The following is a 113,309-nucleotide window of genomic DNA, read 5'->3' as shown; positions in this document are numbered from 1 at the left end:
GCGACGCTCTACCCCACCGCTAGAGCTGGGATTGCGGACCGTTCTGGCCAACATCGGCGTGCGGGCGAAGTGGCAGAAAAACTTCGTATACGTATGTCCGGGCTTGACCAGGCTATCCGCAATCTCTCCGGCGGAAACCAGCAAAAGGCAGTCTTCGGCCGGTGGGTCCTCGCCAACTCAAAAGTTCTCTTACTCGATGAGCCAACCCGCGGCGTCGACGTAGGCGCCAAGGTCGAAATCTACAACATCATTAACGAGGTTACGGCTGCCGGCGGCGCGGTCCTCATGGCTTCCTCTGATCTACCAGAGGTACTTGGAATGTCTGACCGGATCCTCGTCATGTCGGGGGGCCAACTTGCCGGGCAACTGCCAAAAGACTCCACTCAAGACGAGGTCATGACCCTCGCCGTAGCCAACGTAACTTCAGCAACTTCCGCTGCCGCTACTAACTCCGCTAGCCACGACCCCAAGGATTAATTATGACCAAGAATCGTGTAACCAACTGGGCTCTGAACAATGGCGCTCTCGTCGGCCTCATCGCGCTGTGCATAGCGCTTTTCATCGCCACCCCGTATTTTTTAACCGTAACGAATCTACTTAACGTAGGCATCCAGGCAGCTACCGTGGCCATCCTGGCTTTCGGCATGACCTTCGTCATTGTTACCGCGGGAATCGACCTTTCTGTCGGTTCTGTAGCCGCTCTTGGCGCTATGGTGTCGGCCTATATGTTCTCCACTGCTGGGCTTCCGGGCTGGCTGACTCTCCTCATTGGTCTCGGTGTGGGTGCCTTGGCGGGCGCTATCTGTGGAATGGCCACTGCGTGGGGAAAGATTCCCTCCTTCATTGCAACACTGGCAATGATGTCTATTGCGCGTGGCCTAACCCTCGTCATCTCGCAAGGCTCTCCCATTGAGACCGCGCCTTCGGTCAACTTCTTTGGCAGCGACGTAGCCGGCCTCCCAGTGCCCATCATCATGATGGTGATTGCTGGGCTCCTCTGTTGGTTCATCCTCGAGCGCACTGTGCTCGGCCGTTCCATGTACGCGATCGGAGGAAATCTCGAAGCAGCTCGCCTCTCCGGTCTCCCAGTCAAGCGCATCCAGATCGCAGTTTTCGCGCTTTCTGGGTTCTTCGCAGCGTGGGCAGGCATGGTTATGGCGGGCCGACTCGAATCTGCACAACCGCAAGCAGGCACCGGTTATGAGCTGGATGCCATCGCCGCAGTCGTCATCGGTGGTGCCTCGCTGTCTGGTGGACAAGGCAAAGCAACGGGAACTCTGGTTGGCGCTATTTTGCTGGCTGTCATCCGAAACGGCCTCAACCTCCTCAATGTTTCCTCCTTCTGGCAGCAGATTGTCATCGGTTTAGTCATCGCGTTGGCCGTGGGCTTCGACGTCTTCCGCAATAAGACGGCTAACTAAAAGGAGTGCCTCATGAAAAAGATCATTTCTGCAGTTCTCGTTGCCGTTCTTGCTTTGGGTTTGGTCTCATGCAACCGCTCTGAGGAAGACCGTCAGCGCATAACTCTTGCGCTATCAACCCAGACAAACCCCTTCTTCGTTGAGCTACGCCATGGCGCACAGGACAAGGCCAAAGAACTCGGAGTCCCCCTCGATATCCAAGACGCCTCGGATGATCCTGCTCAGCAAGTCAATCAACTCGGCAACGCTACGTCGATGGGCGCGAAAGTGGTGGTTGTTAACCCCACAGACTCCGATGCTGTAGCTCCAGCAGTACGCGGAATCAAGAACAATGGTGTCCCTGTGGTCGGTGTAGACCGCGACGTTAACGGCGTAGATTTAGATTCCATGGTTGCCTCCGACAATGTCGCCGGCGGTGCCCAAGCAGCAGATCAGCTGGCCAAATCCATCGGGGAAGAAGGTGACATCCTCATCCTGCAGGGCACCGCAGGTACGTCGGCCTCGCGCGAACGTGGCAAGGGCTTCGAGTCACAGATTGCCAAGTACCCGGGCATCAAGGTCGTTGCTAAACAGTCGGCAAGTTTTGATCGTACAGAGGGGCTCAATGTAGCCACCAACCTTTTGCAAGCCAACCCGAACATCAAGGCCATCTTTGCGGAGAACGATGAAATGGCCCTTGGCGCCGTCGAAGCCCTGGGATCGCGCGCTGGTTCCGAGGTCAAGATCGTGGCCTTTGACGGTACTTTCGACGGACTTAAGGCTGTCAAGGACGGCAAGCTGGAAGCTACTATCGCTCAGCAACCAGCCGAGCTCGGTGCCCGCGCCATCGAGCAAGCCGCACAACTCCTGCATGGTGAAAAGGCACAGAAATCTGTCCCCGTAGAAGTCATCACCGTTACCCGCGACAACGTAGAGGATTTCCAATGAGCAAGTTAACTGTCGTCGGTTCTATCAATGCCGATCTCATCGTCCACGCCGAGCGCCACCCTCAGCCCGGAGAGACCCTGCTGGGTTCTGGCGGTGAAATCCTAGCCGGGGGCAAGGGCGCAAACCAGGCAGTGGCCGCGGCCCAACTTGGTGCGCATGTCGCTTTCGTTGGCGCCGTAGGGTCTGATCCCTATGCGGAACCCGCTATGCATTACATGCGGACCTCGGGTATCGATCTCAGTGCAGTAGAGCAGGTAGACACCAATACTGGCCTCGCTGTCATCACTGTTTCCGCCGACGGCGAGAACACCATCGTCATTTCCCCCGGCGCTAATGCTCAAGTCGACTCAGATTTTGTCGCCGCTCGCGCCTCCACCATCGCCGATGCCGACATTGTTCTCCTACAAGGTGAAATCCCTGCTTCCGGTTTTCAAGCCGCAGTAGAACACAGCAATGGACGCGTCGTGGTTAACCTCGCCCCTGTTGTCCAAGTCGACTGTGAAAGCCTGCTGCAAGCCAATCCGCTTCTTGCCAATGAGCACGAGGCTGGTCTCATTTTGGAGCAGCTCGGTCTTCCCTCCGATGGCACCCCTCACGAGCTTGCTCACCGACTTATTGAGGCTGGCTTCCGCTCCGTAGTCTTAACCCTTGGCGCGCATGGAGCGTATGTAGCCACCCCGGAAGGCGGCACGGATATACCTACCCCACGCGTGACCACCATAGATACCACCGGTGCTGGCGACGCCTTCGCCGGCGCGTTGTGCTCCCGACTCTTGCAGGGCGACTCACTCATCGACGCGGCCTCATTCGCTGCCCGCGTCGGAGCTTTCGCTACAACCGGCAATGGAGCACAACCTTCTTACCCAACTACTTCTTCACGCTTACCGGAGGTGGACAATGCGTAAATCTGGAATCCTCAACCCTGCACTCGCCAGCGCCGTTGCGCGCCTTGGGCACACCGATACTTTTGTTATCGCGGATTGCGGGCTTCCCATACCGCAGGATGTGACAGTTATTGATTTGACGTTAACCTTTGGCATCCCTTCCTTCGGCGATACGCTTTCCGCGTTACTCGCCGAAGTAGTAGTAGAGGCAGCCACGATTGCGGATTCCACTCCGCCAGAGGTTCGGACGCTGCTTCCCAGCATCCCACTTACGGAAGTCGCGCACGAGGAGCTCAAACGTCAAGTCGCCGACGCCTCTTTCGTGGTGCGCACTGGGTCAACAACGCCGTTTTCCAATGTGATCTTTCGCTCCGGCGTGCCCTTTTAAAACACCTTTCGATCCTTCCAAAAAGCACGCACTCCCAACTCGCTACTGACCAGCTGGGCGCAGGTGGATGACATCACCCGCGGAGTAGTACTCACCGCCGACGTTGATACGGCCGTCGTCCGCCACGCCCTCAACAGTGCCGGTCACATCGCCCGTCGGGGCTTCGAGGCGGACTTCCTGACCAATCGAAGAACAAACCTTGCGGTAATCAGCCATGAGCTGCGGATCCTGCTTCTCCCATTGGGTGATGCGGTGGCGCAGGTTCTTCAGCACGGTGATGGCCAGCTCGGTGCGGTCGGTATCAAGCCCCTCGAGCGCGAGAGAGGTTGCGGCCTCGATGGGCAGTTCCTCCCTCGTCAACGTCACGTTGATGCCCATGCCCACGACCACGCGGGCTGAGGGCGGATTAGCGGCCTCTGTCTTCGGGGCGATTTCGGCCTTATTCACTTCAGCTTTGTTGATTTCAGCTTTGTTGATTTCAGCCTTATTGATCTCTGCCTTGTTGACTTCTGCCTTGGAGACCTCCGTCTTCGGAGCAGACTTGAAGGCCTCACCCACCGGACCGGCCTCCGCGAGGATGCCGCAGAGCTTCTTGCCGTCGATCTGCACGTCATTCGGCCACTTGAGTACCGCTCCCTCGACGGTATCCGTCACGGCCAAACCTGCGGCTAGAGGCAGGGTGCCCAAGTGATCGAGCGAATCCGGAAGGATGAGCACGGAGAAAATGAGCTGGGATCCAGCCGGGCTCACCCACTGACGGCCCAATCGGCCTTTGCCGGACACCTGCTCGTTGGCGAGCAGCACGGTGCCATCGGCAACCTTCTCCGCCTCCATGAGATCGGTATTGGTCGAGCCGGTGGACTCGGTGTAGTCGATGACGGAATAATCACCGTCGAGAGCTTCGCGGATGCGGTCAAGATTTAGAGCTGTCATACTGCCAACCCTACCCGCCGTTAGTACTCGACCACGCGCACTGTGTCCGCAGCGGGTGCTAGTGTATGTGCATGGCAAAGGTCACTTTTGAGAACGTCGGCATCACCTATCCCCGTGCCGAGAAGCCCACGGTCAAAGACCTCAATCTCGAGATTGCGGACGGCGAGTTTCTAGTCCTCGTCGGCCCGTCCGGCTGCGGTAAGTCCACCACCCTGCGCGCCCTCGCGGGGCTGGAGCCGGTCTCCAGCGGCCGCATCCTTATTGACGGCAAAGACGTCACGGGCCTTGAGCCAGGCGATCGCGATATCGCCATGGTCTTCCAGAACTACGCGCTCTACCCGCACCTCACCGTTGCCCAGAACATGGGCTTCGCCCTCAAGCTGGCCAAGATGCCCAAGGCTGAAATCAAGGCCAAGGTAGAGGAAGCCGCGAAGACTCTAGGGTTAACGGAGTACCTGGAGCGTAAGCCGAAGGATCTGTCCGGTGGTCAGCGCCAGCGCGTCGCCATGGGCCGCGCCATCGTGCGCGAGCCAAAGGCATTCCTCATGGATGAGCCGCTGTCTAACCTGGATGCCAAGCTGCGCGTGCAAACCCGTGCGGAGCTGGCCAGCCTCCAACAGCGCCTCGGTACCACCACCGTCTACGTCACCCACGACCAGGTGGAGGCCATGACCATGGGAGACCGCGTCGCCGTACTCAAAGACGGCGAACTGCAACAGGTCGCCCCACCGCGCGAGCTATACGACGCCCCCGCTAACGAATTCGTCGCCGGCTTCATTGGCTCCCCCGCGATGAATATCTTCGACTACAACGGCGGCCGCGTTGGCGTTCGCCCAGAAAAAATGTTCATCAACAAGGGTCCGGTGGGCTTCCAGGGCACGGTGGAGTTCGTGGAGGAGCTGGGCTCCGAATCCTTTGTCTACGTCATGGTGGGCGAGCAGCGCTTCGTTGCCCGCGCGAGCGATAACGTTCCACAGCGCGGGGACAACGTCGTCCTCACCTTCAACCCCCGGGAGGCGCACCGCTTTGATCCGGAAACCGGACAGCGCATCGAGGTTTAAGAAGAATCAGGGGTAGTTTTACCCCCATTTTGAGTGAATTAAACGTCAAAACCACGTGCACTGTGGGGGTGATCCCCTATTTTGAAGTCACCAGAAGTTTTCCGAAAGGTGAATACTCCATGAAGAAGCCGTTCCTCCCTAGCTCGCTGCGCTCTGTCCGCCGCGGCGTAGTCGTTACCACCGCTGCCCTTGCTCTGACCTTGGCGGGTTGCTCGTCGAGCGACGAGGGATCGTCGTCAAGCGCTGGCTCCGATGCCTCCTCGACCGATGGTGACGGCCGCGGCCCCATCACCTTTGCCATGGGCAAGAACGATACCGACAAGATCACGCCCATCATCGAGGCATGGAACGCCGAGCACCCAGATGAGAAGGTCGAGCTCAAGGAGCTCGCCGGCGAGGCCGACGCTCAGCGCGAGACCCTCGTGCAGTCCCTGCAGGCGGGCAACTCTGACTACGATGTCATGGCGCTGGACGTGGTCTGGACCGCGGACTTCGCCGCTAACCAGTGGCTGGCACCGTTGACCGGTGACCTCGAGGTGGATACCTCCGGACTGCTGGAGCCCACCGTGGAATCCGCCACCTACAACGACACCCTCTACGCGCTGCCGCAGAACACCAACGGCCAGCTGCTCTTCCGCAACACCGAGTTGGCGGATAAGGCTCCGGAGAAGTTCGACGACATCGCTTCTGCCTGCGAGGCCATCAAGGATGATGCTTCCTGCCTGACCACTCAGCTCAAGCAGTACGAGGGCCTCACCGTCAACACCGCCGGCTTCATCGAGGGCTGGGGCGGCTCCATCCTGGACGACCAGGGCAACGTCGCCGTTGACTCGGACGAGGCGAAGGAGGGCCTGCAGGCGCTTGTCGACGCCTACGAGGACGGCACCATCTCCAAGGACTCCACCGCCACAACGGAGGAAGAGACCAACCTCGCTTTCACTGAGGGCAAGACCGCTTTTGCCATCAACTGGCCGTACATGTACACCAACGCCGAAGAGGCTGGCGTGAAGTTTGAGGTCCAGCCGCTGGTGGGCAAGGACGGCGTCGGTGTCTCCACCCTCGGCGGCTACAACAACGGCATCAACATCAACTCCGAGCACAAGGCTACGGCCCTGGACTTCATGAAGTTCATCATCAACGAGGAGAACCAGAAGTCCTTCGCCGAGGCTTCCTTCCCGCCGGTGCTGGCTTCCATCTACGACGATGACTCCTTGGTCGAGGAGTTCCCGTACCTGCCGGCTCTGAAGGAATCCCTGGAGAACGCCGCACCGCGTCCGGTCTCCCCGTTCTACACCGCCATCTCCAAGGCGGTGCAGGATAACGCCTACGCGGCGCTCACCGCAGGCAAGTCCGTCGATGACGCCACGAAGGATATGAAGGCAGCCATCGAAGCCGCTTCGCAGGGTTAATTTCCCAGCGTGCATGGGGGCGCGAGTAAGTCCACGTGACTTGCCCGCGCCTCCTTCTGCGATCCGGGCTCTTTTCGCCCAGAGGAAGTCCGGGCTACCCGCTATGATTTCCCCAACCCCCGTTAAACCCCTTCTCCCCCTATGAGTTAGAAAGGCAGGCACCGCATGGCTGGAGCACCGCCTACCGTGCAGCCCCGCAGACAGTACCTGCGTGTGGCCGCACTCATCGCACCGGCACTGATAGCGCTGGCTGTGGTCATCGGCTACCCCATTGTGCGCGCTGTGATGTTGTCCTTCCAGGGCAACAAACGGCTTAACCCCACCACGGGAGTGTTCGAGGAAGGCTCCTTCGCCGGTCTTGAAAACTACCTGTACTGGATTACCAATCGCTGCATGTCTGCCACTGGCCAGGCCACCGCGTGCCCTGATGGTGTCATCGCCACCGATTTCTGGCCGGCTGTGAAGATCACTCTCTTTTTCACCGTGGTCACGGTTGCCCTGGAGACCATCCTGGGCATGTTCATGGCGCTGGTGATGAACGGCGAGTACCGCGGTCGCGGCCTCGTGCGCGCGGCGGTGCTGGTCCCCTGGGCCATTCCCACCGCAGTCACCGCGAAGCTGTGGCAGTTCATGTTCGCGCCGGATGGCATCGTCAACGCGCTCGTCGGCACGCGCATCGCGTGGACCACAGACCCGTTTTATGCCCGCCTCGCGGTGATTATCGCCGATGTGTGGAAGACCGCCCCCTTCATGGCGTTGCTCATTTTGGCTGGTTTGCAGATGATTCCGCGCGATGTCTACGACGCCGCCCGCGTGGACGGCGCTTCGCGCATCCAAACCTTCTTCACCATCACCCTGCCGCTGGTACGCCCGGCACTCATGGTGGCGATCCTCTTCCGCACGCTGGATGCACTGCGCATGTACGACCTGCCGGTCATCATGATCTCGGCCTCCTCCAACTCCCCGACAGCGACCATTTCCCAGCTCGTCGTGGAGGACATGCGCCAGGGCCACTTCAACTCGGCCTCCGCGTTGTCCACGCTCATCTTCCTGCTTATCTTCACCGTCGCGTTCATCTTGGTGCGCTTCCTCGGCGCTGATGTCTCCGGTACTGCCCGCCAGAAGAAGGAGAAGAAGTCATGAAAAAGATCGGCCATTACCTAGGCATCCTCTTCATCATGTTCTGGGGGCTCGCACCCTTCTATTGGATGGTCGTCACCGCCCTGCGGCACAAGTCCCACACCTTCGACACCACCCCGTGGCCCACGCATGTGACCCTCGATAATTTCCGGGATGCATTAGCCACGGACAAGGGCAATGACTTCCTCAATGCCTTAGGGAACTCTTTGCTCATCTCCCTGGCCACGACCGCGGTGGCGGTCCTCATCGGCGTGTTTACCGCCTATGCCTTGGCGCGCTATGACTTCCCGGGTAAGGGCGTTGTCACCGGCATCATTCTGGCCGCCTCGATGTTCCCGGCCATCGCGCTGGTAACCCCGCTATTCCAGCTCTTCGGCAACCTCGAATGGATCGGTACCTACCGCGCGATGATCATCCCGAATATCTCCTTCGCGCTGCCCCTGACGGTCTACACGCTGCTGAGCTTCTTCCGCCAGCTGCCCTGGGAACTGGAGGAGGCCGCTCGCGTGGACGGTGCTTCCCGCGGTCAGGCCTTCCGCCTCGTACTTTTGCCCTTGGCTGCACCGGCACTGTTTACCACGGCCATCATCGCCTTCATCACGACGTGGAACGAGTTCATGCTGGCTAAGCAGCTCTCCACCACCGCTACCGAGCCGGTGACCGTGGCCATCGCGCGCTTCTCCGGCCCCTCAGCCTTCGAGTACCCCTACGCCGCCACCATGGCTGCGGGCGCGCTGGTGACTGTTCCGCTGATCATCATGGTGCTCATCTTCCAGCACCGCATCGTCGCCGGCCTCACCGCCGGAGGTGTTAAGGCCTAATGCGCCGCGCACTGCTGTGGGACACCGCGCTGGGATTCGTTGGCTTCTTCGCCTTCCTGGCGCTGGTGCAAGCAGTTCTGAATCTTTTTCACCCCTCCCCCGCCATCTGGCCGGGGCTCCTCGCGGGCGCACTATGCCTGGCGGAGTATCTGCTGTGGCGGGCAAAACGGAAGGATCTCCGATGAGCTGGCACGACAACGCCATTTTCTACCAGGCCCTCGTGGGCTCGTACAAGGACACCACCGGCGAAGGCGTGGGCACGCTGCGCGGGGTTATTGAGAAGCTTGACTACCTCAAGTGGCTCGGCGTTGACTGCCTGTGGCTTTCCCCGTTCTATGCTTCCCCGCTGCGCGATGACGGCTATGACATCGCCGATTACTACTCCATCCACCCTGACTACGGCACGATGGAGGACTTTGACGAGCTCGTCGCCGAGCTCCACGCGCGCGGCATGCGCCTCATGACGGATTTGGCTTTCAACCACACCTCCACCGATCATCCGTGGTTCCAGGCCTCCCGCACCGATCCGGAAGGGCCCTATGGGGACTATTACGTGTGGGGCGATGATCCGCTGCGCTACCCGGAGATCCGCATCATCTTCACCGATACGGAAACCTCGAATTGGGCGTGGGATCCAGAACGCAAGCAGTTTTACTTCCACCGCTTCTACTCCCACCAGCCGGACCTGAACTACGACAACCCGAAGGTCCACGAGGAAGTTTTCAAGATCCTCTCCTTCTGGTTGGACAAGGGGGTGGACGGCTTCCGCCTCGATGCCATCGCCTACCTGTACGAGCGTGATGGGGTAGGCGGCGAGTCCCTGCCGGAGACGGTCGAATTTGTGGAGAAGGTCCGCGCCTTCATCAACGAGAACTACCCCGAGGCCATCATGATCGCGGAGGCCAACCAGCCACCCGAAGAAACCATGGAGTTCTACGGCACGGGCAACCGCTTCCACATGGTCTTCAACTTCCCAGTGATGCCGCGGCTTTACCAGGCGCTGGCGCTGGGTGATGCCACACCGGTCTACGACATCATGGCGGAGCTTCCGGAACTGCCCGAAGGCTGCCAGTGGGGAACCTTCCTGCGCAACCACGACGAGCTGACCCTAGAGATGGTCAACGCGGACCAGCGCGCGATCATGTACGAGCACTACCTGCCCGATGATCAGATGCGCGCCCACGTGGGCATCGCGCGGCGCCTTGCCCCGCTGCTGGGCAATGATTACCGCAAGATTGAGCTTTTTTATTCACTACTCATGACCCTGCCGGGCGCCCCCTTCCTGTACTACGGCGATGAGATTGGCATGAACGATGCCCCCGAGCTGCCTGACCGCGATGCCGTGCGCACGCCCATGCAGTGGGAGCCGGGCGAGGGTGCAGGTTTCACTACGTCTGCTCACCCGCGCCGTCCCATCGTCGGCGGCGTAGGGGTTTCGGTAGAGGAGCAACTTGCCGACGATGACTCGCTCCTCCACCGCCTCCGCGGCCTGATCCAGCAGCGTAAAGCGCATCCGGAACTCGGCACCGCTCCTTTCGAAGCCGTGGAAACCGGCCAAACGGGAGTTCTGGGATTCCAGCGCGGTGAGTTGTTGTGCCTGCACAACTTCACGGATCAGACCGTCGACTTAGGCCCTGTGGAGCTGGGCCCCTATGGCTACGCTTGGCTGCCTGTAGAGGCCTAAGGACACTTCGTAACTCACCTCACATTTCCCGCTAGGTTAACTAAAAGTTAACTCGCCGTGAACGAAAGCTAGCTTTTGGAGGATTTTACCTATATAGTTGGTTCAACCCCATGATGCGGACAGCCGCATCATTACGACAAGAAATAGAGAGGTGAGCCAAATGAATACCCTGACCGGATTCCTTTCCGCCATCACTAACGAATTCAAGAGTGCCACCGGAATCAACCTTGACACGGTGCACCCGGCGCCGCTGGTGTCACACATCGCTGAAGATCTGCTCAAGCACGGTCTCATCCCAGCCACCCACACGGACATCGAAGAGTCCTACGCCACGCTTACGGGCACCTTCCCCAAGGAAGAGGATCTCGTAGATGCCGAACTCTTCCTCTACAGCCTCGGCTGGCTGGCAGACACCCCCGAATAAAACCACATAACCTAAGCCTCGCCCCTTTTACAGGGCGAGGCTTTTTCATTGAGTCACCCTTCGTCGCCCCTTACTACACACCCACTACACTGACCCACATGCACCCGACGCGCCGTACGCGAGGATTCCCTCACCTTTTACACCGCCATTCACCTGCACAAACGTAAACTGTGAGAGAAATCACCCGCATGCCGCTATACATTCCTATACAAAACTTCTCTACACTGTCGAAACATGACTATTTCCTCACATTTGTCGGAGCTTGACTCCCTGAGCGCCGACACCACCGCAGGCAAGATCGCTGAACTGAAGAGGCGTCGCGAAGCAGCGGCGCAGCCCATGGGCGAAAAGGCCCACGAAAAAGTCCGCGCCCAGGGCCGCCTCACCGCCCGGGATCGCTTGGACTACCTCCTCGATGAAGGTTCCTTCGTCGAGACTGACATGCTCGCCGTGCACCGCACCACGGACTTCGGCATGGGCAAGAAGCGCCCGGTCACTGACGGCATCGTCACCGGCTGGGGCACCATCGACGGCCGCGAGGTCTGCATCTTCTCCCAGGACGGAACCGTCTTCGGCGGAGCCCTCGGCGAGGTCTACGGCGAGAAGATGATCAAGATCATGGAGCTGTCCATCACCACCGGCCGTCCGCTCATCGGCCTGTACGAAGGCGCCGGCGCCCGAATCCAGGACGGTGCCGTCTCCCTGGACTGGATTGCCAAGACCTTCTACCAAAACGTCAAGGCCTCCGGCGTCGTCCCGCAGATCTCCGTCATCATGGGCGCCTGCGCCGGCGGCAACGCCTACTCCCCCGCACTGACCGACTTCGTCGTGATGGTGGATGAGAAGTCCAAGATGTTCGTCACCGGGCCCGACGTCATCAAGACCGTCACCGGCGAGGAGATCTCCCAAGAGGAACTCGGCGGCGCCGGAGTCCACATGCACAAGTCGGGCACCTCGCACTACACCGCTTCCAGCGACGAGGAGGCACTGGATTGGGTCCATGACCTGCTAACCTACCTGCCGTCCAATAACCGCCAGCTGACCCCGGCTGAGCCCTACGAGGAGCTGGGCGAAGAGACTGCCAATGACCTCCTGCTGGATGAAATCATCCCGGACTCCCCGAACCAGCCCTATGACGTCAAGGAAGTCATCGAAACCCTCACCGATGAGGGCGATTACCTGGAGATCCAGGCTGATCGCGCCGATAACGTGGTGACCGCCTTCGGCCGCATCGAGGGCCAGACCGTGGGCTTTGTGGCCAACCAACCGCAGGTTTTCGCCGGCTGCCTCGACATTGATTCCTCCGAAAAGGCCGCACGCTTCGTGCGCACCTGCGATGCCTTTAACATCCCGATCATCATGCTGGTCGACGTTCCCGGCTTCCTCCCCGGCGCCGATCAGGAACACGATGGCATCCTGCGCCGCGGCGCCAAGCTTCTCTACGCCTACGCTGAGGCCACGGTTCCGAAGATCACCGTCACCCTGCGCAAGGCCTACGGTGGTGCCTACTGCGTGATGGGTTCCAAGGGTCTCGGCGCGGACGTCAACCTGGCGTGGCCCACGGCCCAGATTGCTGTCATGGGCGCGGCCGGCGCCGTCGGCTTCATCTACCGCAAGGAGATCAAGGCAGCCCACGAAAAGGGCCTCGACGTGGCTGAGCTGACCAAGTCCTTCGAGCGCGAGTATGAAGACCACATGCTCAACCCATATAAGGCAGCAGAGCGCGGGCTTATCGACGCCGTCATTCTCCCCTCCGAAACCCGCAGTGCAATCGCCAAAAACTTGCGCTTCTTCGCCGACAAGAACGTCGCGCGCCCGGCGCGTAAGCACGGCAACATCCCGCTCTAACGCGCACTCGGATCGGCACAGATTAGTACAGAAGACGCACTGTATTACACTAGTGTCCCATGACTGACTTGAAGACGACCGCTGGCAAGATCGAGGACCTCAGCGCCAAGCTCACCGAGTCCCGTGCGCCGCAGGGAGAGGTCCCTGCGGCTCGCAGCGCCATCGAGGCGCTCTTCGACGCCGGATCCTTCGTAGAGACCGACGCGCTCGCTCGCCACCGCTCCACCGAATTCGGCCGCGAGCACGTCCGTCCCTACACTGACGGTGTCGTCACCGGTTTCGGCACCGTCGATGGCCGCAAGGTCTGCGCTTATGCACAGGACGCCTCGCTGTTCGACGGCACCATGGGCGAGGTCTACGGTGAAAAGGTCACCAAGCTCTACGACCTCGCCATTAAGACCGGTGTGCCCATCGTCGCGCTCGTCGCCAGCGACAAGCCCCGCGCCCAGGAAGGCATCGTCTCCTCCGCCATGCAGGCCCGCATCCTTGCCCGCGCCACCACCGCTTCTGGCCTCATCCCGCAGGTCACGGCGGTCTACGCGGACTCGAAGGAGGCCTCGCTCGTGGCTGCGTTGTCCGATGTCGTTATCGCTCCGGACGGTGACCTGCAGGCGGACGGGGAGCACGAGGTGAGCGTCGCCAAGCGCGTGCTCTCCTACCTGCCCTCGAATAACCGTGCCGCCGCTCCCCGCACCGAGGCCACCATCGTTGCGGGCTCTGTGGAGGAGAACATCACCGACGCCGACCATGTCCTCGATACCCTCGTGGGCGATGACGGCGCCGTCGATCTCGCCGACGTGGTCACCGCCACCTGTGAGGATGTCTTTGAGCTCGGCGCCCAGGTGCGCGGTGTCTTCACCGGTTTCGGTCGCGTCGAGGGACGCACGGTGGGCATCATCGCTAACCGCGGCACCCTCGATGCGGAAGCTGCCGCTAAGGCCGCGCGTTTCATCCGCCTGTGCGATGCCTTCAATACTGCCATCATCGAGTTCGTCGATACTCCGGCACTGGACGTGGAGAAGGCGGCGCTGGCCAAGCTGGTGCACGCCTACTCCGCGGCGAGCGTGGGCAAGATCAGCGTCATCGTCCGCCGCGCGCACGGTACCGGATACATCGCCTTCGGCTCCAAGGAGCTCGGCGCGGATCTGTCCTATGCGTGGCCGACGGCCGAGATCGCCGTGGCCGATGCCCCCGCACTGGCCTCCGAGCTAGAGCTGAGCGAGGAGGAGGCCGCCGCCTACCTGACCCCGTACCAGGCCGCTGAGCGCGGTCTCGTCGATTCCGTTATTACCCCGGCAGCCACGCGTGGCTCCCTCATTGAGGGCCTGCGCCTGCTGGATCGCAAGATTATTCCGACCCTGCCGAAGAAGCACGGCAATATCGTTTTGTAGAGGTGTCCAATGACCGCTTCCCTGTTTACCGTTCTGCGCGGCAACCCCACCGACGCTGAGGTGGCGGCCCTATCCACGGTGCTCAGCCAGCTCGACTCTGAGGCGCGCGCCAAGGCCGCCGATACCCGCTCTGAGCGCGACCTGTGGGGACAGCCGGGTGACGTATTCAACCCGTCCGCCTTCCTCAACGTCCGCTACTACTAAGCGCATGCGCCTGGTTCTGGCCTCCCAGTCCCCCTCCCGCCTGTCCATCCTGCGGGGTGCGGGCGTGGAACCCGTCATCGCCCCGGCTCACGTGGACGAGCGCGCCATCGAGGAGCGCCTGGCGGGTGCTGAGCCCGCCGAGATCGTCTGCGCCTTGGCTGCTGCGAAGGCGGAGGCCATTGCTGCCGACTATCCCGAGGACGTCGTGGTGGGCGGGGATTCCATGCTGCTTCTCGACGGCTCCCTCCAAGGCAAACCCCACACCCCCGAGGCCACCGTGGAGCGCTGGCACGCGCAGGCCGGCCGCGCTGCGGAGCTCATCACCGGTCACTGCGTGCTCTACGGCGAGGAGCGCTTCGTTGAAGCCTCGCGCACGACGGTGCACTTTGCCCAGGCCTCGGACGCCGATATCGAGGCCTACGCCCGCACCGGCGAGCCGCTGGAATGCGCCGGCGCCTTTACCTTGGAAGCCCTCGGCGGCTGGTTCATCGACCGCATTGAGGGCGATCCTTCCTCCGTCATCGGGCTTTCGCTGCCGGTGCTGCGCCGCGCGCTGTATTCCTTTGGGCTCAACGTTTCCGGCTTCTGGGTTTAATCAAACCTATTGACTGGATTTTTAATCACCGATATTATGTGATTCACATTTCACTGCATGCGAGAGAAGGCGGAATTAGATCCTGCAATCTACAGGTTTTAAATCGCTTCAGGAACTCGCACAGAGCTTAAGTAAGGAATTTGGAGTACACCATGTCCTCATTGCTGCATCAGTAATTTCTATTTGACACACCGCTGCTTTCGACGGGTCAATATTTCACCGCCGAGAGAATTGTCTACCTCGAAAATCCGACGCTGGGTTCATGCTGCGCGCATGAGTTTCCAGTCGCGGTTGTCAAAACATAGAGAGAACCGATGCAAGATCACAATACTACTGGTGGAAATTTTTGGACTATTGTACGCAAGAGTCATCCCGATTACTTACGGTGGTTCTTCGCCGACACAACAAGCGCTTTGGGTTCATCCCTCATTGCCATCCCTGTTTCACTTGCGAGCTTCCACCTCACTGGAAGTCTAAGCCAAGCAGGTCTCATCGGAGCAGCAAGCTCAGCTGGCTCCTTGATCATGACCATCCCAGCCGGAATGATCATTGATCGCTTCGATAAGAAGAATCTGCTTCTCCTTTACGGCCTGAGTCAGATTGCTATCTGGTCTTCCTTTTCCCTCCTCCTCTGCCTGGGTAAATTCACCTTCATCTCCTTATTCTTCTTCAGCTTATTTGCTGGGATGATTACAGGCACCTTCGGAGGGCTAACCAATGCCATTCTGAGATTCATCATCCCAGAGAATCTACTTGTCCAAGCACAAGGCCGTAACCAAACTCGAGAGAACATTATCTGGATGGTGGGATTACCCTTGGGAGGCCTCCTTTACGGACTGGCGCCGGTTATTCCTTTTATAACGCAAGCCCTGTCAGGGCTTGGTCCCGTATATGCTTCAAGGAGCATCAATGCAAACCTAGGTGAAACAATCAGTGACCAGAAGTATTCATTTACAGAGTTCTGGTCCGATAGCAAATATTCTTTGGCTTGGATTTGGAAATATCCGGTGCTCCGGGCAATTTTCAGCATCGATTTATGCTCGAATTTTGCCAATTTTTTCCTCATCGCGTCCATAGATCTATGGTTGGCCTATCTTAAAGTTGATGGCTGGATAATCGGCTTAACTTCAACCATGTTTACCCTAGGCATGATTGTTGGAGGATTTTTTCAGGACCACCTCATCAAGCGATTACCTGGAAGAAACATAATCCGAGCAACCATGCTCTGGGAATTAATGTGGTACATATTTCTTCTCGTGTTTTCCCATTATTGGCCGCTGATCGCAATCGCAGCATTTTTCATCGTCATTCCCTCGATCGCATGTAACTCGTACTCTGGTGGACTACTTGCGTTATCTGCACCCCCTGAAAAGATAGGTAAGTGCTCGGCGGGAGCACGCCTGATGATGGGATTACTACCAATTATCGCCTCCGCCAGCGCAGGCGTTCTTCTTTCTGCAATTGGTTTTCAGGCAAGCATGGCACTATGTGTTATGTGCTCGGTTATCTCTTGCTTGATAGTGGCGGGTTCAGTCTTACGCGCACTACCTAAAGCAGCCGAGTTCAATTCCCTCCCAGTTCTCGAGTAACCCTTATGACGTATACGAACGCTTCAAAGCCTTCGCGGCGCCAGTCGGACCTCAGCCTTAGCCTCGACTAGTCGTATCCAAGCTCGCCCCCTCTGGTGGCCTCACTGCCACATGGCTAGAGTGGGGCGGCATGGAAATGAAAGACATGCTCGCTCCCCCACCCATCAATCTGCCCGCCGATCCGGGTGCTGACAGCACCGCTGATCTCACCGCGGGAATTGTCGCCCACCCAGATTCCCCGCTGCTCTGGGCGCTGCTGGCGGAGCAAGAACTAGACAAGAACAAGGGCGCTGAGCCCACCGCATTCATCACCGCCTACGCCTATGCGCGCACCGGCTACCACCGCAGCCTCGACCGCCTGCGCGGCAATGGGTGGAAGGGCTGGGGCCCTGTCCCCTTCTCTCACGAACCAAACCAAGGCGTACTGCGCGCGATTGCCGCACTGGGCCATGCCGCGAAGGCCATCGGTGAGGACGCAGAATATGACCGCATCCGCCAGATGCTCTCCGATGCCGACCCCGAGTGCGTCGCTACGCTACTGGATTAAGCACATGGTTCTAGTCACCTGGTTCTACTCAAAAGGTTTAGTTGGGGGCAAGTAAACCATCTAGGAGGCCACAGATGGTTTGTTTGGGGGCACATGAACCATCTGACCTGAACCATATGACTGAAACCAACTGTGGTGGCTACCGGAATTCTCAGACAGGCAGCCCCTCCTCCATGTAAAAATCCCGCGGACCTCACATTTGAGGCCGCGGGATTAGCGTGTCTGCGAAAAGCGCAGCTCGTGAGACTACCTATTCCTTATCGCTATCGCTATCCGCCTGAGAGACAAGGTCTCCGGTGTTCTGCGCGGTGCGGATGTTCGCCACGAAGAACTCCAAGATCAAGCGGAACTGAATGACGTAGAAAAGGAACGCGATTCCGCCACCGATGACAGCGCCAAGGAACGTCAAGAATCCGATGAGAAAGCTGTCAGCGAAAGCAAAGAAGGAGAAGAGGATCATTCCCGCCCATGCTGCCCCTGCCACGATGACGAGCAGCAGGTAGATGAAGGAGGAGAACTTCAGGGTGACGAAGTCATTGAAGGAGAAGTCAAACAACGCCTTGAAGAAGCCAGCGCCCTTGGAGGGGCTGCCGCCCTGTGAATTCTGCTGTGGGTAGTCCTGCTGCGGGGAGGCGGCAAAGGGCGAGTTGTTCTGCTGACCAAAGCCCTGCTGATCCTGCGTGCCGAAAGCCTGCTGTTCTTGGGCGCCGAAACCTTGCTGGCCTTGTGCCCCAAATCCTTGGTTCTGTTGGGGGTAGCCACCAAAGCCGGAGGTTGAGTGGGAAGCCGTGGTTCCAAAGCCCTCTCCCGACTGCTGACCAAAGCCATGGTCTTGGTGCGACTCCGACGGGGTGCCGTAGCCATAGCCCTGGTTAGAAAATCCCTGGCTGCCATAACCCTGGTTGTCGTAGCCCTGATTACCGTAGTTCTGGCCGCCATAGCTTTGGTTCGAGTTCACGGAGTCCGCAGCGTGATCAGCGCCAGCATTGTGAGCGCCAGCATTGTGATCGGTGCCAGCGTTGTGCTCGGCGCTGGAGTTCTGCGCCGCACCCGCGTCGCTGTCGGCATTGTAGGAGCCGTAGGAAGCGCCAAAGGTACCGTGAGAGGCTTGGGAATCCTGCCCGCCGAAGGTTTCGGAAGCAGGGGCAGAGGAGCTGGAAGTGTGCTCGGTGCCCGACTCCGTGCTGTTCTTCGTTGAATCATAGGCCGAGTCCGCGGCGGAATCGGAGGACGCATTAAAGCCCGAACCGGACGCGTCAAAGCCGCGATTCTCAGCATCCGGCTGCGCACCCTGGGGAGCGGAATAACCGAATCCAGACGAGTCGGCGGAGCCCTCGGAGTAGTCGCCGTATCCTGCCTGGCCACCCCAGCCGAAACCGGAGTTCGATGCCTGGCTACCCCACGCGGACGCAGCGTCATCGTTGCCTGACTGGGAGTTATCGTAACCGCCGAAGCTGCCGTAACCGTTGTTCCCGGCGTTCTCACCGCTGGAACCGTTGACGTGGTTATCGCTGTTATCGCCGTTCTCACCAAACTGGTTGGGGTTCGTCATTTTTCGTTAGACCTTTCGGAGAATCATCGAAATTCGCAGCGCGCTACAGCACTACACTGGCGTAATTTTTACCCCTCCGAACGTACCTGAGATCTCGCTCACCGGCAGCGCGGCTTGGGGAACACGCCCCAGAAAACGACAGTTCCCCCGCCGCAGGCGGGGGAACAATCACAAGCTTGTGCTCAAAGACTAGTGCGCAGCAACGCGCTTAGGCGTGCTTGGCCTCCACGCGCTTGATGGCCTCAGCAGCCACCTTCTCCTGGATGCCCATGTCCAGCTCAGAGGTGAAGCCCACGCAGGAGCAGTTGATTTCACCAAGGACGTAGGTGTCCTCGCCGTTCTCGCCGTCAGCCAGCATGAAGTCCGCGGTCCAGATCAGCGGGATATTGTCGCCACCGAGCTTCTCAGCGATGACCGGGCGGACCTCAGCGAACATGTCGACGAGCTCCTGCCACTCCTCCGGCTTCTGGTAGGTGTACTTGGCACCGGAGAACAGGGTGGCGGAGAAGGCGTCGCCGCCCTCAGCCGGCTTCTTGTGCACCACGAAGACCGGGTCCGGGCCCACCAGAAGAATGCGGATCTCGCCCTCAACAATGCGCGGCATGAAGCGCATGTCCACGAGCATGCCGTTGTCACCCACGATGTACTGGTCGCAGAAGTCCATGAACTCGCCGAGCTCGCGCTCCTCAGTGTGGTTGTCCACAGCCTCGGTGCACTTGATCTTGGTGTCGAGCGGCAGTGCGGTGCCCGGCTCGACGGACTCGGCCAGTTTCTCGTCGGCAAGGCGCACGCGCCAGATGCCGGAGCCGGTGGAGCCACGGTTCTGCTTGAGCACGCGCTCGCCGTAGGACAGCGAGGTCGGGAAGGTCTTGTGGAAGGACTCGACGTCGTAGTAAGCGGCGGTGTCAGCCGGAACCAGGTCCGTGTCATTGAGCTTGACCAGGGCGTCCTTGGCACCATAGGCCATCATCTCGTACGGGGTGGACATGCCGACCAGTCCGGCCTCGGACAGCTTGGTGAGCAGATCGAAGTAGCCCTTCTCACCGCCCGGGATGTTGCCCGGATTCACACGGGAGATGTAGGCATCGAAGTTCTCCGATACATACTCGAAGAGCTTCTCGGACCACTCAGGGCGGTAGAACACGACCTCGGCGTGCCAACCTGCATCCTTGATGCAGTCGACGATCGGCATGGTGTCCTTACGGTGTCCGTTAATCTGCTTATCGGATCCGCCCTCAACCTCGAAGACGACGATTGCTTTGTGCACAGTGATTCCCTTCCACTAGGGGGTTAGTGAGTGTCACTTCTTAAAATAACCCAGGTTGGACCCTCGCGCTCACCTAGAAAAGCACCCCCGAAAAGGCATAAAAAGCAAGCGTACCGCACTTTTTGGCCGCTGACCTGCACACTTGTTATAACCAGTGAACGTGCAGCAGCGCTAACTGCAGAAGAAATGTATCCAACACCACAAATACGCCTCCCCCGTGACCACATGTCCGCCCAGCACGCTAGAGTTGAACCGAACGTTCCCCCCTCAACGAGAAAGGCAGGTGGACCGTGGCCGAATTCGACCCGAATCCCCCTTTCCAGGAATACGCGCACCCTGAGCGCCTCGTGTCCGCACCGTGGCTGTCCGCGCGACTGGGCATCAACGGCCTCCACGTCATCGAGGTTGATGAGGACTCACTCCTCTACGACATCGGCCACATCCCCACCGCGATCCGCATCAACGTCCAAACTGAGCTGCTCGACAGCACAGCGAGGGACATTATCAGCGCAGAGGACTTCACCGCACTCCTCCGCTCCAAGGGTATTGAGCGCGACGATACCGTCGTCCTCTACGGCGACAAGTCCAACTGGTGGGCCGCTTTCGCGCTGTGGGTCTTCGAGCTCTACGGTCACGAGGACGTGCGGCTTCTCGACGGTGGACGGGACGCCTGGATGTCCGAAGAACGCGACACCTCCTTCATGGTCCCCGAGCCTTCTGCTTCCTCCTATCCGGAGGTTTCCCGCGAGGAATCCTCGCGCATTTTCGTCGACGAGCTGCGTGACTCCTCCGCCACGGTGGTTGACACCCGCAGCCCAGAGGAGTTCTGTGGCGAGGCCGCCCACAAGACCGGGGCCGGTGAGTCCGCCTACGGCACCACAATGACCCACGGCCACATTCCCGGCGCCATCAACCTCGAGTGGGACCGCGCGATTTACCCGAACGGCTGCTTCCGCGCGCTGAGCGAGTTGAAGGTCAACTACGGTGAGCTCGAGCCAGCAACGGAGACCGTCCTTTACTCCCACGTCGGAGCCCAGGCTGCGCACACCTGGTTCGTCCTCAAGTACCTGCTCGGATTCGAGGCACCCCGTGTCTACGACGGCTCGTGGGCAGAATGGGGCAACATGGTTCGCATGCCCGTTGAGCGCTAGCAACACGCCGATATAAGCCCGCATCCGCGCTGGTGCGGGTTTATTTTTTGACACGAAACCAAGATATGAAGGTATCCTCATGTTTTGGTGTGCAAGAATAGTACGCAGTCCTATCACAAATCATGGAGGAGGGTTCCTGCCGTGGCAGTTGAAACCAAGAACATCACCAAGGTCCTCGTGGCCAACCGCGGTGAGATTGCGGTCCGTGTTATCCGCGCGGCTCGCGACGCCAACATTGCATCCGTAGCGGTCTACGCCGAGCCCGATGCCGATGCCCCATTCGTCACGCTTGCCGACGAAGCCTTTGCACTCGGCGGCCAGACTTCCGCCGAGTCATACCTCGACTTCAGCAAGATTCTCGACGCCGCCTCCAAATCCGGCGCCGACGCCATCCACCCCGGCTACGGCTTCCTCTCCGAGAACGCCGAATTTGCTCAGGCCGTCATCGACGCCGGCCTGATCTGGATCGGCCCGTCCCCGGAATCCATCGCGGAGCTGGGTGACAAGGTCACCGCCCGCCACATCGCAGAGCGCGCTGATGCTCCTATGGCACCGGGCACCAAGGATCCCGTCGCCAGTGCAGAAGAAGTCGAAGCCTTCGCCGATGAGCACGGCCTCCCCGTTGCCATCAAGGCCGCCTTCGGCGGCGGTGGCCGCGGCATGAAGGTCGCGCACACCCGCGAGGAGATCAAGGACCTCTTCGAATCCGCCACCCGCGAGGCCGTTACCGCTTTCGGCCGCGGAGAGTGCTTCGTCGAGCGCTACCTGGATAAGGCCCGCCACGTCGAGGCCCAGGTCCTCGCCGACCAGCACGGCAACGTCGTCGTCATGGGCACCCGTGACTGCTCCCTGCAGCGCCGCTTCCAGAAGCTCGTCGAGGAGGCCCCTGCCCCCTTCCTTACCGATGAGCAGCGCGCCTCCATCCACGAGTCGGCCAAGCGCATCTGCCGCGAGGCCGGCTACTACGGTGCCGGCACCGTAGAATACCTCGTCGGTTCGGACGGACTCATCTCCTTCCTCGAGGTCAACACCCGCCTCCAGGTGGAGCACCCCGTTACCGAGGAGACCACCGGCTTCGACCTAGTGCGCGAGCAGTTCCGCATTGCTGAGGGCCGTGAGCTCTCTATCTCCGAGGATCCCGCCCCGCGCGGCCACGCCATCGAGTTCCGCATCAACGGCGAGGACGCCGCTGCAGGATTCATGCCGGCGCCCGGCACGGTTGTCACCTACTCCGAGCCTTCCGGCCCGGGCGTGCGCATGGACTCCGGTGTACGTGAAGGCTCCGTCATCGGCGGCCAGTTCGACTCCATGCTGGCCAAGCTCATCGTCTGGGGTCCGGATCGTGCCACCGCCATCGCGCGCGCACGCCGCGCCCTGGCCGAGTACCGCATCGAGGGTCTTCCCACCGTTATCCCCTTCCACCAGGCCATCCTCACCGATCCCGCCTTCACCGCCGAGGACGGCAACTTCACGGTCTACACCAAGTGGATCGAGGAAGAGTGGGTTAACGAGCTCCCCGCATACGTCGACCCCGCCGAAGCGCCCGAGGACGAAGAGCAGGAGGCTGCCCAGAAGTTTGTCGTCGAGGTGGGCGGCCGCCGTATCGAGGTGGCCCTGCCGGGCAACCTGCTCTTGGGCGGTGGTAGCAAGCGCAAGAAGTCGAAGAAGCGTCGTGGCAAGGGGGCGTCGGCAAGCGTGTCCGGTGACACCGTGACCGCACCGATGCAGGGCAGCGTCATCAAGGTCGCCGTCGAGGAAGGCCAGGAAGTGGAAGAGGGCGAGGTCGTCGTCGTCCTCGAGGCCATGAAGATGGAGAACCCCGTCAAGGCCCACAAGTCCGGCACCGTGACCGACCTCAAGGTATCCACCGGCACGCAGATCAACAAGGGCGAGCCGATTCTGGAGATCAAGTAGTTCGCTAACGCTTCCCTGCCGACAGAGAGCAGTACAAAACTGCTAGAAACCTTGCCTCGATTAGCACAGTTAATTACTCTATGACGTGATACCCCGGTGGAGCTCTGCTCTGGGTCACTGACCTGCTGAGTACTACTTACCGGGGTGCTGACTTGTCGCTCCGGGGGGATGCAGCAGTGGCGCATCAGGATAGCCAGTGGATTACGCAATGGCTCTCAACACCGCGCTGGGAGCCATTTCTTCATGCTGCTCATCAAGACGGCGAAGCCGCATTAGCACTATATGAATGGAACATCAGCGTCGCGATGGCATTTCTCCACGACGCCTCACACGCCGAAGTTCTGCTCAGAAACTCTTATAACACTGTTTTGGAACGGTGGTGGCTGGGGGACCAGCATTGGCTTATAGATCCCAAGTCACCAGTGAATGCACCTCTCCACCGAATGCGCGACGGAGTACAAATAGATTCGAACGATAAGAACCGGCAATCAATAGCGGAAGCTCTGCGACGCAATCATACGAAGCATGTCAGTCCAGGAGCTTTAGTCGCCGAGCTCCCCTTTGGATTCTGGCGCCACTTAACAGACGCAGCTCATGAGCAATTGTCATGAGCAATTGTTGTGGATTCCTGCGCTGCACAAGGCATTTGAGCCGCACACACGCCGCAAGGAAGTCGAACAACATCTAGCGCGAATCAATCGCGTCAGAAACCGCGCGGCCCACAATGAGCCATTCATAAGCTCACGACGTCGCAGGGAGGCTATTCACGCCTTCCGCTCGATCTTGAAAGTCGAGGAGTTACTGAACCCGCGAGTTACACGCCACACCACCGCCACGAGTACTCTTCTCTGGACCATAGAGAATCCACCAACGCCCCTCGAGCCACTCTGTGAGTAGCTAAATTCAGAGATCAAGTAGCCTCGAAAGGCATGAGCGTTAACGATTCCGAGTTCGGCGTACGGTTGGCCAAGGAGCACGACCGTACCTACCTCTCCCGCCTTCTTTTCCTCGCCGATGTCCTCGGTGACGAGGACGCCCATATCGGGGATTTCCACACGCCTGACGTGGGACTGTACATCGACGAATGGTCCCCGCACGTCGACGGCGGCGTCATCGCAGTCTCCAGCCACCGCGTTCCCGTCGGTGGTGCGTGGCTGCGCTACTACACCACTGAAGCGAAGGGTGCCGCCTACACCGGCAACCCCGAGGCAGATCCTTTTGATGAGTCCCAGTGGGCCACCGACCTCGACCCGGAGGAAATTCCCGAGCTCTTCATTGCTGTGGAGTCCCGCTACAGGGGCCTCGGCGCTGGACGACGCCTCCTGCGCAACACCTGCGACCTGGCCGAAGCCCAAGAGGCTCCTGCGGTATCGCTGTGGATTGAGCCGGAGAACAGCGGTGCCCGCAAGCTATATGAATCCGAAGGCTTCGTCGACATCGACGTCCCGGGCCGCCCGGATGCCCACGTGATGCTCAAGCGCTTCTAGTACCGCAAGCCGACAAAGGGTGTCGACTATACTCGACACCTTCGTCGGCGCGCCGACGGCAGCGCCAAGAGCGACGTTGCTCACCCGCCTATAACCTAGGTCGGGTCACAACGACCGTTTCCGTAGAACGCTGCACGTATCTTCGCGAAACGGATTACCTGCTTCGCACCCCTCGCAACGCACAACGTCTGCATGCCTCCATCGACGTGCTGGAGACATCTGCCAAAAGGCGTCTGGTAAAAGGCATCTGCCAAAAGGCGTTTTCACGGCTAAAAACGCCTTTTACTCATTGCAGATGGCGTTTTTGGACCCAAAGATGCCTTCTGCCAGATGCCTTTTAAGAGGGACGCCCTCCTGACTTAGGCCAATGCAGTGCGGAAAAATCCCACCCCCCCGCAGAAACCACCGGTGAGCAGCGCCAAGAATGACGCTGCTCACCCATCCACGACCTAAGTCGACTTTTAGTTGATAACGGCGATGAGGTCGCCGCCCTCCACCTTGGTGGCGGCGCCAATGGCGACTCGCTCGATGGTGCCATCCTTGGTGGCGGAGATGGAGGCTTCCATCTTCATGGCCTCGATGACGGCGATCTGGTCGCCGGCCTTGACCTCGTCGCCAGGCTTGGCGGTCGGGTTCACCACGCCGGCAAACGGTGCGGCCACGTGGCCTTCGTTAGACGGGTCAGCCTTCTCCACGGTGGCGACGGTAGACTCGACGTTGTTGTCGCGCACCTTGAGCGGGCGGATCTGGCCGTTGACGTTGAGCACGACGTTGCGGATGCCTTTCTCGTCCGGCTCGCCCATCGCGTCAAGACGCAAGGTAATGGGCTTGAGATCTGCACGGTCGTTGGAGCCCTCCGGGAAGTGGTGAACAATGTAGTCCTTACCTTCTTCCAGACCGTAGAAGAAGACGGTGTCCGTCAGCGCCTCGGTGTTGCCGTAGGTGCGGCGGAACTCGTTGAACTCTTCGAACTGCTTCGGGAAGAGCAGGCGGTTGAGGGAAGCACGGCGCTCGGTGGAATCATCCGAAGTCAGGTGTGCCTTCTCCTCTTCAGGGACGGGCTTGACGGTGACGTCGCCAGGCGCGCGGCCCTCCAGGACCTTGTCGCGCAGCGGCGGCCAGCCACCCGGAGGCGTACCGAGCTCACCGCGCAGGAAGGCGATGACGGAATCCGGGATGTCGTACTTGGTGGGGTTGGCCTCGAAGTCAGCTGGGTCCACGCCAGCACCCACGAGGTGCAGGGCGAGGTCACCAACCACCTTGGAGGACGGGGTCACCTTGGTCGGGCGGCCGAGCATCTCATTCACCGCAGCGTAGGTGTCCTCGATGATTTCGAAGCGGTCCTCCAAGCCCAGCGCGGTAGCCTGTGCGCGCAGGTTGGACAGCTGTCCACCCGGAATCTCGTGGCGGTACACGCGGCCGGTCGGGCCAGGAATTCCCTTCTCGAACGGATGGTAGAGCTGACGCACTGCCTCCCAGTAGGGCTCCAAGTCGGAGACTGCCTTGAGGGAGATACCGGTGTCACGCGAAGAGTTCGAGAACGCCGCGATGATGGCGGACAGCGAAGGCTGAGAGGTGGTTCCCGCCAGCGGTGCGGAGGCGCCGTCGACGATGTCGGCACCAGAAAGCGCTGCCGCGTAGTAGGTAGCCAACTGGCCACCGGCGGTGTCGTGCGTGTGCACGTGAACCGGCAGGTCGAATTCCTTGCGCAGAGCCATAACCAGCTTGGATGCGGACTCCGGACGCAGCAGGCCCGCCATGTCCTTGATAGCCAGGACGTGGGCACCGGTGTTGACGATCTCTTCGGCCAGCTTGAGGTAGTAATCCAGCGTGTAGAGCTTCTCATCCGGGGAGCACATGTCACCGGAGTAGGCCATGGCAACCTCGGCCACGGTGGTGTTGGTCTCCAGGACGGCGTCGATAGCCGGGCGCATCTGGGTGACGTCGTTCAGCGCATCAAAGATGCGGAAGACATCCACGCCGGACTTGGCAGCCTCCTGCACGAAGCCGGTGCACACATCGTTGGAGTACGGCGAATAACCCACGGTATTGCGGCCGCGCAGCAGCATCTGGATGTTCTGGTTTGGCATAGCCTCGCGCAGCAGGTCCAGGCGGACCCACGGGTCCTCCTTGAGGAAGCGCATGGCCACGTCGTAGGTGGCGCCACCCCATGCCTCCACGGAGTAGAGTTCCGGGGTCATGCGGGCCACGGCTTCCGCCGCGGTGACCAGAGCAGTGCCGCGTACGCGGGTGGCCAGCAGGGACTGGTGAGCATCGCGGAAGGTGGTATCGGTGACGGCCAAGGCGTCCTGCTTGCGGATCTTCTCCGCCCACTTCTTCGGGCCCAGCTCCAGCAAGTCGTCACGGGAACCGCGCGGCAGCTCGGAGTTAAAGTCCAGACCCGGCAGCTTATCGAAGGGACGCAGGGTGGTCGGGCGCTCGCCATTCGGCTTGTTGACAGTCACGTCCGCGATGTAGTCGATGATGCGGCCAGATTCGTCCACGGCCGGCGGGGCCTTCAGCAGGTCCGGGTGCTCCGGAATGAAGCTGGTGTCCACGCGGGTGTTGACGAAGTCCGGCTCACGCAGCAGAGCGCGCAGGAAGCCGATGTTGGTGGCCACGCCGGCCACGGTGAACTCGTTGAGCGCGCGCTGCGCACGTGCCACGGCTTGTTCAAAGTTGACACCACGGCAGGTCATCTTCACCAACAGGGAGTCGAAGTTCGGCGAGATCTCCGCACCGACGGCCGTTGCACCGTCGAGACGCACGCCCGCGCCGCCCGGCGAGCGGTACTGGGTCAGCGTGCCGGTATCCGGGCGGAAGCCGTTGGAGGGATCCTCAGTGGTGATACGGCACTGCAGCGCCGCGCCGGTGATGTGGATATCCTCCTGCTTGAGGCCCAGCTCCTCCAGGGAGAGGCCCGCGGCAATCTGCATCTGGGACTTCACGATGTCCACGCCCGTGACCTCCTCGGTCACAGTGTGCTCAACCTGCACGCGCGGGTTCATCTCGATGAAGACGTGGTTGCCCTTTTCATCGACGAGGAACTCGACGGTACCGGCGCCTTCGTAGTTGATGTGCTCGCAGAACTTCACGGCGTCCGCGCAGATGCGGTCACGCAGCTCCGGGTCCAGCGTCGGTGCCGGGGCAATCTCCACGACCTTCTGGTGACGGCGCTGCACGGAGCAGTCGCGCTCGTACAGGTGCATGACGTTGCCCTGGGAGTCAGCCAGAATCTGCACCTCAATGTGCTGCGGGCGAATCACCGCGGTCTCGAGGTAAACATTGCCATCGCCGAAGGCGGCCTCCGCCTCGCGGGAGGCCTCAGCGCACTTGGTCTTCAGCTCCGCCTCGTTCTCAATGAAACGCATGCCGCGGCCACCGCCGCCGGCCACGGCCTTCACGAAGACTGGGAACTCAAAGTCCTTGGCGTATTCCGCCAGTTCGTCGACGTCCGTCGAGGGCTTCGAGTCCTTCAGAGTCGGCAGCCCTGCTTCCTCGGCTGCGGCCACTGCAGCGGCCTTGTCACCGGTCAGGTCCAAGGTCTCGGCGGTGGGGCCGATGAATTTAATGCCGTTGTCGCGGCACGCGCGGGCCAAATCAGCACGCTCCGAAAGGAAGCCATAACCCGGGTAAATGGCGTCCGCACCGGACTTCTTGGCGGCGCGAATCACCTCATCGATATCGAGATAAGCCTTAACCGGCTGACCCTCAGTACCAATACGCACGGCCTCGTCCGCGAAGGCACGGTGGAAGGAGTTGCGGTCTTCCTTGGGATAAATTGCAACGGTCTTGGAACCGACCTCAAAGGCGGCGCGGAAGGCACGCACGGCAATCTCACCGCGGTTGGCCACCAAGATCTTAGAGAAGGACTTGTGGGCGGTATCAGGCACTAGGAGTGATCCTTTCAGATAGGAACAATACGAAGACAAGGATAGTGTCCGAGGCGACAACGCGGGCGAGAATCGACATATAGGTCAACAGAAATCCACACGCTGCACATAAGTCGGACAAAGAAGAAACCAGCGCACAGGAAGAAATTTTCGTGCGCTGGTTGTGCTCTGATTAGTTCCGCTTCTCTTAGATCTGCTTCGGCGGAACGGAGCGCTGCTCCTTGCCGTTGTAGGCAGACAGCGGGCGGATGAGGGAGTTGTTCTCGTTCTGCTCCACGATGTGTGCGGTCCAGCCGGTGATGCGGGCCATCACGAAGATCGGGGTGAAGAACTCGATGTCGAAGCCCAGGATGTGGTACGCGGGACCAGCCGGGAAGTCCAGGTTCGGCTGAATCTTAATGGAGGTGTTCTCGTACATGGTCTTCGCCATGTTTTCGTACATCTCCACCCACTGCTCCTGGCCGTGGTCCTTGGCCAGCTCGCGGAAGGCGGCCTCCATGGTCGGAACACGGGAGTCACCGTTCTTGTACACGCGGTGGCCGAAGCCCATGACGAGCTCCTTGTTCTTGAGCTTGTTCAGCGTCCACTCCTCTACCTTGGCGGGGTCACCGACCTCGAGGAAGTTCTTCATCACGGCCTCGTTCGCACCACCGTGCAGCGGGCCCTTCAGGGCGCCGATAGCTGCGGTAACCGCGGAGTAGGTATCGGACATCGTGGAGGTCACTACGCGGGCGGCGAAGGTGGAGGCATTGAAGGAGTGCTCGGCGTAGAGGATGAGGGACTTATCAAAGGCCTCGATATCGGAGCGCGACAGGGCCGGCGAGCCGTCCTCTTCGCCAAAGACCATCCACAGGAAGTTCTCCGCAAAGCCCTTCTTGCGGGAAGGCTCAATGTAGCCCTCACCGCGGCGACGGCGGATATCGAGCGCGACGATGGTCGGCAGCTTCGCCATGAGCTCCAGCGCGGTGCGGCGGATGTGCTCAGAATCCTTGGTGTACTCCTCCGGGTCCTGGGAACCGATGAAGGAGACCGCGGTACGCAGAACGTCCATCGGGTGGCAGGACTTCGGCATGGAGGTGATCAGATCGATGAGGTGGCGGTCCAGGTGGCGCAGCGCCTTCTCACGAGCGGAGAAGCGGACCAGCTCATCCTGGGTCGGCAGCTCGCCGTTCCACAGCAGGTAAGCAACTTCCTCGAAGGAGCAGTAGCGGGCCAGCTCCTGGACCGGGTAGCCACGGTAGGTCAGGGAGTTGGTCTCCGGAACGACCTTGGAAACAGCGGTCTCGTCGACGACAACGCCGTACAGGCCCTTGCGGATCTCTGGGGTTTCAGACATGGTGTTTCTCCTTAAGTGCGGGTTGGTGTGAGTTCTGGAAGGTGGGGTTTAGTCAAAGGTGGGCTTGTAGCTGTCCTTGGAGTACGTGAACACGCTCTGGTCGAAGGCGTTGTACTCGTCGTAGCGCACCAGCTCGTAGAGGCGGGAGCGGTGCTGCATGCGCTCGAGCCACTCCTCGGATTGCAGGCCGGTTTCCTGCATGTCGCGGAGGAACTCTTCGGTAGCACCCATGGCCACGCGCAGGGTGGATACCGGCCAGATGACGGCGTTATAGCCCAACTCCTCGATGCGCTTGGCGGACAGCAGCTCGGTCTTGCCGAACTCCGTCATGTTGGCCAGCAGCGGGGTGTCCACGGCGGCGCGGAACTTTTCGAAGTCCTCCGGCGAGTACAGGGCCTCGGTGAAGATGAGGTCAGCGCCGGCGTCGGCGTAGGCCTTGGCGCGCTCGATGGCCTCATCGATGCCGTGGATGCCGGCGGCGTCGGTACGGGCACAGATGATGAAGTTCTCATCGCGGCGCTCGTTGACCGCGGCGGTGATGCGGCGAACCATGAGATCCGTCGGCACCACTTCCTTGCCATCGAGGTGGCCGCAGCGCTTCGGGTTGACCTGGTCTTCTAGGTGGCAGCCGGCCAGGCCAGCGTCCTCCAGCGCGGCAACCGTGCGGGCGGCGGACATAGGTTCGCCGAAGCCCGTGTCGGCGTCGACAAGCACCGGCAAGTCCGTGGCGCGGGCGATGTGCCCGGCGCGCTGCGCTACCTCGGTCAACGTGGTCAGTCCAATGTCCGGGAGACCCAAGTCATTAGCCAGCACCGCGCCGGAGACGTAGACGCCGCCGAAGCCACCGAGATCCTGGATAAGGCGCGCGGTCAGCGGGTTGAAGGCGCCCGGCAGCGTGGTGATTTCCGGTGCATTTAGCGCCTCGCGGAAGCTCTTGCGCTTGTCTGCGTTGCTGATAGTGGAGCCAAATAGGCCAGCCATTTAGAACAGTCCCTTCGGAGTCTCGGGTGCGGTGGCGATAGCCTCGTCGGTGAGGCGAACGTTGAGTTCGTTCAGGTCGGTGAGGTTCTCCAGGTTCTGCGCGGCAGCGAGGAAACGCTCCTGCTCCTCCTCCGAGACCTTGCCGGCGGCGAGCTTCTTGAACTTGTTGATGTATTCCTCGCGGCCAAAGGGGCGGGCGCCGAGCGGGTGGGCGTCGGCCACCGCGCGCTCATCCTCAATCACGGTGCCGTCCTTGAAGGTGATGACGGCCTTGCCGCCGAAAGCCTTCTCATCCAGGTCGTTGGAGTGGTAGCGGCGAGTCCACTCCGGGTCCTCGACGGTGGAGATCTTGTGCCACAGGTCGATGGTGTCCTGGCGGTGCTTGCGCTCGTCGGCGTAGGAGGTCTCGTAGTCCCACTCGCCGTCTTGGAGGGCCACGGCGAAGATGTACATGATGGAGTGATCCAGGGTCTCGCGGGAGGCGTTCGGGTCCATCTTCTGTGGGTCGTTGGCGCCGGTACCGATGACGTAGTGGGTGTGGTGCGAGGTGTGCAGGACGATGGACTCGATGTCCTCGGTCTTCAGTCCCTTCTCCGCGAGCGTCTTCTTAAGTGCAAAGGCCATATCGATCGGGGCCTGCGCCTGGTACTCCGCGGAGTGCTCCTTGGTGTAGGTGTCCAGGATGGCGCGCTTGGGCTCCCCGTCCCCCGGAAGGGGGACGGTGTAGGTGCGCTCCGGGGAGTGGAGCATCCAGGCGATAAAGCCGTCCTCACCTTCCCAAATCGGGGCTGGGGCGCCCTCGCCACGCATGGAGCGATCCACTGCCTCGATGCCCATCTTGCCGGCAAAGGCCGGTGCATAAGCCTTCCAAGAGGAAATGAGACCCTTGCGGGACTGGCGGGTAGCGGTGGTGGTGTGTAGCGCCTGGCCGATGGCCTGGTAGATGGTCTCGACGTCGAGTTTCAGCATGGTGCCGAGGCCCGCGGCGACGGAGGGGCCGAGGTGCGCCACGTGGTCGATCTTCCACTCGTGGAGGCAGATGCCCTTAACCAGGTTGACCTGGATTTCATAGCCGGTAGCCAGGCCGCGGATGAGGTCCTTGCCGGTCAGGCCCTTGTGCTGTGCCACGGCCAGAATCGGCGGGATGTTATCGCCCGGGTGGGAGTAATCGGCGGCGAGGAAGGTGTCGTGGTAGTCCAGCTCGCGCACGGCAGTGCCGTTGGCTAGGGCTGCCCACTCGGCGGAGTATGCGCCGTCCACGCCGAAGATGGTGGCGCCGCCTTCCTGCACCGGGTGGGCCTGCGCAATAACGCGGGCGGAGGTAACCGGGCGGCGCGTTGCGGAAGCGACGGCCACGGAAGCGTTATCGATGATGCGGTTGATGATCATCTCGGTGGTCTCGGCCGGAACCTCGACGGGATCGGCGGCTACCTTGGCGATCTTGTAGGCGAGGTGCTCTTCGATGGGAAAGTTCTCGGCGGACTTGTGTGTACGTACTTCGTGGTTAATCAAAGGGGTTCTCCTCCTGAACAAGAACAACGATTGCGATAGGCATCACACTAACCCCAGCCCGTGCGCCCTGCCACATGTGTAAACTGTGACTATCTGTTGCAGGGATTTGCGTTACTTGCAAAACTTGTGGAATCCCCAGGCAGGAAGGCTTTTTAGGAGGAAACAGACGGTGACCAAGCACTACGCGGGGGCGAGAATCCACGCATTACGCAAGGAACGCCACCTCACGCAAGCCGCCATGGCGAAGCAGCTGGGGCTATCCACCAGCTATCTCAATCAGTTGGAAAATGACCAGCGCCCGCTCACCGTCACCGTCCTCATGCAGCTGACCCAACGCTTCGGCATTGATGCCACCTACTTCGCTGGGGACCGTGACCTGCGTGCGCTCGCCGAGCTGCGCCAACTCTTCCCTGAAGCCTCCGAAGCCACCCTTACTGACCTCAGCGGGCGCTTCCCCGAACTTCTGCCCCGGCTTGTCGACGCCGCCGCGCACACCCCCGCCGAACCCGGCCCTTTCGAAGCGGTCCGCGACTTCTTTTACGACGCGCACAACTACGTCCACAGTCTCGACATCGCTGCCGAGGAGCTTTCCGATTCGCTCGGGGACCGAGTTCTGCGCCGCGGGCGCTTGGCTTCCGTCCTGCAAGATGAGTTCGGCGTTACGACGCGATTTTCCTCCTCGTCCCCGCGCCGACGCACCTTCCACAACCGGGAGCTGCACCTGCGCGCGGGCCTTACGGAATCCCAGCTGGTTTTTGAGATGGCGCTCCAGTACTGCCTGCTGGCCTACCCGGAGCACTGCGCGGAACTCGTCGCCGAATTACCCGGCGAGGAAGCGCAGACCATTGGCACGCTGGGCCTCGCGCAGTACTTTGCCGCCGCCGTGACCATGCCTTATACCCAGTTCCTCGCCACCGCGGAGGAAACGCGCTATGACATCGACGTCATCGCGACGGCCTTTGGCACTGGTTTCGAAACCACCGCGCAGCGCTTGGCGACGCTACAGCGACCCGGCCACCAAGGTGTTCCCTTCTCCTTCATCCGCACCGACCGCGCAGGCAATATCTCCAAGCGCCAGTCCTCCACCGCTTTCCACTTCGCCCGCAGCGGCGGCTCCTGCCCGTTGTGGGTCGTACACCGCGCCTTCGAAACTCCCAATCGCATCACGCGCCAGGTGGCCTCGATGCCTGATGACCACACCTACCTGTGGATTGCGCGCTTCGTCCAAGGCCAGGCCCAGGCCTGGGGCACGCCACGCAAGGAATTCGTCGTGGGTTTAGGCTGCGATATCGCACAGGCGGATCGCGTGGTCTACGCGGACGCGCTCAACCTCTCCCCTTCCGAGGCGACCCCCATCGGCCCCGGCTGCGCCGCGTGCCCGCGCCCGGCGTGCCCACAGCGTGCTTTCCCACAGGCAAGCCGGCCCGTCAGCCTCGACCTCAATGCCACGCCGGTGACGGCATACGCCACCTCGTAGTTTTCATACCTTTCGCTTACGCATTCGAACCCGCCACGGCCATGTCCGCAGCGCCTGCCATGATGAACCTTGTTCGGCACCACGCCGAGTTCTCTTCACTCACCTACGCAGGAGGTTCTCTCTCATGTCCAACCCTTATGCAGCTCCCCAGTTCTCCCCGGAGCCAACCCCAGAGCAGGCAGCACCGAAGAAAAAGAAGAAAGGCGGCTGCCTCAAGTGGGGCGCGGGTGCAATCGCGGTATTGGTGCTCGGCAGCGCCGCACTCAATGCGGGTTCTGACGGCGATGACCCAGCCAACACCGCCGCACCGGAGCCAAGCACAAGCATCACGGCCGTCGATATCAACAACGCCGCAGCTGACGTGGAGTCCGCCGCAGGCGATACTGGCAGCGATGACAACGCCGTGCCCACGGAACACAAGAATGCTCTGCGCGCGGCGAAGCGCTATGTGGACTTTTCCGCCTTCTCCGAGGCTAAGCTCTATGACCAGCTCACGAGCGAATACGGCTCGCAATTCTCCCCGGAGGCGGCGCAATACGCCATGGATCAGCTCGATGTGGACTGGAACGCCGAGGCTCTCGAGTCCGCCGAACACTACGTGGACTTCGCCGCTTTTTCCAAGGCCAAGCTCTATGACCAGCTGACCTCCGAGTACGGAGAGAAGTTCACACCGGAACAGGCGCAGTACGCCGTCGACACGGTAAATGCTGATTGGATGGCCGAAGCCGTCGAGGCAGCGGAAAACTACCAGGAGATGATGCCGATGTCCGGCCCGGCGCTGCTCGATCAGCTCACCAGCGAGTACGGCGAGAAGTTCACCATGGAAGAAGCCCAGCATGCCGTGAGCACACTGGGCTTATAAATCCGAGCCGAAGCTAAATCAGACCCGGGTCTGATTTACTCGCGGTCGTTATTCAAGGTCGTCGTGGGCGACAAGGCGGCGGGCCGCCTCCGTGATCGTGCCGGACAGGGACGGGTAGACCGCGAAGGAATCCGCCAGCTGGTTCACCGTGAGCTGGTTGGTCACCGCCACGGCGATGGGAAGGATGAGCTCGGAGGCAGTCGGCGCGACGATAACGCCGCCGATGACACGGCCGGAGGTAGCGCGGCAGAAGAGCTTAACGAAGCCATGCTGCAGGGAGCGCATCTTGGCACGTGGGTTGGTGTTCAGCGGCATCATGATGGTGCGGGCGGCGACCTCACCGGCCTCAATCTCCGCCTGGGTAAAGCCCACGGCAGCGATCTCCGGGCGGGTAAACACGGCGGTTGCCACGGTCTTCAAGCGCAGCGGGGACACCCCCTCACCCAGGGAGTGGTACATGGCGATGCGGCCCTGCATTGCCGCAACGGAAGCCAGCGGGAACAGATCGGAGCAATCGCCGGCGGCATAGATGCCGGCCACGTTGGTGCGGGAGACGCGGTCAACCTCAATGTGACCGGACGGCGTGGTGGCCACACCAACGTGCTCCAAGCCGAGGTTCTTGGTATTCGGGATAGAACCGATGGACATGATGACGTGGGAGCCGTGGATCTCGCGGCCATCCTGGGTTTTGACCACGACGTTGCCGTCTTCTGTACGGGAGACCGTCTCCACGCGGCAGTTCTTCTCCAGCTCCACGCCGCGCTCAGCCAACACGGTCTCGAGGACGTCGGCAGCGTCGGCGTCATCGTGCGGCAGAATGCGGTCGCGGGACGCCACCATGGTCACGCGCACGCCCATCTCCGCGAAAGCAGAAACGAACTCCGCACCGGTCACACCGGAGCCCACCACGATGAGGTGCTCCGGCTCCTCCTTGAGGTCATAGACCTGCTGCCAGGTGAGGATGCGCTCGCCGTCCGGCTGCGCGCCCGGCAGGATGCGCGGGGTGGCACCGGTAGCAACGAGGACGAGGTCCGCGTCGAGGGTCTCAGTGGTGCCATCCTTGTGGGTGACGTCGATCTTGTGCGCTGCCCCCTTCACACCGTGCTGGTCCTCGGAGAAGGCAGCGCGCCCATCGATGACCTTGACGCCGATCTTCTCTAGGCCCGCGCGCACGTCGCGGGACTGGTTAGCAGCCAGCGCCTGCACACGGCCGTTGAGGGCCTCCAGGCTCAGCTGCAGCGAGCCGAGCTGGTGGTTCAGGCCCATATCATCCGCGCGGCGGAAGTCGGTGCGAATGTTGGCGCCAGCGATGAAAGACTTCGAGGGCACGCAGTCCAAGAGAACGGAGGAGCCACCCGGGCCCTGTTCCTCAACCAACGTAATGTGCGCGCCGTACTTGGCGCCGGCGGTCGCAGCCTCGTAGCCTGCGGGGCCACCGCCGATAATTACGATGCGGGGGGCTTCCTGTGACACTGTCGCTCCTTTTTAAAATTCTGCCTATAAGAACTCTGGGAAATCCTTGTCACAGTGTAGTGCTTAGGCGCTTAATCCTCCACGTTGGCGAACTGTTCTGCTACGGAACCAAAGAGTTTGACACCCACGCCGATGGCCCGTTCATCAGGCGCCAAATCACCCATGTGGAGATCGTGCTGCTCTCCTTCACCAGACCAGCAGCCCAAACGGGCCATGGAGCCGGGAACCTTCTCTAGGTACCACGAGAAGTCTTCGCCGCCCGAGGACTGCGGGGCCTGAACCACGGCTTGCGGGTCGATGGCCTGGGCAGCGCTGGCGAGGAGGGCGGTGGAGACGTCGTCGTTAAGCACGGGCGGAACCCCACGGTGATAGACCAACTCGTGCTCGACCCCCAAGGGCGCTAGCACCTGCTCGACGAGCTCGGAGAAGAGCTGCTGCATGTCGCGCCAAATGCCAATGTCCGCCGTGCGCATCGTGCCGGACACAGAGCCGGTCTCGGGAATCGCGTTCGGGGCATAACCCGAATTCACCTGGCCAAACACCAAAACGGTGCCGGTGCGCGGATCGACGCGGCGCGAGAGCAAGCCCGGCAGGTCCGTCAGCAGCTTGCCCAGCGCATAGACGACGTCCGCCGACAAATGCGGGCGCGAGGTGTGCCCGCCCGGGCCGGAGACGTTGATTTCCACGACATCGGTGGCCGAGGTGATCGCCCCGGCGCGGACGCCGATGCGCCCGACGCGCAGCTTCGGTTCCACGTGGACGGCGAAGATGGAGTTCACACCTTCGAGCGCGCCCCACTCGATAACGTCGGTGGCACCGCCCACCCACACCTCTTCAGCGGGCTGGAAGATAACACGAACACCGAAATCCAGCGGATGCTCGCGGTTGAGGTCCGCCAAGGCGCAGGCCGTAGCAAGGGCGATGGTGGTGTGCATGTCGTGCCCACACGCATGCATGACGCCGGGCACCTCGGAGGTGTATTCGAGGCCGGTGACCTCAGTGACGGGAAGCGCGTCGATGTCGGCGCGGAAGGCCAAGCGCCCGAGTTCCGTATCGGGACCAATGTCCACCATGAGGCCGGTTTCGGGGAAAAGCTGTGGCTCCAAGCCGTACTCGCGCAGGGTGCGGGACAGGAAGCGGGTGGTTTCCACTTCGTTATTGGAGGTCTCCGGGTGGCGGTGGATATGGCGGCGCCACGCGATGACCTCCGCGCGGTGGTTGCTGAACCACTCACTGACGTAGTCCGAGATCACTGCTTCCTCCTCCGTGGTTTCCTATTGGGAAGAGTCTACAACTAGACCATGCGGTTCAGTTAGTCGGGCAGGTCACGCGCCAGATATACTGAGCGGTCTGCCCTGTCCGACGGTTTCGCTACAGGTCGATATTGCGGGGACCGTAAAGGCGATCGCCGGCATCGCCAAGGCCCGGGACGATGTAAGCGTCCTCGTTAAGGGAGGGATCAATCGCTGCGGTGACCAAGCGAACTGGCAGCCCCGAGTTGGCCAGTGCATCAACGCCCGGCTGCGCGGAGACCATGCAGATTGCCGTAATGTCGGTAGCGCCGCGATCTGCCAGGAGCTTCAGGGAGTGCAGGAGGGAACCACCCGTGGCAAGCATCGGATCAACCACGAAGACACTCCGACCGCTGAGATCCTCCGGCAGAGCTTCCAGGTAAGGCACCGGCTCGTGGGTTTCTTCATCGCGTGCCATGCCAATGAAGCCCACTTGGGCATCCGGGATCATGGACAGTGCCGGATCAATCATGCCCAGGCCAGCGCGGATAATGGGCACGATGATCGGAGGGTCCTGCAGGCGAGTACCGTCGGCCGTGGCGACGGGTGTGACGCACTCAAAGTGCTCAACGGGCAGGTCGCGCGCCGCCTCATAAACAAGCATCGTGCCCAGATCTCGCAAGGCAGCGCGGAAGGCGGCATTGTCGCTGCGGGCATCGCGCATGAGGGTCAGCCGGGATGCGGCGAGGGGGTGGTCTACTACGTGGATATCCATGTCCTTCACTGTATAAGAATTGGGCGGGAACCGATCAGCGGGCGGTGAAGTCTAATAAGGCATGACTAGCTTCGATACTTTCACCATTGATACTGAACACACTCGCCGCTTAGCCCACGAACTTGCCGCTGTCTCTCAGGACTCCCCCGCTCCTTCTCCCGAGCTACCGATAGAGCCGGTCGTGGACGGCTTTAGCAGTGCGTTCAACGCCGCCATGGAGAATCTCACAGCACGCCTTGCCCAGGTCAGGGCCGATGCCGGAGCGGTGGCAGAGTCCAGCTTCCGCATGGCGCGGGAAGCCGAGGAGACCGATAGTGGCCTCGCGAGCGCGTGTGGAGGTCTGTGATGTTGGAATCAGCGATAGCTCAGATTGCGCGGATGCAGCCGGCGCAGCTTCCCGACGTCTCCCTGCCCACTGTGCCCGATCTCACTGCCGCGGGACCCCTCGCGGAGATAGCGCACGGTGATCCGCGAGCGCTCTTGGACACCGCCCGCCAAGCCACTGAGGATCTTTCCACGGCCCGCTCCGCCCTGGATTCCGCGCGCGGGCTGATTTCAGCGGCCGTCAGGGATCTCATCGGACTGGGCTTCGAGCTACTCCAGCGCGGGTTACCTATAGCTCTGGGGCTGCTCATTCCGAACCCGGCGGCACAGGCCGCGGCGCGCTCAGCTTTGCAGGCTCTCGCTATGGAGTACGTTGGCAAGGCACTGCAGCGCTTGAAGCACTTAGCCGGCGAGCTTCTTCAGGCGGCGGCTCCCCTCGTTCCCATCGGTCAGCGCGCGGTCCAACCTTCGGTGCGCGGCCCCCAAGAAGAAAGCACGGCGCGCCACGCGCTCGTCGCCCCGGCGGCGGAGAACGGGGCAACCACGCAGGGACAGGCCGCAGCACAAGCAGCGCTATCCCAGGTGGGGACTCCTTATGGCTGGGGAGGAACCGGCAACGGTAGTTTCGATTGCTCAGGACTCACCCAATGGGCCTGGCGCCAGGCCGGCGTGGAACTGCCGCGCACCGCTGAAAGCCAGACCGTGGGCCGACAGGTCAGCGCGGAGGAGCTGCAACCCGGTGACCTCATCGTGTGGGATGGGCACGTGGCGATGTACTCCGGCGACGGGCAGATGGTGGAGGCCGGAAGCCCCGTGCAAACCAATCCATTGCGCACCAACAACATGGGGATGGCTTTCAAAGGCTTCTGGAGACCCACAGGGTAGACTGTTTCCCCATGAACACCCGCGCTATTGTCCCTATCCAACTCTCCCTTTCCGAGGGCGATTTTTATACCCTATGGGCGCCAAAGTGGCGCCAGAACGGCTCCGAGTGGCAGGCCTTTCTTGGTGATGACGAGTCTGTCCTGCTCTTTAAAACGGAAGCCGAAATGCTGTGCTTCCTCGAGTCGGGGACGAAGCATGACTTGCTCGATCACCCCAAGTGGGAAGTGTTCAACTCCCAAGCGGCGGACCGCGTGGTTCCTGAGAAGAAGCACGTGTACGACCTCGTCGGGATGCCGAAGTACCTCGCTGGCCGCCCGAGCCACGAGAACGTCTCCACGGTCGCGCGCTGCTTGGAGATTGCGCACTCGCTGGCAGAGGTCAGCGCCGCCGAGCACACCGTCATCTTTTTCGCTTCGCACTCCATCCTGCGCAACGCTGCCCGCGGTGCCGATCACTACGCCGGCGACCAGGGCATGAGCGAGTGGTCCGGCGTGGGCCGCGTTATCCACAGCAACTGGCGCGCAGTGATCGAAGACCTCGACAAGGTGGTCAAGGTCGTTCCTTCTTCTGATTTCACCCAGGATGCAACCACGAGCGCCGCCACCCGCATTTCCTCCGCCACCGAAGCGGCGGAGGAAGCACGCAAAAAGGCCGAAGAAGAGCGCAAGGCCGCCGCACAATCGGCAGATCCTTATGACAGCTCCCCGTGGGCAGCCGCAGGCATCGACCCGGTAAAGATCACCGCCGACCAAAGGACTGTCTACACCCTGCGCACCTACCTCGACGGCAAGCCAGTGTTCCTGGGCAAGTGGGGCGAGATCTTCACCTTCCCCAGCTCCAAGGTGCTCGTGCGCTGGATCATGGAAAATGACGACCACGACTTGGCCAAGGTCTCCACCTGGGAAGAGGTCGTTGCCGCGGCGAACGCTGGTGAGCTGGAAGTCACGGTCCACCCGGATAACCAGTACAACTTCAACGGCATCGTGCGTGACATTGAAAAGGGCCCGGAGGCGGTCGATACGGATCAGATGGGTCGCTGCTACGAAGTCTGCGCCGATGCCGCCGACTGGTCCGGGGATGACTCCATCAACTCCTACATGCTGCAGAACCCGCGATTCCAGGACTACCTGGGCTACATGCTCGGCTCCACCGAGCACGCAGGCTACGTTCCCTCCAAGCCCTACACCGAGCACGCGGAGTCCTGGAAGGGCCTAGAGGAGATGCTGACGAAGCGCTTCTCCCGCTTTTAGTTTCTAGTCGGAGGACTCAGTCTCTTCTTCCGTTTCTTCTTCTGTCTCGGAAGCGTCCTCCGCGAATTCCGGATCCGCCAGTTCCTCATAGGCGGGCAGAATCTCCTGCTCGATGAGGCGCTGGCGGTCCTCTTCGCTGGCAAAAGAGTTCTCAATCGCCTTGATGGTGAGGTCGAAGAACTCCTCCAGCCCGTAGCCAAAGGTCTCGCTCAGGGCCAAGAAGACGTCGCTGAGCTTCTCCCCCGCCACCGTGCAGGTAAAGCCGAGCTGCTGCAGCAGCGGCAGAGGGTGATCAGCCAGCTCCTCTATCGGCATTTCCTCCAACGGCGCGAAGGTCAGCGCGATGTGGCGATCCCGCACCCATGCAGAGGCCCTGCCTGGGCGAACGCCGTCGAGATCCGCGCTGAAGTCATCGACGAGATCAGTGGCGTGCACCAAGCGCGTGGCACCCGCCTGCACTGCGGCCACGGCATCCTCATAAGAATCGACATCGCGCTCCCACGGGATGAAATCCGCGCGGAGTTTCTCAGCCGCGGACAGCTCGGTCAGCGCCACGCCCACCGCGGCCTCGCTGGCATCGCCCTCGACAATAAGCCGAGCATCGATTCCAGGAACATCCAACCCTTCCTGCGCGGCGGCGAGGGCCTCGGCCGCGTCGAAGGGGAAGGCGCCGGGGCTCAGCCGGAGCTCGGCGTAGACCACGTGGTCGTCGGCAAGCGCTTGTACAACAGCGTGCGTGGCCGCGCGGAGCTCGTCCGGGGTCGAAGCATCCGTGGGCAGCGGCGCGAAGAGCGTCACCTTGGGCAGGCCGGCGAAAATCTCGGCGCCGGAGTCTTTGTTTTCGGGACTAATCAGAGGTGCGTCATGCATGAGGTTCATCCTAGGACGGGGTCTAGGATTAAGCACGCTATGAAACATGTCCCCGCGATCCTGACTGCCCTCGCCTTAGCCGCGACGCCGCCGGCGTTTGCAGAGGAGGAAGAGTCAACGTCGCCCACGCGCACCACCGCGCCGGATACCGACTCTTGCCCGCACTCCCTCGTTCCTGAGGAGCCAACGACCACGTCCGAGCGTCTCTCCCCCGGCCAAGTCGCGCCCACTCCCCTGCCCGCTGTTGAGGGTGCTGCCTGCGGCGTGACCGCCCCGCGCGGTTTTCGGGTCAATAAGGACGTGGTGGCGTCGGCGTGGATGGTCAGTGACCTGGACACCGGCGAAATCATCGCCATGAAGGATCCCAATGGGCGCTACCGCCCCGCCTCCATCATCAAGGCGCTGCTGGCGCTCGTGGTCATCGAGGAACTCCCCCTCGACCAGCGCATCACCGCCACGCTTGACGACGCCTCCATCGAGGGCTCCGCCGTCGGCCTCGGCCCTGATGGAGTCTACACCGTAGAGCAGCTTCTGCAGGGCCTTCTCATGGCTTCCGGCAACGACGCCGCGCACGCTCTCGCGCAGGCTGTTGGCGGGGACGATGAAGCATTGGCAAAGGTCAATGCGAAGGCACAGGAGATTGGCACGCGCTCGACAGTGGCGGCGAGCTACTCCGGGCTGGACGCGGCGGGTATGTCGACCTCCGCGGCGGATATCTCGCTGATTTACCGCACGGCTTTTGCCAACGACACCTTCGCGCGCATCGTCGACACCGAGCACGTGGAGTTTCCCGGCTGGGGTGACATGCCCGGCTATGAGCTGTGGAACGACAATGGGCTGTTCCTCAACGACCCGGATGGCATCGGCGGCAAGACGGGCTATACCGAGGACGCACACCATACCTTCGTCGGCGCTATCGACCGCGATGGGCGCCGCCTCCAGGCGGTTCTCCTCGATACGACCGTCGAGCATGGGTTCCGCGCCTGGGAGCAGGCGCAGATGCTTCTCGACGAAGCCTCCGACGTCCGCGCCGGCGATGGCGTCGGGCACCTAGATGACTTCGCAGCCGGAAAGGAAGAGCCCGCGGAGTCTGCGGTTACGAGCCCGGCTCCCACCACCCCGGCTGCGCCCGCCACCGCGGAGGTGGCTGCGGAGTCTTCGTCCTTCGAAGGCTCGCAGGGCTGGATTGGCTGGATGGTGGCGGGGCTCGTCGCGCTCCTCGTCGTAGTGGTTGCTACTTTTTCACTACTTCGGCGTTAGCCATGATGTCGTGCTGGCCGCGTAGATTGTTCTTGGCCCCAATCGTGGTCACCACGTAGAGGGCACCAAAAAAGGCGATCAGCGGCCCAATGAGCGGCACGAGGGAGGCCACGCGCCACCAGTTGCGCCTGATGCTCTGCTGCCAGGTGAGCTTCTCGTGGGTCGTCACATCGCGCACGGTATACCCGGCAATCATCTTCGCAGGTGTTGCCCCGGCGAGGACCTCGAAACAGATGTAGTAAGCCACCGTGAAGATGCTGGAGATGCTGACGATCCACACCGAATTATCATCCGGGTTGGTAAAGCCAAAGCCGACGATGAAGGACACCACGAGGGCCGCGAGAAAGTAGTCAATGACGGCCATGAGCACGCGGTTGCCGGGAGAGGCGCGCCGCGCATCATCGCGGGGCGGAGTTGGCGTTGGGGCGTGCGCGCTCTCACCCCACCGGCCGGTAGTCGCGTAATCCTCCAGCTGCGCCCACGTGAGCTGGGCGCCGGACTCGACCTTTTGGTCATAGCTGGCGCGGGAGGAAGGCTCGCATAGAATGCGGGAGGCAACGGCAAGCTCCTCGCGCTCTGGGGCTTCGGGGAGGTAGCCGAGGCCTTCGAGGTGAGCGTCGGCAGCCGCCAGCTGCACGCCCAGTTCTCGTGAGGTCGCGCGCGAATCGAGTCTGAAGTGCTCGTACAGGTTCGGGGCAAAAGACGCTGGTAGCATCGGCCTACTTTCGGCGCAGCAGGGCCCACGCACCCGCAGCGGCCGCACCAAGGGCGGCACCGGCGCCCAGGGTCACGCCCGGGTTCGGGCCCTGGCGGATCTCGTTGCGGACGCGGATGACAGCCTGGTCTGGGACGGGCGGTACCAGCAGCTCGAGGGACTCTTCAGTGGTGGCCGTCCATGCGGAGACGTACAGCACGACGCGCCAGACCAAGTACATGACCACCATGAGAACAATGACGGGGCCGAACACGGCGCCTGCCGGGTTGCCCGCCGCGGAGGACATGATGACGGTGGACAGCTGCTTGATTACCTCAAAGAGCACCGCACCAATGGCCGCGCCCATCAGTCCCGACTTGGTGGGAACCTTCGTGCGCGGCAGGAAGGCCACCATCCACCAGAAGACGAGGAAGTTGGCGATAAGGCCGATGACGATACCGGCCACAACCAGCACTGCGCCCATGCCAGGGAAAGACTCAATACCGACCCACTCGAAAATCTTTTGGGTCAGTCCGGAAGAACCCGCCGCCGTCACGCCGAAGGCGATAACCATGGCCACGAGCAGGCCGATGAGCCCCAGCAGATCGCTGAGCTTCTTGGTCACAAAGTTGCCCGGGGCGTCAGTCGGATCCTGCATCCACATCGCCGAAATGCCAATGCGCAGGTTGTTCATCCAGCCCAGCCCGGACCACAGGGTAGTCAGGCCACCGATGCCGTACATCGCGCCGCGCTGTTCAATCGCGGTATGCAGAATCTGCGTAATCGAATCCCCCAGATCGCCAGACACGGAGTTCGCGATCTGCTCCTCCAGTTGCTGCATGAGATCGGGGCGATTGGCCAACACGGTGGCGATGGCTGCCACCGTGAGCATGAAGATGGGGAAGATAGCCAGAACCGAGAAATACGTAATTCCGGCCGCGAACTGGTTTCCGCCCTGGCTGCCGTAGCGGTCCAGCATCTTCATGATGTGGTCGATAAAACCGGACTTCTCGCGGACTTTATCTACCGCGCCCGGCTCATCGGCATTAGCACGCTCGATGCCGTAGTCATCGGTCTTCTTCTCATCGGGTTGAGTCGTTGGCGCCACAGGCTTTCCCCTTTTTATGAAATACAGAAATAAGTTACAGAGTCCTCTACACAGTCTTCATCATGCTAACCAACTCAGCCGCGGCGCGCGGGGAGGAAGCCCACCGCCTCGTAGACCTTGTCCACGAGCGGGGAGGCGATCTCCGTGGCGCGCTCGGCGCCCTGGGCCAAGATGCGCTCGAGCTCGCCGCGGTCTTCCATGAGCTCGTCGTAGCGTGCCTTCAGCGGAGTGGTGAAGGCCTCCAGCGCTTCTGCTGTGTCCACCTTCAGGTGGCCATAGCCCTGGCCCGCGTACTTGTCCACGAGGTTCGGGATGCTCTCACCGGTCAGCGCAGACTGGATAGCCAGCAGGTTGGACACGCCGGGCTGCTTCTCGCGGTCGAAGGCCACCACGCCGAGGTCATCGGTCACCGCGGACTTAATGCGCTTAGCGGAGGTCTTAGGAGCATCGAGCAGGTTCACGATGCCCTTCGGGTTAGCGCCCGACTTCGACATCTTGGACGTCGGCTCCTGCAGGTCATAAATCTTGGCTGAGCCCTCCGGAATGAAGGCCTCTGGCACGCGGAAGACCTCGCCGTACTTGTTGTTGAAGCGCTCCGCCAAGTTGCGGGTGAGTTCGAGGTGCTGGCGCTGGTCCTCCCCCACCGGCACATAGTGCGGGGAATACAGGAGGATGTCCGCGGCCATCAGAACGGGGTAGGTAAACAGTCCCACGGACGTGCGGTCCTGGCCTTGCTTGAGGGACTTGTCCTTGAACTGGGTCATGCGGGAGGCCTCACCGAAGCCGGTCAGGCACTGCAAAACCCACGTCAGCTCCGCGTGCGCGGGGACGTGGGATTGCACGAAGAGGGTCGATTTCGCCGGATCGATGCCCAATGCGATGAGCTGTGCGGCACCCGCCACAGTGCGGTGACGCAGCTCCTCCGGGTTCTGCTCCACCGTGATGGCGTGCAGGTCCGGGATGAAGTAAAAGGCCTCGTGCGAGTCTTGCAGGTCAATCCACTGCTTGAGCGCACCGAGGTAGTTACCGAGGTGGTAGGAGTCCGCCGTGGGTTGAATACCAGAGAGGACTCGAGAAGCGGAGGTCGATGCAGAAGTGGAGTCAGTCATGGTTGACTACTCTACTCTGCCGCCTCCGGCGGGGAGGCGGTGCGTCGATTAAATCTTGCGGGAGGTCGGGCTAATGACGTCCATCATGACGGCGAAACCGGCCACCATGAACGCGCCGCCAACGCCCTGGAGGACGATCGGGCCAAGGAAGGCAAAGGACGGTCCGACGATGGTCCACCACCAGATACCCAGGGCAAGCAGAATAGCGCCGAGGACAAAGTAGATGATTGCGCGGGTCATGAGCATCTCCTGCGAAATAGAAAAGGACGTTAAGACGGGATTATCGTACCACTACTTGGATTCGGCTACTTGTACTCCACCAGAAGAGGAGAGTGATCGGACCAGCGCTCCTCCACCGTCGGCGCCTTCTCCACCCACGTGCGCTGCGCGCGCTCCAGCATAGACTTCGTGGCCGCTTGATAATCGATGCGCCACCCAGCGTCGTTATTGAAAGCCTGGCCGCGGTAGGTCCACCAGGTATAGGGCCCCTCAGCCTCCGGGTGCAGGCGCCTGGCGACGTCAAACCACTGCGGGTCCGCGGCCGCTTCCCAGGCGGTCTTGGTCTCATAATCCACCACGCCGAGCCAATCCCCGAACCCCTTCTTCTCCTGCGGCTGCGCATCCGGGAAGGAGCCAAAGACGCGATCCATGAAAGCGCGCTCCTCCGGCAGGTGGCCGGACTTCTTCTCGTTGGGCTTGTTGTTCTTCAAGTCCTGGGCGCGGTGGCAAATATTCCAGTCACCACCGATAACAGCCTCCGGGTAGGTCGCAGCCATCTCATCCAAGACTGAAGAAAACTCGTCCAGGAAGAGGTACTTCTCATCCTGCTTCGGCGAATCCACATCGCCGGAGGGCAGATACAAAGAGGCCACGCGCACGCCTTCCACGGTGGCGGCAATGAAGCGGCCGGATTCGGCGAAGGAGCCGAAGCCCACGGAGACGTCGCCAAGCGCATGCTTCGATAAGATGCCCACGCCCGCGCGGCCCTTGGCGGCGGATTCGGCCTGCACCAGGTTCCATCCGGCCTCCAGAGCCGGGGCCAGGGCCTTCTGGGTCTGCTCGGGATTGGCGCGCACCTCCTGCATGAGGACGACATCGGCCGGCGTGGTATCCAACCACGCGTTCATCCCCGGGTTGTTCTCATTGCGCTGTTTGCAGGCCGCGCGGATGCCGTTGACGTTGACGGAGGCGATGGTGAAACTCATGCCGGTCAGTCTAACTCTGTTCAATAATCTTCACGGAAGGGCCCCGGCGGCGCTTGTCCCACATGGTGACGACCCAAGTAACACAGCCGGCCACCGCCAGGCCCGCGCCGGCCAGCGCGGTGGAGTTATAGGAGTAGCCCGCGCCCACGACCGCACCGCCGATGGCCGCGCCCGCCGCATTGGCGATATTAAGGGCCGACTGGTTCAAGGCCGCCGCGAGGCTCTGCGCATCCCCCGCCACGTTGACCAGGCGCAGCTGCAAGGAAGGCACGAGAATGGAGCCGAAGAAGGCCAAGACACCAAAGGCAATCGTGCCCGCCCATGCGTTGTGCGCCACGAAGTAGAAGGTCACTGACACTCCGACCATGCAGACGAGAGCAAAGATGATGCCGAATTCCAGGTTTCGGTCCGCCAGCGCACCGCCGGCGACGTTGCCGACAGTCATACCGATGCCATAGGCCATGAGCACAATCCACGTGTGGCTCGGGTCCATGCCGGCGACCTCCGTCATGGTCCACGTGATGTAGGTGTAGACGGCAAACATGCCACCGAAACCAACAGTGCCGAGGAATACGGTGAGCAGAACCTGGCTGTTTTTCAGCGCGCCGAGCTCAGTAAACATATCCGTTTCCGGCATGCGCGTCATGTGCGGGAAGAGGAAAAAGAGCAGGACCATCGTGAGCCCCGCAATGGCCACGACCAAAAAGTACGCCGCATGCCAGCCCAATCCTTGGCCTAGGGCCTGGGCCGCGGGCACGCCGATCACGGTGGCGATGGACAGACCCATGCCCACCATCGACATGGCAAACCCTTGCTTGCCCGGTGGCGCCATCGATGCCGCAGCCAGATTAGCTACGGAAAAGTATGCGCCATGCGGCAGACCCGCGATGAAGCGCGCCACCAGCAGGACGCCGTAGTTCGGGGCCAGGGCTGTCAGCAGGTTACCCACGAGCAAGAAGGCGATGAGCAGGATGATGAGGCGGCGACGTGGGAGCTTGCCTGTAAGTGCGGCGATGACTGGGGCGCCCACGACGACACCTAGTGCGTAGACGGAGATGACTACCGACGCCGTGTCTTCCGTAATGCCGAAATCATCCGCGATGAGCGGCAGCAGGCCCATGGAGGTGAACTCCGTGGTACCGATGGCGAAAGCACCCAGCGCCATGGCAATCATGACGATGGTGCGGCGCGTCGCGGAGATTTCCGTCTGGCGTGGGACGGGGCGGCGTTGGATACGGGTATTCATCGGTTTCACGTGGGCAGACCTTAGTACTTTCCCTGCCGAGCTCGTAAGTCCAGCCGGAAAGGTTGTGCCAAGTACACAGACTTCCCCCGCTGGTGGTGCGAGTCACAGGGGGACCGGCACCGCGAGAAAATAAGACAGGTATCCTGTGAGGTTGAACAGTTTTCAACTTCTTTAGGAGAACCATGGCAAAGATTATCTGGACCCGTACCGACGAGGCGCCGTTGCTGGCGACCTACTCCTTCAAGCCCGTCGTGGAGGCCTTCGCTTCCACCGCAGGCATCGAGGTGGAAACCCGCGACATTTCCCTGGCCGGCCGCATCCTGGCCCAGTTCCCGGAGCGCCTTGGTGACAAGAAGGTCTCCGATGCCCTGGCTGAGCTCGGCGAGCTGGCCAAGACCCCGGAAGCTAACATCATTAAGCTGCCGAACATCTCCGCTTCCCTGGTGCAGCTGAAGAAGGCTATTGCTGAGCTGCAGGCCGCCGGCTACGACCTTCCGGAGTACGAAGAGGCTCAGGAGAAGTACGACGCCGTCAAGGGCTCCGCTGTGAACCCGGTTCTGCGTGAGGGCAACTCCGACCGCCGTGCTCCGATTGCGGTCAAGAACTTCGCTAAGAAGAACCCGCACAAGATGGGTGCGTGGTCCGCTGATTCCAAGACCAACGTGGCCACCATGGACGCTAACGACTTCCGCCACAACGAGAAGTCCGTCATCATGCCGGAGGAGGACACCCTCTCCATCGTTCTGAAGACCGCCGAGGGCGAGCAGACCCTGCTGGAGAAGCTGCCGGTCCTCAAGGGCGAGGTCATCGACGGCACCTTCATGTCCGCCAAGGCACTCGACGAGTTCCTCAAGGCGCAGGTTGCCCGCGCCAAGGAAGAGGGCGTGCTCTTCTCCGCTCACCTCAAGGCCACCATGATGAAGGTTTCTGACCCCATCATCTTCGGCCACGTGGTGCGCGCTTTCTTCGCTGATGTCTTTGAGAAGTACGGCGAGGAGCTCGAGGCCGCTGGCCTCAATGGCGAGAACGGCCTGGGCGCTATCTACGAGGGCCTGGACAAGCTGGAGAATGGCGCTGAGATCAAGGCTGCTTTCGACGCCGCGCTGGCCGCGGGTCCGGACCTCGCCATGGTCAACTCCCACAAGGGCATTACCAACCTGCACGTTCCGTCCGACGTCATTATCGACGCCTCCATGCCGGCCATGATCCGCACCTCCGGCCACATGTGGAACAAGAACGACGAGGAGCAGGACACCCTCGCCGTCATCCCGGATTCCTCCTACGCCGGTGTCTACCAGGCCGTGATCGAGGACTGCAAGGCCAACGGCGCCTACGACCCGACCACCATGGGTACTGTCCCGAACGTCGGCCTCATGGCACAGAAGGCTGAGGAGTACGGCTCCCACAACAAGACCTTCAAGGTGCCGGCAGCCGGCACCGTTGAGGTCCGCAACTCCAAGGGCGAGGCTCTCATCTCCCACGACGTGGAGGAGGGTGACATCTGGCGCGCCTGCCAGACCAAGGACGCCCCGATCCAGGACTGGGTCAAGCTGGCTGTCAACCGTGCTCGCCTGTCCGGCATGAAGGCTATCTTCTGGCTCGACCCGGAGCGCGGCCACGACGCCAACCTCATCGAGCTGGTCAAGAAGTACCTGCAGGATCACGACACCGAGGGCCTCGACATCTCCATCGAGGACCCGGTCACCGCGACCAAGATCTCCGTCGAGCGCATCCGCAAGGGCGAGGACACCATCTCCGTCACCGGTAACGTGCTGCGTGACTACAACACCGACCTCTTCCCCATCCTCGAGCTGGGCACCTCCGCCAAGATGCTGTCCGTGGTTCCGCTCATGGCTGGCGGCGGCCTGTTCGAGACCGGTGCCGGCGGCTCCGCTCCGAAGCACGTCCAGCAGGTCCAGGAGGAGAACCACCTGCGCTGGGATTCCCTCGGCGAGTTCCTGGCTCTGGCCGAGTCCTTCCGCCACGAGCACAACACCAACGGCAACGCCAAGGCAGGCGTCCTGGCCGCTGCCCTGGACAAGGCCACCGAGACCCTGCTGGATGAGGGCAAGTCCCCGTCCCGCAAGGTCGGCGAGAACGACAACCGCGGCTCCCACTTCTTCCTGACCCTCAACTGGGCCAAGGAGCTGGCTGCACAGTCTGACGACGCCGAGCTGGCGGAGGCCTTCAAGCCGGTTGCTGAGGCCCTCGAGGCCAAGGCTGGCGAGATTGAGCAGGCGCTTCTCGACGTCCAGGGCTCCCCCGTCGACCTCGGCGGCTACTACGCCCCGAACGAGGAGAAGCTCAACCAGACCATGCGCCCGGTTGCTGCCTTCAACGACATCATTGATGGCCTGAAGAAGTAATTCTTCGTAGCATCATGTTTCCGACCGCCGCGCGTATCCCCTCCGTAGTGGAGCGCGCGGCGCCGTCGTTTTCCTACGAAGACGTCCTTAACCACCAAGTCACCTTCGACGCCGCTGCGTGACGCGAGACATGGTCCCACCTCACGCTCTACCGGCGGTGTAACACCCCCTCCTCCTCCGATGCCATTGGGCAATTTCTCCGCTGCCTAAAATCAGGTGACTAGCGTCCCGTACAACCATGGGAGCATCAGCTACGGTCGATGCCATCCACTTTTTGAATCTGGCGCTTCTTAGAAATGAAATAGGCTGATACCCAGAGAATCGTCGTAAGTAGGGCCGTCCGGACTACCCACATCAAGTCAGCAGAGGAATACCCCACCATAAGTACCGCGCCTATCGACAAAATCCAACCAGCCAAAAATGATTTCATGCTCTCAACACCTCTACTTAGCGAGAATTGCATCCCAGTCGCAACTGGCGTAACCGTTTAGGCCACCCGCTACAACTCCGGTCGCAATTGCCTTAAGCATTCCTTGCACCGCCCGGCCCGCAGGAACACCAGCAACGGTCATCGCCACTAAGCATCTGTTCCATGCCTCCTGCTTCTCGGGAGATGCACCAGTTGCCACTCCTTCTGGCAATTTGCACGTAGCCGGATTGTTCGCACAGTCTTGGATGTAAGAGTCGGAGGGTTCAGTGGGAAACGGATTGTTGTAGTTTTGCGCATGCGCAGTTGGAATCTTCACAAAGCCTGCCAGCATTACGCCAGCAATGACTACCGCGGTAGTCTTATGTTGTCGTGCAGGGGGGGCAGATCTTCATAATGCTCATGTGCTCAGGCTATCAATATGAGATTAGCCTCGCTATCCCTATTGGCAGATCTCTGTAGCCGACCATCAATTGAAGTCCGACAACGGCTTATGCAAACCCCTAACCTCATCAAAGGTTGTAAAAGCTACACCGCACAGCAAAAGAGAGAGTTTTTCAATCCACGGGAACCAAGCAACCACCGCCTCCGACTAGTAGTGCAGTTGATATCAGCGCCTGTCCATCGCCCGTCTTGAGTGCCCGAAAGCATTCACCCTCAGGCACCCACTACGGGCCCTACCTGTACACACTGAAAAGAGCACTACATATGAGTCGGACGGCTCTGCGATCTTTCATTCAGCGCATTCACTTTTACGGCGGTATGTTCGTCGGCCCCTTCATCCTCGTTGCGGCATTGACTGGCTGTCTCTATGCCATGGCACCCACCCTGGAGAAGGTGGTGTACCGCGACGTCATGACCGTTCCGGCGGTCGAGCACCCCGTGAGCTTGGAGGAACAAATCCAGGCCGCGCAGCACAAACAGCCTGACATGCCGGTCACGCAGGTCTGGCCGGCCACGACACCGACGGATTCGACGCGCGTGCTGGTTTCCGATGACAGCATCGACGAAAGCCTCCAGCGCACCGTCTTCATCAATCCTGCCAACGCCGAGGTCATCGGGGACTACCCCACCTACTCGGGCCTGGGTGAGATGCCGCTGCGCCGCTGGATTTCCTCCCTGCACGAAAGCTTCCACTTGGGCAAGGTCGGTGAGCTCTACTCGGAGCTGGCTGCTTCTTGGCTGTGGGTCATGGCCTGTGGCGGTCTTTATATGTGGTGGATTCGCCGCCGCCCGAAGAACAAGGCAACCGCGAACGCAGCGCAGCAGCAGCCCAAGCGCTCTGCCCGCTGGAAGGCCACCCGCCTGCATTCCACTGTTGGCGCCTGGATCTTCATCGGCCTGCTTGGCCTCTCTGCCACCGGTATCACGTGGTCGGGACTGGCCGGCGGGAACGTCGATTCCCTCGTCGAGCGCATGAACTGGAAGGCCACCCCCATCGAGACTGCCCTCCCCGGCACCACCGCTGAAACGCATGAGCACACCGGCCATGAAGGACATGAAGGTCATGGGGTTGGAGGGGCGTGGTCAAGCGCGAACGTGGCTGCCGAGGCCGAACGCGTCCTCGCCACCGGCCGCGCCGAGGGACTGACCGGACCGCTGCGCCTCTACCCGCCGGAGGACGCCAACTCCGCCTGGCAGGTCAGCGAACGCTGGGTGGAATGGCGCACCACCTCCGATGCAATTTCGGTAGATGGCACTACCGGCGACGTCATCGACCGCCAGCCTTTCTCCAGCCTGCCGCTGTTTAGCAAGCTCAGCAGCTGGGGCATCTACCTGCACATGGGCATCATGTTCGGACTGCCGCTGCAGATTGCGCTCCTCGCCTTGGGTCTCGCCACCGCCGCTCTCGTAGTACTGGGGTACTACATGTGGTGGAAACGTCGCCCACGCTTCCTCCCGACTGCCCACTTTTCCTGGGCCACCACAGGGTTGGGCGCGCTTTTCGCCGCCACCGTGGGCGTCTTCCTGCCGCTTTTGGGAATCACTTTGGCAGCGTTCCTGATTCTCGATGTCACCCTTGTGAACCGTGCCACCGCCCCGCGCAGGGAACGCACGCCAATCCCGGTCGGATAATTTAGTGAAAGCCATCACATAGGGCGGAGCTTATTAGGTACGGTAGTTTCTTATGACTAACCCACTACTGACACCTTCCACGCTGCCCTACCAGCTCCCGCCGTTTGCGGAGATCAAGGTCGAGCACTACCGCCCCGCCTTCGACGAAGCACTCGCGCTTCACGACGCCGAAATCGCCTCCATCACCGACAACCCCACCACGCCTACGTGGGAAAACACCGTGGAGGCGCTCGAGCGCTCCGGGCAGGACCTCGACCGCGTCATGGCGGTCTTTGGCAACCTCTCCGGCACCGACGTCACCGATGAAATGGAGGAGATCGCCGCCGACATCTACCCGCGCCTGTCCGCGCACTATGACGCGATCTACCAGAACGAGGTGCTCTACGCGCGCATCAAGGAGGCCACGCCGCCTGCCGACGACGCGGAAGGCCAGCGCCTCCACGACCACCTCCTGCGCACCTTTGCCCGCAAGGGCGCGGACCTCGACGCTGCCGGCAAGGCCCGCCTGTCCGAGATCAACCAGCGCCTCTCCGCGCTCTCTGAAGAATTTGGCCGCAACCTCATGGCGTCTACCCGCGAGCGCGCGGTCTCCTTCACCGAGGAGGAACTCGAGGGCCTGCCCGCCGAGCGCATCGCCTCCGCCAAGGCCGACGCCGAAGCACTGGGCCGCGAAGGTTTTGTCATCCCGCTGGAGCTGCCGACCGTGCAGTCCGAGCTGAGTCGTCTGGCGCGGGAGGATGCGAGGGGGAGGCTGTATGGGGCGTCGGCAAGCAGGGGCTCCGAGAACAACATCCCGGGGCTCATCGAGGCCGTGCAGCTGCGCGCCGAGCGAGCCGAGCTGCTGGGCTTTGCCACGCATGCCGACTACGTCATCGCCGAGGAAACCGCCGCGACTGCCGACGCCGCCCGCACCATGCTCTTCGACCTCGCCCCCGCCGCCGCGGCCAACGCCGAAGGCGAGCAGAAGCTCCTCACGGAGGAAGCAACGCTCAACGGCCAGGGTTTCAGCGCCGCGGACTGGCCTTATTGGGAATCCAAGGTCCGCGCCCGCGACTTCTCTCTCGATGAGGAGGAGCTGCGCAAGTACTTCCCGCTGGACCAGGTCCTGGAGAAGGGCGTCTTCGCCGCCGCCGAGCGCCTCTACGGCATCACCGTTATCCCCCGCGATGACCTCGAAGGCTATGCGGAGGGGGTTCGCGTGTGGGAGGTGATTGACGGAGACGTCAATCACGTGAATAAGGACCCGCACGTAGATATCGACTCGCACGGGGATAAGGGGATCGGCCTTCTTCTTACCGACTACTTCGGGCGTCCCACCAAGCGCGGCGGCGCATGGATGAGCGAGTTCGTGGGGCAGTCTAGGCTGCTGGAGCGGAAGCCGGTCATCGTCAACGTTATGGGCATCACCAAGCCCGCCGACGGCTCCCAGCCGCTGCTGAGCATGGACGAGGTCCGCACCGTCTTCCACGAATTCGGCCACGCCCTGCACGGCCTGCTTTCCGACGTCCGCTACCCCACCTTCGCCGGCACCAACGTCCCGCGCGACTGGGTGGAGTTCCCCTCGCAGATCAACGAGAACTGGGCGCTCGATAAGAACTTGGTCAAGGAGTACGCCCGCCACGTCGAGACGGGCGAACCTATTCCGGACGAGCTTCTCGACGCTATCTCCGCCGCCTCCGAGTTCGGCCAGGGTTTCGCTACCTCGGAGTATCTGGGAGCGTCGATCATCGACCTCGCGTGGCATTCCCTAAGTGCTGCCGAGGCCGCCAAGTTGGAGGCTACCCCGGAGGCCGTCGCCGAATTTGAGGCCGAAGCCCTGCGCGCGGCCGGGCTGGATAACGAGCTCATCGCGCCTCGCTACCGCTCGACCTACTTCAACCACATCTTCGCCGGCGGCTACTCGGCGGGCTACTACTCCTACCTGTGGGCCGAAGCGCTCGACGCCGATGGTTTCGAGTGGTTCAAAGAGCAAACCGACCTGCGCGAGGCCGGTCAGAAGTTCCGCGATGTCATCCTGTCCAAGGGCGCGTCTCGCGACTTCACGGAGGCCTACCGCGAGTTCCGCGGCCGCGACAAGGACGTCGCGCCGCTGCTTAAGCGCCGCGGCCTCGCCGGCGCCTAGTGCCGACTAGTTATCCACAGATTTCATCGGATGGCTAGTTCGGGGCTTGGAGGTGGGGTGGAGTGCTTTTAGGCTGCGGGGTATGAGATTACAGACGTTCTTCGCCGCCCTCGGCCGCGCCATTGACCTGGTGGCCGAGTGCGCGGGCCTGTCTGAATCTGATTTGGTGGCCCTCGGCGCCACGCCTGCCGACGCCACCGTGTTCCTCTCCCTCCACCACACCTACTTCGGGCACACCTCTTCTTCGAAGAAACAGCGCACGGCGGTTGCAGCCGCGCGCCAGCGCGGGCACGGGCTGGTGACCTTGCAGCTCATCGAGCACTTCGTGGCCAAAGTCCGGGACCATAACAAGGCCTGGGATTTGCGCGTGGAGCTGTGCCAGACCAGCGCGGAGCTGGTGGAAAAGGTAGCGCGCAAGCGCCTGCGTCAAATGCGCAAACCCCGCACGTATGCCGAGCGCGCCAAGCTCACCCAGCATGGCAACGGCCTTGCCACGCTCACCGTGACGGCGGACTCGCTCCAGCTGACGGGCGTATTTGAGGGTATCGACCAGGAACGCCCCGGCGAGAGTTTCCTAGAAAATCTGGAGGGCGGCGGCGTCAAGACTGAAGTTGCCACCATGGCGGTCTTGCAGCTCGATGACTACGCCGAGCTGCTCAAGGGCAATACGGAGAAGGACAGCGAGGAGTTCATCGTCCGGACGACCAATGGCGCGACGATGACCGGCTCGCAGCTGGTGGAGCGCGCTTTGCTGGACAAGGGGATCGTCGTGGCGGTCAGTCGCGAGCACGGTCCGCTTGATGTGTTCCGCTTCCAGCGCTTCGCCACCGCCAAGCAGCGTCTTGCCTTGGCTGCGGAGAATCCCTGCTGCGCCTGGGAGGGCTGCAAGGTTCCCTTTGAGAAGTGCCAAATCCACCACATCAAGGCCTGGGCCCGCGGCGGGCCCACCAATATCCTCAACCTGGTGCCACTGTGCCCGTACCATAATGGCGTCAACGACGATGATCCCGATGCCCCGCCCTCACGCGGCCACATGGACCGCATCGGCGGGCGCGTGGCATGGATCCCGCCATACGACGCCGCGCCGGTCTTTACCAGCGACTTCAACTAACGCTTCAACAAACCTCAAGGTCATCTTGCGCACCAGTGTGCCCCGCTCCGCCAGGGCACTCTTCCAGCACTGTTTGGTCGTACCCCGCAGGAAATCATCTCCTCGCGGGGCATTCGGCGTGCGGGTCAGTTGCCCGTGGGTCCTAGCCGGCGTTGCGCAGCGCGGTGGCCAACCCGTTCATCGTGACCTGGATGGTCTTGGACACCAGGAACTGGTCGTCGCCGCGACGGTAGCGGCGCAGCAACTCCAGCTGGATGGCGTTGAGTGGAAGCAGGTAAGGGTAACGCCGCTTGAGCGAACGCGCTTGGCGCTGATTCTCGCTCACCAGATCCGCGTTACCGGTGACCTTAAGGTAGACCTCGCGGGTGCGCTCAAATTCCTCGGATATCAGGCCAAAGATACGGTCTGCGGTGTCCTTGTCGTCGACCAAGTTGGCGTACAGACGCGCTAGCTGCATCTCCGCCTTGGCCATGACCTGCGCCATGTTGGCAAACACGGAGCGGAAGAAGGGCCACGTGCGGTACAGCTCGCGCAGCTCCTCCCAGCGCATCTCCACTTCTCCATCGCCACTATTTACTCCGGTCTTTCCGGTTTCTGCTCCATCCGCAGTGGCATTTGTTTCTTCTTCGCTGGCCGGTCCCGCTCCTAATGCGCCTCCGGAGGCTTGCTGCACCCACGCCGTCACCGCACTGCCCACGCCGAACCAGCCCGGGATGTTGGTGCGGGATTGTGACCACGACAGCACCCAAGGAATCGCACGCAAATCCGTAATCGCGGTGGTCTGCTTGCGCGAGGTCGGGCGCGAGCCCAAGTTGAGATCACCAATCTCGTGCAGCGGGGTGGACTGGGTGAAGTAGGTGATGAACCCGGGGTCGTCGACAAGCTGGCGGTAGGCCACGCCACTCAACGCCGCCAGCTCGCGCATGATCTCGTAGGCGCGCTCCGGATCCGTAATGGGCTCGGTATCCAACAACGATGCCTCCAGCGCTCCGGAAACAAACGCCTCCAAGTGGCGGCGCGCGGTCTCCGGCGCACCATATTTCGCAGAAATCACCTCCCCCTGCTCGGTAATGCGCACCGAGCCCGACACCGCGCCCTTCGGCTGCGCCAAAATCGCGTCATACGTCGGGCCACCACCCCGGCCCACCGCCCCACCGCGGCCATGCGCTAGGCGCAGCTCCACGCCATGACGCGAACACAACTCAACCAGGGCCAGTTCGGCGTCATACAGCGCCCAATTCGCCTGCAAATAACCGCCGTCCTTGTTGGAATCCGAGTACCCCAACATGACTTCTTGGATATCCCCGCGCGAGCGCAAATGCTCGCGGTACACGGGCACCTGCCACAGCTTCTCCAGAATGCCGGCGCCGGCCTTCAAATCCTCGATAGTCTCAAATAGCGGCACCACATCGACCTGGCCTAGGCCCACCTCCTTGAGTAGCACCATCGGCTCCAGAATGTCGGAGACGGTTCCCGTCATAGAAATAATGCAGTGCGACACCGACTCCGGCCCAAAGTCCCGCACAGCGCGCGCCGCCGCACGGAAGATGCCCAGCTCCTTCGCGGTATCCTCGGTGAATTCCTTCTCAGCACCGGGGAAAAGCAGCGGCCGATTGGTCTGCAGCTCGCGCACGAGCAGCGCGACCTTCTCCTCCTCCCCCAGCGCGCGGTAGTCCGGGGTGATGGTGGCCGCGGCGAAAATCTCGGTGAGAACGTTCTCAAAGGACTCGGAGTTCTGGCGCATATCCAGCGTCGAAAGGTGGAACCCGAACGTCGTCACCGCCGAGCGCAATCGGGCAAGGCGGTCATCGGCGATGATGTCATCGTTGAACTGGCGCAGCGAACGGTCGATCACGTCCAGGTCCCGCTTGAGTTCCTCCGGAGACGCATACGCGCTTGGCGACGCCTCCCCCTCCAACCTCGCCAGCACCTTCTTCCGGATGCCGAAGATGGCCCGGCGATAGGGCTCGTCGACGCGGGATTTTTCGTCGTTGTGGGCGGCGTCGGCAAGCGCGCCCAGTTCCTTGGAACTGGAGGAGTATCGATCCGACAGGGAGAGCTCGCGCTCCAACTCGCCGAGCTCGTCGGCGTAGTACTGCAGCACCGTCGCCGCGGCCTTGCGGGTGGCGTAGGTCAAGGTGTGCTCGTTAACAAAGGGGTTGCCGTCATGGTCGCCACCAATCCAGGAGCCGGGGCGGACGACGGGGGAATCGGGAAGCTGCTGGCCAAAGGTCTCACGCATGGCGTGGCGAATGGCGCGGTTGAGGGCGGGAACCTGGTCGAGCAGTGAAAGCTTGTAGTAGCGCAAGCCGACGTCAATCTCGTCTTCGAGGGTAGGGCGGGCAATACGAATCAGCGCGGTCTGCCACAGCAGCGTCATGCGCAGGTACATTTCCTTCTCGATTGCCGCCATGTCGCCGCCGCGGTGAGCTTCCTTGAGGAGAGTCTTGATGCGGGTCTGGGTGTCGAAGACGGTACGGCGGCGGGTTTCGGTGGGGTGCGCGGTGAGAACGGGGGCGACGTGAGCGCCTCGGATGACGGAGGCGGCGTCGGCGGGCGCGACGCCTTCTTCTTTGAGCTTGGCGAATGTCTTGCGCAGGGAAACCGGCGCCTCGACGGACTCGTCATCCAAGTCCTCCGCTAGATTCGCGATGAGCGCGAAATAGCTGAACGCTCGCGCCACGAGGTTGACTTTGGTGATGTCGAGGTCGCGGAAGATAGCGACGAGGTCTTCCGGCTTGGCATCGCCGTGGGCGATGTCGAAGGCCATGCGGCGGGTGGATTCGACGAGCTCAAAAACGTCCTCGCCTTCCTGCTGCGCGATGACCCGGCCGAGCACCCGGCCGAGGAAACGGATGTCTTCGCGGACTTGTTCTGGGGCAGGTGTGCTCACGGCGAGGAGCCTTTCTGGGAGTGATGTGTTCAGCTAGCACATCTCAATGTAGCCCAGAGCACTATCGGGCGATAGTTATTTAGCAAAAGAAGCGAGCCACGTGGCGTGGAGGCGCGAGTCACCGTTTTCTTCCGGATGGAAGCTCAGCGCTGTGACGCGTCCCTGCTGCACACCGACGATCACTTCGGCCCCATCATGTCTGGCGCAATCTGCGTGTGTCATACCACCTTTGCCGCCCACTCCCGCACTGATGGCCCCGCTGCTACTTATCGCGCCACCAGCCCTTGTCGCTCCACCAGCCACAGAACCAAGCGCAGGGGCAGGCAGGGTGGCGATGACCTCGACACCGTCGCCCACGCGGGTAACGATGGGCGCGCGGATGAAGCTCGCCTCAATATCGAGCGTGATGCTTCGGGGTCCTATGCCATGAGCCTCGGCGTCCCGGCGCCGCGCCCCAACCTCTGAGGTCTCTGCATCGGGCCGCTGACCTTGCATCGCGACGGGAACGATGCGCTCCTGGGAGAAGCGTTGGTTGCCGAAGGCGTTGCGACGCACGGTGACGTCGATAAGCCCTAGCGTCTGCTGGCCCGGCGCGGGGTTCTCCAACTCGCGGGCGCTGTAGATGAGCCCCGCGCAAGTGGCCAGGACCGGCAGCCCTCCCTCGACAGCGCGGCGCAGCGGCTCGGCGACGCCAAAAGAGCGCGCCAGCTTATCGATGGTGCTCGACTCGCCGCCCGGCAGAATGATTCCGTCCAGCCCGTCGAGATCCTGCGGCAGGCGCACCCGGCGCGTTTCGACACCGAGGCTCTCCAACACGGCGAGGTGTTCCTCCACGCCGCCCTGCAGCGCGAGGACACCGACGAGTGGTCGCACCGCGTTTACCAACCGCGCTCAGCCAGGCGGTGCGGGGCGGGGATATCGTTGACGTTGATGCCCACCATGGCCTCACCCAGGCCGCGGCTGATCTTGGCCAGCTCGGCCGGCTGGTCGTAGAGGGTGGCCGCCTTAACGATGGCCTCCGCGCGCTTCGCAGGCTCGCCGGACTTGAAGATTCCGGAGCCAACGAAGACGCCTTCGGCGCCCATCTGGCGGACGAGGGCGGCGTCGGCAGGCGTGGCCACGCCACCAGCGACGAACAGCACGACCGGCAGCTTGCCGGTCTCCGCAACCTCAGCAACCAGGTCATACGGCGCCTGCAACTCCTTGGCTGCGACGTAGAGCTCGTCGCGATCCAGGTTCTGGAGGCGCGCGATTTCACCCTTGATGGTGCGCAGGTGCTTGACGGCCTCGGAGACGTCGCCAGTGCCGGCCTCACCCTTGGAGCGAATCATGGCCGCACCCTCGGTGATGCGGCGCAGGGCCTCGCCCAGGTTGGTGGCGCCACAGACGAAAGGCACGTCAAAGTCCCACTTGTTGATGTGGTTGACGTAGTCGGCCGGGCTGAGCACCTCGGACTCGTCGATGAAATCTACGCCCAGCTCGCCGAGAATCTGCGCCTCCACGAAGTGGCCGATGCGGGCCTTCGCCATCACCGGAATGTCCACAGCGTTGACGATGCCCTCAATGAGGTCCGGGTCAGACATGCGGGCCACGCCACCCTGAGCGCGAATATCGGCCGGCACGCGCTCCAGCGCCATGACGGCGGACGCACCTGCATCCTCAGCAATTCGGGCCTGCTCCGGGGTGACTACATCCATGATGACGCCGCCCTTGAGCATGTCAGCCAGTCCACGCTTGACGCGCGTCGTGGCGCGTCCCTGTTCAATCTTCTGTTCAGTCATGGCTCACATAGTGGCCCAGAAAATTGGTCCAAGACAAGAGCCATTTTCCGAGTGTCGAATTAGACCACTTATGATGGGGTCGTGTCTTTCCGCCTCGATCCATCTGATACGCGCGCGTTGCCGGTGCAGATTGCCGAAGCCCTCCGCACCCAAGTCGCGGCGGGCATTTTGCTGCCCGGCGAGCAGGTGCCGTCGACGCGTTCACTGGCGCGCGATCTGGGCATTTCCCGAGGCAGCGTGGTTACCGCCTACGAGCAGCTCACCGCCGAGGGCTACCTCACCGCGTCGGTTGGCTCGGGCACAGTCATCAACCCGCACCTGCCCCATGGGCGCACCCCACAGCCTCACCCCGCGCCGCGGCCCAGCTCTGCCCCACCGCGCGTGGAGCTGACCCCCGGTTTACCCGATACGGCCGGAATCATCACCCCCGAATGGAGGGCGGCGTGGCGCAAGGCCGCGGTGAATCCTTCCGGCGATCTTCCCCGCGAGGTGGCCGCGCACCTGCGCCACATGCGCGGGCTCACCGTCGACCCGGCCTACGTCGTCATCACCGCCGGCGCCCGCGACGGCCTCTCGGTGCTGCTGCGCGCGCTGGGCGGCCACTTGCGCGTGGGCGTGGAGTCCCCCGGCTACCCCAGCCTGCGCCGCGTCCCCCAGGCTTTGGGCCACACGCTTGTCGACGTCCCCACCGACGCCCACGGCGTCACCGTCCCCACCGTTGACCTCGACGTTCTCATCGTCACCCCCTCCCACCAGCACCCCTATGGCGGTTCGCTGCCGGCGGCCCGGCGCGCGGAACTCGTCGAGTGGGCACGCAGCAACGACGTGCTCATCATCGAGGATGACTTCGATTCCGAGCTGCGCTACGTCGGCCAGCCTTTGCCCGCGCTGACCGCACTCGCCCCGGAGCACACGGTGTTGTTGGGCACGTTTTCCTCGGTGATTTCGCCATCGATTGCCTGCGGCTATCTGGTCGTGCCGCCGAACCTGCGCGCGGGCGTGGACCGCGTGCGGGAGGTCTTCGGCCAGCCTGTCGGCGCTATCCCCCAGGCGGCGTTGGCGAACTATCTGGCCAGCGGTGCGCTGCGGCGGCATACCGGGCGGATGCGCCGCGCCTACAAGCGCCGCCGCGACCTCGTCCAAGCCGCGCTGGAAGACGCCCCCGCTACCCTTCTGCCCATCCACGGCGGGCTCCATGCGGTGTTGCTGTGCGATAACGCCGTGGTCGACCGCGCGGCTTCCCTAGGGCTAACGCTCACCCCGCTGCGCGATTATTGGGGCGGCGCACCTGCCGAAGAAGGCGTGGTCTTGGGCTTTGGGCATTTGAGCGACGTCGAACTCGCCGCCGCGCTGGAGCTGGTCAAGCAGGCTTTAGCGGACTGAGCCCTAGCCGGCGCTGGCCAAAGTAACGGTGGCGAGGGTACGGCCCGTCGGTTGCATGCTGCCGCCTGCAGGTTCCTCGGTGACCATGACTTTGACCGCGGCACCGTCGAAGGGCATCCACACCCCATCGTGTGGGTCCTGACCGATAACCCCGGCTGAGGCCATCTCACCATCTGCACTGACTGCCCACACCTGGGCGCCCATGCCGTCGGCCAGTTGCGGCTGGCCATCGACCATCGCGCCGGATTTCGCCATCGAGGCGGAGGAAACGATATCCAGTTGCGCTCCCGAGGCATCCGCATTGCCCTGCATAAGGTCCTCTGCGCCCATGATGTCGTGCATGGATTTTTCGCCCGGCGATTCAGCCTCTACTTGCGCGCTATCCGGTGCATCTTGCTGCCCCAACTGCAAGAGCTGCGGCGCGGCTACCACGCCTGCGACGAGCACTGCGGCGGCAGCCGGCACCGCTACGAAGGCCCGCCAGCGGCGGCGTGGAAGCTCGATGACCTCAGCAGCTTCGCCACCGTCAATTTCCGCAAAGACAGCATCTTTCATTCGCGCTGGCGGATGCACGTCTGGGAGGGAATCGAGGAAGTCGTCGAAAGTCTCATCAGAAAACTCATGCGTATTGCTCATCTTCCCTCCTTTCCGAGAATCGCTTTTAGCTTCTTAACGCCGTCGCGCACGCGCGTCTTCGCCGTACCCAGCGGTACTCCCGTTGATTCTGCCAGCTCAGCATGCGTCAAGCCATTGAAAAAAGCGAGGGCTACCGCGGTGGAATGCGGCTCCCCAATCTCGTCGATGGCCCAGCGCAGGCGCTGCGCTTCGACATGTCCTAGGGCCTCATCTTCAAGAGGCTCGGTGTAGGTAGCCTGGGTCAGCAGCGCGTCGCGGTTATCGCGTTGCACTGCAGCAACGTGGCTACGCAGCTTATCGACGGCCCTCCCATGCGCCAACCTGCCCACCCACGACCGCGCGTTTCCCCGCTGCGGGTCAAATTTCGCAGCGGAAGTCCACACCTCAACGAAGACATCTTGGGCAACCTCTTCGGCTAAGGCGGGATTGCGCAGAACGCTCAGGCACACGCTGTACACGGTGGGCGCGAGGGCGTCGTATAGCGCACTGAAGGCATGCTTGTCTGCCGCAGCGGTCTGAACGAGCAGGTCGTTCAGCCGCGCATGTTCATCAGGTGACATCGCAGACACGGGTGTAGAGCTTACCTCCAGCAGCGGGGCGGACATGGCACTTTTACTTAGTCATTTCTTCACTCGGCGCCATCATCTCATCGCTCTTCATTTCCTCAGTCATCATGGAATCCGACTCCATCGCATCAGAACTCGGGGCCATCATCTCAGAGCTGGGCTTCATGTCCACTTCTTCCTTCTTGTCGTTGCAGGCAACCAGCCCACTGGCGGCTACGGCAAGTGCAGCGGCGGCGGTAACAAGCTTCTTCATTTCGGTACTCCTTCTTCAGGTCTTCGGGTCCGGCCTTTCCGGACCCTGTATCTGACCATTCGGAGCCACCCTGCGATGCGGATTGGACGGATTTAAAAGCAATCCGCTTTTCACTCGTGTTCCGAACTAGTTGCATACGCACACCGCATCACAAGCGAAGGAGCACAGGATGTTATCTACGCTATTCATCGGGTTTACCGGTGGCCTTATCACCGGCATCTCGCCCTGCATCTTGCCGGTCTTGCCGCTGGTCCTCGCAGTCAGCGGCGGCTCACGGTGGCGGCCATGGCAGGTCGTCGGCGGACTCGTCACAAGTTTCAGCCTCGTCACGCTGTTTGCCACAACGCTGCTCAATGCCTTGGGCCTCCCGGCCGACGTCCTGTGGAAAGTGGGAATCGCGCTGCTCGTTCTCGTGGGCCTGGGAATGGTGTTCCCTCGCGTTCAGGAAGCCCTCGAGTGGCCTTTCCAGAAGCTCCCGAAAGCTGGCGGCTTGCAAGCCACAGCCCGCGACAAGGGCGGCTTCGTCGTTGGCCTAGCCATGGGGGCTGTCTTCGTTCCCTGCGCGGGCCCAGCACTGGCCGCAATCTCCGTGGCGGGCGCCACCGGGACTGTCGACGCCCACATCCTCCTCCTCTGTCTCTCCTTCGCCCTCGGCGTGGCGATCCCGCTGCTGGCTTTCGCCTTAGGCGGCAACGAGGTGGGCAAACGCGTCGATGCTTTCCGCTCCCACCAACGCGAGGTACGCGTCACCGCGGGAATTGTGGTGATCGCCATGGCCAGTGCGATATCCCTCGGCGCGCCCGCGTGGCTGCAGCAGAAACTCCCCAGCATCAACGTCGACGCCACGCCCGTTGAACAGGACGCTCCCACAGCGGAAGGAACCCCCGTGCCCGCGTTCGCGGGGCTGACCGGCTGGTTCAACACGGATGCGCCCGTCGATCCGCGGACCTCCGGCAAGGTCACGCTCATCGATTTTTGGGCTTATGCCTGCATCAACTGCCAGCGCAACAACACGCACCTGACCAAGCTCTATGCGCATTACAAGGACTACGGCTTCGACATCATCGGAATCCACGCGCCGGAATACGCTTTCGAGCACGAGGCCGACAACGTGCGCCGTGCGGCCCGCGAGCAGGGAATCGAGTATCCAGTGGCACAGGATAATGACTTCGCCACGTGGAAGAACTTTGGGAATCGGTACTGGCCGGCGCACTATCTCGTCGACAAGCACGGCATGTTGCGCCAATCCCACCACGGCGAGGGCGACTACGCCGAGACCGAGCGCCTCATTCGTGAGCTTCTCCTCGAGCGCGACCCCAGCATAGAACTGCCTGAGCCCATTGAAGCCGCCGATACTCACAGCGCTCCGCGCTCGCCGGAGACCTACCTCGGCACCGCACGCGCACAGTATTTCACCAACCCCGATTACCACGACGGCACGCACCAGTTCACCACGAGCGAGCCGCCGTTAGGTCAGTATTCGCTGGGCGGGACGTGGACTCTGGCCGGCCAGCCCATCACCGCCGGACCTCACGCGCGGCTGCGACTGAACTACCGCGCCGCCTGGGTACAGCTCGTGGTATCAGGACGCGGAACGGTTCGCGTGCACCGCGCGGATGGTTCGGTCCACACCTTCGACATCACCCACGACGGCACGGTGGATCTCGTCCGGGAACCCGAGAATCACACCGACACCATCGAGCTGGAGGTAAGCGAAGGGCTCTCGCTGTATTCCTTTACTTTTGGCTAGCGTGGGGATCATGAAGCTATCTCTACATGGACAATCCGCCGTGGCTGTCGAGGCTCCCCAGGGGCGCATCGTCATCGACCCCGGCCCCCTTTCAGACCTCAGCTGCCTGGAAGGCGCCGAAGCGGTGCTGCTCACGCACGCGCACGGTGACCACCTCGACGTCGATGCCGTGCGTGCAAGCGGCCTGCCAGTATGGGGAACGCAGGAAGCCATCGACGCCCTCGGCTCCGGCACCGTCGTTCATACCGGAGAGACGTTCACGGTTCTGGGCCTTGAGATTCACGCGGTGGGCGGGCTTCACGAAGAAATCCACCCCAGCATTCCGCGCCCGGAAAACCTGGGTTATTTCTTTAATGGCGTGCTGCACCCCGGCGACCAGTGGTGCGTCCCTAAGGGACGCACGGTAAATGTCCTCCTACTCCCCGTCGCCGGCCCGTGGGTGCGCGGGGCGGATGCCGCGGATTATGCCATGCGCATCGGCGCGCGCGTGACGGTGCCCATCCATGACGCCGTGCTTTCCGACGCCGGCAAGCAAATCACCGACGGCATGCTCCAACGCGCCGGCGTGAGCGGCTATCGGCGCCTGCAGGTCGGTGAAAGCATCGACGTTTAAGCCGAACCAACCGCTCGGTCTATTTTTATTCTCGGTCTTGCCTGCGGTTTCCACAAAGCCACTAACAGCACTGAACCGCTTGGTCTAGCCTTTGTGGCATGAGCACCAAATACGATAATTCCGAAGTCAACGAGTGGTCGTTCGCGACCCGCGCCCTCCACGCCGGCCAGAACCTGGACGGCTCCACCAACGCACGCAACGTTCCGATTTACCAAACCACCTCGTATGTCTTCAACGACGCCGAGCACGCCGCCAACCGCTTCAACCTCTCGGATGCTGGCCCGATTTATACCCGCCTGACCAACCCCACCCAGGATGCGCTCGAAGAGCGCCTCGCTTCCCTCGAGGGCGGCGTTGCCGCAGTGGCTTTCGCCTCCGGCCAGGCCGCCGAGACCGCGGCCATCCTGAACCTGGCTTCCGCCGGCGACCATATCGTGACCTCCCCGCGCCTCTACGGCGGCACCTCCACGCTCTTTACCGTGACCTTGAAGCGCCTCGGCATTGACGTCACCCTCGTCGAGAACCCGGATGACCCGGCCTCCTGGCAGGACGCCGTCCAGCCAAACACGAAGGCTTTTTACGGCGAGACCTTCGGCAACCCAGTCGCCGATGTTCTCGACATCCCTGCCATCGCCGAGGTAGCCCACAAGAACCAGGTCCCGCTCATCGTGGATAACACCATCGCCACCGGCGCGCTCGCCCGCCCGCTGGAGCTGGGCGCGGACATCGTCGTGGTTTCCACCACCAAGTTCTATACCGGCAATGGCTCCGCCATCGGTGGTGCCATCATCGACGGCGGCTCCTTCGACTGGACCATCGAGCGTGACGGCGAGCCCGTCTTCCCCTACTTCGTCACCCCGGACGAGGCTTACCATGGCCTCAAGTACGCCGACCTGGGCGCACCGGCCTTCGCCATCAAGGCGCGTGCGGGCCTGCTGCGCGATACCGGTGCCGCCATCTCCCCCTTCAACGCCTGGCTGACGCTGAATGGCATCGAGACGTTGCAGTTGCGCGTCGAGAAGCACAATGCCAACGCCCAGGCCGTGGCAGAGTACCTGGAGTCCCACGCCAAGGTCACCACCGTCAATTACGCCGGCTTGGACTCCTCGCCGTACAAGGCCACCAAGGAGAAGCTCGGTTACGCCTACACCGGCTCCGTGCTCTCCTTCGACATCGACGGCGGCCGCGAGGAGGCGTGGGCCTTTATCGATGCGCTGAAGCTGCACTCGAACCTGGCCAACATCGGCGATACCCGTTCGCTGGTGGTGCACCCGGCGACCACCACGCACTCCCAGTCCGACGAGGCAGCGCTCAAGGCCGCGGGCATTACGCAGGCCACGGTGCGCCTGTCGGTGGGCATCGAGGATGTCAACGACATCATCGCCGACCTCGAGCGTGGGTTCGCGGCCATTGGTTAGCGCCATCCCGGAACTCGCGCCCGAAGGCGAGCTCACCGTCGTCCCCATCGGTGATTTCACCACGGAAGCAGGCGCCGTGCTTGCCGACGCCCACGTGGCCTACCAACGCTGGGGCGCTTTCGCCGGCGACCCGGACGGCGTCAACAATGTCTTGGTGGTTGAGCACGCGCTGACCGGGGATTCCAATGTGGCGGACTGGTGGTCCGACCTGGTGGGGCCTGGCAAGGCTTTGGACACCACGCGCTGGTGCGTTATCGCGACTAATGCGCTGGGCGGCTGCAATGGCTCGACGGGGCCGAAGTCGCTGCACCCGGATGGAAAGCCGTGGGGCGGGCGCTTCCCGGCGCTGTCGATTCGGGACTTGGTGGAGGCCGAGCACGACTGCTTGAAGGAACTGGGCATTTCGCGTGTGCACGCGGTGCTCGGCGGTTCGATGGGCGGCGCGCGAACTTTGGAGTGGAGCTTGCTGCACCCGGAAAGCGTGTCCGCGGTGTGTGTGATTGCGGTGTCTGCCCGGGCTTCGGGCTGGCAGATTGGCATCCAATCCGCGCAGATTTCTGCCATCGAGCGCGACCCGTTTTGGCATGGCGGAAATTACTACCTCACGGACAAGACTCCGCGGGATGGTCTGGCAGCGGCGCGCCGCATCGCGCATTTGACGTATCGCGGCGAGCAGGAGATCGACGAGCGCTTCGGCGCTACCGCACAGCAAGGCGAGAATCCCTTGGGTCCGCACCGCCAGCTGAACCAGCGTTTCGCGGTGAACTCCTACCTGGATTACCAGGGGGCGAAACTCACCGAGCGCTTCGATGCGGGTTCCTATGTGGTGCTCACGGAGGCGTTGAACCGGCATGACGTCGGCCGCGGGCGCGGCGGGCTCATCAAAGCACTGGCCGCCTCCCAGGTGCCGACGATGGTCGTGGGCGTGGACACGGATATCCTCTACCCCTATCACCAGCAGGAGCACATCTCTCGCAACGTCAACCAGCTACTGGCGATGGCCAAAATTGTCTCCCCCGTGGGCCACGATGCCTTCCTGACGGAGACCCGGCAGATGAACCGCATCCTGCGCAACTTCCTGCTGCTCTCCGCGCCGAATGGCCTCGATGTGGGCCCTGCGTACGTGGGCGATGAATATTACATCTAAGAGCCCAGCGCGTCGATGGAGAAGGCCATGAACACCATCGCCGCGCCCAAGATGCCTGTAAAGCAGGCATCGAAGCGCCGGGAGCGCACCGCGAGCACGCCGACCCGCGAGGAGTCGCAGGTCAAGCGGACCACCGTGAGCCACACCAGCGCCCCGCCCAGCAGCAGCGTGGCGCGGCGCCAGTGCTCGAACACGGCATAGAAACCCGACACCACAACCGCCACGACGAACAGGCCGATGGCCAGCCACTGGAGAGCCGGCGGCAGCGCCGAGGGCTTCAGGTGCGCATCGTGCGGGTTCGACAGGGACACCGGTGGCGTGGTTTTCCCGCGGGCTTGGCTTTCAGTCTGGCTTCCATTCTGGCTTCGAGGCTGGCCTTGAACAGGGCCCTGAGCTGGGCGCCGGGGCATTCGTTGTGCTCGGTGCTGCGGGCTTCCTTCTGATTGTGGGGACATGCTCATTACTTGGGCGTTCGTGTTGCGCCGTTAGTGAGCGGCAAGCTTTTCGGCGCGCTCGACGATGTTGCTCACCAGGAACGCGCGCGTCAGCGGGCCCACGCCGCCCGGGTTCGGGGAGACGTAGCCGGCCTTCTCCCAGACGTCCTCGGCCACGTCGCCGGCGAGTTTGCCGTCAACGCGGGACACGCCGACGTCGAGAACCGCAGCACCTTCCTTGACCATATCGGCGGTGAGCATGTGTGCCTTGCCGGCTGCCGCGATAATGACATCGGCCTCACGGGTCTCCGCAGCGAGGTCCTTGGTGCCGGTGTGGCACAGCGTCACCGTGGAGTTTTCGCTACGGCGGGTGAGCATCAGGCCAATCGGGCGGCCCACGGTCACGCCGCGGCCAATAACCACGACCTTGGCGCCATCGAGCTCTACCCCAAAGCGGCGCAGCAGGTGGATGCAACCGTTCGGCGTGCACGGCAGCGGGGCTTCCTCGTTGAGCACCAGCTTGCCCAGGTTGATCGGGTGCAGGCCATCAGCGTCCTTGGCCGGATCGATGAGCTCGAGCACGCGGTTTTCATCCAGGTGCTTCGGCAGCGGCAGCTGCACGATGTAGCCAGTGCAGGCGTCATCATTGTTGAGTTCCTCGATGACGCGCTCCAGCTCCTCCTGGGAGATATCTCCCGGCAGGTCCTTGCGAATCGAGTTGATACCGAGCTTCTCGCAATCACGGTGCTTCATCTTCACGTAGGAATGCGAACCCGGATCATCGCCCACCAAGACCGTAGCCAGGCCCGGGGTAATCCCCTTCTCTTTGAGGGCGGCCACGCGCTGGGCCAGGTCCTCAAAAATCTCGTCGCGGTACAAGTTGCCATCTAGTTTGGTAGCGCTCATGCACACCATCCTAGACTGATGCCTATGAGCAGCTTGCACATCGTCTTCGACAACCCCGTGATCCCTACCAACACCGGCAACGCCATCCGCACCGCCGCCGTCACGGGCGCGAGCCTGCACCTCATCGAGCCGCTCGGCTTCAACTTCGAGGACAAACACCTCAAGCGCGCGGGCTTGGACTACCACGACTTAGCGGACCTCACGATCCACAAGGATTTCGACGCCTGCATGGACAGCTTGCCCGGCGCGCGCGTTTTCGCTTTCACCACCCACACGGACAAGTGGTTCACCGACGTGGAATACCAGGAGGGCGATGTCCTGCTTTTCGGCACCGAACCCACGGGCCTGCCGGAGGAACACGCCTTTCACCCGCGGGTAACGGAGCGCGTACGCATCCCCATGATGCCGGCGCGACGCTCGATGAATTTATCTAACGCGGCGTCGACAGCCGTGTATGAGGCCTGGCGGCAGCTCGGCTTCCGTGGCGCGGTCTAACAAGTCGCGGCACAATGTGGGTGAACTTTCACACCGAAGGAGACACCTTGCCTAGCCTGCGCCCACTGCTTGATTCCCTCATCACCCGCGTCGAAGCTTCGTCTGCCGCCCACGCCACGCAGATCGCGCGCGTGGATCCCATCCACCGCCCCGGCGCGGTCAACCTCGTGCGCTACATGGAATTGCGCTCCCAAGACGCCGTCGAACTCCAGGAAGGCCTCACGGCGTTGGGCGCCACGAGCCTCAGCCACCCGGAGCCCGCAGTGCTTGAGCGCCTCCACGCCGCGCGCAACGTGCTCGACGCCTTCGATGGCCACGCGCCAACCTATCCTGTGCAGCCCATCGCCACGGCTTATGCTGACGCGGACGATATCCTCGACGCCAACACCGAAGCCCTCCTCGGCCCTACCCAGGAGGACACGCACGCGCGCATCATGGTGACTCTTCCTGCTGAGGCCGCGGAGGATTATGAACTGGTCCTCGGTTTCGCCCGCGCGGGCATGGAGTTAGCCCGCATCAACTGTGCGCACGATGACCAGGCGGCGTGGACAAAGATGGTGGAACACGTCCACCGCGCCGCTGAAGAGGTGGGGCGCGAGATTCTGATTTCCTGCGATATTGCTGGCCCCAAGGTCCGCACCGGCAGCATCGAGCCGGGTCCGCAGGTCATTCGCGTGCGCGGCGAGCGCAGCGCTGCGGGCGAGCTGCTGAGCCCAGCAACGCTCGTGCTTCACGACGCCCCCTCCTCTACCCGCGCCCACGGGGTGGCGGGGGAGGCGTCGCCAAGCGCGGCCCGCCCGGCGGTAGCGCTGGAGGTGGATGACGAGTGGTTGGCGCGCCTGCACCCCGGCAGCGAAGTGCGCTTCACGGAAGCGCGCGGGCGCTCGCGTGTGTTCACCGTGGAGAGCGCGGAAGCAGGCGTGGCGGTGCTGCACGGTGATCGCAACTGCTACCTCGCCGAGGGAACGGTGTTGAGCCACGGCGGGGACACCACGCAGGTGCATGGGGTTCCGGCACTGGAGCAGAAGATTCGCCTGCACCGCGGCGAGGAGTTGGTGCTGAGCACTTCGCAGGAGCCGGCGCGCATCGTCGAGGGCGAGGTGACCACGATTGGGTGCACGCTGCCGGAGGTGGTTGGCGCGCTCAAAGTGGGGCACCGGGTGATTTTCGATGATGGCGCCATCGCCGGCCGCGTCCGCGAGGTGCGGGAGAATGGTGCGGCGCGCGAGGCCGTCATCACCGTGGAACATGCCGGGCCTACCGGCACCAACCTGGCGGCATATAAGGGAATCAATGTGCCGGATACTGACGTCCCGCTGCCCAGCCTCACCGAGGAGGACATCGAGGCGCTGCGTTTTGTGGCCACGCACTGCGATATCGCGGCGGTCTCCTTCATCCGCACGCCGGCTGATGTGGCCTTCCTCTATGACACGCTTGAGGCGATTGCCGCCGAGCAGGAATCGGAGGAGATGGCGCAGCGCGTGCGTGACCTAGGCATCGTGCTCAAGATTGAGACGGTTCCGGCTTATGAGCAGCTGGGAAGTGTGTTGCTGGAGGGGATGCGGCACGCCAAGTTCGGCATCATGATTGCGCGCGGTGACTTGGCCGTGGAGTTGGGATTCGAGGAGATGGTCCAGGTGCCGGGGCGCATCATGAAGGTCGCGGAGGCGGCCCACATCCCGGTCATCATGGCCACGCAGGTTCTGGAGACCCTGGCCAAGACCGGGCTTCCCTCCCGCGCGGAAATCACGGACGCTGGCTATGCGCTGCGCGCGGAGTGCGTCATGCTCAACAAAGGCCCGCACATCACGGAGGCCATCCAGATTCTGGACCGCATGTCCCGCAAGCTAGGCCAATCGCGGCTGAAGAATCGCCAGAGGCTGCGCCAGGTGAGCAGCTGGTCCACTCCAAACGCTTAATGCGCCGCGCACCTGCGCCGCGTGGTGAGGATCACCTAAGAGATAGCTACAAACCTAGACGGACCTATGTTTACTAAGGGTAACCTATAAAGGTAATGCTTATTTAAGGAAGAGGGCTCACCGTGAAGTTATCTGAGTGCTCACGGCAAACCGCCGACGCTATCCCCATGGGATGCACCATCACCTTGGGACGCGAGTGCATTTCCTGCACCTGCGATGCCGCCTTGGCGGTACGCCTCGGCGAGCTGGGAATCCGCCCCGGTGCGACGCTGACCATGGGCCCGCGCGTGGCCGGTGGCGCGCGCGTTGTGTCGGTGGGCAGCTGCCGCTACGCCATCGATAAGGCGACGCTGCAAGCCATCGAGGTCTAAACCATGGCCACCACGAAACCCAGCTGTCACGGCGATCCGGGCGGCGCGGTAGCCCCTGCTGGCGCGCCCATCATCGCGCTCGTTGGCTCCCCCAACTCTGGCAAGTCCACTCTCTTTAACGCCCTGACCGGCGCGAAGGCGCAGACCGGCAACTGGCCGGGAACCACGGTTGAGGTCAGCCGCGGTGCGTGGAAGATCGGTGACGCAACCGCCGATCTCATCGATTTTCCCGGCACCTACTCACTCGACCCGCTCAGCCCCGATGAGGCGCTCACCCGCGCCATGCTCATCGATTGCCCCGCAGATGAGCGCCCCGACGCCGTCGTCGTGGTCGTCGATGCCAGCGCCGTCGCGCGCGGCCTCAACGTCGCGCTCCAGTTAGCGGAGCAGCCCTACCGCCTCATCATCGCACTGACCAAGTCCGACGTGGCTCTCAACCAGGGCCACGTAGTCGATCCCGCCGCGCTCGCTGAAGCCACCTCTATACCGGTGGTGGAGGTTGATGGGCGTAAGCGGGAGGGCGTCGAGAAGCTGCGCGAGGTTGTGATGGAGTCTTTGGCAACTGAGCCCGTGCAGTTGCGCGAAGACAGCGGCTTGGAGGGCCGTTTCGCGGAGCTGGATGCGGCGGCGAAGGCCTCGGTGAGCGAGGTCGAGCACGCCACGCCCCTCTCCCACCGCCTCGATGCGGTGGCCCTCCACCCGGTGGTGGGACCGCTGCTGTTTCTGGCCGTGATGTGGGTGGTCTTCCAGATCACCACCACGGTGGCCGCTCCCCTCCAGGATGGCCTGGAGGCACTGGTCTCGGGCCCCTTGAGTGACTGGGCGCGGGCGGGGCTAGAAGCCATCGGCTTAGGCCACCCTCTCATCACGGGCCTGCTTGTCGACGGCCTCATCGGCGGCGTCGGCATGGTCCTCACCTTCGCCCCGCTCATGGCGCTGATGTTCTTGTGCTTGGCGGTGTTGGAGGATTCCGGCTACATGGCGCGTGCCGCGGTGGTCACGGACCGTCTCATGCGGGCCATCGGTCTGCCGGGCAAGGCTTTCATCCCCATTGTCGTGGGCTTTGGCTGCAACGTGCCGGCGATCTCGGCCACGCGCGTGCTGGGCAGCCCGCGGCATCGCATCATGACCGCGCTGCTCATTCCGTTTACCTCGTGCTCGGCGCGCTTGGTGGTCTTCGTCATGCTTTCGGCCACGTTTTTCCCGGGGCACGCCGGCAGCGTGGTGTTCATCATGTACGTCATTTCCATCGCGCTGCTCGTGCTGGTGGGTTTGGCGCTGCGAAAGACGCTGTGGCGCGCGGTGCCTGAGGAAGCGCTGGTTATTGACTTGCCGACGTACCAGCTGCCCACCGTGCGCCTGGCACTGAGCGTGATGTGGACGCGCTTGAAGGGCTTCTTGCAGACGGCCGGCGGCATCATCGTGAGCACCGTGGTCGTGGTGTGGCTGCTCATGGCCATCCCGGTTGGGGATGCGGCGCAGGATTCTTCGTGGGGTGAGCCGCCGGCGCCGGAGGATTCCGCCTATGGGGCGGTCGCGCACGCCATCGCTCCAGCCTTTGCCCCGGCTGGCTTCGACTCGTGGTCCCTGGCGGGTCCGCTGGTGACCGGCTTCGTGGCCAAGGAGGCGCTGATTTCGACGTGGGCGCAGACCTACGCCGTCGACGACGTCACCGACGCCTCCGCGGAGGAACAATCCCACAGCGCGCTCAGCGATCACGTGCGCGCGGACTTCGAGCAGGCTTCTGACGGTCATCCCCTCGCCGCGGTGTGGGCCTACATGCTCTTCCTGCTGGCCTACACGCCCTGCGTGGCCACGATTGCCGCGCAGCGGCGAGAGATTGGCTGGCGCTGGACGCTCTTCGGCTTCGGCGTCCAGCTGGCCACAGCGTGGGTGCTGGCTGTAGCGGCCTTCCAGATTCTGAAGGTGTTTATCTAATGCCCGCCTCCCCCATCCAGGCCGTGCAGGAAGCCATCGAATCCGGCGTGCGCTCGCGGGCGGCCATCGCGGCACAGACCGGGCTGGAGCCCGGCACGGTGGACCTCATCCTGGATCACCTCACCGCCAGCGGGGTACTCGATATGGAGCCACTCGGCTCCTGCCCCGCGGGCGGATGCGGGTCCTGTTCGGCGGCCTCGGCGTGTGCCGGCCCCAGCAGCACGCGTGGGCCGGTTCTGCTTAAGCTTCGTCGCTGCCCCTAACCGCGCTGTCACGGGAGTCTTCACGTGGGTTCTGCCGCGGCTCAACCTGTGAGATGTTGACGGATGAGTCCATGGGACTTAGCGCTGACTCCATGGCAGGCAGGCGGCGGGAGCGCAGGCGGGTGAGGAGCTCGGAGGCGTCGGCAGGCGTGAGGTCTTGACCAGCCATCTTCACGGGGCCAGCCACGAGGTCGAAGCGCACGGTCCGCACGCCCGCAAGGTGCCCCAACGGCCCCACTTTCAGCGTGAGCTCCTGGATGTGCGGGGTTCCAATCACCATGACGCGGCGGTTAATGCGGCCGCGGTGCACGATGGTCACGGGAAGCGGGGAATCCACGAACGTCACCGACTGCTGCTTGCGGTCGATGGGGCTGATCCACGTAGCCCGGCGCGGGGAGGTATAAGTGGGCTGGGTGTGCCCTTCGGGGCGCGCGAAATCCTCAATCTGCGCACGATCCAGATCGGAGATGAGCTCTAAAAGCTCCAGCGCCTGCTCGCGGGTACCCACCGGCAGGATGCGAGTGGAACCGGACTGCTTACCGCTGCCCTTCGCGCCATAACCAGCTACAGAGACGTGCACCTCGTACCAGCCGAAGCGCCGCCATAAGAAGGGCTGGCTTACCCGCATGCCGTGGATGCGGCTAATGCGGATGGTTTGGCGGCGGCGGTCGGCAAGACCGTAAGAGACGTTGAGGGCGTTGGTGGGGGCGTGGTGAAGCGCGGTGAATTTCCAGGAAGAGTCCACCAAGCCCCAGACGCTTCCAACAAAGCCCACGATGATGGGCAGCAGCGCGGTCCACATACCCGGGATGAAGAGCAAGCCCCCAATAACGAGGGCCGCGAGGAGCGTGGGCAGGCGCAGCGCCTCAGCGGCAATCGTGCGCAGTATGGGAATCTCCGGGATCAGCGCGGCGGCTTCCTCCGCTTCCGGCGCCGGCTCACTGGCAGGGTTCTTATTCGTGCGCCGCAGCAACTCCGCGCGCAGCTCTTCTGCTTTCGCTTTGGGCAGGTACTCAATCTTGATCACCGACGAGGTACCGCCGGCGGTCTCCACCCGAACCGTGGCCAAACCCAACAAGCGCGCGATGATGGATTCCACGACGTCCACCGCCTGGATGCGCTCATAGCGCGCGGAGCGGAAGGACGTGGAGATGACGCCGTGGCGCAGCGCGATTTCATCCTCGGTGAGCTTGTAGCCCAGCTTGCGCCACCAGATTCCGGAGACCAGCCAAATCACTGCGCACACCAGCACGAAGGCGCCGATACCCAGCAGGGTACCGCGGCCGACCTCGCCGAGGTTGCCGCTCTGCAGGTAAGACACCACGTCCGAAATCATGGCGGCGTTGATGTTCACCGCAAAAATGGCCACCAGCGCTAAAATCAGCGACCAAAAGCGCAGCAGCGGGGTGAGGCGGTGGACGCGAATGTAGCCGTCGGCGTCGATAAGCGCGCGGTCCTTCACAGCCCACTCATCCTCTCGCGAGCCTTGACGGCGAGGCGCTCGCGCAGGGCGTCGGCGTCCGCGGCAGGCAGGCCGGGGATGGTGGCGTCGCTGCTGGGCGACGCCGTGTGCAACTTCACCTTCTTCAGCCCCATCGCGCGCTCGATGGGGCCGGCCGTAACGTCGACGAATTGGATGCGGCCATAGGGCACGACGGTGAAAGTGTGCCAGATTTTGCCGCGGGTGACGAGCAATTCGTCGGCGGTTTCCTGCCAGCCTAGGTTTTTGACCTGCGCGGGGATGAGCCAGAGCTGATAGAGCGCCCACACAACGAGCGCTCCGGCGACCCAATAGAGCCAGTCCCACCAGAAATATGCCGCCGCGGCCGCCAGGGCGGCGAGGATGACGTCCCAGCTCAAGCGCGAGATGTAGCGGGCTTTAGTGAGTGACGGGGATACGGGATTCATGCCGCCACTTTAACACGAACCCTTGACAAGTCGTTGGGTTTATACAACACTGTGGTGCATGTCCCCAAAGAAAAAGCCAACCCGCCCACTATTTAACCGGGTCCGCGTGCTCCGCGTTGAACGGGACATGACGCGCGCACAGCTTGCCGACGCCATCGGGGTCAACCCCCAAACCATCGGCGCTCTCGAGCGCGGCGACCACTCCCCCAGCTTGGACCTCGCCTTCAACATCTGCGAAGTTTTCAATCTACCCGTGGAAGCCGTGTTCTCCCGGACCGAATTCACCCCCATGTCCTCCGAAATCTACCGAAAGGACTAAACCACACATGTCCGCCTCTATTCCCGATTCCGTTAAGACCCGCAAGCGCTACATCACCCTGACCGACCTGTCCACCGCCCTCATCATCGCTTCCATTCCCCTGCAGTTCTGGAGCGCCTTTACCTCACTCATGGTGGCCGCCCTTGGAACTTTGCTGTGCGCGTTGATGACCGCTCGCCTGCGCGCAACGATTGGTGCCGCTGACCTGCCCACGACGGAACTTGATGAGTACCAGATGCAGCAGCACCTTGAGGCCCGCGACGACGGCCTCAAATTCTCCCTCGCAGCACTCGTCATCTTGCTGCCAGTGACTGGCCTTATCGCCTGGGGTGCCCGAACCATGCCCATCATGGATGGAGTATTCGTATCCCAGCTCTACCTCAAGATCATCCTGCTGCTCATGGTGTGGGTGCCCTTCTCCGTGGCACGCTCCCTGGCCGGAAAGATGAACCGCGACGAGCTCATCTCTAAGGAATAAGCCGCTTAGCGGAAATCCCGCGAGCCGCGCGAAAGGGCCTCACCGAAGGCCAGCGGCTCCAGCCGGTCCGCGGCAACCGTGACCGCCCCGGAGGCGTTCTGCACGATGCCGCGCACGATGAGCGCGGGCGCTGTTCGCGCGGTGACCTTATCCCGAGCCCACAGGCCGGGCGTAACCATCACGTTCATCAACCCGGTCTCATCCTCCAAACCAAAAAAGACCACCCCGCCCGCTGTCTGCGGGCGCTGGCGGTGCGTGACCACCCCGGCGATGCGCACGCGGGTGCCATCCTCCACTGCCGGCAAATCCGCCGCGGATAGGATGCCGCGGGCCTGCAATTCCCCGCGGACCTGCTCCATCGGCTGCTGGTTGTGAGTCACGCCGGTGCTCGCCACATCCGCCGCCATGAGCTCAAAGGCGCTCATCCCCGGCAAAGACGGCGCTTCAATCGCCGAAAGCCCTGGCAACATCCCCGCCCGTTCTGTTGCGGCCACGCCCGCCTGCCACAGCGCCTGGCGGCGATCCACCCCAAAGACGTCCAAGGCCCCCGCCACGGCGAGGGCCTCCACGTGATCGACGGTGAGGTCGGCGCGGCGGGAGAGATCGGGGACGTCGCCAAACGGCGCGGCCGCTTCAATGCGATCGGCGGCCTTATCACCCAACCCCTTGATGAGGTTAAGCCCCAAGCGGATACGCGCCTGACCGTCCGAGCCCACCACCACGCGCGCCTCGCGGCCCGACTCGTTGACGCTGACCGGCAGCACCTCCACCCCGTGGCGGCGGGCATCCTGAATAAGCGACTGCGGCGAGTAGAAACCCATCGGCTGCGCGCGCAGCAGGCCCACGCAAAACTGCGCCGGGTAATAGCGCTTAAACCACGCCGAAAAGTACACCAAGGAAGCAAAAGACTGCGAGTGGGACTCCGGGAAGCCATAAGCAGCGAAGGCCACAATCTTGGCCCACAACTTATCCGCCACCTCCCCGACGATCCCGTTGGTTTCCTCCAAGCCCTCATAAAAGCGCTGCTTGAGCGCTGCCATCTTGGCCGGCGAGCGCTTCGAGCCCATCGCGCGCCGCAGGTCATCCGCCTCCGCGCCGCTGAACCCGGCGGCATCAACCGCAATCTGCATGAGCTGCTCCTGAAAGAGCGGAATCCCCAGTGTCTTGCCCAGGGACTTCTCCAGCACCGGGTGGTCATAGGTCACCGGCTCCTTGCCATCGCGGCGGCGCAGGTAGGGGTGCACCGAGCCGCCCTGGATGGGGCCCGGCCGGATGAGCGCGACCTCCACCACGAGATCGAAGAAGACCCGCGGCTTGAGCCTCGGCAGCGTGCTCAGCTGCGCGCGTGATTCCACCTGGAACACGCCCACTGCATCCGCGCGGCAGAGCATGTCATAGACTTCCGGGTCAGCCAGGTCCAGCTCCCACAGGTTGACCACCCGGCCGGTGCTCTCCTCCACCAAGTCCATCATGTGGTGCAGCGCTTCGAGCATGCCCAGGCCCAGCAGGTCGAACTTCACCAGCCCGGCCGCGGCGCAATCATCCTTATCCCATTGCAGCACCGAACGATTCTCCATGCGCGCCCACTCCACGGGCACAACATCCGCAATCGGCCGGTCGCACAGCACCATGCCGCCGGAGTGAATGCCCAGGTGGCGCGGCTGACCCAGAAACTGCTCGGCCAAGCATTCAACGTCCGAAGGCGCGAGCGCAATGCCCTTCGACCAGGCATCGGCCGAACCCTGCGGGTAGCCCAGCGCGCGGGCGGCATCCCGCAACGCGCCTTTGCGGCGGTACGTAATCACGTTAGCCACCTGCGCCGCCTTCTCGCGGCCGTGCTTGGCGTAGACGTACTGGATGACCTCCTCGCGCCGCCCGGATTCAATATCGATGTCGATATCCGGCGGGCCATCGCGGTCCGGGGAGAGGAAGCGCTCAAAGAGCAGTCCCGCGGAAATCGGCTCCGCGTTCGTAATCCCTAGCGCGAAGCACACCGCCGAATTCGCCGCCGAGCCGCGCCCCTGGCACAGGATGTTCTCCCGTTTACAAAAGTCCACGAGGTCACACACGATGAGGAAGTAGCCGGGAAAGCCCAGCTGCTTGACCACACCCAGCTCATACCGCATCTGCTCCCACGCCCGCTCCCGAATCTCCTCTGGGCGCGTGGCATAACGTTCGGCAGCGCGCTCAAAGGTAAGGTGCTCCAGCCAGGACATCTCGGTATAGCCTTCCGGCACGTCGAAATCAGGCAGGTTCGGGGCCAGCGCCTCCCACGTGAAGCTGCAGTCCTCGAGGACGCGGACGGTTTCGGCAATGAGCTCGGGGCGCTCAGGCAGCAGGCGCGCCATTTGTTCCCCGGAGCGCAGCCAGGACGAGCCCATGGGGTGGGAGCTGGGGGAGGCGTCGGCAAGCGCGAGGCGTCTGGACAGGGCTTGTTTGGCTCCAGCCAACCGCGCGTGTTCACGCGTGGCGGCAGCCGGGCGCGCAGTGGCAATGGCGCGCGAAACCGGCAAGGAATCCAACAGTAGGTGGTGGTCCGCGTCCTCCGGGAGCTGGGTACATGCATACTCCAGAACCATGCTGTCTATTTTTATTCCCTCGACCAAAAGATCGAAATGCTCTACCCATTCCCAGCCCACCAGGAAGAGGCACTCGTCCTGCAGCTGCGCACCAATCTCCGCCAAAGAAGGATAGGATACAGCCCCCTTCTCCCCCGCCTCCATGTGAGCGCGGGAGATAAGCCGAGATAGACGCCTATAGCCCTCCGGGGTGCGCGCCAGGACGGTCAGCGGGGCTGGGTCGAGGCTGAGCTCCGCCCCGAAGACCGCAGGCAGGCCAACGTTGGCGGCGGCCTCCGCAAACTTCATAAGACCATAGAATCCATCCCGATCTACCAGCGCAATCCCCCGCAGGCCCAGCTCGACGGCGCGCGCCACAAGCCCCTCCGGCTCGGAAGCGCCACACAGAAAGCTATAGGAGCTCACCGCATGTAGCTCCGCGAAAGGCACGGCGGAATGCCCCACCTTCGGCACGTCCGTGGCCTGCGGTAGGTGGTCCACCGAGACCGGGACGGGCCCCGGGCGACCAGAGAGAATCCTCTCCACCCGGGACCACGGCAGCGCCTCACCCCCATTGAATCTCATAGCCCCACACACTATATTCGAACACAGGTTCCAGTCAAGGTTTTCGTTGAACAATTCTCCGAATAGACAAAGCGGTTCAATCGTTGCTAGTTTTTCGTGCAGCGCACAAATCCTGCGGTGACACGACTTGCCGCACAAACCAAGAAGGGACACTAGGAACCCACCATGAGCATCCGTCGCGTACTTGCTGCCACCTCGGCAGCCGTCATCGCCGCAACCGGCCTGGTTGCTTGCTCCTCGGACTCCGCTGAGTCCAAGGATTCCGGCGAGGCCATCACCAAGGACTCCACCATCACCATCGGCACCACTGACGCCAACATGGAAGAGTGGGCCGTCTTCCAGGACCTGGCCAAGGAAGCCGGCTACGACGTCAAGCTGGAGAACTTCGCCGACTACAACACTCCGAACCAGGCTCTGGACCAGGGCCAGCTGAGCACCAACAAGTTCCAGCACCTGAAGTTCCTGGCTGAGTACAACAAGGGCAACGGCACCGATCTGGTCCCGCTGGCCTCCACCGAGATCTACCCGCTGGCCATCTACTGGAAGGACCACAAGGATCTCGCTGGCATCGAGGGCCAGGAAGTCGCCATCCCGAACGACTCCACTAACCAGGGCCGCGCCATCGGCCTGCTGGTTCAGGAAGGCCTGGTCACTCTCAAGGAGAACAGCCCGCTGACCCCCACCCCGCTAGACATCGATGAGGACAAGTCCAAGGTTAAGGTCACCCCGGTAGATGCTGCCCAGACCCCGGCCGCCTACGGCGAGGGTAAGCCGGCTGTCATCAACAACTCCTTCCTCGAGCGCGCCGGCATTGACCCGAAGTCCGCCGTCGCTCAGGACGACCCAGACTCCGCCGAGGCTGAGCCCTACATCAACGTCTGGGCCGTGCGCGCCGACGACGCCGACAACGAGGCCCTTCACGAGCTGGCCAAGCTGTGGAAGGACCCGAAGGTCACCGAGGCCGTCCTGAAGTCCTCCGGCGACACCGCCGTGGCCGTCGACCGCTCCCAGGAAGAGCTCCAGGAAATCCTGGACCGCCTCGAAGAGCAGGTCTAAGCCCCGCGTAATCCACATGTCCCCCGCGCTCACGCTTGATTGCGTGACCCGGGGGATTTTGCCCGTTACTCCCTCCTCACTCATCACACGGACACGTACAAAGGAAACCCACGTGACTGAACAAACTGGCGCCCACCGGGGCACCCGGATTGAATTCCGCAACATCACCAAAGTCTTTAAAAACAAGAAAACCACCACCACCGCACTCGATAATGTCTCCCTGACCGTCGAGCCCGGCGAAATCATCGGCATCATCGGTTTCTCCGGCGCGGGTAAGTCCACGCTGGTGCGCATGATCAACGGTCTGGATAAGCCGACCTCGGGGCAGCTGCTTCTCGACGGCACCGATGTCGTCCCCCTCCCCGAATCCAAGCTGCGCGGCATCCGCCGCAACATCGGCATGATCTTCCAGCAGTTCAACCTCATGTCCTCCCGCACCGCGGCGGGCAACATTGAGTACCCGCTGAAGCTGCAGGGCGTCGAGAAGCAGGAGCGTAAAAAGCGCGTCCAGGAACTGCTGGAATTCGTCGGCTTGGCGGACAAGGGCGATAACTACCCGGAGCAGCTCTCCGGCGGCCAGAAGCAGCGCGTCGGCATCGCCCGCGCCCTGGCTAATAACCCTTCCCTGCTGCTGGCGGACGAGGCCACCTCGGCGCTCGACCCCACCACCACCCACGAGGTGCTCGACCTGCTACGCAAGGTCAACCGCGACCTCGGCATCACCATCGTGGTCATCACCCACGAGATGGACGTCGTTCGCTCCATCGCCGACAAGGTAGCCGTCATGGAAAACGGCCACGTCATCGAGGCCGGCAGCGTCTATGAGGTCTTTTCCAATCCGCAGACCAAGGTGGCGGAGAAGTTCGTGGCCACCTCGCTGCGCAACACCCCGGACGTCGTTGAGGCCGATGACCTGCTGGCCCACGAGGGCCGCCTGTTCACCATCAACTTGACGGAAAAGTCGGGCTTCTTCGACGCCGCCGGCAAGCTCGCGGACCAAGGCGTGTCCATCGCCGTGGTCCACGGCGGCATCACCACCTTGCAGAAGCATTCCTTCGGCAAGATCACCGTGCGCCTCAACGGCCCGGATGCGGCCATCGAAGATTTCTACGCACACATGCAACGCACCACCGATATTGAGGAGATCCAACGATGAACGTCACCTACCTCGCGCAGGCCAATTGGGACCGACTGGGCAGCACGCTTGTCGACGCCATCAAGGACACCCTCATCATGGTCGCCACCACCCTGGTGGTCGCCGGCATCATCGGCTTGGTTCTCGGCATCCTGCTCTACACCACCCGCCCGGGCGGCATCCTGCAGAACAAGCCCATCTACTTCATCATCAACATCCTGGTGAACTTTGTTCGCCCGATTCCCTTCATCATCTTGCTGGCCTTTGTCCAGCCGCTGACGGTGGCGGTGCTGGGCAGCTCTATCGGCCGTGAACCGGCCACGTTCGTCATGGTTATTGCGGCCACGTTCGCGGTGGCGCGCATCGTGGAGCAGAATCTCGTGGCGCTGGACCCGGGCGTGATTGAAGCAGCCCGCGCGATGGGCGCTTCGCCGTGGAAGATCATCACCACGGTCATCATTCCGGAGGCGCTGGGCCCGCTGGTGCTGGGCTACACCTTCCTGTTCATCGGCATCGTCGACATGTCCGCGATGGCCGGCTACGTCGGCGGCGGTGGCTTGGGTGACTTCGCCATCGTCTACGGCTACCGCGCCTTCGAGTGGGAGGTCACCGTGGTGGCTACGCTTATCATCATCGTGCTGGTGCAGGCAGCGCAGTTCTTTGGCAACTGGCTCTCGGCCAAGATTATGCGCCGCTAGCCGCGCCGACCCCGTGCTCTATACGCTGCGCTTTTCGACGCGGCGCGCGGCATAGAAACGAGAGGTCTTCGGCTCGTCTCCACAAGAAGAGACGACGCCGGAGGCCTCTTTTTCTTCGAGTTCTACGTCCCATGCGCGGCCATCGCGGTGGCGCACAACGACGCTATTCTTTGCGGCGGGGTTCTCCGCCGCGGGGTTCTCCGCCGCGTCGACGGTGAGGTCGCCGTAGTGGAGGGTCTCGGAGGCGTCGAGAAGCTGGCGCGCCACCGCGAGCTCCGCCACCTGGCCTTGGGGCGTGGTGAGGCCGGAACCGCGGTTGGCGGGGTAGAAATACTCGCCGTGCAGCGCCTTGCCCACGAGCTCGCGGCCAGCTTCCACGTTGAGGCGGCCAAAGGAATAGCCCCACGGCATCAGCAGCACCGACGGCGCGAAGCGGTGCCCCTTGGTGTGGGAGGTTTCCCACACGGTCTCCTCAAATTCGCATGCCAGGGAGGCAGCAAGCGGGCGGCCCTTGATTGCGCAGCAGGCATCGCGCTTGGCGTGGGTGCACACGAGCACCAGCGGCAGGCACGTGCCGGTGGGGTGCTCCAGATCCAGATCGAGGATGTCCTCCGGGCCGTTCAGGACGTAATCCTGCACTAACCCCTCGCGTGCCCACACGACGAAACAACGGAAGTGCCCCGTCCCCCGCTCGTGCCCGGCGCGCCCGGGGCGGCGAATGAGCTGCAGGCCCGCCACGCCTTTGAGCTTGGCCTTGAGCTTCTCGGTGAGGCCTGGGCCAAAAGTACGACCATCCAGCACGTCGCGAGACCAGGCCGTAGGCCACTCAAAAAGGACATAAACAGATTCTTGTTTAGCGGTACCAGCCAGGGGCTCGACCTGGACATCGGAGCAGAAGGTCATGGCGCCATCTTAACTGGTATCACTCCTTTCACAACAATGTGGTTACGATGTTTACTTCAATGCATAGAATGTCTCGCGGTACCGCTACCCTCGGAGTTATGCCGAAACACAATCTCTTGCGCACAGCCGCCCCCGTGGCCGCACTCGTTGTCTCGGGTGCGCTCGTGCTTCAGGGATGCGCTCCGTCTTCCTCCTCGGACGGCGGTACCGACGGCCCCACGAAGACTCTCGACGCTACCTTGTCCGGCGCCTCCACCTCCACTGCCACAGTCACTCCTGCTGCCCCCTCCCCCGCCGCACCGGCTGGGCTGACTCCGCTGGGCGACGCCAACATGGAGATGAAAACCCTCCGCCCACCGGCCCCCTCGGAGCTGGTGGTGACCGATGTCCGCGTGGGCAAGCATGAAGGTTTTGACCGCGTGGTTTTCGAATTCGTCGGGAACGGTTCACCGGGCTGGTTCATTGATTACACCGATGCCCCCGCCCAGCAGGGCTCCGGCAACCCGATTCCTTTCAAGGGTTCCACCGCGCTCGACGTCAGCATCGACGGCACTGCTTATCCCTTCCAGCTCGATATGGAAGACCCGAATATCGGCACCGTAAACGGCGCCGGCGGGCTGGTAACCCAGGTGGTCAGCGGCGGTACCTTCGAGGCTCGCTCGCAGTTCGTTATCGGGCTTAATGAACGCCACCCGTACTCGGTTCAGGTGCTCACGGGGCCGACGCGCCTGGTCATCGACATCTTGAATTAAGCCGTTCAGGCATAGGTTGCCTCCACAGACCAGCGCCCGCCTGCCCACACGAGGAGCCAGGCGCGCTGGCCTTTCTCGTTTTCTCCGACGACTTGCAGACGCGCGCAGCGCTGCGCCGCGCCTGCTTCCCACCACCCGGTGTCTACGGGCCACGGGCCGGCCCAACCGGTCACCCGGTAGCGGTGGCACCCCCATCCCAGACCCGCCGGCTCCCCGGAAAGGAGGGCCTCGGCGGTGACGATGACGTCCTTCGAGGAGACGTCGATAAGCCGAATCCGCGCGGCCGGGTGCGCCAGGCTCGCCGGGAGCGGCGCCGGGATGCGCCCCGGCCAGGTGCCCTCCGGCTGCGGATCGCGCTGCTCGCCATAGGGGACGTACTCGATGCGCTCGGCCACCCCACGCCCGCCCGCTGGGCGGGGCTGCAGCACGCGGTCCACCCCCAGCTGGGATTGCACCCGCGCGATAACGCGCTTGGCCTGCTCCGCGGATTCGCCTGCGCCCCACAGGAGCCCATCCCCCGGCGGGGCGACCTCCACCGGCTCCAACGCCAGCTTGACGACGCCCCCTCCCTCACCCGGCGCACTTCCCGCCCGCGCAGCACTCAGCCAGCCATCGAGCTGCCAGCGCACGCGGTCCGCCGTGGCGGCCTCGCTGAGCGCTTCCTGGGTACGCCAGATCCGCTCCAAACGCTCGCCGCCCTCGAACTCCGCGGCAACGCGCAGCCGCAGACACACCACGCCGGCCTCATCGAGCACCACATGCAGGCGCGCCGCGAGCTGGCGCGCGGCAAAGGCCGCGGCGTCCACGCGCTCTAAGGGTTCTTCGAAGCCCTGCTCCACGCCCAGGTCCGGGCGTGCAAGCTCCGGCGCCACGCGCCGATCCAGTGCGGCCGCGGCCACCGCGTGGCACCGCCGTCCAGCCTCACCGAAACGGGTGGTGACTTGGCGCAACGGCAGGCTCGCCAGCTCCCCTAGCGTGCGCACGCCCAGCTGCTCCAAGGAATGCACCACGTCCACCGCACAGCCCAGCGCCACCTCCGCGGCCAATACTCCCACAGGCTGCTGAGCCAGAAAATCACGCGAGCCTCCCTGCGGGACCACCGCGCCTAGATTGTGATGACGCGCGGCAATCAGCGCGGTAGCAATCTCATCGGCGACGCCGACGGTGGCGTCGAGGTGGGATCTGGCGGTGGCGTCGACAAGCATCTCTACCGCTTTCTCCTCGCTGCCGTGGAAACGCCCGGCCGCGCCCGCATCCACGATGACCAGGCCCGGACGCAGCACCTCCACCGAGGAGGCCACCGCGTCCAGCCCCGCGGCAATCTCCGCGAAGACCACGCCGTCTCGGTCCGGGTTGGCCTCCTCCACACGCAGCTCCGGCAGGACGGCTTGGGCTTGGCGCACCCGCATCCCGCGGCGCACCCCCGCCCGGCGCGCTGCTGCGTTGCAGACCGCCACGCGGTGCTGAGCAGCAATAACGCACGCTGCCCTGTCAGCGTCCTGCAGCGCCTGGATAGGCCAATCCGGGAACCACAGCGCCGCGACCCTCACACGACCTCCAAGTGCGGGCGCGCGTCCGGCCGCTGCCCGCACGTGAGCACTCCACGCCGCGGGCGCATGCTTGCCGACGCCACCCGCACCCCTATATCAACTCCCCAAATACGCCCGCTGCCCCGGCCCAAGCCATGCACCGCGACGACCTCCGCACCTATCTCCATCGCCGTTCCTGGCAGCCGGGTTCCCACGGTGAGCAGGGCCGCCTGCCCTGCCCGCACTTTCGCCAGCACGGGGCGCGCCCGCGTGGGGCTCAGCTCGCCTGTGCCTTTGTGCACCACCAGGTCCAGCCCCTCACACAGCACGCTAGTTACCGCCCAGGGTTCCGCGCCCGGTTCGGGCACCGCGATGACCCGGGAGATATCTCCATCCTCAACCACCTGTGCGAGTGAAAGATCGGGCCAGCCCACCACCGCAACGTGTCCGCCCGCCGCGCTAACATGGGATATCAGCTCCACCACGAGAGCGGCACATTCCGCACAGACGGTTGCCCGCTTGCGGGGAAGGCCACCGCCCGGGAGCAGCTCAGATAGCCCTTCGGGGACGCCGAGAAGCTCCACCTCCGGCTGCACCTGCGCGGCAACATCCGGGGTTTCCAGGCGTTGAATCTGGGCGCGCAGGATCGCAATTTGCTCGGCCTGCGGCCCTCCCACCACACGAACACCTGTTTGATTCATGGCTCCTATTATGAACCTCTCTCCGGACGCGCGCAATTGCGCTGGTAGCGTTAGGCGCCATGAATCCCCTCCGCGCGCACACCACCCCAATCCCCACCCCGCTGTGGGTGCGACTCGGCGGATCTGCCTTGGCCGGCGCCGCCGTGGCGGTGGGTACCAGCCGCATCCACTTCGGCCTCGCCATGGGGCTTAGCCTGCTCTTCCTCCTCGCCGCCTGCGCGCTCGTACTCCTACACCCCTACCGCGCGGACCTGCGTGATTATGCCCAGCGCCACAACGTCACCATGCTGCCCAACGCGGCACAGCTCATCCCGCTTATGGCGCTGTGGTTGATGGTCATGTTCTCCCCACTCCTCGCGCTGCCTGCCTGGGGCAGCGCACTGGTGTGGGTACTCGTTTCAGGCGCGGCCTTCCTCCTCTTCCCCCACGTCGACGGCTCCCGCAAGCTCGCCTACGCACCCCCTGCCTAAACCCAACCCGCCTAGGCCAGGCTGTTTAAGCCAGGTCGCGCGAGGTGGCCCAGCGCGTGAGCTGATGGCGGTTGGACTGCTGGGTCTTGCGCAAAATATTGGAGGCGTGTGTTTCCACCGTCTTCACCGAAATGAACAGCTGCTTGCCAATCTCGCGGTATGTGTAGCCGCGCGCAAGCAACCGCAAGACCTCTAGCTCGCGCCGCGTGAGCGCATCCACCGCTGGGTCCTGCCCCTCCTCCGGCTCCGGCGCGGGCGAACCGGAGGCAAAAGCGTCGAGGACAAAACCCGCCAGGCGCGGCGAGAAATACGCATCCCCGCTATTGACCTGCACCACCGCCTCGGCCAGATCCGGGCCGGAAATATTCTTCGTCACATACCCGCGCGCGCCAGCCCGAATCAGCGCAATCACGTCCTCCGCCGCATCTGACACGCTCAGCGCCAAAAACACCGGCCGCGCCGGCTGATTAGCCGTCGCGTTAATAACGGCGAGGCCACCGCCGTCGGGCATGTGGACGTCGAGAAGCACCACGTCCGGGGAGGTACGCGCAATGCCCTCCAGCGCCTCGGAGACGGTCCCAGCATCGCCCACGATCTCAATCTCCGAGGACGCCGCCAGCTCCGCACGCACGCCCGCGCGAAAGACGGAGTGATCATCAACCAAAAAGACCTTCACCATGTTCACAACGCTACCGCGAGCTCCACCTCGGTGCCCTCCCCCGGGGTCGAGGAAATCCGCACGCGCCCACCAGCTCCCTCTACGCGCGCGCGAATACTGTCACGAATCCCGTGCCTATCAGCGGGAATATCCTCCACGTCGAAACCCACCCCGCGGTCGCGCACAAAGATACTCAGCTCGCCCGCCAACAACTCCGCATAAACATCCACCACGTCCACACCCGCATGCTTGCCGGCATTCACCATGGCCTCACGCGCGGCCTGGATAAGCAGCTTCGCGGACTCCGTCAGCTCCGTGTCCTCACCCACCGTCACAGCAGATACCCGCATGTCGAAGAGATCTTCCACCTCCCCGCACGCCGATTCGAGGGCACCGAAACAGGTGGTGGGGGCGGCGGAGGGGGCATCGAAAAGCCAGGCGCGCAGCTCGCGTTCTTGGGCGCGCGCCAAACGCGTCACCTCGCGCGAATCCCCCGCCCGCTTCTGAATCAGCGCCAGCGTCTGCAGCACCGAATCGTGCAGGCGGGCGGCAATCTCGGCGCGCTCCTCCGAGACCGCCTTGGCCGCCTGCTCCTGCGACAGCGAGCGCCAGAGCTTCAGCACCAGCGGCACCACCAGCGCGCCAAAGCCCACCAGCGTCAGCGCCGTGGCCAGGATCGCCGAACCCGATCCGCTCTCCCACGTCACCGCCGCCACCACGACGCCACCGATGACCAGGACGGCACCGGCCGCCACAGCAACCAGGCCCACCGGCGTGTTCAGCCCGCGGTCATACGCCAACCACGCCAGCACCGCGCCGATGGCCACCACCGCCAACGGCACCGCCACGCTTAGCGACGCCCCCGAAACCCCCAACACACCCACCGCACTACCCGCCAGCGCCAGGAACACCAGCACGAGGGAGAGGGGGCTGCGGCGGGTGGAGGGGGCGTCGTCAAGCGCGGGCGTGAAAATCCACAGCCCGGCATAGGCCATCGCCCCCACCCCACCCAGCAGGGTCAACGCGGTCAAGGCGATGCGCACGGAGAGCGCCGAAACCCCCAGATTCTGCGCCAGCCCCGCCGCCACGCCGGCGACCACGCGGCCAGATTGGGGACGCGACATCACGGGATAGGGCGCCGCGTTTTCTGCGGGCACATAGGGCGAAGTCATACTAGCCATAGTCCCACGCGCCACCCCTCGGGCACATCAGGGACAACCCTGAGGTCAAAAAATCAGGGCGATTACCGATACCGCCGCGAGGCCCCACGCGGCACCATAAAAGCATGACGAAGAACAGCACACTCAACCAGATGTGGACGACCCGCCCCGTCCGCCTTCCCAAGAAACAGGGCGGTGACGCGCACATCGCTGGTGTCTGCGAAGGCATCGCGGTGCGCTACCAGCTTGACCCCACGATTGTGCGCGTGGCCTTCGTGGTCGCAGCACTCGCCTTCGGCGGCGGCATCGCCGCCTACCTCCTCGCGTGGGCGCTCATGCCGCGCTTCGGTTCGCCCTACTGCCCGCTCGATGCGGCCATGGGCAAGGATGGCGTCAAGGAGGAACAAGAGCTCGGCTGGGTGCTGATTATCGGCGTCCTTCTGACGTTTGGCTCCGGCCCGCTGTTCCTCAGCGGACAATTCCTCGCCGGCCTTCCGCCCGCTGCGCTGACCTTCGGCCTGTTGGCGCTGGCGTGGTACGCCCTTCACCAACGCGAACCGCTACCGCCCAGCGGGCTGTTGGCTGCCGAACAGCCGGTGCGCGAGGAACCGGTCAACCTCAACCCTTATACCCCAGCAGACGGACACCCCTTCCCACCGGGGCGCACGACCCCGCCGTCCTGGGATCCACTCGGCGTGGTGCCCGATGCCTGGGACCTGCCGGAGCCGGGCCCGCGGGAAGAACCGAAAAAGAAGCGCGGTTCGCAGTGGGCTGAGGCCGCGATTACCCTCGGCGCTGTGGGGGCTGCCCTGACGATTGCCTTCTTTGGAGGCACCTTCGTCATCGAGGCCGACGAAGAATCCGGCTTCAGCGCCCGCTTCAATGTCGGTTCTCAGCACATCGCGCCCACCCATGAAGATGAGCTCCAGGAATACTATGACCTAGGTATTGGCACCTCAACGGTGGACTTGAGCCAAATCGAAGACCTCAAGGAAAAGCACGATGTCACCATCGACGTCGGCATCGGCAGCGTCGAGGTCATCCTCCCGAAGGACGTCCCTGTATCACTCACCTGTGACAGCGGCTTAGGAGAAAGCAACTGCACCAACCGCCATGACGATGATGCGCTGCTAGATATCCGCATCGACCAAGGTATCGGCGAGCTCACCGTCACCGGCTAAACTGGCCACCCATGATTCACTTCGGCAACGACTACCACCGCTCAGCCCACCCCCGCGTCCTTGATGCCATCGCGGGGGCGGGTGGGGCTTATGCCGGCTATGGCGCCGACGAGCTGTGCGCCACGGCCGCTGAGCGCATCCGCACTGCCTGCCAGGCGTCGAACGCTGAGGTGCATTTCATGGTCGGTGGCACGCAGGCCAACGCCACCATCATCGCCCACCGCCTGCGCCCCTGGGAAGGCGTTATCGCGGCGGATAGCGGGCACATCGCCACCCATGAGACGGGCGCCATCGAGCACACCGGGCACAAGGTCATCACGTTGCCGAACCAGCTGGGAAAAATCACCGCCGCGCAGGTTCGCGCCTGCATGGATGAGTACCGCGCCTCCGGGGTGGAAGAGCACATGCCGGAGCCCGCACTGGTCTACATCACGCAGCCCACCGAGTTCGGCACCGCCTATTCCCGCGACGAACTCGTGGCCCTGCGCGAGGTCTGCGACGAGTACGAATTGGGCCTGTTTGTCGACGGCGCCCGCCTCGGCTACGGCCTGTCCGCTTCGGATGTCACCCTGTCGGACCTGGCCGCGCTTGTCGACGTCTTCACCATCGGCGGCACCAAATGCGGCGCCCTCTTCGGCGAAGCCATCGTCTTCCCCGCGGGTGCGCCGCGCTTTCGCAATGCCATGAAACAAAGCGGTGGCCTGCTGGCTAAGGGCTGGTTGCTCGGCGCGCAATTCGCCGCCCTCTTCAGCGCCCCTCCTACTGCCTCCGCCGACGCAGCAACGACCCTCTACGAGCAGATCTGCGCCCGCGCCAATGCCCAAGCCCAGCGCATCGCCGAGGCATTTCGTGCCGCAGGCATCGACATGCTCTTTGACTCCCCCACCAACCAGCAATTCGCGCTGTTGACCCGCGAGCAGGAAGAGAAGCTCTCGCAAGACTTCGTGTGCCAGTTCTTCGAAGAACACGAAGGCCTGCGCGTGGTGCGATTCTGTACGGCGTGGTCGACGGAAGAGAGGGACGTCGATAAGCTCTGCGCTGCGATTTCTGCGCTCAAGTAGCGAGGTTCCCCGGCCTGGTTTAGGCTGTGGGCTATGCAACTGGGGGGTTACATTCAAGCACTAGCGCGCGGGCTCGACGTGGTCGAGCAATGCGCCGGTGTCACACGCGCTCAGCTGGTTGAGATGGGTGCGCGGCCGGATTTCGCGGAGAAGCTCCTAGGGCTGCACGCGGTGTATTTCGGGGACACGATGTTCCGCTCCCGGCAGCGCAAGGCCCGCCGCACGGGCCACGACGTGTTCACGCTCCTCGATATCGAGCGCTATTGTTCCAAGCTCAAAGCCCGCAGGGCCTGGGAGCTGCGCCAGCTACTAGCTGCCACCCCGCGGGAGAAAATCCCCATGGTGGCGAAGGCAAAGCTCAAAGAATGGCGCCCGCCCAAGGACCCCGCCCCAGGCGTGCGAGTGACGCGGCGCGCGGGCCGCAACCACACGCTGAGCATTACGGATTCCTCGCTCAATATTTCCAAATTGCTGGCCGTGCTTAAGACCACCGACAAGGACTTGCTCACCGCGGCGCATACCGTGTTCCGCGGCGGGGGTGGCTCCGGCCAGAAGCTGCAGTCCAACGTCATCGTGCGATTGGATGAACTCGACCGCATAGTCGACGGTGATGGCGAAGAGATTGAACTACAGCTGACCAATGGGGCCACGATGACGGGTGCGGAGTTCGTGCGCGAAAAGCTTGCCGACGTCGGCCTCATCACCCTCGTCCATCCCCACCACGGCCCCGTGAACCTGTACATGGCGAGCCGTTTCGCCAACACCAAGCAGCGCCTCGCGCTGTCAGCGGAGCACCCGACGTGCGCGTGGCCGGGTTGCAACGCGCCTGCCGACGACTCCCAGATCCACCACCTCACCCGTTTCCAGGACGGCGGGCCGACAAACATGGCCAACTTGGTGCCGCTGTGTGCATACCACAATGCGGTCAATGACGATGATCCAGAAAAGCCCACCGGCCGCGGGCGCCTCGACCGCATCGATGGCCGCGTGCACTACCTGCCGCCGTGGGCGGGGCCGCCGATTCCCATTGAAAGCCCGGCCCACCCGCCGCGCTCCGCTCCGGGGCCAGCTCGCGCATCCACGGATCCGCCGGCATCCGGCCCGCCCGACCCACGCACCACGCCGCGTGGGACACCAGCCCCTGTCTCCGGCGCGCCACCGCATAACTCCGGCGAACCTCCGGACCCGCCACCGAGTTCATGAGTGCTTTTAGTCCGTAGACTTCGCCCTGATCTCACGGTGGAAGCGCCACCCCGCCGGCTCAATGGTTCAGCGGCTCGCGGGTCACCGCTCCGCCGAACCAACCGGTCGCAGGCTGCCGCTCCGCAGCCCCACCAGCCGGAGACACCCTACGGCACACAGCCGCTTTAACCAGCCGCTCGCTGAGAAAATTTGCTCGGCGTGCGGCTACTCGCGCGCGCGATATAGAGGTATGCGTCCTTGTGCCGTGCGTACTAACGCCGTCGATACTGGCAACGGGCACGCTAACGCCATCCAGACTGGCGCCTGTCGCGACCACCCCCTGGAGGGTACGCAGGAGCCTGGCACCGCGCCATCTGCCCCCATTCCGCGGAGCTGAGTGCCGGGGATCGAAAACGGGGAACGCGGCCGCGCCCTGTTAATTCAAGGCGCGGCCGCGCTACACAGCGTCTGGGAGTTTGCTTCGCTGCCCGCTTTCTACCACCGAGCTATCTCACTGAGATACTCCACTGCACTGCTACAGTGCGTGTCCCAGTGCCTTTCGGCTGCGCTTACTCCCACTCGATGGTTCCCGGCGGCTTCGACGTCACGTCGAGCACCACGCGGTTGACTTCCTTAACCTCGTTGGTGATGCGGGTGGAAATCTTCTCCAGCACGTCGTACGGCAGGCGCGTCCAGTCGGCGGTCATGGCGTCCTCGGAGGACACCGGGCGCAGGACGATCGGGTGGCCGTAGGTGCGGCCATCGCCTTGGACGCCGACGGAGCGGACGTCGGCAAGCAGCACCACCGGGCACTGCCAAATCTCGCCGTCCAGACCAGCGTTGGTCAGCTCGGTACGCGCGATGAGGTCCGCCTGGCGCAGCGTCTCGAGTCGCTCCTCGGTGACCTCGCCGATGATGCGGATACCCAGGCCCGGGCCCGGGAAGGGCTGGCGCGCCACGATCTCCTCCGGCAGGCCCAGTTCACGGCCAACCGCGCGCACCTCATCCTTGAAGAGCAGGCGGAGCGGCTCGACGAGCTCGAATTCGACGTCGTCAGGCAGGCCGCCCACGTTGTGGTGGGACTTAATGTTCGCGGTACCGTCACCGCCACCGGACTCCACCACGTCCGGGTACAGCGTGCCCTGCACCAGGAAGGCGGCATCCTGGCCGTCCAGGGCCTGGTCGACGGCGCGCTCGAAGGAGCGGATGAACTCCGCACCGATGGCCTTACGCTTGGCCTCCGGCTCGGTCACACCGGCCAGCTTGGAAAGGAAAGCCTCGCGCTCATCAGCGGTGATGAGCTTGGCGCCAGTCGACGCCACGAAGTCCTTCTCCACCTGTTCACGCTCACCTGCGCGAAGCAGACCGTGGTCGACGAAGACACAGGTCAAACGGTCACCGATTGCGCGCTGCACGAGGGCTGCGGCTACGGCGGAATCCACGCCGCCGGACAAGCCGCAGATTGCGCGGCCTTCCTCGCCGATCTGCTCGCGCACATCGTTGATGAGCTGCTCCGCGATGTTCTCCGTGGTCCAGTTCTGCTCCAAGCCTGCTACCTCAGTCAGGAAGCGCGTGAGCACCTCCTGGCCGTGCGGCGAGTGAAGAACTTCCGGGTGGTATTGCACGCCGGCCATCTGCTTGGACAGGCACTCGAAGGCTGCCACGGGAGCGCCTTCGGAGGAAGCGGTCACCTCAAAGCCCTCCGGGGCTTCCGTGACCGAATCGCCGTGAGACATCCACACCTTGTGGGTGTCCTCCAGACCCTTGTGCAGCACGCCGCCGGACACGGTCATGTCCGTGCGGCCGTACTCGCGGGCACCCGTGGAGGCCACGGTGCCGCCTAGGGCTTGGGTCATGGACTGGAAGCCGTAGCAGATACCAAAGACCGGGATGCCGAGCTCGAGCAGCTCCGGCTTCAGTGCAGGGGCGCCGTCCGCGTATACGGAAGACGGGCCACCGGAAAGGATCAGCGCGGCTGGGTTCTTGGCCTTGATGTCCTCCACGGAGGCGGAATTGGGGACAACCTCGGAGTAGATGTTGGCCTCACGCACGCGCCGGGCGATGAGCTGCGCGTACTGGGCGCCAAAGTCCACCACGAGGACAGGACGCGGGGTTGTATTTGGGTTAGTCACGGTCATCAGTTTAACGCAAGAACCCGCACCCTAGACCGCAGGGAGTGGCCCATAATCTTTCGCGGTGGCAGCTGCCTTGCTCAACGCCGCCCGAAACGCCCGCAGCGCAGGGTGTCCCTCGCGCCCAGCGCGAACCGCGGTGTAGAGCGTGCGGGTGGGATTACCAGGCAAGGCAACCACACGCACGCCTTCGATCTCTTCGAGAAAAAGGTCCGAGATCACCGCCACCGCGTGGCCCGTGCGCACGAGGTGAGCGTGCAGGAAGGGATCCGGGGTTTCATAGAGCACGCTGGGGCTAAAACCATGCCGGCGGCACAGACGGTGGACGAAGCGCCCCAATAAAAACTCCTCCGGGTCCATGGCAAAAGGGATTTCGCCATCGAACGCTGCAAAATCCTCTAAGCGCAGTGTGTTCCAGGGGCCGGTGAGTGGGGTGATGAGGCGTAGGGGGTCGTCGAGAAGCAGCTCCCGGTGGGTGTGCTCATCCGTGGCGGGCATGTCCGACTCATACTCTTCACCCAGGATGAGGTCCACCTCCCGGCGCGCCAGCAGCTCCATCGCGCCATCGGCTTCGCGCTGGATGATCTGCACGCGCAGGTCCGGGTACTCCCTGGCTAGCTCCGTCAGCGCCCGCGGCACCAATGAGGACATGATCGTTTGAAACGTCGTGACCTTGATCGTGCCGCGCACCGCATTGGTTGACGCGATGACCTGTGACTCCGCCTCATCCGCCAAGGCGAGCATCCGCTCCGCGTAAGAGGCAAGGATTTCCCCCTGCTCCGTCAACCGCACTCGCCGGCCGACTTTCTCATAGAGCGCCACGCCGACGTCTTTTTCACACTGCGCCAGTTGTTGGGAGATGGCCGAGTGCGTATAGCGCAGCGATTCCGCCACAGCGGTGACGGTGCCGAGGCGTTGCAGCTCGGAGAGAATGCGCAGACGGTGCAGATCCAACATGACAGAATCCCTAACGGGTACGTGTTAAAAACTGTAGATAGACTAACAGTTCTTCCCACCCCACAATGGTCTGCATGACCAATCCGTTTGCCGTTCTGTGCGTCATTGGCTCGTGCATTTCACTCCAGCTCGACGCGAGTCTCGCCATTCAGCTCTTCCCCATTGGCGGCCCGTGGGGCACCGCCTCGCTGCGTCTGCTTTTCGCCGCCGTGATTCTGCTCGCCATTGCGCGACCGCGCGTGCACACATGGAGCCGCGAGAAATGGATCTCTGCCACCATTTTCGGCCTCACTCTGGGCCTGATGAATGGCTTCTTCTATTCCGGCATCGAGCTGGTTGCGCTGGGGCCTGCCGTGACCATCGAGTTCCTCGGCCCGCTGCTGCTGGCGGCGTGTCTCTCCCGCTCGCTTCGCGACGCCACCTGCGTCGCCCTCGCCCTTCTCGGCATGGGTCTGATGGGCCTGGATTCCTTCAACGGAGACCCCCTCGACCTGCGAGGTGTGTTCTTCCTGCTGTGCGCCGGCGCGATGTGGGCTGCTTATATCTTGGCCAGCAAGAAGGCCGGCGCGCTCTTTAGCGGTGCAGACGGCTTGGCTATGGCTTTCCTCATCGGCGGCCTCGTGCTCCTGCCAGTGGGTGGGCGCGGGGCGGTGGCGTTGGCCAGCGACCCCACCCTATTGCTGTTTGCCCTGGGCACGGGCGTGCTGGCCTCGCTCATCCCCTACTCGTTGGAGTTCCTGGCGCTACGCAGGCTTGCCCCCAACGTCTTTTCCATCTTGATCGCTTTGGAGCCCGTTTTCGCCGCGCTCTTTGGCTGGATCCTGCTCTCCCAGAACGTGTCTCAGCTCAAGCTGGCAGCTATCGGGCTGGTGGTGGTGGCCTCGGTGCTCCAAACCATGGCGCCGGCGCGCGGGCGCGTGGTTTTCCGCAAGGTGGCACTGCGCCCACGCCGCCTGAAGAAGCCCCGGCTGCTGTGGTTTCACAAGCCACGCAATCGCAGCTCTGATCCAGCAGTGAGTCCAGTGCTCAGCACAAAGGACGCCGAGGCAGCGAAGTAAACTCCGTCCCGAGCCAGGCTGAGCGGCGCAGCGCCCCAACGGGGGAAGCTGCGCCTGCAGGACTAGCGAACGGCTAGCCCAACCTTCTGGAAGGACTTCAGATCCGTGTAGCCGCACTTTGCCATGGCGCGCTTCAGCCCGCCAACCAGGTTGAGCTCACCCAGCGGCTCGTTGGACGGGCCATGGAGCACAACCTCCAACGACGGCGCACCCGCTGAGGCATCCTCGGCGGCGTCAAAAGCATCGGCGCCAGAAGTGCCGGTGCCCAGGAGGGCATCGGCCACGCCAATCGGCTCGATGAGGCCGCGCGGGAAACGCGGGTGGCCGGCCGTGGACGGCCAGTACCAGCCCTTGCCGCCGGCCTCCGCCGCGCGGGCCAGGACTGGCCCTAGAACGACACCATCGGCGCCACAGGCAATGGCCTTGGCGATGTCGGCGGAGGTGAAGATGTCGCCGTCGGCAAGCACGTGCACGTAGCGGCCCTCGGTCTCATCCAGGTAGTCGCGGCGTGCGGCCGCAACATCCGCGATGGTCGTCGCCATGGGGATATCGATGCCGACGGTCTCCGGGTTGGTGTTCACTCCGGAGCCAACGATAATGCCCGCAGCACCCGCGCGCATCAGGTGCAGCGCAGTGGTGTAATCCGCCACGCCACCGGCAATCACCGGGGTATCCAGCGAGCCGATGAACTCCTTCAAGTTGAGCGGCTCGCCACCAGTCTGCACGTGCTCAGCGGAAATCAGAGTGCCGTGGATAAACAGCAGCTCCGCGCCCGCCTTAATAACCACGGGCGCCAGCTCGCGGGCGCGCTGCGGGGACACGCGCACGGCGACGGTCACGCCGGAATCGCGGACCTGCGCGATGCGCTCTGCCAGCAACTCCTCATTCAGGGGTGCTGCGTGCAGCTCCTGCAGCGTGGACAGGTCGCCGAAGTTCTCCGTCACGCGGGCAATCGCGCCCTCCAGATCCTCGTGACGGCCCCACAAGCCCTCTGCGTTGATAACACCGAGGCCGCCCTGCTTGCCCATCTCGATAACGAACTCGGGAGTGGCCAGCGCATCGGTCGGCGCCGAGACGAATGGCACGTCAAAAGTGTAGGCATCGATGTGCCACGCGGTGTCCACATCCTTGGAGGAACGGGTGCGGCGAGTCGGCACCAGGGAGATCTGGTTCAGGTCATAGGTGCGGCGTGCCTCGCGGCCGACGCCGATTTCTACGTAATCGCGCATTGTTAGTCCTTAGCGGTAGTTCGGAGCTTCGACGATCTGCTGAAGGTGGTGCGGGTGAGACTCCTTGAGGCCCGCAGCGGTGATCTGGACAAACTGCTTGGTCTTGAGCTCAGCCAAGGTGGCGGAGCCGGTGTAGCCCATCGAGGCTCGCAGGCCGCCCACAATCTGGTGGACGATGGCATCGATATCACCGCGGAATGGCACGCGTCCCTCGACGCCCTCCGGCACTAGCTTGTCCTCGCTCTTGACGTCGGCCTGGAAGTAACGGTCCTTGGAGTAGGAGCGCTTCTCACCCGTCAGGCCGCGGCCCTGCATGGCACCCATGGAGCCCATTCCACGGTAACGCTTGTACTGCTTGCCCTGGACCACGACGATGTCACCCGGCGCCTCCGTGGTGCCGGCCAGCATGGAGCCCAGCATGACGGCATCGGCGCCGGCTGCCAAGGCCTTGGCGACGTCACCGGAGTACTGCATACCGCCATCGCCGATAACCGGCACACCTGCCGGGCCTGCCACGGCGGCGGCCTCCATGATGGCGGTGATCTGCGGGGCACCGACGCCCGCCACGACGCGCGTGGTGCAAATGGAGCCCGGTCCGATGCCGACCTTGATGGCGTCGGCGCCAGCCTCAATCATGTCGCGGGCTGCTTCACGGGTGGCCAGGTTGCCGCCGATGACGTCAATGCGGTCGCCGAAGTCCTTCTGCACGCGGGAGACCATCGCCAGCACGCGGTTGTTGTGGGCGTGGGCGGAGTCGACGACGAGGACGTCTACGCCGGCGTCGACAAGCTGGCCTGCGCGCTGGTAGGACTCCTCACCGGTGCCAATGCCGGCGGCCACGAGCAGGCGCCCGGAAGAATCCTTGGAGGCGTTGGGGAACTGTTCAGTCTTGACAAAGTCCTTGACGGTGATGAGGCCGACGAGCTTGTTCTCATCGTTGACGATGGGCAGCTTCTCCACCTTGTTGGCGGACAGCAGCGCCAGCGCCTCCTCCTTGCTGACGCCTTCCTTGGCCACAACCAGCGGCATCGGGGTCATAATCTCGGAGACCTTGCGGGAGAAATCCGGCTCGAAGCGCATGTCACGGTTGGTGCAGATACCCACGAGGGTGCCCTGCTTATCGACGACCGGCAGGCCCGAAATCCGGAACCGCGCGCACAGCGTGTCCACCTCGTCGATAGTCATGTCCGGGGTGGCGGTGACCGGGTCGGTCACCATGCCGGACTCGGAGCGCTTCACAATTTCCACCTGCTGCGCCTGATCCTCAGCAGAGAGGTTGCGGTGCAGGACGCCAATGCCGCCCTGACGGGCCATACCGATGGCCATGCGGGCCTCGGTCACGGTGTCCATCGCGGCGGATGCCAGCGGCACGCCGAGGCGAATGTTGCGGGTGAACTGCGCCGAGGTATCCACCTCGGAGGGAACGACGTTGGATTCTGCCGGCAACAGCAGGACATCATCAAAAGTAAGGCCGTAGAGTGCAATCTTGTCGGGGTTGTCTCCGCCGGTGTGGACGTGGCTCATGAGGGTGGGGCTCTCCTAAACTGACCAGATAGTTTTATGCGGTAGCCCTCACTGTAGTGCGTGGACGCCCCGTAGTGGTAGCCGTGGGTGGACGAATCGGTGTCGAGAGAGAATTGCTATGCGCGCACGGAGTTAATAGGCTCGCAGACGTGAACTTTTTCGCCAACATGCCCCGCGATCCTTTCGCGGACGATCCCAACGACCCAGCTTCCTTCCTCGAGGAGGAGGACCACGTCGAGCCGCTGTCCGAGGAGGACCGTCTCGCCGTCATCCACGATCTGGCCATGGTCCAAGAGTTCGCGCGCGTTCTCAGCCCGCGCGGCATCGACGGCATCTTCTTTTTCTGCGAGGACTGCGAGGAGAACCACTTCTACGAGTGGGACATCATGGCCTCCAACATGCAGGCCACGCTGGCAGGCCAGCTCGCCCCCGTCCACGAGCCGGGCGCGGAGCCGGACCCCATGCGCTATGTCCCGTGGGATTATGCGGTGGGCTACCTCGATGGCATGGATTCGCGCTACTAACGCGCGCGGTTGGCGCGGATTAAGTACCGCGCCTTATACAACGAAAGAACCTCTCCTCCCCGCTGTGGGAAGGAGAGGTTCTGTGCGTTTTATTGCTGGAACTGCGGCGGCGGGAGTTGGCCGTTATCCCCAGTACCATCCCCGTCGGAGTTATCGCCCTGCGGAGGCGTTGGCTGCTCGCCACCACCCGGCTGGCTCGGCTCCGGGTAAGTAGGCGCTGGAGGGTTCAGCGGGTTACCGGCCGACACCGTCTGCGTGACCACAACGGTGGACACCGCAGTCTGGGTCTGCGTGACGGTTGCCGGCTCCTGCGGCGGCTGCTCCTCTTCCACTGGAACGGGCTTTTCCACGGTCTGCGTCTGCGTCACCGTGGCGCGGGTCTGCGGCTTCGTCGTACGCGGCGCTTCTGCCTCGCGTTCCCGCTTGGCCTGGTCCACCATCTTCCGGGCTTCTTCGAGCAACTGGCGGGTGCCGTCCATGTCTCCCTGTGCGGAACGCTTTTCCATTTCGTCGAGCGTTCCAGCGAGCTCCACTACGGACACATCCTCATTGTTCGTGCCGAAGAGCGACTGATTCACGCCATAAAGCGGCGATCCCGGGCCGGCGTTGACGACCACCGCTCCGCTACCTGCGATCAGCAGCGTAGCTGCGGCCGCGCCGATGAGGCCGTGGATGAATGGCTTGCCCCGACGACGGCGACGTGCCGCATCCAGGGAAATAACCTCCGGCTCTTCGTCCGCGCCTTCGATGAGCGGGGCCGGGGGCATCTGCTTTTCGACGTCCCCGCGCAACTCCAGCAGGAGCCCTGCCAGCTCATCACCGCCATCAGAGGGATCCGTTCCTTCGGAGAGAGTGGTGAGGAATGCATCATCATCAACCAAAGGCTGCAGCTGCTCAGCGACGCCCTGCTGAGGCTGGTCCTTCTTTGCCACGATGTCCTCCCTTCCTTGATAGAGAAATTCTTAACTTGTCGGTGCCAAGTGCCGATGGCTCACTGCTAGCTTGTGCTAGCCCCACTGCTGGTTCATTGTGTCTCGTGCGAGTCGAGGGATTTGCGCAATTGCGCCAGTGCACGATGCTGTGCCACGCGGACTGCGCCAGGGGTGGACTCCACAATTTCTGCGGTCTCCTCTGCCGACAGCCCCACGAACACACGCAAAATGATAATGTCCCGGGCCTTGTCACTTAACGTATCGAGCATGGCCCGCACTCTGTTACTACCGTCCATGACCAGAGCGGATTCTTCGGGGGTAGCGTCCTCAGCGGCGTCTTCCGGGACGTCGTCCGTGGGATGTGTCTGATCGCGGCTGAGGGCGCGGTGGGCGTCGGTCACCTTGTGGGCAGCGATGCCGTACACGTAGGCCATAAACGGGCGGCCCTTGTCCTTGTACGTGCCAATCGACGTCGCCACCGCCAAGCAGATTTCCTGCGCCACATCCTCCGCCGTGGGCTGACGGTGGCCGCCGATGCGGGCGCGGCAATAGCGCAGGACCTGCGGGTGAATAATGCGCATGATGCGCTGTAGGGCGCGGCGGCTACCGTCGACAGCGAGCGGAACGAGGTCCGCTAATTCCTTATCGCTGTCGCGCTTCGACGCCGCTGAGGAGCCGCTCGCGTCTGTAGCTTGAGTAGCCACTGTCATCCTTGCTTGTTCTGCTTGGTGTATTAGTTCATATTCTGCACGAATATCATGTCACAACCTTTGGTTGAAACCCGAAACGACGGGCCTATTCCCCACCCTTCGACGGCTATGAGAAAAGTTCATACACCGTTCATCTTAGATGTAGGTGCAGGTCATCAAGGGTAAAAGTGAGAGTTTTCGGCCTGCTACACCTACATGTCAGCATTGCGTAACGCGCCGTTTACCCAAGGAGGACACACTTCTATCTCGTCTCACCTCGCCCCGGTGCTCAGGGCGCCACCCCGTGCAAAGGCTTGCCCACAGCACGATGCGCACCCGGGCGCTCTATCTTTGATTAAGGAGAATCGAACGTGTCTCAGTCCTTCCTGCTCCCCGGGCCGAATGCGGACTTTTGGGATTGGCAGCTCCACGGGGCATGCCGTGGAGAAAACTCTGACGTGTTCTACCACCCGGACGGCGAGCGCGGGCGCGCCCGCGCTCAGCGCGAAAGCCGCGCCAAGGCGATCTGCCACACCTGCCCAGTCATCGAAATGTGCCGCGAACATGCCCTGGCCTCCGGCGAGCCCTACGGCGTGTGGGGTGGCATGAGTGAATCTGAGCGCGTCGTAGCTCTGCGCTCGCGCGACGCTCACGCCACCGTCAGCGCCTAAGCCCCTCGCTTCACGCTTCGTAGCCGTAACGGGGCCAGACGCGTGGTTTCTTTAGGTAGCATCATTTCCCGCTCGTACCGACAGTCTTCGCGTCGAGGCAACCCCCGGACTCCGTGCCCACATCCCAGGGGATCGCACGGCTAGCTCCGTAGAACAGTTACTCACCGGTGAGTCACCGGTGAATGCAGGACAAAGGCCCGCAGCCCCTTCCCCACGTACGGGGCTTGGGCGACGGGCCTTTTCTTGTAGCTCTTTGCTATTCCCGGAGAAACGTTGTTTCCCCGCGCTTTTAGTGGGCGTGCGCGTGGCCTGCCTGTGCCGGTTCCTCCTCGGCGGGCTTCTCCACCACGGAAGCCTCGGTGGTGAGCACCATGCGGGCCACGGAGGCGGCGTTAACAACTGCGGAGTGGGTGACCTTCACCGGGTCGATGATGCCCTGCTCCAGCAGGTTGCCGTATTCCAGGGTGGCGGCGTTGAAGCCTTCACCGTTGGCCTGCTCGGCAACGCGGGCGACGACGACGGAACCATCCAAGCCGGCGTTCTCAGCGATCCAGTAGGCCGGGCGGGTTAGCGCGCGGGCTACGGCCAGCACACCTACCTTGGCCTCGCCCTCGAAGCCCTCGGCGAAGGCCTCGAGCTCCTGGGAGATCTGAACCAGCGCGGAGCCGCCGCCAGCGATAACGCCCTCTTCAACGGCCGCGCGGGCGGCGTTGATGGCGTCCTCGACGCGCAGCTTGCGCTCGTTGACCTCGGTCTCGGTAGCGGCACCAACGCGGATGACGGCAACGCCACCGGAAAGCTTGGCCAAACGCTCCTCGAGCTTCTCCTTATCCCAGGTGGAGTCGGTGCGCTCGATCTCGCGACGCAGCTGCTCGCGGCGCTCCTCGACGGCCTCTGCAGTACCTGCACCATCCACGATCACGGTGTCCTCCTTGGACACGGTGACGCGACGTGCGGAGCCGAGAACCTCCGGGCCGACCTCCTTGAGGTTGATGCCAACCTCCGGGTCGACGACCGTAGCACCGGTGACAACAGCCAGGTCATCCATGAAGCCCTTGCGACGCTCGCCGAAGTACGGGGACTTCACGGCGGCGACCTTGAGGACCTTGCGGATGGAGTTCACGACGAGTGCCTGCAGCGGCTCGCCCTCGATGTCCTCAGCGATGATCAGCGTCGGGCGCGAGGACTCCGCGATCTTCTCCAACAGCGGCAGGAAGTCCGGCAGGGAGGAGATCTTGTTGCGGACGAGGAGAATTGCGGCGTCGTCAAGCACGGCGTTGTAGGTCTCCTCCTCCGTTGCGAAGTACGGGGAGAGGTAGCCCTTGTCGAAGGAAATACCCTCAGTAACGTCCACGGTGGACTCGATGGTCTGGGACTCCTCGACGGTCACGACGCCGTCCTTGCCCACCTTGTCCATCGCGCCGGCAACCATCTCGCCGACCTCCGCATCGCGGGAGGAGACGGTGGCAACCTGGGAGATCTCCGCAGAAGAGTTCACCGGGGTGGCGCGCTTCTTGAGTTCTTCGACGACCTTCTCAGCAGCCGCCGCGATGCCCTTGTTGAGCTCCACCGGGTTAGCGCCGGCGGCAACGTTGCGCAGGCCCTCGAATACGAGTGCCTGGGCCAGCAAGGTGGCGGTGGTGGTGCCGTCGCCGGCGATGTCGTTGGTCTTGACGGCCACGGACTTCACCAGCTGGGCGCCGAGGTTCTCAAAAGGATCGTCGAGGTCAATGTCGCGGGCGATGGTGACGCCGTCATTCGTGACGGTCGGGCCACCGAAAGCCTTGGACAGCACGACGTTGCGGCCGCGGGGGCCGAGGGTGACCTTGACGGCGTCGGCCAGCGTGTCCACACCGCGCTGGATGCCCTCGCGGGCCTCCTGGTCAAATGCAATCAGTTTTGGCATAGGGTTAATCGCCTACTTCTCGATGACAGCGAGCAGATCACGAGCGGACAGCAGGAGGTACTCCTGGCCGTCGTACTTCAGCTCGGTGCCGCCGTACTTGGAGAAGATGACGGTGTCACCCTCGTTAACGCCAACCGGGACAACCTCGCCCTTATCGTTGGTGCGGCCCGGGCCAACGGCTACGACGGTGGCCTCCTGCGGCTTCTCCTTGGCGGAGTCCGGGATAACCAGGCCGGACGCAGTGGTGGTCTCAGCTTCAACGATCTGGACGAGGACCTTGTCCTCCAGCGGCTTGATGTTTGCCATGATGATTTCCTCCAAAGTGTTCTTAATGCGCGTCCACGTGGACGCGCGTGTGCCGGTTGTGGGTAGCCCAGCACAGCCGTCGTCGCGGGTGAACAACTGTGGGTCAAAACAACCTGCCTAGCACTCTACCCTCGCGACTGCTAGCCCTCAACAGCCCGGGCCGCTAACCCGTTCGCCCTCCGCGAACGCCGCCCTCACGCGCGCGAGAGTTGTCATGTTTTCCGCCACAACCTCGGCCAATAGAACCGGAGAGAGTCCCGAAAACCACCAAAGACGCTCGGGCTCGAGTCGAGCCATCGCGTCCTTGGGTTCCTGAGGGCTGCGGTAACGCACCCTCGGCCTGCCTATGGGAGTTACGGATTTAAACCTGCTTATCGGAGTTGATGACGGCCGCGCGCCACAGGTTGTACTCCTCCGGGTTGTCCTCGCGGTAGTTCTTCACCGCGCGGATGCCGTGCTCAACGGCTTCGACGACCTCGTCGATGTTCTTGTCGTCGCCGTCGGCAGTGACGAAGATGACCGGGCCGCAGATGGAGCGGATCGGGTCCTGCAGGAAAGCGGAGTTTCCGGTAGCGGCGGCGTTGCGGGCCAGGGAGGCCACTGGGTTCGGGTCGGCGTCGTCAGCCTTCGCGTTCGGGTTAAACAGCGCCGCGTAAGTCTGGCCATCATCCTGGAAGGCCACGGAAACGCGATCCTCGGTGGTACCACCGAGGAATTGGTTTGCCTGTTCGAGCTCAAACTCGATGATGCGGCGGGACAGGTCAGGGTTAACGAGGAATCCAGTGGTCATAGCGGTGTGAGCTCCTTGTGTGTGAGCCGGACGATTATCGGTCATCACACTACCGGCACCCTGGAGGTTGCGCATCCGCTAGCGCGCAGCGGCCACGAGCGGAACCTCCACCTCAAGCTGCGTATCGGTCCCACACGCCAGGCCGGAAGGTTCAGCGCCCTCGTGGATGAGCTGGGCAGCCACCGCGGCGATCATCACGCCATTGTCGGTGCACAGCTTGAAACGCGGCACGCGCAGCTCGATTCCTGCGGATTCGCAGCGCTTCGCCGCCAAGGCGCGCAGACGCGAATTCGCCGCCACGCCGCCGCCGAGCAGCAGTACCTTGGCGCCTGTGTCCTGGCAGGCGCGCACGGCCTTGGCGGTCAGCACATCTGCCACCGCCTCCTGGAAGGAGGCACACAGGTCCTCAACCTGGACCGTGGTGCCCTCGCGCTCGGCCTTTTCCACGTGGCGTGCTACCGCCGTCTTGAGTCCCGAGAAGGAGAAATTGTGGCGGTTGGGCCCGCGCAGGTCCTCGGCCTTGGACAAACCTCGCGGCAGGTCGATGGTGGGCTTTCCTTGGGCGGCCAGCTTATCGATGACCGGCCCTCCCGGATACCCCAACCCCAGGAGGCGGGAGACTTTGTCGTAGGCTTCGCCGGCGGCGTCGTCAAGCGTGGTGCCCAGTTCCTTCATGGGTTTGCCCACGGCCTCGACCTCAAGCAGCTGGGTGTGACCGCCAGAGACGAGCAGGGCCACCGAGTGCGGCAGCTCCTCGCCCTCCAGGTTGGCCACCGCGACGTGCCCGCCGAGGTGGTTGACGCCGTAGAAGGGCACGCCCCACGCCGAAGCAAAGGCCTTGGCGGCAGACGCCCCGACGAGGAGTGCGCCGGCGAGGCCCGGCCCCACGGTGGCGGCCACCGCATCGGGCTTCTCGATGCCCGCCTCCTCCAACGCCGCCTTCATCACCTGCGGCATGGCTTCGAGGTGGGCGCGGGAGGCGATCTCCGGAACCACACCGCCGAAGCGGGCGTGCTGCTCCATGGAGGAGGCGACGACGTCGGCTCGGATCTCCATGTGTCCATTCTCAGACAGCTCGATGATGCCCACGCCGGTTTCGTCGCAGGAGGACTCGATGCCGAGGATTAACATCTCTCACTCTTTCGTGGTCGGTACATGGTGTGGGCGTCCGCGCCGGAGGGCTGATAGTAGTTGCGGCGCAGGCCGTTGATGACAAAATCATAGGCCTCGTAGAGGCGGATGGCCGGATCGTTGCCCACGCGCACTTCGAGGAAGATGGGCGCGTCGTGGGAATCTGCAAGCTCGACGATGGCGTCCATCATCAGCCGCGCGATGCCGCGCCGCTGGGCGGCGGGGTCGACGCCGATGGTGTGGATTTCGTACTCCGGCCAGGCGGCAGGCCCCATCCGTCCCACGCCGGCGTAACCGAGAACTTCCGCGCGGTTGTCGTTGTGGTCTTCGCGGTTGACGCTTGCGTCAACCGCCCAGTAGGTGGTGTGGCCCTCCGCGATTTCCTGCTCGAAGGCATGCGCCGGCCATGGGTGTTCGCCGGGGAAGAGGACTTTCTCGAGCTCAGCACAGCGCGGCGCGTCCGCGGGGGTCAGTGGGCGCAGCCTCATGATTCGGGAGTGTCCTCGATGCCGCCGACGAGCGCGGCCGAGCGCGGCTTGGTCTGTGGCTCCACGGCATCGGGACGGCGCAGGTAGAGCGGGACGAGTGGCGCGGGTTCAGCGGACAGATCAGCGCAGGCCACCAAACCCGCGGCGCGCGGTGTGGCCCACTCGCGGGGAAGGTCAGCGATACCCTCCGGCAAACGCGGGGCGATGGACTCTGGGAACACGAGGCGCGCGGTCTCCGGACTCGAAAGTCCGGCGGCGCTCAGATCGAGGGTTTCCGGCTTCGATACGTTCGGGCCACTCCGGCGCTCCCCTTCGTCATAGGTGGCCCAGTAGACCTCTTTGCGGCGGGCGTCGATGGCCACCAGCCACTCCCCCGTGCGCCCGTGCGCGATGGCATCCAAGGTGCACACGCCGTGTACCGGCACGTGGAGGGCCACTCCCAACGCGGAGGCGGTGGCCATGCCCACGCGCAGGCCGGTAAACGGCCCGGGCCCCGTGCCCACGACGATGGCGGAGAGATCTGGGTAGGTCAGGGAGGCGTCGGCAAGCAGCTCCTCGATGGTAGGGATGAGCTGCTCGTTGTGGGCGCGCGTACCGCTGATGACGCGGTCGATGCTGTCGCCAGTGTCGGTGTCAACGATGCCCGTGACCAGATCCGTGGTGGCGGTATCGAGTGCGAGGACCTTCATTAGCCCACGAACTGCCAGGCAGGAGCGTCCTCATTGTCAGCACCCTGCTGCAACATCTGGTCATCACCGCGCAGGAACTGCAGCGGCTCGCCCGGCTGGATGCCGCGCAGCGGCGGAGCGTCCTGACCCTGGGCCTTGGCCATCTCCACCTGCTCGAGGACGCCGGAGCAGAGGTCCACCTGGGAGCGGTTCAGCTTCTCCACCTGGTACTCCTGATTGACGCTGACGGTGACAAAGTAGTTCTCATCCTCCGCCACCTTGCCGTCGACGAAGTCGATACCGGCGACATCCACGCCGCCTTCCCCAAGCTGCTGCTCCGTAGCACCCGGGCAGACGACGAGACCGGCAATCCAATCCTGGCCGTAGACGTCGGGGACCAAGAGCGCGGAGAAGCTCAGGTTCTTCGGGTACGTGTCCAAGGTTTCACCCAACGTCGAGGAAGGCTCCTCCGGCGAGCGGGTCATGGACAGCGCGATGAGCAAGCCAAGGACGATGGCAAAGCCGCCGATGACAACGGTCGTGATGAATTGGCCGATTTTATTCATGGGGATGTGCTCCTAATAATAGGGAGTTCAGTACGGGGATATCCTACGCGACCGCCCTGCAGCGACCCTGACCGGCCCTTCCGGTGCCGATAAAAGGATCAGACGATCAACAGGGCAAGGACCTGACACATGAGGATCTTGCCGATCATCGCCGTGGGGTACACGGTGGCATAGCCGCGCTCTGCCAGCTGGGTGCCGGTCTGGGGGTTGAGGTAGGCCATGATCGCCGGATTCGTGGTCATGCCTGCGGCGATGCCCATCGACTCATCAAACTTCAGGCGCAGCACCAGCATGGATACCGCGACGATGCCGATGGCGGAGACCAGCGACAGCACAATACCCACGCCCATATACTTCAGGGAGGTCGGATCCGACAAGGCGTCGCGGAACTGGCCGCCAGCCGACGTACCCACGCCCGCCAGGAACAAGGTCAAGCCCAGCGTGGAGATTGTCTGCTTGGCGTGGAAAGGAAGCTGCCAGTTAATCGGGCCCGAGCGGCCCAGCGCACCCAGGATAAGGCCGACGACGATGGGGCCGCCACCGAAGCCGAAGGACAGCGTCGTGCCGCCTGGCAGCGGAATCGGGATAGCACCGAAGAGCAGACCAATGAAGAGGCCGAGGGCAAAGGGGAAGAGATCGACGTTTCCGAGTTTGGCTTCGGAGTCGCCGAGGAAACGGCGGACGTCGTCAAGCCGGCCCGGCGCGGTGATAACGCGCACGCGGTCCGAGTAGTGCAGGACGGTTTCCTCGTTCGGCACGACGTCGGAGTCACCGCGGCGCACGCGCGCGATGAGGAAGCCTTCCTTAACAGTGTCCAAGTCCTTGAGCTGATAGCCCGCAACACGTGGGTTGGACACGGTCAGGCGGCGGTAGACCAGGCCATCTTCCTCGTGGAGGTTGAGGTGGATCTCCTCACCCAGCTGGGAAATCGCGCTATCGAGCGCTGGTGCCGTGCCGTTGAGCAAGAGCTCCATGCCGGCGCGCAGTGGCAGCTCCGGGTAGGCCAGGTTGTGGTTGTGGGGATTGTTGACGTGCCGGGTGGCGATGACGCGCTCGCCGGTTACTTCCTGCAGCTCCCCCACCGTTGCGTCAAAGTCGCGGGTCAGGCGCACCGCCCGCCACTCCAGCGGCTCCGCAATCATGCCCTCGGCGCGGGCGTCCTCAACGTGGTTCACGCGCAGCATCTTCGCACCAATGGCGGCCACCAGAATGGTGCCGATAATGCAGCCGGGGTAGGCCAGGGAATAGCCCACCACCGGGGTGCTATCGCCGCCCAGGGCCTCGACGACCGCTGCCATACCGGGCGTCGAGCTCAGCGAACCTGCAAGGGTACCCACGCTGATCGCAGGGTCCAGATCAAAGAGGCGCATCGCTAGGGTTGTCAGCCCCGCAAGAATGAAGAAGAAGACGATGACCACCATGGACATCTTCCATCCACGCCGGCGGAAATCTTCGAAGAAGCTGCGTCCGAAGTTCAGGCCGATGACGTAAACGAAGATGGCCAGGCCAAATTGGTACACGAACGCCGGGACCACGATGTCCGGGTTCGCTGCGGACAAGCCCAAGGCCACGAACATCGCAGCCGCGGCGCCGAGCGAGATGCCGAAGACATTGATCTTGCCCACGGCCAGTCCCACCGCCATGATGAGAAAGAGGGTCAGCAAGGGCTGTTCAGCAAGAAAAGCCAGCACGTTAATTCACCCATTTCCATGTAAAGACGCGGACGTCATCGTCCGAGTCGCGGTTGATTGTGATGGCGAGGTACGCATCAGACAGGCGCTCCATGAAGCCCCCACCCCACTCGGCAACGACGACGGCGTCCTCGATTTCGGTGTCCAAGTCTAGACTGTCCAGCTCCCCCAACGGATCATCCGAATGATCGAGCAGGCGGTAGGCATCCACGTGCACCAACGTCGGCCCGCCCACGCGGGAAGGGTGCTCGCGCGCGATGACGAAGGTCGGCGAGGTCACCCGCCCCTTCACCTGCATTCCGCGGGCAATGCCCTGCGTAAAGGTGGTTTTCCCGGCGCCCAAGGGGCCATCGAGGATCACCAAGTCCCCTGCTTCCAGCGCCGCGCCTAACTCTTCACCAAAGGCCTGGGCATCCTCCGGGGTGGCAGCCACGCGGCGCCCTTCGTGCGGAAAATCACTGCGCATCGTTAGCTCCTTCACAATAGGTGCGCGTGGTGCGCCCGGTGGGGCGGCACACCACTTCATAGTTGATGGTGCCAGCGGCCGCGGCTAATTCTGTAGCGCTCATACCGCCGCGCCCAAAGATAACGGCAGTGTCTCCGGCGCGCACGCCGTGAGGGTTCGCACCGAGGTCAACGACGATCTGGTCCATGCAGACCCGCCCCACCTGCTGGTAGAGCTCACCACCAATGCCTACCTGCAGCGCTCCCTGAAAGGCGCGCGGCAGGCCATCGGCATACCCCACGCTGACGGTGGCGAGCTCGCGGTCACTATCCGCGGTCCAGGTCAGGCCGTAGCATGTGGACTCCCCCGCCGAAATCGGCTTTACGGCAACGACGGAAGCCTCCCATGTCATGGCTGGTTCCAGCCCATGGTCGCGCCCGTCCACCGGTTCGAGCCCATACAGGGCCACACCGGCGCGCACTTGTTCAAAACGTGCTGAGGGGCGAGTCAATGCCGCCGGCGAATTGGCAAGGTGGTTCAGCGGGCACTCCAGCCCCACCTCGCGGGCAAGTGCTAGGGCCTGGCGGAACTCCGCCTCCTGATGATCATTGTGCGGGTGCTCCGGCTCGTCCGCACAGGCAAAGTGGGACATGAGGCCGAGGACGGTGATGTGGGGGGCGTCGGCAAGCAGGCGGAAGGTCTCCTCCCACGCATGCTTGTCGACGCCCGACCGGTGCATCCCCGTTTCCACCATCACGAAGGCTTCGGTGGACGCTTCGGCAGCCTCGATGAGGGCTCGTGCGTGCATCAAAGATGGGATGCCGATCTGAATACCAGCGCCTAGGGCCGGGGCGAGGTCCTCCGTTGGTTTCCACAACCAGGCAGCGATGGGAAGGTCCTCGATGACGCCTCGCAACTCCACGGCCTCGGCGAGCGTGGCCACCCCGAAGGCGTCTGCCCCCGCCTTCGCCATGACCGGTGCGCAGCGCTGCGCACCGTGCCCGTACGCGTCCGCCTTGACCACGCACATGAGGCGGGCCGGGGCCACCGCCTCCTTCACGCGAGCAACATTGTGGGCAATAGCGTTGAGGTCAACGGTGGTTTTTAACATACCCACCATTGTGCCACTTGAGGGCTCAGCGCTATTCGACGGTCACCGACTTCGCAAGGTTACGCGGCTGGTCCACGTCATAGCCCTTGGCGGTGGCCACACCGCAGGCGAAAATCTGCAGCGGAACGGTAGCCAGCAGCGGCTGCATCAGCGTCGGCGCCTGCGGGATGCGGATGATGTGGTTGGCGTAGGCCTCGACCGCCTCGTCGCCCTCTTCCGCGATGACGATGGTGATAGCGCCGCGGGCGCGGATCTCCTGGATGTTGGAGACAACCTTGGCGTGCAGGGAATCGCGGCCGCGCGGGGAAGGCACGATGACGAAGACCGGCTGGCCCTCCTCGATGAGCGCGATCGGGCCGTGCTTGAGCTCGCCGGCGGCGAAGCCCTCCGCGTGCAGGTAGGCAATCTCCTTGAGCTTGAGCGCGCCCTCCAGTGCGACCGGGAAACCGACGTGGCGGCCCAAGAAGAGCACCGACTTAGCGTTCTCCATGGCAGTGGCCAGATCGTAGACCTGCTTTTCGTTGTCGATGACTGCCTGGACCTTATCCGGCATCGCACGCAGGTCATCCAGGACGGAATTGACCTCATCGGAGAACATGTTGCCGCGCAGGCGTGCTAGGTAGAGGCCCAGCAGGTAGGTCGCGGTGATCTGTGCCAGGAAGGCCTTGGTGGAGGCCACGGCGATCTCCGGGCCGGCGTGGGTGTAGAGGGCGGCGTCGGACTCGCGCGGAATGGAGGAACCCTGGGTGTTGCAAATAGCAATCACCTTGGCGCCCTGCTGGCGGGCGTGGCGCACTGCCATGAGGGTATCCATGGTCTCGCCCGACTGTGACAGGGCCACGACCAGGGTCTTCTCGTTGACAATGGGATCGCGGTAGCGGAACTCGTGGGCCAGCTCCACCTCACACGGGATGCGGCACCAGTGCTCGATGGCGTAGCGCGCGACGTGGCCGGCATAAGCGGCGGTGCCGCAGGCGATGACGATGATCTTGTCGATGGACTTGAGCACCGACTCCTCAATGCGGATCTCATCGAGGACCAGGTTGCCGGTCTCGTCGAGGCGGCCGAGCAGCGTATCGCGCACTGCTGCTGGCTGGTCGTGGATTTCCTTCTCCATGAAGGAGTTGAAGCCGCCCTTTTCGGCAGCGGCGGCATCCCAC

The 113,309-nt window shown here is 63.0% G+C and carries 104 protein-coding genes (2 of these 104 cut by a window edge); 53 read left to right on the top strand and 51 right to left on the bottom strand.

What is annotated here, in order from left to right:
* The 5 genes in view from HMPREF2932_RS11745 to rbsD are tightly spaced (at most 12 nt apart) and all read left to right on the top strand, a layout consistent with a single transcriptional unit that may run on beyond the window.
* On the top strand, window positions 1-477 hold the end of the coding sequence (locus HMPREF2932_RS11745) for a sugar ABC transporter ATP-binding protein (protein ID WP_071410195.1). It extends 1,062 nt beyond the left edge of the window; only the last 477 of its 1,539 coding nucleotides appear in the window; its start codon lies beyond the left edge, outside the window; its stop codon occupies window positions 475-477.
* A gap of 2 nt (window positions 478-479) precedes the next feature.
* Complete coding sequence (locus HMPREF2932_RS11740; RefSeq protein WP_046647012.1) at window positions 480-1,421, top strand: ABC transporter permease; 942 nt, start codon at window positions 480-482, stop codon at window positions 1,419-1,421.
* 12 nt (window positions 1,422-1,433) lie between these two features.
* Window positions 1,434-2,348 (top strand): D-ribose ABC transporter substrate-binding protein, encoded by a 915-nt coding sequence (locus tag HMPREF2932_RS11735; protein WP_070754493.1) that lies wholly within the window; start codon window positions 1,434-1,436, stop codon window positions 2,346-2,348.
* Complete coding sequence (locus HMPREF2932_RS11730) at window positions 2,345-3,253, top strand: ribokinase (RefSeq protein WP_070545347.1); 909 nt, start codon at window positions 2,345-2,347, stop codon at window positions 3,251-3,253. The genes HMPREF2932_RS11735 and HMPREF2932_RS11730 overlap by 4 nt, the downstream gene beginning before the upstream one ends.
* Entirely contained in the window at window positions 3,246-3,620 is a 375-nt protein-coding gene (gene rbsD, locus HMPREF2932_RS11725; RefSeq protein ID WP_049156355.1) for a D-ribose pyranase, read from the top strand. Before HMPREF2932_RS11730 ends, rbsD begins: the two co-directional genes overlap by 8 nt.
* Before the next feature lie 42 nt (window positions 3,621-3,662).
* Here the strand turns inward: rbsD and HMPREF2932_RS11720 are convergent, their stop codons facing one another.
* The gene (locus HMPREF2932_RS11720) at window positions 3,663-4,553 is read right to left on the bottom strand and encodes a biotin--[acetyl-CoA-carboxylase] ligase (protein ID WP_071410194.1); all 891 of its coding nucleotides are present in this window, start codon (window positions 4,551-4,553) and stop codon (window positions 3,663-3,665) included.
* Window positions 4,554-4,624: 71 nt separating this feature from the next.
* Here HMPREF2932_RS11720 and HMPREF2932_RS11715 point away from each other — a divergent pair, with 71 nt between their 5' ends.
* The 13 genes from HMPREF2932_RS11715 (at window position 4,625) to HMPREF2932_RS11655 (ending at window position 17,266) form a co-directional block, all read left to right on the top strand.
* The gene (locus HMPREF2932_RS11715; RefSeq protein WP_071410193.1) at window positions 4,625-5,614 is read left to right on the top strand and encodes an ABC transporter ATP-binding protein; all 990 of its coding nucleotides are present in this window, start codon (window positions 4,625-4,627) and stop codon (window positions 5,612-5,614) included.
* A gap of 119 nt (window positions 5,615-5,733) precedes the next feature.
* A complete protein-coding gene (locus HMPREF2932_RS11710; RefSeq protein ID WP_071410192.1) occupies window positions 5,734-7,023 on the top strand; it encodes an ABC transporter substrate-binding protein in 1,290 nt (429 codons plus the stop codon).
* A gap of 165 nt (window positions 7,024-7,188) precedes the next feature.
* On the top strand, window positions 7,189-8,166 hold the full coding sequence (locus HMPREF2932_RS11705; protein WP_070509492.1) for a carbohydrate ABC transporter permease: 978 nt from the start codon (window positions 7,189-7,191) through the stop codon (window positions 8,164-8,166).
* Window positions 8,163-8,984, top strand: a complete 822-nt coding sequence (locus tag HMPREF2932_RS11700) for a carbohydrate ABC transporter permease (protein ID WP_049156365.1) — start codon at window positions 8,163-8,165, stop codon at window positions 8,982-8,984. Before HMPREF2932_RS11705 ends, HMPREF2932_RS11700 begins: the two co-directional genes overlap by 4 nt.
* Window positions 8,984-9,169 (top strand): hypothetical protein, encoded by a 186-nt coding sequence (locus tag HMPREF2932_RS11695; RefSeq protein ID WP_049156366.1) that lies wholly within the window; start codon window positions 8,984-8,986, stop codon window positions 9,167-9,169. Before HMPREF2932_RS11700 ends, HMPREF2932_RS11695 begins: the two co-directional genes overlap by 1 nt.
* Window positions 9,166-10,668 (top strand): maltose alpha-D-glucosyltransferase, encoded by a 1,503-nt coding sequence (gene treS, locus HMPREF2932_RS11690; RefSeq protein ID WP_071410191.1) that lies wholly within the window; start codon window positions 9,166-9,168, stop codon window positions 10,666-10,668. Before HMPREF2932_RS11695 ends, treS begins: the two co-directional genes overlap by 4 nt.
* 160 nt (window positions 10,669-10,828) lie before the next feature.
* Entirely contained in the window at window positions 10,829-11,092 is a 264-nt protein-coding gene (locus HMPREF2932_RS11685) for a hypothetical protein (RefSeq protein WP_046647021.1), read from the top strand.
* 234 nt (window positions 11,093-11,326) lie between these two features.
* Window positions 11,327-12,940: an acyl-CoA carboxylase subunit beta gene (locus HMPREF2932_RS11680; RefSeq protein WP_071410190.1), complete on the top strand. Its 1,614-nt coding sequence runs from the start codon at window positions 11,327-11,329 to the stop codon at window positions 12,938-12,940.
* Window positions 12,941-12,999: 59 nt separating this feature from the next.
* Window positions 13,000-14,331, top strand: coding sequence for a carboxyl transferase domain-containing protein (locus tag HMPREF2932_RS11675; RefSeq protein ID WP_070545351.1), 1,332 nt, complete (start codon window positions 13,000-13,002; stop codon window positions 14,329-14,331).
* 9 nt (window positions 14,332-14,340) lie between these two features.
* On the top strand, window positions 14,341-14,535 hold the full coding sequence (locus HMPREF2932_RS11670) for an acyl-CoA carboxylase subunit epsilon (RefSeq protein WP_071410189.1): 195 nt from the start codon (window positions 14,341-14,343) through the stop codon (window positions 14,533-14,535).
* 4 nt (window positions 14,536-14,539) lie between these two features.
* The gene (locus HMPREF2932_RS11665) at window positions 14,540-15,130 is read left to right on the top strand and encodes a Maf family protein (protein ID WP_046647025.1); all 591 of its coding nucleotides are present in this window, start codon (window positions 14,540-14,542) and stop codon (window positions 15,128-15,130) included.
* 314 nt (window positions 15,131-15,444) lie between these two features.
* On the top strand, window positions 15,445-16,719 hold the full coding sequence (locus tag HMPREF2932_RS11660; protein ID WP_071410188.1) for an MFS transporter: 1,275 nt from the start codon (window positions 15,445-15,447) through the stop codon (window positions 16,717-16,719).
* A 130-nt stretch (window positions 16,720-16,849) separates the two neighbouring features.
* Complete coding sequence (locus HMPREF2932_RS11655; RefSeq protein ID WP_070511468.1) at window positions 16,850-17,266, top strand: DUF3151 domain-containing protein; 417 nt, start codon at window positions 16,850-16,852, stop codon at window positions 17,264-17,266.
* Between the two features lie 250 nt (window positions 17,267-17,516).
* On the opposite strand, the gene HMPREF2932_RS11650 is transcribed toward HMPREF2932_RS11655, so the two are convergent.
* Together HMPREF2932_RS11650 and HMPREF2932_RS11645 are read right to left on the bottom strand one after the other, a co-directional pair.
* Window positions 17,517-18,818 (bottom strand): DUF4282 domain-containing protein, encoded by a 1,302-nt coding sequence (locus HMPREF2932_RS11650; protein WP_071410187.1) that lies wholly within the window; start codon window positions 18,816-18,818, stop codon window positions 17,517-17,519.
* Window positions 18,819-19,026: 208 nt separating this feature from the next.
* Entirely contained in the window at window positions 19,027-20,085 is a 1,059-nt protein-coding gene (locus tag HMPREF2932_RS11645; RefSeq protein ID WP_049154356.1) for a Cj0069 family protein, read from the bottom strand.
* Between the two features lie 290 nt (window positions 20,086-20,375).
* On the opposite strand from HMPREF2932_RS11645, the gene HMPREF2932_RS11640 reads away from it, so the two are divergent.
* From HMPREF2932_RS11640 to HMPREF2932_RS11630, 3 genes are all read left to right on the top strand, one after another.
* On the top strand, window positions 20,376-21,236 hold the full coding sequence (locus tag HMPREF2932_RS11640) for a sulfurtransferase (protein ID WP_070680428.1): 861 nt from the start codon (window positions 20,376-20,378) through the stop codon (window positions 21,234-21,236).
* A gap of 141 nt (window positions 21,237-21,377) precedes the next feature.
* Window positions 21,378-23,150 (top strand): ATP-binding protein, encoded by a 1,773-nt coding sequence (locus tag HMPREF2932_RS11635; RefSeq protein WP_071410186.1) that lies wholly within the window; start codon window positions 21,378-21,380, stop codon window positions 23,148-23,150.
* Between the two features lie 929 nt (window positions 23,151-24,079).
* Window positions 24,080-24,637, top strand: coding sequence for a GNAT family N-acetyltransferase (locus tag HMPREF2932_RS11630; protein ID WP_070754599.1), 558 nt, complete (start codon window positions 24,080-24,082; stop codon window positions 24,635-24,637).
* Window positions 24,638-25,098: 461 nt separating this feature from the next.
* Here the strand turns inward: HMPREF2932_RS11630 and HMPREF2932_RS11625 are convergent, their stop codons facing one another.
* From HMPREF2932_RS11625 to prpD, 4 genes are all read right to left on the bottom strand, one after another.
* Complete coding sequence (locus tag HMPREF2932_RS11625; protein ID WP_071410185.1) at window positions 25,099-28,530, bottom strand: pyruvate carboxylase; 3,432 nt, start codon at window positions 28,528-28,530, stop codon at window positions 25,099-25,101.
* A gap of 187 nt (window positions 28,531-28,717) precedes the next feature.
* Window positions 28,718-29,866 carry a bifunctional 2-methylcitrate synthase/citrate synthase gene (locus HMPREF2932_RS11620; protein ID WP_071410184.1) on the bottom strand — a complete coding sequence of 383 codons (1,149 nt, stop codon included), beginning with the start codon at window positions 29,864-29,866 and terminating at the stop codon, window positions 28,718-28,720.
* A gap of 48 nt (window positions 29,867-29,914) precedes the next feature.
* Window positions 29,915-30,847, bottom strand: coding sequence for a methylisocitrate lyase (prpB, locus tag HMPREF2932_RS11615; protein ID WP_071410183.1), 933 nt, complete (start codon window positions 30,845-30,847; stop codon window positions 29,915-29,917).
* Window positions 30,848-32,359, bottom strand: coding sequence for a 2-methylcitrate dehydratase PrpD (prpD, locus tag HMPREF2932_RS11610; protein ID WP_049154344.1), 1,512 nt, complete (start codon window positions 32,357-32,359; stop codon window positions 30,848-30,850).
* Window positions 32,360-32,528: 169 nt separating this feature from the next.
* Here prpD and HMPREF2932_RS11605 point away from each other — a divergent pair, with 169 nt between their 5' ends.
* Entirely contained in the window at window positions 32,529-33,836 is a 1,308-nt protein-coding gene (locus tag HMPREF2932_RS11605) for a short-chain fatty acyl-CoA regulator family protein (protein ID WP_071410182.1), read from the top strand.
* Between the two features lie 124 nt (window positions 33,837-33,960).
* The gene (locus HMPREF2932_RS11600; RefSeq protein WP_070516013.1) at window positions 33,961-34,698 is read left to right on the top strand and encodes an Ltp family lipoprotein; all 738 of its coding nucleotides are present in this window, start codon (window positions 33,961-33,963) and stop codon (window positions 34,696-34,698) included.
* A 48-nt stretch (window positions 34,699-34,746) separates the two neighbouring features.
* On the opposite strand, the gene HMPREF2932_RS11595 is transcribed toward HMPREF2932_RS11600, so the two are convergent.
* The 3 genes from HMPREF2932_RS11595 to upp form a co-directional block, all read right to left on the bottom strand.
* The gene (locus HMPREF2932_RS11595) at window positions 34,747-36,171 is read right to left on the bottom strand and encodes an NAD(P)H-quinone dehydrogenase (RefSeq protein WP_070516015.1); all 1,425 of its coding nucleotides are present in this window, start codon (window positions 36,169-36,171) and stop codon (window positions 34,747-34,749) included.
* A 71-nt stretch (window positions 36,172-36,242) separates the two neighbouring features.
* Window positions 36,243-37,424, bottom strand: a complete 1,182-nt coding sequence (locus tag HMPREF2932_RS11590; RefSeq protein ID WP_070754603.1) for a M20 family metallopeptidase — start codon at window positions 37,422-37,424, stop codon at window positions 36,243-36,245.
* A 118-nt stretch (window positions 37,425-37,542) separates the two neighbouring features.
* Window positions 37,543-38,178 carry a uracil phosphoribosyltransferase gene (gene upp / locus HMPREF2932_RS11585; RefSeq protein ID WP_071410181.1) on the bottom strand — a complete coding sequence of 212 codons (636 nt, stop codon included), beginning with the start codon at window positions 38,176-38,178 and terminating at the stop codon, window positions 37,543-37,545.
* A gap of 61 nt (window positions 38,179-38,239) precedes the next feature.
* On the opposite strand from upp, the gene HMPREF2932_RS11580 reads away from it, so the two are divergent.
* Genes HMPREF2932_RS11580 through HMPREF2932_RS11570 form a run of 3 tightly spaced genes read left to right on the top strand, consistent with a single transcriptional unit; the run spans window position 38,240 to window position 40,637 of the window.
* Entirely contained in the window at window positions 38,240-38,524 is a 285-nt protein-coding gene (locus tag HMPREF2932_RS11580; protein ID WP_071410180.1) for a hypothetical protein, read from the top strand.
* Window positions 38,524-39,387: a C40 family peptidase gene (locus HMPREF2932_RS11575; protein WP_071410179.1), complete on the top strand. Its 864-nt coding sequence runs from the start codon at window positions 38,524-38,526 to the stop codon at window positions 39,385-39,387. Before HMPREF2932_RS11580 ends, HMPREF2932_RS11575 begins: the two co-directional genes overlap by 1 nt.
* A gap of 11 nt (window positions 39,388-39,398) precedes the next feature.
* A complete protein-coding gene (locus HMPREF2932_RS11570; protein WP_071410178.1) occupies window positions 39,399-40,637 on the top strand; it encodes a hypothetical protein in 1,239 nt (412 codons plus the stop codon).
* Between the two features lie 3 nt (window positions 40,638-40,640).
* Here HMPREF2932_RS11570 and HMPREF2932_RS11565 read toward each other — a convergent pair whose 3' ends face one another.
* Complete coding sequence (locus HMPREF2932_RS11565; RefSeq protein ID WP_210397793.1) at window positions 40,641-41,507, bottom strand: amidohydrolase family protein; 867 nt, start codon at window positions 41,505-41,507, stop codon at window positions 40,641-40,643.
* A gap of 39 nt (window positions 41,508-41,546) precedes the next feature.
* On the opposite strand from HMPREF2932_RS11565, the gene HMPREF2932_RS11560 reads away from it, so the two are divergent.
* Window positions 41,547-42,767 carry a D-alanyl-D-alanine carboxypeptidase family protein gene (locus HMPREF2932_RS11560; protein WP_070511446.1) on the top strand — a complete coding sequence of 407 codons (1,221 nt, stop codon included), beginning with the start codon at window positions 41,547-41,549 and terminating at the stop codon, window positions 42,765-42,767.
* On the opposite strand, the gene HMPREF2932_RS11555 is transcribed toward HMPREF2932_RS11560, so the two are convergent.
* The 6 genes from HMPREF2932_RS11555 to HMPREF2932_RS11530 form a co-directional block, all read right to left on the bottom strand.
* Window positions 42,742-43,482 carry an RDD family protein gene (locus HMPREF2932_RS11555; RefSeq protein WP_071410176.1) on the bottom strand — a complete coding sequence of 247 codons (741 nt, stop codon included), beginning with the start codon at window positions 43,480-43,482 and terminating at the stop codon, window positions 42,742-42,744. The genes HMPREF2932_RS11560 and HMPREF2932_RS11555 overlap by 26 nt on opposite strands.
* 4 nt (window positions 43,483-43,486) lie before the next feature.
* Window positions 43,487-44,569: a YhjD/YihY/BrkB family envelope integrity protein gene (locus HMPREF2932_RS11550; protein ID WP_049157256.1), complete on the bottom strand. Its 1,083-nt coding sequence runs from the start codon at window positions 44,567-44,569 to the stop codon at window positions 43,487-43,489.
* 74 nt (window positions 44,570-44,643) lie between these two features.
* Window positions 44,644-45,678, bottom strand: a complete 1,035-nt coding sequence (trpS, locus tag HMPREF2932_RS11545; protein WP_070511442.1) for a tryptophan--tRNA ligase — start codon at window positions 45,676-45,678, stop codon at window positions 44,644-44,646.
* Window positions 45,679-45,726: 48 nt separating this feature from the next.
* Window positions 45,727-45,918: a hypothetical protein gene (locus tag HMPREF2932_RS11540; RefSeq protein WP_049157254.1), complete on the bottom strand. Its 192-nt coding sequence runs from the start codon at window positions 45,916-45,918 to the stop codon at window positions 45,727-45,729.
* A gap of 65 nt (window positions 45,919-45,983) precedes the next feature.
* Window positions 45,984-46,883, bottom strand: a complete 900-nt coding sequence (locus tag HMPREF2932_RS11535) for an exodeoxyribonuclease III (RefSeq protein ID WP_071407355.1) — start codon at window positions 46,881-46,883, stop codon at window positions 45,984-45,986.
* A 10-nt stretch (window positions 46,884-46,893) separates the two neighbouring features.
* Window positions 46,894-48,129: an MFS transporter gene (locus HMPREF2932_RS11530; protein ID WP_210397797.1), complete on the bottom strand. Its 1,236-nt coding sequence runs from the start codon at window positions 48,127-48,129 to the stop codon at window positions 46,894-46,896.
* 182 nt (window positions 48,130-48,311) lie between these two features.
* Here HMPREF2932_RS11530 and HMPREF2932_RS11525 point away from each other — a divergent pair, with 182 nt between their 5' ends.
* Window positions 48,312-50,495 carry an NADP-dependent isocitrate dehydrogenase gene (locus HMPREF2932_RS11525; protein WP_071410174.1) on the top strand — a complete coding sequence of 728 codons (2,184 nt, stop codon included), beginning with the start codon at window positions 48,312-48,314 and terminating at the stop codon, window positions 50,493-50,495.
* A gap of 247 nt (window positions 50,496-50,742) precedes the next feature.
* Here the strand turns inward: HMPREF2932_RS11525 and HMPREF2932_RS11520 are convergent, their stop codons facing one another.
* On the bottom strand, window positions 50,743-50,925 hold the full coding sequence (locus HMPREF2932_RS11520; protein WP_046648373.1) for a hypothetical protein: 183 nt from the start codon (window positions 50,923-50,925) through the stop codon (window positions 50,743-50,745).
* 705 nt (window positions 50,926-51,630) lie between these two features.
* Between HMPREF2932_RS11520 and HMPREF2932_RS11515 the strand changes: the two genes are divergently transcribed.
* The 3 genes from HMPREF2932_RS11515 (at window position 51,631) to HMPREF2932_RS11505 (ending at window position 56,231) form a co-directional block, all read left to right on the top strand.
* Window positions 51,631-52,998, top strand: a complete 1,368-nt coding sequence (locus HMPREF2932_RS11515; protein ID WP_046648374.1) for a PepSY-associated TM helix domain-containing protein — start codon at window positions 51,631-51,633, stop codon at window positions 52,996-52,998.
* Between the two features lie 52 nt (window positions 52,999-53,050).
* Complete coding sequence (locus tag HMPREF2932_RS11510) at window positions 53,051-55,120, top strand: M3 family metallopeptidase (protein ID WP_070511431.1); 2,070 nt, start codon at window positions 53,051-53,053, stop codon at window positions 55,118-55,120.
* An 82-nt stretch (window positions 55,121-55,202) separates the two neighbouring features.
* A complete protein-coding gene (locus tag HMPREF2932_RS11505; RefSeq protein WP_070702134.1) occupies window positions 55,203-56,231 on the top strand; it encodes an HNH endonuclease signature motif containing protein in 1,029 nt (342 codons plus the stop codon).
* A gap of 142 nt (window positions 56,232-56,373) precedes the next feature.
* Here HMPREF2932_RS11505 and ppc read toward each other — a convergent pair whose 3' ends face one another.
* The 3 genes from ppc to pdxS all read right to left on the bottom strand — a co-directional run bounded on the left by ppc (window position 56,374) and on the right by pdxS (window position 60,905).
* Window positions 56,374-59,124 (bottom strand): phosphoenolpyruvate carboxylase, encoded by a 2,751-nt coding sequence (gene ppc, locus HMPREF2932_RS11500; RefSeq protein ID WP_071410173.1) that lies wholly within the window; start codon window positions 59,122-59,124, stop codon window positions 56,374-56,376.
* 75 nt (window positions 59,125-59,199) lie between these two features.
* Window positions 59,200-59,997, bottom strand: coding sequence for a pyridoxal 5'-phosphate synthase glutaminase subunit PdxT (pdxT, locus tag HMPREF2932_RS11495; RefSeq protein ID WP_071410172.1), 798 nt, complete (start codon window positions 59,995-59,997; stop codon window positions 59,200-59,202).
* A 5-nt stretch (window positions 59,998-60,002) separates the two neighbouring features.
* Window positions 60,003-60,905, bottom strand: coding sequence for a pyridoxal 5'-phosphate synthase lyase subunit PdxS (gene pdxS, locus HMPREF2932_RS11490; RefSeq protein ID WP_049157099.1), 903 nt, complete (start codon window positions 60,903-60,905; stop codon window positions 60,003-60,005).
* Window positions 60,906-60,986: 81 nt separating this feature from the next.
* Here pdxS and HMPREF2932_RS11485 point away from each other — a divergent pair, with 81 nt between their 5' ends.
* Window positions 60,987-62,288 (top strand): MocR-like pyridoxine biosynthesis transcription factor PdxR, encoded by a 1,302-nt coding sequence (locus tag HMPREF2932_RS11485; protein WP_071410171.1) that lies wholly within the window; start codon window positions 60,987-60,989, stop codon window positions 62,286-62,288.
* 3 nt (window positions 62,289-62,291) lie between these two features.
* Here the strand turns inward: HMPREF2932_RS11485 and HMPREF2932_RS11480 are convergent, their stop codons facing one another.
* From HMPREF2932_RS11480 to HMPREF2932_RS11470, 3 genes are read right to left on the bottom strand one after another with little or no spacing between them, the layout of a single operon-like run.
* Window positions 62,292-62,924 (bottom strand): anti-sigma factor, encoded by a 633-nt coding sequence (locus tag HMPREF2932_RS11480; protein WP_071410170.1) that lies wholly within the window; start codon window positions 62,922-62,924, stop codon window positions 62,292-62,294.
* The gene (locus HMPREF2932_RS11475) at window positions 62,921-63,529 is read right to left on the bottom strand and encodes a sigma-70 family RNA polymerase sigma factor (RefSeq protein ID WP_049157094.1); all 609 of its coding nucleotides are present in this window, start codon (window positions 63,527-63,529) and stop codon (window positions 62,921-62,923) included. The genes HMPREF2932_RS11480 and HMPREF2932_RS11475 overlap by 4 nt, the downstream gene beginning before the upstream one ends.
* A 7-nt stretch (window positions 63,530-63,536) precedes the next feature.
* Entirely contained in the window at window positions 63,537-63,743 is a 207-nt protein-coding gene (locus tag HMPREF2932_RS11470; protein WP_049157090.1) for a hypothetical protein, read from the bottom strand.
* A gap of 169 nt (window positions 63,744-63,912) precedes the next feature.
* Here HMPREF2932_RS11470 and HMPREF2932_RS11465 point away from each other — a divergent pair, with 169 nt between their 5' ends.
* The 4 genes from HMPREF2932_RS11465 (at window position 63,913) to HMPREF2932_RS11450 (ending at window position 68,671) form a co-directional block, all read left to right on the top strand.
* On the top strand, window positions 63,913-65,493 hold the full coding sequence (locus tag HMPREF2932_RS11465; protein WP_071410169.1) for a redoxin domain-containing protein: 1,581 nt from the start codon (window positions 63,913-63,915) through the stop codon (window positions 65,491-65,493).
* 10 nt (window positions 65,494-65,503) lie between these two features.
* The gene (locus HMPREF2932_RS11460; RefSeq protein WP_071410242.1) at window positions 65,504-66,106 is read left to right on the top strand and encodes an MBL fold metallo-hydrolase; all 603 of its coding nucleotides are present in this window, start codon (window positions 65,504-65,506) and stop codon (window positions 66,104-66,106) included.
* Between the two features lie 98 nt (window positions 66,107-66,204).
* The gene (locus HMPREF2932_RS11455; protein ID WP_046648383.1) at window positions 66,205-67,524 is read left to right on the top strand and encodes an O-acetylhomoserine/O-acetylserine sulfhydrylase; all 1,320 of its coding nucleotides are present in this window, start codon (window positions 66,205-66,207) and stop codon (window positions 67,522-67,524) included.
* Window positions 67,472-68,671 carry a homoserine O-acetyltransferase MetX gene (locus tag HMPREF2932_RS11450; RefSeq protein ID WP_246818673.1) on the top strand — a complete coding sequence of 400 codons (1,200 nt, stop codon included), beginning with the start codon at window positions 67,472-67,474 and terminating at the stop codon, window positions 68,669-68,671. Before HMPREF2932_RS11455 ends, HMPREF2932_RS11450 begins: the two co-directional genes overlap by 53 nt.
* On the opposite strand, the gene HMPREF2932_RS11445 is transcribed toward HMPREF2932_RS11450, so the two are convergent.
* Together HMPREF2932_RS11445 and HMPREF2932_RS11440 are read right to left on the bottom strand one after the other, a co-directional pair.
* Window positions 68,668-68,982, bottom strand: a complete 315-nt coding sequence (locus HMPREF2932_RS11445; protein WP_049157087.1) for a DUF3017 domain-containing protein — start codon at window positions 68,980-68,982, stop codon at window positions 68,668-68,670. The two genes, HMPREF2932_RS11450 and HMPREF2932_RS11445, sit on opposite strands and share 4 nt — an antisense overlap.
* A gap of 174 nt (window positions 68,983-69,156) precedes the next feature.
* Window positions 69,157-70,011 (bottom strand): bifunctional methylenetetrahydrofolate dehydrogenase/methenyltetrahydrofolate cyclohydrolase, encoded by an 855-nt coding sequence (locus HMPREF2932_RS11440; RefSeq protein ID WP_049157086.1) that lies wholly within the window; start codon window positions 70,009-70,011, stop codon window positions 69,157-69,159.
* A gap of 24 nt (window positions 70,012-70,035) precedes the next feature.
* Here HMPREF2932_RS11440 and HMPREF2932_RS11435 point away from each other — a divergent pair, with 24 nt between their 5' ends.
* The 4 genes from HMPREF2932_RS11435 to feoB all read left to right on the top strand — a co-directional run bounded on the left by HMPREF2932_RS11435 (window position 70,036) and on the right by feoB (window position 74,734).
* On the top strand, window positions 70,036-70,506 hold the full coding sequence (locus HMPREF2932_RS11435; protein ID WP_049157085.1) for a tRNA (cytidine(34)-2'-O)-methyltransferase: 471 nt from the start codon (window positions 70,036-70,038) through the stop codon (window positions 70,504-70,506).
* A 14-nt stretch (window positions 70,507-70,520) separates the two neighbouring features.
* The gene (locus tag HMPREF2932_RS11430; protein WP_071410168.1) at window positions 70,521-72,425 is read left to right on the top strand and encodes a pyruvate kinase; all 1,905 of its coding nucleotides are present in this window, start codon (window positions 70,521-70,523) and stop codon (window positions 72,423-72,425) included.
* Between the two features lie 122 nt (window positions 72,426-72,547).
* Window positions 72,548-72,796: a FeoA family protein gene (locus HMPREF2932_RS11425; RefSeq protein WP_071410167.1), complete on the top strand. Its 249-nt coding sequence runs from the start codon at window positions 72,548-72,550 to the stop codon at window positions 72,794-72,796.
* 3 nt (window positions 72,797-72,799) lie between these two features.
* The gene (gene feoB / locus HMPREF2932_RS11420; protein WP_071410166.1) at window positions 72,800-74,734 is read left to right on the top strand and encodes a ferrous iron transport protein B; all 1,935 of its coding nucleotides are present in this window, start codon (window positions 72,800-72,802) and stop codon (window positions 74,732-74,734) included.
* Window positions 74,735-74,974: 240 nt separating this feature from the next.
* On the opposite strand, the gene HMPREF2932_RS11410 is transcribed toward feoB, so the two are convergent.
* On the bottom strand, window positions 74,975-76,459 hold the full coding sequence (locus HMPREF2932_RS11410) for a PH domain-containing protein (protein WP_246818672.1): 1,485 nt from the start codon (window positions 76,457-76,459) through the stop codon (window positions 74,975-74,977).
* Window positions 76,456-76,905 (bottom strand): PH domain-containing protein, encoded by a 450-nt coding sequence (locus HMPREF2932_RS11405; RefSeq protein ID WP_049157078.1) that lies wholly within the window; start codon window positions 76,903-76,905, stop codon window positions 76,456-76,458. Before HMPREF2932_RS11405 ends, HMPREF2932_RS11410 begins: the two co-directional genes overlap by 4 nt.
* 58 nt (window positions 76,906-76,963) lie before the next feature.
* Between HMPREF2932_RS11405 and HMPREF2932_RS11400 the strand changes: the two genes are divergently transcribed.
* Entirely contained in the window at window positions 76,964-77,224 is a 261-nt protein-coding gene (locus HMPREF2932_RS11400) for a helix-turn-helix transcriptional regulator (RefSeq protein ID WP_039673876.1), read from the top strand.
* A 7-nt stretch (window positions 77,225-77,231) separates the two neighbouring features.
* Complete coding sequence (locus tag HMPREF2932_RS11395) at window positions 77,232-77,702, top strand: hypothetical protein (protein ID WP_070680499.1); 471 nt, start codon at window positions 77,232-77,234, stop codon at window positions 77,700-77,702.
* 5 nt (window positions 77,703-77,707) lie between these two features.
* On the opposite strand, the gene HMPREF2932_RS11390 is transcribed toward HMPREF2932_RS11395, so the two are convergent.
* Entirely contained in the window at window positions 77,708-80,845 is a 3,138-nt protein-coding gene (locus HMPREF2932_RS11390; protein ID WP_071410165.1) for an error-prone DNA polymerase, read from the bottom strand.
* Between the two features lie 165 nt (window positions 80,846-81,010).
* Here HMPREF2932_RS11390 and HMPREF2932_RS11385 point away from each other — a divergent pair, with 165 nt between their 5' ends.
* The 3 genes from HMPREF2932_RS11385 to HMPREF2932_RS11375 are packed head-to-tail and all read left to right on the top strand — an operon-like array spanning window position 81,011 to window position 83,734.
* Window positions 81,011-81,901, top strand: coding sequence for a MetQ/NlpA family ABC transporter substrate-binding protein (locus HMPREF2932_RS11385; RefSeq protein ID WP_049157071.1), 891 nt, complete (start codon window positions 81,011-81,013; stop codon window positions 81,899-81,901).
* 16 nt (window positions 81,902-81,917) lie between these two features.
* Window positions 81,918-83,057, top strand: a complete 1,140-nt coding sequence (locus HMPREF2932_RS11380) for a methionine ABC transporter ATP-binding protein (protein WP_371326343.1) — start codon at window positions 81,918-81,920, stop codon at window positions 83,055-83,057.
* Complete coding sequence (locus tag HMPREF2932_RS11375; protein WP_070702157.1) at window positions 83,054-83,734, top strand: methionine ABC transporter permease; 681 nt, start codon at window positions 83,054-83,056, stop codon at window positions 83,732-83,734. Before HMPREF2932_RS11380 ends, HMPREF2932_RS11375 begins: the two co-directional genes overlap by 4 nt.
* Window positions 83,735-83,752: 18 nt before the next feature.
* Here HMPREF2932_RS11375 and HMPREF2932_RS11370 read toward each other — a convergent pair whose 3' ends face one another.
* Window positions 83,753-84,637: a sucrase ferredoxin gene (locus HMPREF2932_RS11370; RefSeq protein ID WP_071410163.1), complete on the bottom strand. Its 885-nt coding sequence runs from the start codon at window positions 84,635-84,637 to the stop codon at window positions 83,753-83,755.
* A gap of 98 nt (window positions 84,638-84,735) precedes the next feature.
* On the opposite strand from HMPREF2932_RS11370, the gene HMPREF2932_RS11365 reads away from it, so the two are divergent.
* On the top strand, window positions 84,736-85,389 hold the full coding sequence (locus HMPREF2932_RS11365; RefSeq protein ID WP_083312713.1) for an AMIN-like domain-containing (lipo)protein: 654 nt from the start codon (window positions 84,736-84,738) through the stop codon (window positions 85,387-85,389).
* A 5-nt stretch (window positions 85,390-85,394) separates the two neighbouring features.
* Here the strand turns inward: HMPREF2932_RS11365 and HMPREF2932_RS11360 are convergent, their stop codons facing one another.
* Complete coding sequence (locus tag HMPREF2932_RS11360; protein ID WP_071410162.1) at window positions 85,395-86,939, bottom strand: Y-family DNA polymerase; 1,545 nt, start codon at window positions 86,937-86,939, stop codon at window positions 85,395-85,397.
* Window positions 86,936-87,619: a hypothetical protein gene (locus HMPREF2932_RS11355; protein ID WP_246818671.1), complete on the bottom strand. Its 684-nt coding sequence runs from the start codon at window positions 87,617-87,619 to the stop codon at window positions 86,936-86,938. The genes HMPREF2932_RS11360 and HMPREF2932_RS11355 overlap by 4 nt, the downstream gene beginning before the upstream one ends.
* 59 nt (window positions 87,620-87,678) lie before the next feature.
* Between HMPREF2932_RS11355 and HMPREF2932_RS11350 the strand changes: the two genes are divergently transcribed.
* Window positions 87,679-88,089, top strand: coding sequence for a hypothetical protein (locus HMPREF2932_RS11350; protein WP_070517461.1), 411 nt, complete (start codon window positions 87,679-87,681; stop codon window positions 88,087-88,089).
* Window positions 88,090-88,114: 25 nt separating this feature from the next.
* Here HMPREF2932_RS11350 and HMPREF2932_RS11345 read toward each other — a convergent pair whose 3' ends face one another.
* Together HMPREF2932_RS11345 and HMPREF2932_RS11340 are read right to left on the bottom strand one after the other, a co-directional pair.
* Entirely contained in the window at window positions 88,115-88,768 is a 654-nt protein-coding gene (locus HMPREF2932_RS11345) for a response regulator (protein ID WP_071410161.1), read from the bottom strand.
* Window positions 88,769-88,770: 2 nt separating this feature from the next.
* Window positions 88,771-89,919 carry an ATP-binding protein gene (locus HMPREF2932_RS11340; protein WP_210397795.1) on the bottom strand — a complete coding sequence of 383 codons (1,149 nt, stop codon included), beginning with the start codon at window positions 89,917-89,919 and terminating at the stop codon, window positions 88,771-88,773.
* Window positions 89,920-90,032: 113 nt separating this feature from the next.
* On the opposite strand from HMPREF2932_RS11340, the gene HMPREF2932_RS11335 reads away from it, so the two are divergent.
* The 3 genes from HMPREF2932_RS11335 to HMPREF2932_RS11325 are packed head-to-tail and all read left to right on the top strand — an operon-like array spanning window position 90,033 to window position 93,352.
* Window positions 90,033-91,088 carry a PspC domain-containing protein gene (locus HMPREF2932_RS11335; protein ID WP_046648405.1) on the top strand — a complete coding sequence of 352 codons (1,056 nt, stop codon included), beginning with the start codon at window positions 90,033-90,035 and terminating at the stop codon, window positions 91,086-91,088.
* Window positions 91,089-91,099: 11 nt separating this feature from the next.
* Window positions 91,100-92,149 (top strand): threonine aldolase family protein, encoded by a 1,050-nt coding sequence (locus tag HMPREF2932_RS11330; protein WP_071410160.1) that lies wholly within the window; start codon window positions 91,100-91,102, stop codon window positions 92,147-92,149.
* A gap of 33 nt (window positions 92,150-92,182) precedes the next feature.
* Window positions 92,183-93,352: an HNH endonuclease signature motif containing protein gene (locus tag HMPREF2932_RS11325; protein WP_070545949.1), complete on the top strand. Its 1,170-nt coding sequence runs from the start codon at window positions 92,183-92,185 to the stop codon at window positions 93,350-93,352.
* A 548-nt stretch (window positions 93,353-93,900) separates the two neighbouring features.
* Here HMPREF2932_RS11325 and guaA read toward each other — a convergent pair.
* Together guaA and HMPREF2932_RS11315 are read right to left on the bottom strand one after the other, a co-directional pair.
* Window positions 93,901-95,469: a glutamine-hydrolyzing GMP synthase gene (gene guaA / locus HMPREF2932_RS11320; protein ID WP_070517454.1), complete on the bottom strand. Its 1,569-nt coding sequence runs from the start codon at window positions 95,467-95,469 to the stop codon at window positions 93,901-93,903.
* A gap of 24 nt (window positions 95,470-95,493) precedes the next feature.
* Complete coding sequence (locus HMPREF2932_RS11315) at window positions 95,494-96,420, bottom strand: LysR family transcriptional regulator (RefSeq protein WP_071410159.1); 927 nt, start codon at window positions 96,418-96,420, stop codon at window positions 95,494-95,496.
* 74 nt (window positions 96,421-96,494) lie between these two features.
* On the opposite strand from HMPREF2932_RS11315, the gene HMPREF2932_RS11310 reads away from it, so the two are divergent.
* A complete protein-coding gene (locus HMPREF2932_RS11310; protein WP_246818670.1) occupies window positions 96,495-97,478 on the top strand; it encodes an EamA family transporter in 984 nt (327 codons plus the stop codon).
* Window positions 97,479-97,540: 62 nt separating this feature from the next.
* Here the strand turns inward: HMPREF2932_RS11310 and HMPREF2932_RS11305 are convergent, their stop codons facing one another.
* Entirely contained in the window at window positions 97,541-98,707 is a 1,167-nt protein-coding gene (locus HMPREF2932_RS11305; protein ID WP_071410157.1) for a GuaB3 family IMP dehydrogenase-related protein, read from the bottom strand.
* A gap of 9 nt (window positions 98,708-98,716) precedes the next feature.
* Window positions 98,717-100,231, bottom strand: coding sequence for an IMP dehydrogenase (gene guaB / locus HMPREF2932_RS11300; protein WP_071407376.1), 1,515 nt, complete (start codon window positions 100,229-100,231; stop codon window positions 98,717-98,719).
* A gap of 149 nt (window positions 100,232-100,380) precedes the next feature.
* On the opposite strand from guaB, the gene HMPREF2932_RS11295 reads away from it, so the two are divergent.
* Window positions 100,381-100,755 (top strand): DUF5319 domain-containing protein, encoded by a 375-nt coding sequence (locus HMPREF2932_RS11295; protein ID WP_046648414.1) that lies wholly within the window; start codon window positions 100,381-100,383, stop codon window positions 100,753-100,755.
* 89 nt (window positions 100,756-100,844) lie between these two features.
* On the opposite strand, the gene HMPREF2932_RS11290 is transcribed toward HMPREF2932_RS11295, so the two are convergent.
* A complete protein-coding gene (locus tag HMPREF2932_RS11290; protein ID WP_071407377.1) occupies window positions 100,845-101,687 on the bottom strand; it encodes a hypothetical protein in 843 nt (280 codons plus the stop codon).
* A 92-nt stretch (window positions 101,688-101,779) separates the two neighbouring features.
* The gene (locus tag HMPREF2932_RS11285; protein WP_070545939.1) at window positions 101,780-102,397 is read right to left on the bottom strand and encodes a sigma-70 family RNA polymerase sigma factor; all 618 of its coding nucleotides are present in this window, start codon (window positions 102,395-102,397) and stop codon (window positions 101,780-101,782) included.
* Window positions 102,398-102,747: 350 nt separating this feature from the next.
* Here HMPREF2932_RS11285 and HMPREF2932_RS11280 point away from each other — a divergent pair, with 350 nt between their 5' ends.
* Window positions 102,748-103,047 carry a WhiB family transcriptional regulator gene (locus HMPREF2932_RS11280; protein WP_046648418.1) on the top strand — a complete coding sequence of 100 codons (300 nt, stop codon included), beginning with the start codon at window positions 102,748-102,750 and terminating at the stop codon, window positions 103,045-103,047.
* A gap of 289 nt (window positions 103,048-103,336) precedes the next feature.
* On the opposite strand, the gene groL is transcribed toward HMPREF2932_RS11280, so the two are convergent.
* The 11 genes from groL to glmS form a co-directional block, all read right to left on the bottom strand.
* A complete protein-coding gene (gene groL, locus HMPREF2932_RS11275; RefSeq protein WP_049157037.1) occupies window positions 103,337-104,953 on the bottom strand; it encodes a chaperonin GroEL in 1,617 nt (538 codons plus the stop codon).
* A 12-nt stretch (window positions 104,954-104,965) separates the two neighbouring features.
* The gene (gene groES / locus HMPREF2932_RS11270; RefSeq protein WP_167595557.1) at window positions 104,966-105,265 is read right to left on the bottom strand and encodes a co-chaperone GroES; all 300 of its coding nucleotides are present in this window, start codon (window positions 105,263-105,265) and stop codon (window positions 104,966-104,968) included.
* A 355-nt stretch (window positions 105,266-105,620) separates the two neighbouring features.
* Window positions 105,621-106,049 carry a hypothetical protein gene (locus HMPREF2932_RS11265; RefSeq protein WP_049157036.1) on the bottom strand — a complete coding sequence of 143 codons (429 nt, stop codon included), beginning with the start codon at window positions 106,047-106,049 and terminating at the stop codon, window positions 105,621-105,623.
* A 78-nt stretch (window positions 106,050-106,127) separates the two neighbouring features.
* Complete coding sequence (gene tsaD, locus HMPREF2932_RS11260; RefSeq protein ID WP_046648420.1) at window positions 106,128-107,180, bottom strand: tRNA (adenosine(37)-N6)-threonylcarbamoyltransferase complex transferase subunit TsaD; 1,053 nt, start codon at window positions 107,178-107,180, stop codon at window positions 106,128-106,130.
* Window positions 107,174-107,668 carry a ribosomal protein S18-alanine N-acetyltransferase gene (rimI, locus tag HMPREF2932_RS11255; RefSeq protein WP_070702185.1) on the bottom strand — a complete coding sequence of 165 codons (495 nt, stop codon included), beginning with the start codon at window positions 107,666-107,668 and terminating at the stop codon, window positions 107,174-107,176. Before rimI ends, tsaD begins: the two co-directional genes overlap by 7 nt.
* Window positions 107,665-108,357 carry a tRNA (adenosine(37)-N6)-threonylcarbamoyltransferase complex dimerization subunit type 1 TsaB gene (gene tsaB, locus HMPREF2932_RS11250; protein ID WP_071410156.1) on the bottom strand — a complete coding sequence of 231 codons (693 nt, stop codon included), beginning with the start codon at window positions 108,355-108,357 and terminating at the stop codon, window positions 107,665-107,667. The genes rimI and tsaB overlap by 4 nt, the downstream gene beginning before the upstream one ends.
* The gene (locus HMPREF2932_RS11245) at window positions 108,357-108,902 is read right to left on the bottom strand and encodes a hypothetical protein (RefSeq protein WP_046648423.1); all 546 of its coding nucleotides are present in this window, start codon (window positions 108,900-108,902) and stop codon (window positions 108,357-108,359) included. The genes tsaB and HMPREF2932_RS11245 overlap by 1 nt, the downstream gene beginning before the upstream one ends.
* Window positions 108,903-109,000: 98 nt before the next feature.
* A complete protein-coding gene (locus tag HMPREF2932_RS11240; protein ID WP_071410155.1) occupies window positions 109,001-110,593 on the bottom strand; it encodes an aspartate:alanine exchanger family transporter in 1,593 nt (530 codons plus the stop codon).
* 1 nt (window position 110,594) lies between these two features.
* On the bottom strand, window positions 110,595-111,059 hold the full coding sequence (gene tsaE / locus HMPREF2932_RS11235) for a tRNA (adenosine(37)-N6)-threonylcarbamoyltransferase complex ATPase subunit type 1 TsaE (RefSeq protein ID WP_070754639.1): 465 nt from the start codon (window positions 111,057-111,059) through the stop codon (window positions 110,595-110,597).
* The gene (gene alr / locus HMPREF2932_RS11230; RefSeq protein WP_210397791.1) at window positions 111,049-112,149 is read right to left on the bottom strand and encodes an alanine racemase; all 1,101 of its coding nucleotides are present in this window, start codon (window positions 112,147-112,149) and stop codon (window positions 111,049-111,051) included. Before alr ends, tsaE begins: the two co-directional genes overlap by 11 nt.
* 31 nt (window positions 112,150-112,180) lie before the next feature.
* A protein-coding gene (gene glmS / locus HMPREF2932_RS11225; protein ID WP_070511354.1) for a glutamine--fructose-6-phosphate transaminase (isomerizing) crosses the window boundary here: on the bottom strand, window positions 112,181-113,309 show its 3' portion. The gene runs 743 nt beyond the window's last position; the window shows 1,129 of its 1,872 coding nt (coding positions 744-1,872); its start codon lies beyond the right edge, outside the window; the stop codon is at window positions 112,181-112,183.

The sequence above is a fragment of the Corynebacterium sp. HMSC074H12 genome, assembly GCF_001813755.1.
Lineage (GTDB): Bacteria > Actinomycetota > Actinomycetes > Mycobacteriales > Mycobacteriaceae > Corynebacterium > Corynebacterium hiratae.
The sequence above is the reverse complement of the archived record's forward strand: the minus strand, read 5'-3'. Positions and strand labels throughout refer to the sequence as shown.

Coding starts and splice junctions, on each gene's coding strand:
- HMPREF2932_RS11370 (WP_071410163.1), bottom strand. CDS start 84,637: ATGACCTTCTGCTCCGATGTCCAGGTCGAGCCCCTGGCTGGTACCGCT.
- HMPREF2932_RS11265 (WP_049157036.1), bottom strand. CDS start 106,049: ATGACCACTGGATTCCTCGTTAACCCTGACCTGTCCCGCCGCATCATC.
- HMPREF2932_RS11525 (WP_071410174.1), top strand. CDS start 48,312: ATGGCAAAGATTATCTGGACCCGTACCGACGAGGCGCCGTTGCTGGCG.
- HMPREF2932_RS11430 (WP_071410168.1), top strand. CDS start 70,521: ATGTGGGTGAACTTTCACACCGAAGGAGACACCTTGCCTAGCCTGCGC.
- HMPREF2932_RS11390 (WP_071410165.1), bottom strand. CDS start 80,845: ATGAGATTCAATGGGGGTGAGGCGCTGCCGTGGTCCCGGGTGGAGAGG.
- HMPREF2932_RS11730 (WP_070545347.1), top strand. CDS start 2,345: ATGAGCAAGTTAACTGTCGTCGGTTCTATCAATGCCGATCTCATCGTC.
- HMPREF2932_RS11535 (WP_071407355.1), bottom strand. CDS start 46,883: ATGAGTTTCACCATCGCCTCCGTCAACGTCAACGGCATCCGCGCGGCC.
- HMPREF2932_RS11475 (WP_049157094.1), bottom strand. CDS start 63,529: ATGTCCGCCCCGCTGCTGGAGGTAAGCTCTACACCCGTGTCTGCGATG.
- HMPREF2932_RS11515 (WP_046648374.1), top strand. CDS start 51,631: ATGAGTCGGACGGCTCTGCGATCTTTCATTCAGCGCATTCACTTTTAC.
- HMPREF2932_RS11325 (WP_070545949.1), top strand. CDS start 92,183: ATGCAACTGGGGGGTTACATTCAAGCACTAGCGCGCGGGCTCGACGTG.
- HMPREF2932_RS11365 (WP_083312713.1), top strand. CDS start 84,736: ATGCCGAAACACAATCTCTTGCGCACAGCCGCCCCCGTGGCCGCACTC.
- HMPREF2932_RS11315 (WP_071410159.1), bottom strand. CDS start 96,420: ATGTTGGATCTGCACCGTCTGCGCATTCTCTCCGAGCTGCAACGCCTC.
- HMPREF2932_RS11310 (WP_246818670.1), top strand. CDS start 96,495: ATGACCAATCCGTTTGCCGTTCTGTGCGTCATTGGCTCGTGCATTTCA.
- alr (WP_210397791.1), bottom strand. CDS start 112,149: ATGTTAAAAACCACCGTTGACCTCAACGCTATTGCCCACAATGTTGCT.
- HMPREF2932_RS11705 (WP_070509492.1), top strand. CDS start 7,189: ATGGCTGGAGCACCGCCTACCGTGCAGCCCCGCAGACAGTACCTGCGT.
- HMPREF2932_RS11350 (WP_070517461.1), top strand. CDS start 87,679: ATGAATCCCCTCCGCGCGCACACCACCCCAATCCCCACCCCGCTGTGG.
- HMPREF2932_RS11245 (WP_046648423.1), bottom strand. CDS start 108,902: ATGAATAAAATCGGCCAATTCATCACGACCGTTGTCATCGGCGGCTTT.
- HMPREF2932_RS11680 (WP_071410190.1), top strand. CDS start 11,327: ATGACTATTTCCTCACATTTGTCGGAGCTTGACTCCCTGAGCGCCGAC.
- HMPREF2932_RS11670 (WP_071410189.1), top strand. CDS start 14,341: ATGACCGCTTCCCTGTTTACCGTTCTGCGCGGCAACCCCACCGACGCT.
- HMPREF2932_RS11375 (WP_070702157.1), top strand. CDS start 83,054: ATGAACGTCACCTACCTCGCGCAGGCCAATTGGGACCGACTGGGCAGC.
- HMPREF2932_RS11335 (WP_046648405.1), top strand. CDS start 90,033: ATGACGAAGAACAGCACACTCAACCAGATGTGGACGACCCGCCCCGTC.
- HMPREF2932_RS11630 (WP_070754599.1), top strand. CDS start 24,080: ATGAGCGTTAACGATTCCGAGTTCGGCGTACGGTTGGCCAAGGAGCAC.
- HMPREF2932_RS11505 (WP_070702134.1), top strand. CDS start 55,203: ATGAGATTACAGACGTTCTTCGCCGCCCTCGGCCGCGCCATTGACCTG.
- HMPREF2932_RS11695 (WP_049156366.1), top strand. CDS start 8,984: ATGCGCCGCGCACTGCTGTGGGACACCGCGCTGGGATTCGTTGGCTTC.
- tsaE (WP_070754639.1), bottom strand. CDS start 111,059: ATGCGCAGTGATTTTCCGCACGAAGGGCGCCGCGTGGCTGCCACCCCG.
- HMPREF2932_RS11650 (WP_071410187.1), bottom strand. CDS start 18,818: ATGACGAACCCCAACCAGTTTGGTGAGAACGGCGATAACAGCGATAAC.
- HMPREF2932_RS11540 (WP_049157254.1), bottom strand. CDS start 45,918: ATGACCCGCGCAATCATCTACTTTGTCCTCGGCGCTATTCTGCTTGCC.
- HMPREF2932_RS11340 (WP_210397795.1), bottom strand. CDS start 89,919: ATGACTTCGCCCTATGTGCCCGCAGAAAACGCGGCGCCCTATCCCGTG.
- HMPREF2932_RS11675 (WP_070545351.1), top strand. CDS start 13,000: ATGACTGACTTGAAGACGACCGCTGGCAAGATCGAGGACCTCAGCGCC.
- HMPREF2932_RS11435 (WP_049157085.1), top strand. CDS start 70,036: ATGAGCAGCTTGCACATCGTCTTCGACAACCCCGTGATCCCTACCAAC.
- HMPREF2932_RS11460 (WP_071410242.1), top strand. CDS start 65,504: ATGAAGCTATCTCTACATGGACAATCCGCCGTGGCTGTCGAGGCTCCC.
- HMPREF2932_RS11620 (WP_071410184.1), bottom strand. CDS start 29,866: ATGTCTGAAACCCCAGAGATCCGCAAGGGCCTGTACGGCGTTGTCGTC.
- HMPREF2932_RS11580 (WP_071410180.1), top strand. CDS start 38,240: ATGACTAGCTTCGATACTTTCACCATTGATACTGAACACACTCGCCGC.
- feoB (WP_071410166.1), top strand. CDS start 72,800: ATGGCCACCACGAAACCCAGCTGTCACGGCGATCCGGGCGGCGCGGTA.
- HMPREF2932_RS11685 (WP_046647021.1), top strand. CDS start 10,829: ATGAATACCCTGACCGGATTCCTTTCCGCCATCACTAACGAATTCAAG.
- HMPREF2932_RS11530 (WP_210397797.1), bottom strand. CDS start 48,129: ATGAATACCCGTATCCAACGCCGCCCCGTCCCACGCCAGACGGAAATC.
- HMPREF2932_RS11565 (WP_210397793.1), bottom strand. CDS start 41,507: ATGCATGACGCACCTCTGATTAGTCCCGAAAACAAAGACTCCGGCGCC.
- upp (WP_071410181.1), bottom strand. CDS start 38,178: ATGGATATCCACGTAGTAGACCACCCCCTCGCCGCATCCCGGCTGACC.
- guaB (WP_071407376.1), bottom strand. CDS start 100,231: ATGAGCCACGTCCACACCGGCGGAGACAACCCCGACAAGATTGCACTC.
- guaA (WP_070517454.1), bottom strand. CDS start 95,469: ATGACCGTGACTAACCCAAATACAACCCCGCGTCCTGTCCTCGTGGTG.
- HMPREF2932_RS11470 (WP_049157090.1), bottom strand. CDS start 63,743: ATGAAGAAGCTTGTTACCGCCGCCGCTGCACTTGCCGTAGCCGCCAGT.
- HMPREF2932_RS11455 (WP_046648383.1), top strand. CDS start 66,205: ATGAGCACCAAATACGATAATTCCGAAGTCAACGAGTGGTCGTTCGCG.
- HMPREF2932_RS11655 (WP_070511468.1), top strand. CDS start 16,850: ATGGAAATGAAAGACATGCTCGCTCCCCCACCCATCAATCTGCCCGCC.
- groL (WP_049157037.1), bottom strand. CDS start 104,953: ATGCCAAAACTGATTGCATTTGACCAGGAGGCCCGCGAGGGCATCCAG.
- HMPREF2932_RS11405 (WP_049157078.1), bottom strand. CDS start 76,905: ATGAATCCCGTATCCCCGTCACTCACTAAAGCCCGCTACATCTCGCGC.
- HMPREF2932_RS11345 (WP_071410161.1), bottom strand. CDS start 88,768: ATGGTGAAGGTCTTTTTGGTTGATGATCACTCCGTCTTTCGCGCGGGC.
- HMPREF2932_RS11665 (WP_046647025.1), top strand. CDS start 14,540: ATGCGCCTGGTTCTGGCCTCCCAGTCCCCCTCCCGCCTGTCCATCCTG.
- rimI (WP_070702185.1), bottom strand. CDS start 107,668: ATGAGGCTGCGCCCACTGACCCCCGCGGACGCGCCGCGCTGTGCTGAG.
- HMPREF2932_RS11715 (WP_071410193.1), top strand. CDS start 4,625: ATGGCAAAGGTCACTTTTGAGAACGTCGGCATCACCTATCCCCGTGCC.
- HMPREF2932_RS11720 (WP_071410194.1), bottom strand. CDS start 4,553: ATGACAGCTCTAAATCTTGACCGCATCCGCGAAGCTCTCGACGGTGAT.
- HMPREF2932_RS11380 (WP_371326343.1), top strand. CDS start 81,918: ATGTCCCCCGCGCTCACGCTTGATTGCGTGACCCGGGGGATTTTGCCC.
- HMPREF2932_RS11480 (WP_071410170.1), bottom strand. CDS start 62,924: ATGAGCAATACGCATGAGTTTTCTGATGAGACTTTCGACGACTTCCTC.
- HMPREF2932_RS11330 (WP_071410160.1), top strand. CDS start 91,100: ATGATTCACTTCGGCAACGACTACCACCGCTCAGCCCACCCCCGCGTC.
- HMPREF2932_RS11450 (WP_246818673.1), top strand. CDS start 67,472: ATGTCAACGACATCATCGCCGACCTCGAGCGTGGGTTCGCGGCCATTG.
- trpS (WP_070511442.1), bottom strand. CDS start 45,678: ATGACTGACTCCACTTCTGCATCGACCTCCGCTTCTCGAGTCCTCTCT.
- HMPREF2932_RS11285 (WP_070545939.1), bottom strand. CDS start 102,397: ATGACAGTGGCTACTCAAGCTACAGACGCGAGCGGCTCCTCAGCGGCG.
- HMPREF2932_RS11555 (WP_071410176.1), bottom strand. CDS start 43,482: ATGCTACCAGCGTCTTTTGCCCCGAACCTGTACGAGCACTTCAGACTC.
- HMPREF2932_RS11700 (WP_049156365.1), top strand. CDS start 8,163: ATGAAAAAGATCGGCCATTACCTAGGCATCCTCTTCATCATGTTCTGG.
- HMPREF2932_RS11440 (WP_049157086.1), bottom strand. CDS start 70,011: ATGAGCGCTACCAAACTAGATGGCAACTTGTACCGCGACGAGATTTTT.
- HMPREF2932_RS11570 (WP_071410178.1), top strand. CDS start 39,399: ATGAACACCCGCGCTATTGTCCCTATCCAACTCTCCCTTTCCGAGGGC.
- HMPREF2932_RS11355 (WP_246818671.1), bottom strand. CDS start 87,619: ATGAATCAAACAGGTGTTCGTGTGGTGGGAGGGCCGCAGGCCGAGCAA.
- HMPREF2932_RS11710 (WP_071410192.1), top strand. CDS start 5,734: ATGAAGAAGCCGTTCCTCCCTAGCTCGCTGCGCTCTGTCCGCCGCGGC.
- HMPREF2932_RS11600 (WP_070516013.1), top strand. CDS start 33,961: ATGTCCAACCCTTATGCAGCTCCCCAGTTCTCCCCGGAGCCAACCCCA.
- HMPREF2932_RS11395 (WP_070680499.1), top strand. CDS start 77,232: ATGTCCGCCTCTATTCCCGATTCCGTTAAGACCCGCAAGCGCTACATC.
- HMPREF2932_RS11575 (WP_071410179.1), top strand. CDS start 38,524: ATGTTGGAATCAGCGATAGCTCAGATTGCGCGGATGCAGCCGGCGCAG.
- HMPREF2932_RS11660 (WP_071410188.1), top strand. CDS start 15,445: ATGCAAGATCACAATACTACTGGTGGAAATTTTTGGACTATTGTACGC.
- HMPREF2932_RS11385 (WP_049157071.1), top strand. CDS start 81,011: ATGAGCATCCGTCGCGTACTTGCTGCCACCTCGGCAGCCGTCATCGCC.
- tsaB (WP_071410156.1), bottom strand. CDS start 108,357: ATGAAGGTCCTCGCACTCGATACCGCCACCACGGATCTGGTCACGGGC.
- HMPREF2932_RS11465 (WP_071410169.1), top strand. CDS start 63,913: ATGTTATCTACGCTATTCATCGGGTTTACCGGTGGCCTTATCACCGGC.
- treS (WP_071410191.1), top strand. CDS start 9,166: ATGAGCTGGCACGACAACGCCATTTTCTACCAGGCCCTCGTGGGCTCG.
- HMPREF2932_RS11560 (WP_070511446.1), top strand. CDS start 41,547: ATGAAACATGTCCCCGCGATCCTGACTGCCCTCGCCTTAGCCGCGACG.
- HMPREF2932_RS11520 (WP_046648373.1), bottom strand. CDS start 50,925: ATGAAATCATTTTTGGCTGGTTGGATTTTGTCGATAGGCGCGGTACTT.
- HMPREF2932_RS11510 (WP_070511431.1), top strand. CDS start 53,051: ATGACTAACCCACTACTGACACCTTCCACGCTGCCCTACCAGCTCCCG.
- pdxS (WP_049157099.1), bottom strand. CDS start 60,905: ATGACTGAACAGAAGATTGAACAGGGACGCGCCACGACGCGCGTCAAG.
- HMPREF2932_RS11740 (WP_046647012.1), top strand. CDS start 480: ATGACCAAGAATCGTGTAACCAACTGGGCTCTGAACAATGGCGCTCTC.
- prpB (WP_071410183.1), bottom strand. CDS start 30,847: ATGGCTGGCCTATTTGGCTCCACTATCAGCAACGCAGACAAGCGCAAG.
- HMPREF2932_RS11735 (WP_070754493.1), top strand. CDS start 1,434: ATGAAAAAGATCATTTCTGCAGTTCTCGTTGCCGTTCTTGCTTTGGGT.
- HMPREF2932_RS11305 (WP_071410157.1), bottom strand. CDS start 98,707: ATGCGCGATTACGTAGAAATCGGCGTCGGCCGCGAGGCACGCCGCACC.
- HMPREF2932_RS11400 (WP_039673876.1), top strand. CDS start 76,964: ATGTCCCCAAAGAAAAAGCCAACCCGCCCACTATTTAACCGGGTCCGC.
- tsaD (WP_046648420.1), bottom strand. CDS start 107,180: ATGTTAATCCTCGGCATCGAGTCCTCCTGCGACGAAACCGGCGTGGGC.
- rbsD (WP_049156355.1), top strand. CDS start 3,246: ATGCGTAAATCTGGAATCCTCAACCCTGCACTCGCCAGCGCCGTTGCG.